Source organism: Acanthopleuribacter pedis (genome assembly GCF_017377855.1).
Classification (GTDB): domain Bacteria; phylum Acidobacteriota; class Holophagae; order Acanthopleuribacterales; family Acanthopleuribacteraceae; genus Acanthopleuribacter; species Acanthopleuribacter pedis.
Genome location: NZ_JAFREP010000007.1, coordinates 57,672 through 173,014, shown reverse-complemented (window position 1 = coordinate 173,014; position 115,343 = coordinate 57,672). Strand labels below are relative to the sequence as shown.

Sequence of the window (115,343 nt, the reverse complement as noted above, 5' to 3'; positions counted from 1 at the left end):
GGGAATCAAATGGCTCTTTTCATTGCTTTCCAACAGATCAATGCTGTTGAGCACCCGTTTTGGATCGGTACTTCCCAGGCCTTGGAACAACAATTCCAGCGAGACCATGTCATTGACATTAAAGTTGATCGGCTCAGTCAAAGCGGCGGTTTGCAGTGAGTCCCGATAACTGCGAATGTAGTGCTTGTGGGTAAACAGGGTGACGGTTAACCACACCGTCCCCAGCACCAAGGTCACCCAGCCGACGTGCATCGGGTGAAGCAAGCCGAAACTTACAGAAAGCAGCACCAACGCGGCGGCGCCGCGACCAAAGCGGGTCACAAAGACATCGATGTACGCCTTGGCCTTGGAACGAATTTCCGGCCGTACCGGTAGGAACAACAGCTCGCGCGTCACCTGTTCAATCGAATGGCGGAAGCCACCCTCACCCACCTTCAGGCAAAATACGGTGGCCAGAAGAACCTCGGGTAACATGCCGAAGCTCAACAAAACCAAGCTCGTCCCCGCCACGATGGTGAAGGGCAACACGCGCATGCCGAACCCCACACCCAAGTTGCGGTGGATGCGCGAGGTGAGGAAGATTTGAAACACAAAAGCCGAGATACTGATTAAGGAAAAGAGGTTACCGAACAGCGAGGTCCGTTCACTGAGGTCATTGGTCGCGTTTTCGACAACCCAGTTGAACTGCAAATCGACAAACTGAGCCAGCACCAGCGAAAGAAAGGTCGTCAGTGCCACCAACTTAAGGTACTTGTCCCCAAAAACCAATTGCAGGCCGCCCCGGGCCTGGTCTCCCTTGGAGGGTTTCGGTGGAAGCGACTTTTCATCCCGTTGGTCCGCGCGGGCGTCAATGGCGTAGATCAGCAAAGACAAGCAGGCCATCATCACCGCGGCCGCGATCAGCACGTGGCGGGTTTCGCCGTGCAGCGCGATCAAGCGGGCCAATTGGCTGCCAAACATGCCGCCCAGGGCGCCGCCGGCGGCAATCAAAGCGAACAAACGTTTGGCGCGCTGGGGATCGAAGAGATGGTTGGCGAAAGACCAAAACTGGCTCACAGAAATTCCGAAGGCAATCCCTACCCAGAGGTAAAACGCGAAGGAAACCAGTTCGGTGGTTTCGCGGAACCACCACCAAAAAGCAAGCGAACCCACGGCAAGGAATAGATTGCTGCCCGCCGATAGATGGCGACGAGGAAAGCGGTCGACCAACCGGCCGTAAACCCGCAGGATCGGGTAGGACGTTAGCGCAACGGCAAAATAGGCCAGCGGCAGTTGCACGGCACCCAGCGAATCGACAAAGGTCGACTGGCGCACCACCTTGCCGGTGTAGAAACAGGCGAACAGCAAACCGGAATACAGCAGCACAAGCGTGGCGATCCACCCCTCACCCGCGCGGATATCAATGCCCAGGTAGTGGAGAATGGTGTTCCAGAAGGGGATCTCGTCGGAAGATTGGCGCTGATCGGGGTGAGGCGTTTTCGACATGCATGACTCAAAGCAAAGGTGGCCCGACGGAAACCGGGAGCACGACCGCGTCCAAAAAACGGACACGACCGAAACACGCGTTTCCGAAAGCGGCCTGGCGGCCGTCCTGTCCGCGGGTCATTCAGGGGGCTAGCCCGCATTTCTCACAAGGAATTCTGCTACGAAGCCGAAAGCCATGCAATTACGAGGGAGCGGCCTTCCGCGTTACTCGATCGAGCCGCCTTCGGCGTAGCGCTGCTACGCCGAATGGTCGGACCCCTGTGGCGTCTCTCGGTCATAATCTTCGTACTTACAAGGCTTTCAGCTTCTCGCGACGAATCCTTGTGAGAAATGCGGGCTTGCCGTATGTTAGCGCCAATCACCCGGGTTCTACAATGGCCGAAGCGCGCGGAACCGCGATCCCGCGCCGCGAAGGCTTATTTTTTCATCAAACCAACCAAAGCCAAGAGGATCACCGCGCCGACGAAGGCGGTCACCAACTGACCGATCAAACCACCGGTGGGCGCCAAACCAAGGACCCGGAAGGCGTATCCGCCCACGTAGGAACCGACGATCCCGACGATCAAATTGCCGAACACGTTAAGGCCGCCTTTCATCACTTTGCCGGCGGCAAACCCGGCGGCCAGCCCAATCAGCAGCATAAGAATTAAATCCATTTTCGAAACCTCGCAATAAAGGTGGAAAGGGAAAACCGCGACCGAGATGCCGGTCACCTCGGAAACACGGCCGGTCCCGATATTAGCACCTCGTGGAGGGGATGCGGATGGATGAAATCCCATCAAGGCAGCGGCCGGCCTGGCAACAGGCGGGATACCCACCGAGGGTTTCGCCGAAAACCGCTAGTGATCACTTCATGGAAAAACACGGTACCGCTATTCTGAACCGCAAGCAAACGCAAACCATGTCCGTGCCGCACCAATTGTCCAAATAAAAGCGGGCTTGCCGACCCACATAGCCCGTATTTCCACGCGGATGCGCTTGGCGGTCGGCCGAGTCCCATGATAAAGTGCTGAAAACACATGGCGCAAACCATCCAGTCGAAGCCGGGGTTCTTTTCTTCCCCGCCGTCTATCTCACGCTACCTTGCTTTACCACCTAACTGTTTGGCTTCGCCCGCCCTAGGCCTCACCCCGCGCGGTGGAAGGGAATCAACTCCATCCGCCCCGGGAACAACCGGTCACGACACAAAGGTGAATCATGCGACTCCTGCGTTCTTTACGGCGAAGGTACGACCGCGCCGTTCGATTTTCGTTCCTTTTCAGCCTGTGGTGCTTGAGCGCGGCCCTTGCCACCAACCCAACGCCGCCGGTCGCCCTCGTGATCCACGGTGGCGCGGGCACCATCCTCAAAAAAAACATGACCCCGGAAAAAGAAGCCGCCTACACCACGGCCTTGCGCGAAGCCTTGGAACACGGCATGAGCCTGCTCGAATCGGGAAAACCCGCGATTGAGGTTGTTAGCCAAGTCATTGTGCTCATGGAAGACGCGCCGCTGTTTAACGCGGGCAAAGGCAGCGTGCTCACCCACAAAGGCGGCTTCTCTCTCGACGCCTCGATCATGACCGGGCACGACCTGCAAGCCGGTTGCGTGGCCGGGGTAACCACGGTGCGCAATCCGATTCTGCTGGCGCGCGCGGTGCTGGAGCGATCCCCACACGTATTTTTGTCGGGCGCGGGCGCTGAACAATTCGCACAATCCTTGGGCTTTAAGCCGGTGGATCCAAAATGGTTTCGCACGGAGCGACGGGTTCAGGAATGGCGCGATCAACTGGCGAAGGAAAAACAGCAGGGGCGGCGTCCCATGCCGGTCAAGTTCGGCACGGTCGGCGTGGTCGCCCTGGACGCCGCCGGAAACCTGTGCGCCGGTACCTCGACCGGGGGCATCACCAATAAGAAGTTCGGCCGCATCGGCGACTCCCCCATCATCGGGGCGGGTACCTACGCCGATAACAAAAGTTGCGCTGTCTCCGCGACCGGCCAAGGTGAGTACTTCATCCGCGCCCATGTGGCCGGCGACATCGCCGCGCGGGTTGCGTACCGCGGCGAAACCATCCAACAAGCGGCCGATGCGGTGATCCACAAGAAACTGACCGAACTCGGCGGAACGGGCGGCGTGATCGTCCTAGATCGCAATGGACGAGCGGCCTATTCGTTTAACACGGCGGGCATGTACCGCGGTTATTACCGATCCGGCGAAAAACCGGAGGTAGCGATTTACGGCGAGAAAGTTACCGCTAAATCCAAATAAGCCAAGCTAAAAGAAAAAGCGCGTTGTTCAAACCACGGCGCCAAAGAATGGCCGGCAACGGCGACGAGATGTCGGGCTTTGGTTTTTGTGAGCTAAAGCACATCCTTTGACATTTCCCCACTCTGTCCTTAGTTGTTTATTTAGACCACCCTGCGAACAAAAGCGAGATGAAGTCGAAATTTAACGGCACTTCTTTTGAATTTCCCGCGCCTTTAACCGATAATTTTAACAATACCCCTCTTTCCCGTTCCGCATAGAGGCTTTCATGCTTACCAAAACCCCGCAGTTAAAAAAAGCGCTGGAGGACCTAAAGAGTTCTTCGGGCGATATGCTCTCCAAGGGGCGCACGCTCAAGAAGTCTTTGGTCGAAAGTACCCTGGGTACCAAACTCGAGAAACATGCACGGCTTGAGTTGGTGCTCGACAAGTACATTGAATTGCTTCAGAACCAGTTGATTCCCGCGCTGGAAGAAGTGATTCAACCGGCACCGGAACAGGAACCGGAAAACTGCGGCGGCAAAAGGCGCGGCCTACCGCGCTACCGCCGTCGCTTGTCCATGTATTACAGCTTGCCCGGCCAAAGAACCAAACCGCGTCATGCCTATTCGCGTGACATCGGCGCCATGGGTCTGTTCGTGATGTCCAACCGCTTGGAAAAAGTCGGCCAAACGCTTCAGGTAGAGGTCGAGGTTCCCGATGTTGGCAAGATCAAGATGCAGGCGGTCGTGGTTTGGACCAAGTGGGTGCCGCCACCCTTGCGCAGCGTCGAGTACACCGGTTTCGGGGTACGACTGACCTATGCACCGCAAACCTGGTACGAGTTCTTCCTTGCCGTCGAAGAGGAAGAACACGCGGGTTCTTCGCGGGGGTAACGGCCAAAACGATTTCGTCCCAGCAACTTAACCAAGAGACCGGCAATTAATGCACGATTTTGGGACAATCTCCCGTATAATCGAGAAGCACGAACTTATTAGACCGGTCGGTTCAGATGAAACGCGATACAAAAAACCAACTCCTCGAAAAGGGCCTTGAGATCATCACCTGCAAAGGTTTTAACAACACGGGCATTCAAGAAGTGCTCGACGCGGTGGGTGCTCCCAAGGGCTCTTTTTACCACTTCTTTAAAAGCAAACAAGATTTCGGGCTGCAGATGATTGATTACCACGCCGCCCAATCCCGCGAACACATCAACAGCTTCCTGAACGACGAAAGCCACCCACCACTCGAACGCCTCAAACGTTTTTTCCAATCGACTCAAGCCGCCATGGAAGCCGCCGACTTCTCCGGCGGCTGCCTGATGGGCAACATGAGCCAAGAAATGGGCGACCTTAACGCGGCTTTTGAAAAAAAACTGGAGCGCAAATGGCAGGCAAGCCGCGCCGCTTTTGCCGATTGCCTGATCGCCGCGCGCCGCGACGGCGCAATCAAGGGCGATTTCGACCCAGACGACACGGCCGACTTCATGCTCAACAGCTGGCAGGGCGCCATGATTCGAATGAAGGTCACCCGCTCCTCCGAGCCCCTGGAACTTTTCCAGAAGATGATTTTTGAGCACCTGCTAAAATAAACCAATCAGTCTACAAAAAACCGCAAAATCCCTCAAGACGCTCACCTGAGCGTCTTTTTTTTCATGCGCACAACCAAACCGCCCCAAAGAACCACAAACACACAAGGAACGAACCACTTAAAGAAAGATGGCAGAGCAACACTCCTGCAAGAGCCACAAGAAAATGCACACCAACAGTTGACAGACCGACCGGTCTACTCTAAATTTACCCTCCATGCCGGGCACTTCCCTTGCCCGCGATTGCTTCGGTGCGGCGCGTCCCCATCCTTACGCGCCGCGCCGAGCTGCATTTGACCAACTTGCCCCACATCCCCTCTGGCCGGCTCCGCGCCCACCACGCCCACCACACGGCTCCACACGCGAGCACTTTTCACCCAACGGGCGTGCGGTGCGGGCCCACCGACGGGAACGGCTTGTTCGGCGCACAACCCACGTTGCCCACCAGGTTTCTGCTACCTAACGGAAGCCTTTGGGACCCATGTGGGTGCGCGCCGCGGAGGATATCTATGACAACTCGGACTTTGTTCGCGTCGCCGCTTTCCCGCCTGATGCGAAAACCCACGCTTGCATTGACGTTCCTGCTCCTCTTGCTGTCCCCTCTCCTTGTGGCCGCGGACCCAACCTTCGGCCTTGATCGTTTCGATCCCAACGCGCCTTTGATCAGTGAAGAACAGGGCCCCATCGGCCTTGACCGCGTTGATTTCATCCTCGGCAATGGCGAAGGTTCGGACAACTACCGCCTCGCCCTGCAATGGGATTGGTTCACCTACACCACGCCCAAGGGTGGTTGGACCATCGACGCTTCGCTTTCGCCCAACTACTCGGTTTTTAACGGTGCCGAACGCGAAAACGGCACCCACGCCCGCTTGCGTGACATCGGCCTGACCCCGATATTCACCTTTATTCCCGAACGGGTCGGCAACCGCCACCTCTCGCCCTTCGTGGAAATGGGCATTGGTTTGCACTACCTGACGGAAAAAAATGTGGGTTACAAGTCCTTCTCCACCAACTTCCAATTCGGCGACCATATCGGCGTCGGCGCCTATTTCGGCAAACACCAAGCCTACAAACTGGCTTATGTTTTCCAACACCTCTCCAACGCGGGCATTGAAGCACCCAACCCCGGCATCAATTTCCACTTGGTTACCTTCGGCTTCCGCATGGGTCGTCGCTAGCGCGGGTCGACAACGGTCGCGGTCTTTTCGTCCGCGGCCGTCGCCTCGGCCTCACCCGTGCGCAACATCTTGCGGGACAGCCCGCGCACGTTGCGCTCAACCGGCGATTCGGTCCGGCGCATCATCCCCCGACGCGAGAGCTGAGCGGCCCAATAGTGCCGGTAGAGATCGTGAACGGAATGGTCCGGTTGAAAATGAGCGCGAATCAGCGGCTCGGCCTCGTTTAAAAGGTTCGCGGCCATGCCGTCGTGGTTCAGCGCCAGCTCGGTACCCGCCATTTCCACGCGAAGGTAGCCCCCCCATGCCAAATCCCACATGCCGAAAGCGCGCAAAATCCTCCTGGCCTCCTGCTGATAAGCCAAGGCTTGTTCATAGGTGCCGGCCTCACTGGCGATACGGGCCAGGAGACGGTAGTAGGCAACCCGTCGGCCGGGGTCGGGTACGGACAAACCGTTGAGCCGGTCCAACGCCGCCACCGCCATACACTGCGCCTCCTCGAGACGACCCAAGGAAAGGTGGGTTTCAACCAAGGCGGGATGCGCAAAAAATACCTCTTCAACCTCAAGCACCCGCTCAAACCATTGCAAAGCCTCTTGGTAGCGACCGTCCAACAAAGCCACCTGGGCGCGACGCACGTAGGCGTATCGAGACAAAGCCACCGAATCCGCCCCCCAACGGGCGACAATCAGGTGTTCCCCATGGGCGAGCCAATCCTCGGCCGCACCAACCTGTTCTTGATCCAGCAAAACCCCGATCAAACCATCCATCACGATGAGACGCGCGATGAGATCCGCTTGCCCGGGGCGGTTTGACAAAACAGAAAGCGCCTCTTGAAAACGCGCTTCCGCCCCCTGAAATTGCCCTTTGTGGGCGGCCAGTTGCGCAAATTTCGCCGACAAGGTGTGGTAGGCAACCGGTTCTTGTTCGGCAACAACGCAGTACTGATCCAAGGCGTGGCGCAAATTGGCCTCGCGCCCGAGGACATCACCCGCGTCACCCGCGACATCGGCCAAAATTCGATAGGCCGCCCCACGCATCAGTGCCGCACCGGGCTCCCCAACAAGCAACCGAACGACCCGTTGGGCCGAGCTTTCTGCCCGCGCGGTCCAACCTTTCGCAAAATAAAATTCGCTTCGCCAACGTTCGATGTCGGCGCGAAGCATCATCCGATTACCCGACAGCGCCTCCAGATCTTCGCCCGCTTGGTGTAACAGCGCCAAACCTTCATCCAGCCGGCCGCCGGCACCCAGCGCAACACCCAACTGCTTTTGGAGTTGCACCTGAAGTTCGTCGGCGGGCGGGCCCAAATCGGAACGCAGAGAAAGACCACGCCGCAACAGGGTTTCCGCGCGGGCCGCGTCACCATACTTTTGGTAAACCTCGCCTAGCCCCAAATACAAACGGGCCCGATGCAAAGGCGGCTTGTCCTCTCCCTGATCGATTTCGGCGGTGGCGCGTTCAAGCATCGCGAGTACGCTTAGCGGTTGATCGGGATTCAAGCGAGGATCGGCTGCCTGCAACATGTCACGCAGAAACGCGCTCTCGGCAACAGCACCACGCTGGGCCCGCAAGGCCTCGTCTCGCTCCCGAATGGCGGATTCCCGCTGAACCCAGGCGGTAAGCGCCACGCCGGCAACAACGAGAAACGCGGCGGCCGGCACCCGATTGCGACTGAACCAGCGGCTGAGGCGGTAACCGAAACCGGCGCGACAGGCTTCGACCGGACGCCGCGACACATAGCGACGCAGATCGCTGGACAGCGCCGCGGCCGACCCGTAACGTTGGCGCGGGTCTTTGGCCAGCGCCTTACAGGCGATGGCACACAAATCGCCGGGAAGTCGCCGCCACGAAGGCAGACGCCCATCATGGTGTTGTTCTCCCTTGCGACGGTGGCGGTGGCGAATGGCGACACCGGCACGAACCGGAACCTGGTTACAAATAACGTCACGCCACTCCATCGGGTTATGGGTTTTGAAGCGATGGGGTAGTTTACCGGTGAGTAATTCGTAAAGAATGACGCCCAGCGCATAGACATCAGCGGCCGCGGTGAGCCGCTCCCCCCGAATTTGCTCGGGGCCGGCGTATTCAGGGGTCAGGCGACCAACCTCGGTTTGGATGGAAACCGGGGGCAAGGTCGCCTCTTGTTCCAGCACCGAGGCAATCCCAAAGTCCAGCAGTTTGGGTTGGCCGTCGCGGGTAATGAGGATGTTTTGCGGTTTGAGGTCGCGGTGGATGACCATGTTCTGGTGCGCAAAACCAACGGCGTCGCAGATTTTGATAAACAGTTCGATGCATTCACTGAGGCTGGGCGAATAGGTTTCGATGTATTGGGTCAACGGCAAGCCGGCGACATACTCCATCACCAGGTAGGGACAACCGTCCTCCGTGGTACCCCCGTCGTAAATTTGAGTAATGTAGGGGTGCTGCAGCGAGGCCAAAATTTGTCGCTCGCGGTGGAAGGCCTGGACCAGACGTTCGGCGTCTTGGTCGGCACGCACCAGCTTAATCGCGACCTGCATGGTGAAGTCGTCCTCGCGGGTGGCGAGGTAAACGACGCCCATGCCACCGCGTCCCAACTCGCGCTCCACGCGGTAACCGCCGATATGGGTGCGCACCTCTCGATGAGAAGGCGTGCTGCTCTCCTCTTCGAAGGATTCGGCATCGAGCAAACGGCTGATAAGGGTGGTGAGGAATTCGTCGCAACCCTCGCAGGCCGCTTCAATGTAGGACCTTCGTTGATCGCTTTGCTGCTCCATCGCTTCCATTAAAACTTGGTGAAGCCATCGTTCACGGGCGAGTTCATCATCGGCGGGCAGGCAGGTGGTATCAAAGACGCGGGACGGGTCGCTAGTGGGCATCTAGCTCTCCTTGAGCAAAAATCAGGGACCGTAAGGGGGAATAAATGATAGTAATTCACGACCGTTTCAAGGCGCGGGAGGGCAACAGGACGGCATCAAAGTAAAAGCCTGAACTGGGTCGGCCACCAACTAGCACGATGATTTTCTCTCACAAGACGCACAAAGAAACAATAAATGTGACAAAAACCACACAATTTCGTCATAAGAGCCGTGCCCAAAGCGAAGGAAACGAATCTTGGCGGAGAAACCCCTCATCTGTTGGGCAACAATGGGCCGCGGGAATGCTCACCACACCTTTCAAATCCGCACCCGCATGGCCCCGCCACGATTCGCCGTGAACCTTGACGCAGGGTGTGCCCAATTCTACACGATTTTATAAGCCCACATCACACCCTTCAGGCGATGGGGACCCTTCACCCTTTTAACCGTGCGGTGAAGCCGAGCCACAACCGGCTGTCGTGAACAGCAAACGATGACAGCCCGGGGTTAGGGAGCGGTGCCTCATCCTTGATCACCTCGTTTTCCACCAACCCGGTCCTAGAGGGACCGGCGTAGGCAGCTGGTGACGATTTTTCGCCAAGGACATTCGGGGGGATGGGCACGGTCCCGACTTTGGGCCGGCTGTCCTCAAGCGCATGCCAAGCAAAAGAGGGCCGCACCCCATCGGCACGACCCCGTTTCTTCGTTTGCTTTTTCATCCCAGCGCCGCCGGCTCGGTCGATTCGCCATTGGGAACGCAATTCGTTCGATCACACGGAAATCGGAGCAGCGATCAGGCGGGTCTTCACTGATTTAGTAGACGTCATTCACCGTGTTAAAGACATTGAATTTACCGGTTGGGGTCACCAATCTTGGATTTTTGATGACCTTGACAAGTTCTCGGGTTTTATCATCCACGACGACAATCGCGGACTGTTGATCCTTTCCGTTCCAAACTGAAAACCAAACTTCGGTCCCCTGCTTGTTGTACTCAGGTTGCACCACCCGTTTGGGACCTTCACCTAGATCCGCCCAGGCGGCAATCGGCAGAACCTCAAACCCTTTCTCAGGTCGGCCGATATCATAGACGGCAACCGATTGGCTAACGGACGGATCTGGGTTAAGCGGGGTATCAACCCACAGGTTTTTAGATTTAGGGTGAGATTTGACAAATAAGGAACCGCCACCCTGGCCATGCAGCACACGAACCACCTTCCAGGCCAGATCGGGCCGCTTCACAGGGTCGGTGCCAATGAAGGTTACTTTGTCGTTACCCAACGCACTCGTAACCCACACGGGTCCGAATTCGGGATCGATCAGGTTGGCACCCCGCCCGGGGTGAGGGATTTTATCCACTGGAATCAGGGCCTCCAGACGTTGTTCCCTTGAATCAACCACGGCGATGCGATCCGATTTATTGGCCGCTGTTAGGAAGTACCGTTTGCTGGAGTCCCAACCCCCGTCATGGAGGTAGCGCGCGGCGTCGATGGTAATGACTTTAAGGTTTTCCATATCGCGGTAGTTCACCAGGAGAATTTTTCCGGTTTCTTTGACATTCACAATAAACTCGGGATGTTGGTGGGAAGCCACAATGGCGGCCACCCTGGGTTCAGGATGATACTCTTGGGTATCCACCGTCATGCCTCGGGTCGAAACGATTTTTAGTGGCTCGAGGGTGGCACCGTCCATCAGGACAAACTGGGGCGGCCAATAAGCCCCGGCCACGGCATAACGATCTTCGTAACCTTTGTATTTGGAGGTTTCGACGGAACGGGCCTCTAACCCGATTTTTGACTCAGCAACTTTTTGTGGTGGGTCCATCCACAAATCGATCAAGTCGATTTTGGCATCGCGCCCGATCGTGTAAATATACCTGCCGGAGTGGGACGTTCGCGAGATATGTACCGCATATCCCGTTTTGATGATGGTGACAATTTCTTTAGTATTGCCGTCAATCAAGGCCACTTCACCGCTATCGCGCAGGGTAACGGAAAAGATATTGGCGATGTCGACATCGTTTTCTTTTCGGGTCGGCCGTTGATCCACGGGAACCAAAACCCGCCAATTTTCTCGGATCTCCGCCATGCCGAATTCCGGCGGCGAAGGGGGCTCGTGTTGTAGGAACTTGGCCATCGCCGTAATTTCATCTTCCCCCAACTCACCGGAACTTCCCCAGTTAGGCATGCCGCCGGGAGAGCCGTACCGAATCAACGCCTTGAGGTAATCGGTCCCTTTCGCACGAGTGATTTCGGGGGTTAAGGGCTTGCCGGTCGCCCCTTTCCGCAACACACCGTGGCACCCGGCACAACGCTGGAAGTAGAGTTGACGAGAATGTTCATATTGGGAACGGGTCATGGTAGGCGCTTCAGGTGAAATAACCATCTCGGTTGACGTGACCTGGGAAGGTCCGCCTTCGTAGGCCAACTCGGATTCGGTGGCGCCGGGATGACGCTCCACGGTCGCGAGATCCTTGGGCACATCCTTGCCGGAACGAGCACCCTGCACGTCCTCGACCGTGACGGTGGGACCCGCGTTGCCCCAGGCTGAATAGACGTAATTAAGGATGAGGGCGATGGTTTCGTCGTCAAGATGATGCTGGCCGGGCATCACGGTATTGTAGGTTTGGCCGTTGACAACCACTTCGCCGCTCAACCCTTTAAGAACGACGTCGATGGCCCGCTGTTTATCGGAAAGAAGGTAATCGGACTGAGCCAGAGGTGGGAACGCGCCCGGCAAACCCCGACCATTGGCTTGGTGACAAGCGCCGCAATTGGCGAGGTAAGCCTTCTCCCCCGCGGCGGAAGCCGTTTCGGCCTTGTGAACATCTTGTGCCATCAGCGATAGACAACCAAAAAGAAACAGAAAACAGGGTTTCATCTTCATAATAAGACCCCCTTAGTAGGCATTGGGTTTGGTGCCTATTTTTCCAGGATCTTGCCACGACCGACTATGACCCGAGTCATAGAGGAACACCATCCGTATCGTCGTGGGATCACCACGGTCCCTGTCGCCTATCCCAACTGAATTCCCGTATGATCTCGATCATACAGCGCCACCCGAAGCGGCGACTATCCTGTGGCAATTGAGGGAGGATCCCGTGTTGTCACACTTGGAAACCCAAAACGGGACCGGGCGGCGACGCCTCAATTTCGGCGATCGCATAAATACCGGCCAAATCCCGAATGGTAATTTTGCCCCGTTCGGAACAGATCAATCCCGTTTTTTTCCAGCGACTAAGTACGCGGATCGCCGTTTCGGTCGTGGTTCCTACAATCGCGGCAATCAGACTTTTGGTCATGTGAATCGGCTTCGGCGCTCGCCCGTCCGGCAGGGCAGGATCCACACCTGCCTGGTTCAAAAGAAGAATGGCGATGCGTTTTTCGGTAGGTTCCAACAGGGTCGCCTGCAGGGTGTAAATCTCGGAAAGACGACGGTTCAATTCCACCAACAAACTGAAAAAGACCTCGGGAATATGGGCAACCTGCTTGAGGAAGACCTCGCGGCGAAAGCCAAGTGCAATCACGGGGTCCACGGCGACCGCGTCGGCGGGAAAACGACTACCGGGAATGGTCAAACCCTTGCAACCAATCATATGGGGCGGCGCGGAAAGATGAAGCACCGCCTCCTTGCCCGAACGACACAGGCGCCGCATCTTGACCCGACCACGCTTGAGGATAAAAAAACGCTCGGCCGGTTCGCCTTCACGGAACAGGAATTCACCCGGCTCATAAGACACCACCGACGCGCATTCAGCCAAGGCCCGCCGCTGCTTGGCCGGCAAGCAATGAAAAAGCGGCAAATCATCCAGACCGTCAAGAAACACGTCGCTAGGTTTGATGGTTTGGGTCACGGCGCCACCTCACTTTACACGGGATTCACAGCAATTCGAATGCCAAAACCCGCACACCCCCAGACCTTTTCTTTAAAACAACTTACCGCAAAGAAACACACAGAAGGGCTGGTTCGGCATGCGTGAAATCCCGCCTCACAGCGAACTTTTACACGCTTAGCGACCCCCCACCTACCAGACCTTCATAAGGAGCACGCATGTTATCGAAATCTGCCGCTCGGCTGTTCTTCCTCGGCGGCACCGCCGTCTTTTCTCTGGTCTTCCTGGCGCTCACCATCGACACCCTCCGTCAGATTCCCAAACGTTCCAACGCGGAGGACATGACCGATGCCGTCAAACGCGGCCACGATTTGTGGACGTTTAACAACTGCATGGGCTGTCACACGCTCCTCGGCGAGGGCGCTTACTACGCGCCCGAACTCACCAAGGTCGTCGAACGCCGCGGCAAACCCTGGATTCGCATTTTTCTTAAAGACCCGGAAGCCATGTTCCCAGGTCGTCGCAAGATGATCAATTATGGCTTTAACGACGGCGAGATTGAGGACCTTCTCGCTTTTTTTGAATGGGTTGGCCGGATCGATACCAATGGCTTTCCACCCGAGCCGGATCTGGCAGAAAAGATCCAGGCCACCCAGGTGGTCACTCGCCAAACAACCTCGGACCATAAGGCGTTACCACAACCGGAAATGTTTCGAACCATTTGCATGAGCTGCCACGCCTTGGGCGGGAAAGGCGGTGTCGTGGGCCCCGCCTTGGACACCGTTGCCGCCAAATACAGCCGGGCGCAATTGGACCTTTGGCTTAAAAACCCGCAAGAAGTCAAGCCGGGTACCTCGATGCCCAAACTCCCCATGGACGATACGGTCCGTCGGGAGTTGGTGGACTTCCTGCTTTCATACCAAGGAGGCAACGAATGAAGTACCGTTCCCAAAAAATCGCCTGGCTTTTCTTTGCGACCAGTCTGGTCCTCCTCGTGCTGCAGGTTCTTTATGGCTTCATCATGGGGTTCGCCCACATGGGTTACGACGTCTTTCACGAATGGATTCCGTTTAACACCGCGCGGGCCGTTCATACCAACCTCCTGGTGGTTTGGCTCTTGAGCGGCTTCATGGGGTCGGCCTATTGGGTCATCCCCGAGGAAGCCGGCCGCGAATTGGTCAGCCCCAAGTTGGCCCTTGTTCAGTGGGCTTCGTTCGTACTGGTTGGGGTCGTCGCCGTCATCGGTTTCCACTTCAATTGGTGGGAAGGCCGCAAGTTTTTAGAAATCCCAAGACCACTGGATTATCTGGTTGTCGTCAACGTGCTGCTTTTTATCGGCCTTGTCGGGGCCACCGCTTGGCAAGGGCGCCGCTTCACAACAACCGGTATTACCCTGTTACTGGGTCTGGTCTCCGCCGCATTGCTGTACTTACCGGGGATGTACCACTTTGACAACCAGGTCCACGATTCCTATTTCCGCTGGTGGGTCGTTCACCTGTGGGTTGAAGGCGTCTGGGAACTCATCATGGGCGCACTGCTTTCTTATTTGTTGATCAAGCTAACGGGCGTGGACCGCGAAATCATCGAAAAGTGGCTGTACGTCATCGTTGGGATCACTTTTTTGAGCGGTATCTTGGGAACGGGGCACCACTATTACTACATCGGGGCCCCGGAATACTGGCTTATGATTGGCGGCATTTTTTCAGCCCTGGAACCCCTCGCCTTCCTAGGCATGGCCATTTTTGCCATGGCAATGATGCGCAAAGGCGGTCGCCGCCACCCGAATCGCTGCGCGCTGCATTGGACCATCGGCTGTGCCGTCCTGTCTTTCGTGGGCGCCGGTTTCCTGGGGATGGCCCATACCTTACCCCAAGTCAACCTTTGGACGCATGGGACCTTGGTCACCGCCATGCACGGACACCTTGCTTTTTGGGGCGCTTACGCAATGATCGTGTTTGCCATGATCATGTATACCATGCCGGAGATGACCGGGCGCAATTGCTACACGGGCTGGATTCCCGAGTGGGCCTTTCTTACCTCCAACATCGGCATGTTGGCCATGACCGGCGCCTTCGCGGTGGCGGGCATCACCCAAGTCTATCTGGAACGCAAGGTAGGGATGGATTTCCTGGATGTACAAGACGCGGTTCAGGTTCATTTTTTGGGTTTGGTATTGGCGGCGGCTCTTTTCGCGCTGGGCATCGCGCTGTTCGTCTGGAACTTCATCAGCTTCGGCCTTCCCGCGGACGACCTGAAAGACGAACCCGACCAAACAGAGAGACAGCCCCTTAAGGAGGCGGTCACATGAACGCGAACCGGACTATGACCGAAATCCAGCTACCTTGGTATCGGCCCGTGGCGCAAGAGGTCGCGCTGTTTGAGGCCTGCGCCGAACAACAACTGCCCCTGCTCCTCAAAGGCCCTACCGGCTGTGGCAAGTCCCGTTTCGTCGAATATATGGCCGCGCGGCTCGGTCGGGAACTCATCACGGTCGCCTGTCACGACGACACCACCGCAACCGATTTACTGGGCCGGTTCCTTATTCGCGACGGCGACACCGTCTGGTGCGACGGGCCGGTGACCCGGGCGGTGCGACGCGGGGCGGTCCTGTATCTCGATGAAATCGCGGAGGCCCGTCCCGATGTGGTTGTCGCCGTCCACCCGCTCACCGATCACCGGAGGGAACTGTACTTAGACCGATGCGACGAGGTCGTCACCGCCACCGCCGATTTCATGCTGGTCGCCAGCTTCAACCCCTTTTACCAGCAAGGACTCAAAGAACTTAAACCCAGCACACGTCAGCGATTTGTGTCGCTTTCATTTAACTATCCCACCGCCGCGGAAGAAGTAGAAATCCTGATGGGTGAAACGGACTGCGAGCGTGCGGTGGCCCGCAAATTAACCGCTCTCGCCGGCAAACTACGGAATGCGGAGCTACTTGGTCTGGCGGAAATCCCTTCGACCCGCTTGCTCGTAGATGCCGCGCGGCTGATCCATGCAGGGTTCCCACCCCGCGACGCCTGTCGCACCGCCGTGATCGAACCGCTCACCGACGACCCTCCGACCGTCACCGCCATGTGTGATCTCGCCGCACTTTGCTTCTAATCAACCTAGGGGAAACATCCATGATAAGTTTCGATTGGGAAGAAAGTATATTTCGCGGCATCCACGGTCTTTGGAAACGTTATCAAAGCCAACCCGTCCCACCCGGCGCCGTGACCTTGGATCAAATGGGGGACCGTTGTCTGACCTTGGCCCAACTGGTGGCGGGACGGCCTCTGCACTTGCGCACCGCCGAAAAAGCAGGCGGCATCCGCGGCCCGGTCCTGCTGTTACCCGCGGTGGTGGACGCGGCACCGACACCAACGGACAACCGCACCCTGTACCTCTTGCGGTCCGTCCTCGCGGGCGCCATGATTCGACGCAACCTCATCCCAGACCGCCCCATCCCCGGCATGCCGGGGCGGGTCCACTACCTATTTGCCGTGCAGCGCGCGAATCACGACCTGTTCAATCTGTTTGACCGCTATCAAGCGCTTCATACCCGGGCGCTTGGTTGGGAATTGGCCGGGCGTCCAGACCCATCCGAGCTGTCCACAGGCTCAGCCGCACTGGAAAAGCTGCGACTTCGTTTTGCCGCCGGCGAGACGCTGGATGAAGCGGTTGAAACGGCCCGTTTCAAAGCATGGGAAGAACCGGTCGACCTTCCTGCCGGCTTCTTTTTATGGGGCGAGTCACTGACCGCCTCCGACCTCAAATTAGCCGATCAGGTCCGGGAACAGGAAACGATGACCGCCGCCGGCGACGGCACCGAAATTAAAGCACCGCCACGCGACCACATCACCCTGACAACTCTTGAAAAAACTGAAGAAACCCCGCCTTTGCCGATTCACACCTTTGAGAAAACCGAAACCCTCGACGACTATAGCGGGGGTGCGCGCCCCGTGGACGGGGCCGACGAGCTGAACGAACACGAAGAAGCGCTTCAGGAATTGGATTTGAGGCAGGTCATCCGCGGCGGCCGAGAAACGCGAGGCTTCTACAAGGTCGAGATCGATATAGAAGGAACCATTCCCGACGTTCACCATGTCCACCCGGGCGAACAAGGCATTACCTATCCGGAATGGTTCGCCAAATCCCGTCGCTACCGTCACGATTGGGTGACCGTATATCCCACCCAAGTCCGCGCCACACGAAACCGGGAGGCCCACGCCCTTCTCAACCACAACCGCGGCCGAATCCGACATCTTAGCGACCAACTCCTAGCCCATCGTACCAAACATGCTTTCTGCCGACGCCAATCCCATGGGGACGAACTGGATCTGGACGCGGTGGTCAATGCCCGCGCCGACCGCGCGGCGGGCCGAGACCCCGGCGAAAAACTGTACATCTCGCGGCGCAAGTTGCTGCGTGACACCGCGGTTACCCTGCTCTTCGATATCAGCCTCTCCAGCGGTTCGTGGATTGACGGCCGACGCGTGTTGGATGTCACCCGTGAAACCGTCCTCGTTCTCGGCCAAGTCGCGGACAATCTCGGGGATACCCTGCGCATCTTGGCCTTTGCAAGCAACACCCGCAATCATTGTCGTGTTTATGAGATCAAAGATTGGCGTGAGCCCTGGCGGCAATGCCTGGGCCGGATTACCGCCGTGGAACCCCGCGGCTACACGCGCATCGGACCGGCGTTGCGCCACGCGGCCGCCGGATTTAAACGCATCGACGCCCATCGACAAGGTCTGTTATTGATTACCGACGGGAAACCCACCGATTATGATCGGTACGAGGGCAACCACGGACGCGACGATATTCGTATGGCGGTCCGAGAAGCGCGTGACGCTGGTATCCACACCCACGCCTTGGCACTCGATCCCAAGGCGCGCCGCACCTTACCGACCATGTTCGGCACAGCCGGATGGCAAGTCCTGCGCAGACCGGGTGATCTAACCGATGCGGTCGTCACCGCTTATGGCCGTTTCCATCGAACATAAGCTAGGATGAAAAACCAAATTCGCGGAGGCGCCTTCCTGTGACCCCCCTATCCCCGGCCACCTGGCGTGGCGTCATCCTTTGTCTCGCCGTGGCCGTCGGCGCGGGCTTTTTGTTCCGCATGAGCCTGCTCACCGGGTTTTCCCTTCATCTCGGCCACGTCCGCCACGCCCATTCCCACCTCATGTCTTTTGGCTGGGTGATCCCCGCCGTTTGGCTTCTCATCCTTCCTCAAATAAACGGAAAACCCCTGCTGGGATGGGCCAAGCTTTCCGTCGCTTTAGGCGCCCTCAGCTTCCCTCTTTTTTGGCGTTGGGGCTACGGCAAGGGTTTGGGTCTGCCCATGCCGCCTGCCGTCATCGTTTCCACCCTGAACATGGCGGCATGGTACGGTTTCGGTGCCGCCTATGTATGGGTGACCCGATCGCAACAACGCACCTTGCCCATCCGCTGTTTCGATTTAGCCCTCGTTTTTCTCTTTCTGGCTTGTCTCGGCGCATGGGGGATCACCCTGATCCATCGCTTTCCCACCTGGCACCTTTCACCGAAACTTCTCTCTACCTGGTTTCTATTCATTTTCAAGGAAGGATTCTGCCTGTTTGCCGTGGCGGGTTTTCTGTTGCACGAACTGGGCCCTTCCACCCGGGGGAAGGGGGCCCGGCTCGCCCTCGCATCCATGGCCCTGGGAACGCCGCTCTGTTTTTTGATCAACCTGCCGGAATGGGCCTGGTTGGGTTGCTTGGGGGGTGTCCTCTCCGGCCTGGGCCTTCTGACGTTGATCCTGCCCGCCTTACGGTCACGCCGTTTTCGTTCCCTGGTCTGGATGCCGCCACTGCTTTGCCTCGCCTTAAAAGCCATCCTGCTCCTGCTCGTTTGTTTGACGGGAAAAACCCACCTGACCGAGGTGCTTGCTTACAAACGCTTTTACCTGCATCTCCTGATGTTAGGCGGTGTCAGCGGATGTTTGCTCGCCCATGGTTACACCCAAGGTTATGTGCGGCGAGACGGGCTTGTATTCTGGCATCTGGCCGCCATTGGCAACATGGCCGCCCTTTTGTTGCTCAGCCCCCTTCTCAACGCGGGCGGTTGGGCGGTCCTTTATGGACCCCCCCTTTCCAGCTTCCTCCCGCTTGTTGCGGCCTTTTACCTGCTTCGGCCCCGCCAGCGCCAGCCCATTTCTAATTGAAACACCCGGCCCCGATCAATCTGATGGTCCGCGTGCGCCGTCCCACTTGCCACCGCAATGCTCTCGCGGTTTCGAACGTCGGTCACATTTTTAATCCCGGCCCCCAAAATGGGACCGGCTCCGGTCCGCACACGACGCCAGTACAGGTCCACCAAGTTGTAAGAAGGGACTTGAATTTCCTCTATGACCGACGGTTTGTTTCGGCCCTGCGAAACCTCTAAGAAACCCGGTTGATCACCGACGTGCTTGGCCGTCAAAGAGAGGTGGTTGAGGCCAAAGGATTGCCGCACCTGCAAGCGCCCATCCCACCGCCCATTGTAAGAAGGAAGGCTACCGCCGTCGGCGAGTGCATTGGCCGTTTCCGTCCGCGCTACACCCAACATCACCGCGGTCGTGCCCTGTTTCCACGACAGGGAGAGATCGCCGCCGCGCGCGCGATGTTCATCCACGTTGACATAACTTCTGCGAACCACGTTGCCGTCAGCGACCGTGGCCGACAGGGCGATTAGGTCCTGAATAGCATTGAAAAAGAGCCGGCTCTCCAGTTCGAGGGTGTGGGTGCCTCGTTCCCAAAGGGACCAATTTAAGGACGCGTTATAGTGGTCGCCCCGTTCCGCGTCCAATTCCTCGTTGCCGTAAATCTGGTATTGAAAGGGTCCGGCGGTAAATGAAAAGTCCAGATAAAGCTGTTTGACGGAAGGTCCGCGGAATCCGCGACTGTAAGCAAGCCGCCATACCCGACCACCCACATCATCGTATCGAAAATGAAGGCTTGGCGTGAACGGTACTTGGTAGACCGAGTTCTCCATCACGCGGACCATTGCCTGAACCACTAACCCAGAAACCTGCCGACGCACACCACCAAACAAGGCACCGTTATCCATGGTTTGGGACCCTTCCAAAATGCGTCCCCCGGATCCTGTTTCCCGACTCCAGTCAAACCCCAACTGACCCTCGAGACCGGCAGGCAAATCCTTAAAACTAACCATGCCTTTGACGATCCACATGTCAAAGGCGTTATCAAAGGCGGGGTCCACCACCGAGGCGCCGGATGCTGCAGACAAAGCGTTTACTTGGTGGGAAGTACGATCGCGCGTATAGTCAGAGTACCCTGCGAAAAAATCAACCGCCATGCGGTCCCCGTGGTGATCAAAGACCAGTTGGTGGCTGGTACGGCGGGTATGATACGCCTGATCCCAGGCCACGTCATCCGTGAATTCTCCCAGATCGGTCAGTTTCTCATCTGTAACCGAGGATAACCAGGAAACCGAAACCTTCTTAAAATCGCGGCGCCAGTGAAAACTGCCGTCCTGTTGACGGCGTTCGGCCCAGTCCCGGTTGCGGGTTTGGGGGTTTTCGTCATGCCCGTCGAAATGACGGCGACGCAAGGTGACCAACACACCCGACTCACCCAATGCGAACCCCGCCTTTAGTGTCTGTTCCTCATCACCTTGATCACGGTACCCACCGGTCAGTTCCCATTCAGGGGTCTTCGCCGGCCGCTTTGGGATAAGGTTTACCACCCCACCCATGGCGTCGCTGCCGTAATAAACGGATGTAGGTCCCTTAATGATCTCAACCCGGTCATAAGCACTTAACCCAAGTTGTTCCAAGTCAATGATTCCATCCAGACGACCGACGACCGGCATGCCATTGCGTAGAATTTGGACATTTTCTCCGGAAACACCGCCAATCGAGAGGCCGCTCCCAAAAACGGTGTTTTGCGTCACATCGAGAAGCAACTCGGCGGACAAAAGTTCCCGTAAATCACGGTCGCCATTCATCGCCGGCGCCTTAATGACCTCGACCGGGATGATGGTTTCCTTTGCGCTCTCAGGTCGGAATTGTGCTGTGACTACCAGGTGCTCACGTATAGAAGGGTCTGCCTCCGCTTTTTGTGCGACATGCTCCCCCGGCGGCGGTTTCACCACCGCATCCGAATCGGCAAAAACCAGAAACATCAACCCCAGCCAGACATCAATCATCTTAGCCTCCCGGCACGTTACTTTTTCCCTTCGCAGCCATGGGAAAAAGCACATTGTTTTCCAAGTGAACATGGAGCCGGATTTCCTCGCTCAGCTGTTTGAGCAGGGCAAACATGCTCCGAAAGGTGGGGCAAGCCCAGGTGGGCGGTGTGAATTGATCCGTCACCACCGCCAACGACGCTAAAAGCTCGCCCACGTTTTCATGCTCTTTGCGCATCACGGCGATAGGCCCTGCCGGACCACCTGAGGGGCACATCACCGGTCCTTGCCGGCCCTGATCCTGGGTCAGCATCATCGGAAAAAGGATCTGTTCCTCTTTCAACATGTGGGGACAAATATCTTTGATCAAATGGTCAATCAGTTGCGATAACACACCCATTCGCGGCCATTTAGCACCATGGACCTCCCATACTTTTCCGGCCATTTGGACCAGCGCTTCGAAATCCCGCCGATGACCCGCATGGAAGCGGTCGAGAATGTAGTCAATGAGGGGTGCGACCTGTCCTGTTTCGAACGTGGGAACCGGTCCATCCTCGCCGGACTTAATTCGGGCGCGGACTTCGGCCAAAAAATCGTCGGCATCCCAACCTCGCGCCCGACAAATTTCAGTAATCGACCGATCCCCCCCGCAGCAAAAATCTATTTGTTTCTCATCGCATAGGTGAATGAGTTCCGGGTGGCAGCCCACCAGATCACCCAGGGTCCCAACGTCTTTATGGATTATCTGTGTCACAAGCGCCTCCTTTTTTCCAATTAAAGACGCTCTTGCGACCGGCCATTATGATCCAGATCATGCGCTCATCGCCTTGGAACAACGCCGGCTTGCCGATACGCGGGAGGCGTTCAAGCCTGCCGCGGGCAAAGGTTGCATTGCCGCGGCCCGAAAGGCGCGGGCGCAAAAAACCAGGCCTTTATGGAACCAACCGATACACCCGTGCATCACCCGTTTGACGGACCACGAAACGGAACCGCCGAGTAGGTTTGCGCGCACTGAGTATTCGCGCTACGCGGCTTAAAAGGTGGACAACGCGACCATGCTATTTTTGAGTGACGATGGTTATAGGCAGCTTGATGAGGCATTCATCTTCGTTTTCCGACTGCGCTGGGCAAATAAAAGAAGGCCGCACCCAATCGGCAATTTCATAACGGGCCAACTCTTTTCCTTTGGGTGAGAAGATCGCAAAATCCTTAAGAACCCCGGCCTCCATATCGACAACATCCTGCTCGTTCCAGGCCCCATGCAGGTGGGCTTTTTCGATCAATGTACGTACCTCGGCCTGGCTCTCGGTTTCACCCGCTTGAAGCGCAGAAATACCAGATCGGCACGGCAAAAGCCTAAACTGGGTCGGCCACCAACTAGCGCGATGATTTTTTCTCACAAGACGCACAAAGGAGCAACAAATGTGACAACAACCACGCAATCACCCATGGACCTATAAGGCACTTGTTATCTCGTAACGCTCCCCGTCAAAAGCCGCGGTGTCCAAGGCAACCCGGGTCACCGTCCCCTCCGGTTGCACCAATTGCATGAGGTAGGGGTTGTCTTCTTCAATGGGGACCAAGCAGGCCAGATTTAACCTTTTGGCCAAACTTTGGACCGGCGCCAGGTTTTGGGAATCGATGGCCGGCGCCGCTGATTTTTGCAGGGACAACATGCCGCCGAAGGAACCCTCGAGGGCGGAAGCCACCACCACCAGAACGATTTCTTCGTCATCCGGGTAATCAGCGAGGTCGTTGATGACCGCGACTTGCGCGGCGGGTAAAGACCAAGCCTCGGCCACCGCGTCGCGGATCAGCTCAGGTGCCTCGAGCCGACCTACCACTACATCGATCCCTGAAAAAGTCATCACTGCCCCGCTTTCCAAGCTTCCAAAGCCTTGTCGATATCGTCGGGTGAGGTGCCCATCTTGCCGAGAATGGTGTGGGCACGCTCGGTATCACCGAATTTGTTCAGTACACCCAACGCCTTGAATTGCGGACGGTTGAGCGGAAAGAAGCCGTCGCCGTCAATCGGGTAAAGGGTGCCGTCGTGATGGCCGTAGGTACGCCCGTTGATTTCGAAGGTCTCCCCTTTTTGAAGCGCCTTGCCGTCGTTGATGGCTTTGACATCGTCGGCCACGTTGACATGGGGCGCGATCACGGTATTTTTGTCCTTGGCCACCGTTTTCTGATTCACGCTGCGCAGATTGTGGCGTTTGGAGGGTCGGTTAAACTCGAAACATTGCAAGCCCAACGGATCGATCCAGTTGGTGGGGTTGGGTGCATATTCGTAGTTGTTCGCACCGCCTTGTAAGCCAATCGGGTCCAATTGGGTGAAACGCCCCAGACGCGGGTGGTAATAACGGTGACGGTTGTAGTGCAGGCCGCTTTCCTCGTCGTGGTATTGACCCGCGAAGCGCAGGGGGTTGTGGACATCCTCTTTCAGGTATTCCGCCACCGCGCCGAAGGCAAGGAAACGCGCCGCCCAAACCACCGTGCCGGTCGTGTCGGTCATTTCTTGCGGCGTCCCCAAATGATCGGTGTGGTAATAGAAGTGCTGCTCGCCGTCGATCATCGCCAAGGGTGTTTGGCGGTCATCCTCATAAAGGTACCATTTCCAACGATTTGATTCGCCGTCCAGGGTTTCGCCGACCAGGGTATCCCCGTCCCAGAGGAAGTGGGTGGTTTTGGCACCTATCTCCTTGGCGATGCGCCGTCCAAAAGCGTCGTAGCGGTAACGGGTCGTCAAACCGTCGCGTTCGACGGCGACCAAGCGTTGGCCCGCGCCGTATAGCAGCCGCATTTCTTCCCGGCCGCCCTCGTCCTTTAGTTCGGTCAGGTTACCTACCGCATCGTAAGCACACCGCACGTCGCCCAAGGCCTGCAGCCGGTTGGCCGGCGCCGCCTCGGCCACCGCGGGTTCATCGAGGCCGAACGCCACGCGGTTACCGGCGGCATCGTAGCAAAAGCGTTCACCGACCGCCCCTGACACCTCGGTCAAACGACGCCCCGCGTCGTAGGTGAAATCGGTGACACCGCGCAAAAGATCGTTGATTTGGGTGAGGCAACCCGCGGCGTCAAAGGTGAAGCGGCGCCGGCTAACCGGCTCGAGCCCGCCCTCGCCGCGATTCACCAAACGAATTTCAGCCAATCGGCCCGCCGGGTCATAGGCGCGTTCTTCGCTCAGCGCGTTCCCCCACTGGCGCGCGGTTTCCAAGCCTTGCCCCAGGAATTGACGCCGTGCAATCAGGCGCTCGTCAAACCAGGTCGCCTGGTTATGGTAGTTGCCGTCATAATCCTGTCGGAGCTGACGCCCGTCGGGGAAGGTCACGCCGATGCGGTTGCCAACCGCGTCCCAGCGATGGTGCAACACCTGGTCGTCCTGCCATTCCTCGATCAAGCGACCGAGCGGATCGTAGAAGAAACGCAAGCGGCGATGGGCGTTGTCGGCTTTAAGGATGCGGCCCGCCGCGTCATAGGCAAAGGTTACCGTTTCCTGTTCGCCGGTTTCAACATGGCGCGAAACCTTGCGCAACAATCGACCCGTCGCATCCCGCTCGTAGCGAATGTGGCGCGGTCCTTTTTGGCCGGCGACCACCAAACCGTCCGCATCGTATTCGTAGGTTTGTACCACACCGTCGAAGCCGACTTCTTTCACCAGCCGTTCGCTGCCGTCGTAGAAAAACTGGTGTTCCTCACCCTTCTGGTTCACCAACGCCGTCAGGTTCCGTTCGGTGTCGTAGAGATAACGCACCCGGGTCCCGTCTGGATCGATTTTCTCGGTGACCTGGTTGAGGCCCGCCGCGTAGGTGTAGCGTGTTTCCCGGCCCGCGGGGTCAACCACCTGATTGATCAAATTGTTGGTGTGGTAGCCGTAGCGGGTGCAACCGCCGTCGGGATGGTGTTCGGCGATCATCCGGCCAAGCACATCGTATTCAAACCGCGTGCAACGTTTGCCTTCATGGGCGGCAACGACCCGGCCGCGCGCGTTGTATTCGTAGCGATCCACCGCGCCTTCCGGCCAGTGGACCTCGTACAACTCGCCGCGTTGGTTCCAGCGCAGGCGGATGACTTGGCCGTCGGGTCGCACCACTCGGGCCGGCAAGCCGTCGTCACCATAAGTCACCGAGGCGCGATGCCCAAGTGGATCAATGCTGTCGGTCACTTGACGGCGACCGTTGTAGACGCGACGCCACACATGACCGAGTTCATTGGTATACCGGACCGGGTCGCCCTGCTCGTTGTAGACCGTTTCACAGACCGCGCCGTCCGCCCCAATGCGCGCGGTTACACGGCCAAAGCCGTCATACCTTGTTTCGGTAACCCCGCCGCCCGGCGCCGTCGTTTGGGTTACCGCGCCCAAGGCGTTGCGCTGGTAATGGGTAGTGTGGCCCTCCGCGTTGGTTTCGCTGACCAACTGACCCAGCGCGTTGTAGCGGTAGGTGATCGTGTGGCCGCGGCTGTCGGTAATTTCGCTGCGATTTTGCTCGGGGAACCAACGGAAGCGCACGTCGTAATTGCCGTCGTCACCCCAGTTGTGCAGGCAACGAGCCTGGGTGTCGTAGCGATCCCATTCAAAATAATAGTTAAAACCCGTGCGCAAAGTACGCTGGATCAAGACGTGGTTGCGATAACGGTAGTTTTCACCCAGACCGAGCGCGTCGCGGTTGGCGATCAGATCGCGTGTCTCGTTGTACGCAAAGGTCATCACCGGTTCAACGCCGGCACCGCTCTCAAACGCCAGCCCACGCAACAAACCGCCGTCCCACTGCAGCTGCAACCCACGACCGTCGCCACCCGCGATACGGTCCAGCTTGCCGTTTTGGTAGTGGAACTGGACCGTGCCACCGTGCAGGCCGCGCCGGGCGGTTAACCGCCAAACCTTGCCGTGGGCGGTGAAAACGCGGGTCAAACCCTCGCTGTCTTCCAGTTCAACGCGGTCCTCGGCGACACGGGTTAAGGTCAATTGCTCGTGAGGTTTGCCAACCGTTTCACCCACAACGGCGTACGGAAAAGACACCTGGCGGGCCTCGTCGGTGTGGTAGAGGAGGCGGTCGTCCTCGGAAACAAGGTATTCACAACCGCTAAAGGTCCAGCCGGGGCCGAGACCCAGGTCATCGTCGTGACCCGTGCGGTAGGTGCGTTCGAATTGGAACGGTAGGCGGCCGGGGAGCTCGAAATCAACGAATTGGAGCAGTTCCTCGCCGGTAACCATGCTGATCGGACAACCGCCGGTACAGGTCTTTTTGACCTTGTCGCTGCCGCGCCCGTTTTTGATTTTCGAGGCCGCGTTGTCCAGCTTGGAGGCCGCTTTTTTGCCCGCTGAAAGCATCGCTTTGCCGACACCGGTTTTTTTGGCGAGTTTGGCCGCCGTCGCCCCCATCCCGACAAACGGAATCATCGCCGCGGCGGACAGGGCCGCATCGGCATAGTTCCCCTCCGCCAGGTAAATCAGCGCGTTGAGGCCGTCGGCGATTTCGCCCAGGCCCGGCACCAGACCGACCACGTCAAGCGTCGTGTGCACGATATCGGAGAGGGACAGATTGCTCACCGCATTTGCCAGGCCCGACCACCAACTCGATTCCTCCTCCGTCTCGGGTTCGACGGGCGGGTTGGTATCGCCCTGGATTTGTCCGTCGGGACCGATGGTTGGGCCGGACGGCGCCGCCGGCGACGGAGGCGCGGCGATTGGCGCGCTCGCGGAACCCGAACCGGAGCCGGAGCCACCACCGGATCCCGAACCACCGCCGGAGCCCGCGCCGCCACCGCCACCGGCCGAATCACCCGCGCCCCCCTCCAGATTGAGTTGGTCGAGGGGAATAAAAATGCGGCCGTGGATCATGTTGGCGAGCGCTTCCCAGAACAGTTCGCCGTGGAGAACCCCGGTTTTGGGGATCGGATTGTATTGTTCCAGAGGGATTTCTATTTCGTAGGCGCGCAGCATATCAAGCAGGCGCCACCATTCGAGTGAGCCGGTAAAAAATTGTTCCGGTTGGCGACCGAGCCAACGGTAATAAAACGCGGCGCCGACCAGGATCCCATTGAGGAAGTTATCGAGCCGCCGTGCCTCGGCCATTTGCAGAAGCAGGGTCTGGTTCACCTGAAGGTGGTCGTTCAAGCGGCCCGCGTACTGAAGCGCAAAACCCGCGTTTTCAGCGAGCAACACTTCCAGGCGATGCTGTTCCAAGTGACGTTGGGTGGTGATCAGACCCTCGAGGTATTCACAATCACCAAGGCCGGCGGGTGGTTTCGGAAAGGCGCCGTACTGGTTGCGAACCTGGTTAATCCAATCCTGCGCGGCGCGAATGCGGCTGTCGTCATAGGCAAACAGTGGATAAAGCTCGGGCACCTGGTGCTGATAAAAAAGGGACTTATGGCGAAAATGTCGCGCTTTCACCGAAGAAACCTGAAGCGTATGGGATCTTTGCATCATCGACCTCGCGAACACCTAAGAAAGCCCGAAGAATCGCGCCTCCGAGGGTTGATTTCCCCAGACGAGGGCGACGACGGACGCGCGCCAAGCGAGGGAAATAAATGGGTAAGGGTGGTCAGACAAGGAACGTAAGAAGCGAGAAATAAGCGGCGGAAAAAAACCAACCGACAACCATGGCGGCAAAAAACGAGCACCGAAACCAGGACGGCCTTTAAATTGTACGCCGCGGCCGCCCCCAATTCAACCCACGAACAACCGACCCGAACCCGCATATCTCAACCATAGTTCTGCCGCGAAACTGAAACCTAAGCGGCGCTGAGGCGAGGGATTTTCGCTAAAGATCTGGAGCGAAATGGCATGGAGAAGCGGACCGGGGTCGCGCACCACCGCATCCGCCGAGTACGGCGAGCATTTCCACAGGCCGTTGCGGCCCAGATGTTTAGCGAAAATCACCGCGAGTTATCACGCTTCTTAGGTGAAGAGCTGCGATTACGAGCAGGCGGCCTCCCGCCAATCGATTAGGCAAACCTCAACGTGGATCCCCCACGCCGAAAGGTCGGCCCCGCGCCGTTCGACTTTGGTTCTAACCTTCACACTCACCACTTTTTCAACGGCCGGCGAGGAACTGAGGCAAGCAATACGGGCCGGCCATCCAGAAAGTTACAGGGTTCTCCGGACAATTTTTCAAGGACTTCTATACCAACGACGAACCTATGAAAAACACAAACCCCCGAGCAGAATTTGGAAAGGCCACTCCCCTTCGGCGCGGCCGTTTTTCTTAATGTTTCCGTTCAGGTGTCGGCACAATGCCTACACCACTTACTTGTGGCGATGGTAGACCTTGGCGGCAATTTTCCAGCCATCCTCAAACTTGATGAACGAAAGGTAATCCGTGAAAATCAGCTTGCCGTTCTGGATCAGTTCGACCCGCGCGGATGCCGCGCCGCCGGTGACATCGAGCTGGGTGATTTTGTATTCCACTTTGGAGCGGTTCGGATCATAGTCTTTGCTTGCTTTCCGTTTTTTAATACCGGCAACCCAATCGGCAATTTCATAACGGGCCATCTCTTTTCCCTTGGGTGAAAAGATCGCGAAGTCCTTGTGAAAGCCGGCCTCCATATCGGCAACATTCTGCTCGTTCCACGCCCCATGCAGGTAAGCCTTTTCGATCAAGGTACGAACCTCGGCCTGACCGGCGGTTTCACCAGCATGTAGCACTGAAATTCCAGACAAACACAGCAACATTACGACAAACTTTTTCATATGCGTAACTCCCCTCGAAAACAATTGCCATCATTCTAACACCCCGAAAACGACTGACTTAAGACGGCCCCCACCTTTCCTGTATTTTGCGGGTTCCCAATTTCGGACACCCACTTTCCACTGAATTTCCAAGTTCCCAATTTCGGACACCCACTTTTTGCTCAATGCCCAAGTTTCGGACCAAGTTTCGGACACCCACTTTCTGTTCAACTTTCCGGCTAAAATCGGACACCCACCTTCTCTTTTTCTTTGCCACCTAAGCGGGACATCCACCTTTCCCTAAGTTTCACGAGTACCCCATACTCGGATTTAAAGGGTGGGTGTCCTGCTTTGGTGTTTCGATCAACCAATTGATGGGTGTCCTTCTTTGGGCTATTGGTGGGTGTCCTTCTTTGGCGGATTTGGTGGGTGTCCTTCTTTGGCCCTACTTTGGCGGATTTGGTGGGTGTCCTTCTTTGGATTGGCGGATTTGGTGGGTGTCCTAATTCGGGCTTTGGGTTGGATTTGGTGGGTGTCCTACTTTGGCGGATTTGGTGGGTGTCCTAATTCGGGCTTTGGGTTGGATTTGGTGGGTATCCTTCTCTGGATTGGCGGATTTGGTGGGTGTCCTAATTCGGGCTTCTTTAGATTGGCGGATTTGGTGGGTGTCCTAATTCGGGCTTCTTTAGATTGGCGGATTTGGTGGGTGTCCTAATTCGGGCTTTGGGTTGGATTTGGTGGGTATCCTTCTTTGGATTGGCGGATTTGGTGGGTGTCCTAATTCGGGCTTTGGGTTGGATTTGGTGGGTGTCCTACTTTGGCGGATTTGGTGGGTGTCCTGCTTTGGGTTAGCTGCGTACCCAGCTTTGGCGCAGCCGTTGGTTGATCAGCCGTCGCAACAACCGGACCTGGTTCAACTCGTGACGGTTGAGCGTGGCATGACGCGCCAATATCCGCGTGCTCCGGTCCAATAACCGCACCGCTCGGTCGAGGTCGCCGTTTTCAATCAACAAAACCGCTTGGTAATGGAACATTTTTCCGAACGCCGTGTGACCCGCGTGAAAGTAATGATTGACCAACGGCCTAGCCTCATCCAACAACCGCGCCGCGCGAAGCAAATCCCCTTGGGCCAAAGCCGTGCCCGCCATTTCCACGCGCAACAAACCGCCCCAGGCCAAGTCCCACATACCCAGGGATGTCATCACCACCTTGGCCTGCTCTTGGTGACAACGCGCCTCTTCATGTTGGCCCTTATGGGCCGCGATCTCCGCCAGCAGAAGCTGGTACTCGGCCATTTTGGGATCCTGGGCGGTGTTCGATTCGATCATGTAGTTGACCGCGGATTCGGCCAAGGCCCGCGCCTGATCGTACTCATGCAACATGATGTGGGTTTTTACCAGATCGGGATGGCTGTAGGGGCGACCATCGCCGCGATCCACCAATTCGGCAACCTCGCCAAACAGTTGCAAGGCCGCCTCAAACTGGCCGCGCTGCACCGCAATCTGGGCACGACGTGTCAAGGGGTAAAACAACAAGCCCCGGCCCCGCTCACCCCAAATCTTGAAGATCAGCCCTTCCTCACGATGGACCAACGCCTCGGCGGCGTCGGCCTGTTGCTGCTTCAAAAGCACACCCATCAACCCCTCGGTAATCGACACGGTGGAGGGATGCGCGCCGTCCTTGGCATGGCTGTCAACAAATTGAAGCGCGGCGCGGTATTGCACCTCGGCCCGCAGCAGGGAACCCTTGCTGGAGAGCAGGTGCGCATGGTTGGAGGCCAAGGTGTGGTAGGCCATGGGTTTTTCGTTTTGAATGCGGCAAAAGTTCTCCATCGCCGCGGCAAGGTAAACCTCTTGACTGGGCGCATCACCGGTGTAGTAACAAATGTTGGCCAAACCGTTGAACGCCGCACCACGCGGTAAATCACGCCCCTGAACCTGATCCAAAAGCTGCACGGCTTTTTGAAAGGCGCTTTCGGCTTCGGCGTACCAACCCATCGAGAAATAGGCTTGGCCGATCTCAACCGCCACATCGGCGGCGTCTTTTTTGTGCAACACCGGCAATTCTTTCTGGGTGCGCGCGGCTTGCAACAGCATGTCCAGGCTCGCATCAACCTTGCCGTTTTCACGCAAGGCCACGGCCAGTTGCCGCTCCAAATGGAACAACAATCGGTCGGTGGGAATGTCCATGCTTCGCCGCAGTGCCAAACCCTTGCGGAACAAGTCCTCGGCCCGTCCCATGTCACCAAAACTGGTGAAGGTTTCGCCCATCCCGAAATAGAGGCGGGCGCGAATCCAGGGGTGGTCGTTCATGTCGCTTTCGATGCGCTCAATCCCGCGATCCAACATCTCGAGCACGGTCAGCGGTTTATCGCGGTTCAGCTTGGGGTTGGCCTCGCGAAACAGGTCGTTAAGGAACTCGGTCACATCCATGGTGGCACGCCGTTCACGGTCGGCCACATCGCGTTCGTGGATGGCCTCCGCGCGCTGCTGCCACGCGGTTAACGCCAAACCCGAAATGATGAGGAAGACGGCGATCTGCATGTAGTTGCGCCGGAACATACGCCGCAGCGAATAACCCAGGCCGGCCGGACGCGCGGCCACGGGCCGATGTTGCAAGGAGCGTTTGATATCGCGCGCCAAGGCGTCGGCCGAGGCATAACGGTCGTTGATCTTCTTCGCCAAGGCCTTGGCCACCACCGCGTCCAAGTCACGAGAAATACGCCGCCAAGCAGGTAGCCGACCCCAGCGCCAGTTTTCTTGGTGCCGCCGACGCAAACGCAACACCGCACTCGGTTTAAGCGGTTCCTCGTTGCAAATTTTTTCCTGCCATTCCAACGGGTTGGTGGTTTTAAACCGGAACGGCAGGCAACCGCTCAACATTTCATAAAGGATGACACCCAGCGAATACACATCGGCGGCGGCGGTCAAACGCTCGCCGCATACCTGCTCCGGGCTGGCGTATTCAGGCGTCATGCGACCGTTTTCGTCAAAAGTGCGCATCAGCGGCGCCCGCGTTTGTGGATCCATAAACGCGGCGATCCCGAAATCCAGCAATTTGGGTTCGCCGTCCGGGGTAATCAACACGTTCGAAGACTTGAGGTCGCGGTGAATCACCATCTTTTGATGCGCGAAGGAAACGGCTTTGCAGATTTTGACAAAAAGCTTCAAGCACTCCTGCATATCGAGTTTATGCGCATCCAAGTATTCATTGAGCGGCATCCCTTCAACGTATTCCATGACCAGATAAGGCCGCCCGTCGTCGGTCGTACCGCCGTCGTAGATGTGGGCGATCGAGGGATGTTGTAGGGAAGCCAAAATTTGCCGTTCCTGCTGGAACGCACGCAGCAAGCGCTCGGAGTCCAAGCCGGCACGCACCAGTTTTACGGCGACCTGCATGGTGAAATCGTCCTCGCGGGTGGCCAAATAAACGACCCCCATGCCGCCACGCCCTAACTCACCTTCAATGCGATAGGGCCCCACGTGGGTACGATACGGTTCTTCCGGCTCATCGCCGGGATTGGTTTCAAAGGATTCGGCCTCGTCGAGGCGACTCATTAACGTATTCAAAAACTGATCGTGTCCGAGACAAGCGGCTTCAATAAAGGCACGCCGGCGAGAACGTTGTTGGCCCATTGCGGACATCAAGACTTGGTGAAACCAACGTTCGCGCGCAACTTCGTCATTGGGAGGCAGACACGAAGGATCAAACGAGCGAGACAACTCGTTAGCGGGCATAGCGCCCTCCTTTGTCGATAAAAATAGGGTGCGTCAAAATTAGGACCGGATAGGTATATAGGGGGTTCCCAACTTCTAGCTAAGGGTGGATCGGTTTATCAGATTCTACGTATTTTAACGTGACGGATCTTACAGCTTTGTGCCGTGTTCCAGATCACGTAAACTAGCATATTCAGCTAAAAAGATGAAACCTTGAAGCGGAGTAAAAGATATGCAACCGCGAATCCAAGAACACATCTTTTTGCCCGTCTCAAAAGGCTTGGGTTAAAATTCGGTGCGTCGGGCTATTTCCCGAAGGGAGCAAAGGGTGTTTCATCAAGACCAGGATCAGCAGGGATTAACACGAAAACTTAATGAATGGCGGGACGGTGATACGGCCTACCTGGAAGAACTTTGGCCTTATCTCTCCGAATCACTCCAAAACATATCTCGAAAATTGCTGCGCGAGTTCATTTTCGCACAAGGACGCGGCGCCACGCTGAGCACCTTGGATTTGCTCCACGAGGCCTACCCCAAGCTGGTGCGCCACGGCGCCAACCCATCCCGCGAATGGCAAAACCGCAAGGAATTCTTTGCACTCGCCAAAAAAATCATGCTGTGTGCCTTGCTCGATTACAACCGCCGCCTGCAACGCCGCGAATCACCGACCAAAGACGAACAGGAAGCGGAGGAAATCGAATACAATCCCGCCGGCATCACCTTGGAACACGTGCTCAGCCTCGAAAAATCCATGGCGCTGCTCGGCCAAATCTCACCGCAGCAGGAGAAAATCATCAAACTGCGGTTCTACGAGGACTACACGGTCGACGGCATCATGCAAGAGCTCAACCTTACCAAATACAAGGTACAGGCCGAACTCAAGGTAGCGCTTGGGTTCCTGCGCCGCAAAATGGTTCTGCCCAAGGGCTCGTGAGGGCCATTTAAGCCGAACCGCTTCCCTACCGAAGAAATGACGGGAGCGTCCCCTGTTTCTTTTCACTTGGCTCCCCGAGGTTCTTGTTGCTCATTCTCGACGAAGAAATTTGGTTCCCCAACCCACGCTTGGCCGATAAACAAGGCATCGTGGCATTCGGCGGGGATTTAAACCCACGCCGCCTCATGTTCGCTTACCAAAACGGCATTTTTCCCTGGTACAGCAAAGACGAACCCATTTTGTGGTGGTCACCCGATCCTCGGTTCGTACTCTACCCCAAGGATTTCAAACTTCGTCGCAGCCTGCGTAAAACCCTGCGCAAGGGCCTGTTCGAAATTCGCTATGACACGGCCTTTGAGCAGGTCATCCGCCATTGCGCCAAACAATCCCGACCAGATCAAGAGGATACTTGGATTGTCGAGGACATGATCAAGGCCTACATCGAACTCAACCGGCGCGGTTTCGCCCACTCGGTTGAAACCTGGCAAGACGGCAAACTGGTCGGCGGTCTCTACGGCATCGCGCTCGGCCCCTTCTTCTGCGGCGAAAGCATGTTCCACCTGGTCCCGGAGGCGAGCAAGGTCGCGCTGGCGGTCCTGGTCCACATCTACCGCGACGCCCCCCTCATCGACTGCCAAGTCGCCAACGATTTTTTCAAAAGCATGGGCGGCGTCGAAATCCCGCGTGCCGACTACCTCGACATCCTCACCCAACACCGCAACGATCCGCCTACATGGAGCAAGGATGCTTGCGGGATTGTTGATCCGGGTGAAATTTTGGTTTGAGGGTGGGCCGGCCTGAGGATGCCGATCAAGTCCGCTAGGGTTTTGAGCTTGGCTCGGGATTCTTTATTTCTCAGGATGGGCAGGATGATTTGAGGATGCGGATGAAGCCGCCACGCCCTCTTTTTCCCGTTCCCGACCGCGGATGAAGCCGTCACTTCGATACGCATCGGTGGTGACACATTCTTTGTTGTTTGATCCAGCGTCCCAAGGTGAGTGTTTAGAACTTCACGGGTGAACGTGGCGGCGGAAAAGTCGTTTGCAGTTTGGTCACAGGCTTCAGTCTGACCCACCTCCACATTTCACCCAACCCAATCCCGGCTCATCGAAGCAACGGCTTCATCCGCGGCGGCAACCTACAAACGAGGGCTCCCAACGCTCGGCCGCATCCTCTAACCATCTTAAAACCCTGATAAATAAGGAATTCCAAGCCAGGCTTGCCCTAACCCGCATTTCTCACAAGGCGTTCTGCTGCGAAGCATGAAACCCATGCGATGACTTCGTTTACTCTGTCGAGCACGACTCGACGTAGCGCTGCTACGCCTCCGTTTGCTCTCGGTCGTAATCTTCGTAATCGCACGGCTTTCAGCTTCTCGCGACGAATCCTCGTGAGAAATGCGGGCTAAAAACCAAATCCGTCTCAAACCATCCTCAATGAGGGTGGGCCGGCTTGGAGTGCACGGCGAATGACGCACTCCAAGCCGACCACCAAAGCCGCGAACGGCTCCCGGCCGACTGAGACAGGGTCGGCCCAACCGGCGCCCGCGTTTGGGGACAGGATCAAGCAGCAGATACACCTCCGGCGGGACCCTACTGCAGCAGGCCCGTATCCTGAAGGCAATTGAAAAGGGCCGCACAAATGCACGGCCCAAGGGTTGGTTTTACTTTTTGAGTTTGCGCATGTTACGCAGGTAGGTGGGGATGTCCAGGTCGTTGTCGTCCTCGAAACCCATGTTGTTGGCACCGTAACCCTGCGGCGTCATCAGCACGTGTTTCATGGTCGCTTCCGGCGTGGGGTAATCCACGGAATCCATCGGCAACATATTGGCGGTTTCGCCACCTCGCGGCGCGGCCGGCTCATCAGCCATACCGGCCTCGCGACCAACATCTTTGGTACGCGATTGATGCTTGTTGGGACGGGCGAAGGCGCGCGCATCAGCAGCAGCTTTGCGACCCATCGGTTTACGTCCACCGCCCGCTTGCTCCGTGGACTTGCCGACCGGCTCTTCCGCACGGGGTTTGCGCGGGGCCTGAGATTCTTCCGCGTGCAACGGAATGGGACGCGCGCTGGGTTTTGCAGGAGCCGCGGCACCATGACCCGGCGGTTGCGCCGCCGGCTGCTGTTGCACCCGGCGCGGCTGTTGCCCTTGACGCTGTGGCCCTTGACGCGGTTGCGCTTGACGCGGTTGCGCTTGACGCGGTTGCGCTTGACGCGGAGACGCTTGGCGGGGTTGCGCTTGACGCGAATGGGCCTCGGCTACCGGAACACCCGGCTCGGAACCACGCGGGAAAAATTCGAGGTTGTCGTTGGTCGACTCGCGCAATTCGCGGCTCGGCGTTGAAAAGCCGGTCGCGATCACGGTCACCGTCACGCTGCCCGTCATCTTCTCGTCGGTCACCGCACCGAAAATAATCTCGGCATCGGGGTCGCAGGCCTGGTGAATCAAAGAGGCCGCCTCGTTGATTTCGCTCATGGTCAGGTCCGGGCCACCGACGATGTTCAGCAGCACGCCGCGTGCACCGTTGATGTTGGCTTCTTCCAACAACGGCGAGGAAATCGCATTTTGGGCGGCTTCCACCGCGCGGGTATCGCCGGAAGCGTTGCCACTCCCCATCAAGGCCACACCCATTCCCTGCATGATGGTTTTCACATCGGCAAAGTCAAGGTTGATCACACCGGGCACGTTGATCAAATCACTGATGCCCTGCACCGCTTGGCGCAATACGTCGTCCGCGATACGAAAAGCCTCGGTAAACGGGGTATCGTCGGGCACGGTTTGCAGTAATTTGTCGTTGGAAATGGTAATCACGGTATCGACGCTGCCCTTGAGTTCCTTCAAGCCGGACTCGGCATTGCGACGCCGACGCGGCCCTTCAAACGAAAAGGGCGAGGTCACCACGGCAACCACCAGTGAACCCAATTCACTGGCAAGTGACGCGATAATCGGCGCGGCCCCGGTCCCGGTCCCACCGCCCAAGCCCGCGGTGACAAACACCATGTCGGCACCCTCGAGTTGCTCGAGAATCGCGTTGGTATCTTCCAGCGCGGCTTCACGACCGACCTCGGGTTTGGCGCCGGCACCGAGCCCTTTGGTAATTTTCGAACCAATATGAATCTTGATGGGCGCGTGACTGCGGCGCAATGCCTGTGCATCGGTATTCGCTACAATAAAGTCGACCCCGCTCACGCCTGCCTCAATCATGCGGTCAACCGCGTTACCGCCGCCGCCGCCGATCCCGATCACCTTAATGTTGGCGCCGGGTTGGGCATTTACCTCATCCTCAAACTGTAGATTGATTTTTGATTGATCTTCGCCGTATTCAATCATTCACCCACTCCTGAAATGCTTTATCCGCTGCTCACAAGCGCCGCGTGTCTCAAGCGCCGCGCTCGTGCTAGGACGTGCCCCCTCGGGGACACTCACACTTCGGTGGATCCGCCCATCCCCCAAAAGTCAAATGTAGTCGGCTAAGAAAAACTCCTTAATCCGCTTGAATACCTTGCGTACCCCGGTCTCCGGCTGCCGATGTCCCTGATCGCTTTGGACCTGACCAAACTTGATCAGCCCGATCGCGGTCGAGTAAATCGGCGAGGATACGACATCCACAAGGCCGCCTATGCCCGTGGGTTTGCCTAACCGCGCAGGTAGGTTGAACGCTAACTCGCCGATTTCCGCCATGCCCGTCAGCAACGCCCCGCCGCCGGTCACGACCAATCCCGAGTTAATTACGGATTCGTAGCCCGCTTTACGAATTTCTTCGTGAACCAGGCCGAACAGTTCTTCCGCTCGAGGTTGCAGGATCTCCACCAGGGTTCCCTGGGGAATCATGCGCGTTTTAGGTGTGCCCACGCCGCTAATTTCAATGACCGCCTCGTCATCGATATAGCTGCTCAGGACGCACCCGTATTTCTTCTTTATTTTTTCCGCATCGGGAATCGGCATCCGCAGCCCGATGGCGATGTCGTTGGTGAAGTTGTAACCACCCACCGGGATCACCGCGGTGTGCCACAGGCTACCTCGCTCGAAAATCGCAATGTTGGTGGTACCCGCGCCGATGTCAACCAGCGCCACACCCATCTCCTTCTCGTCCTCGGTGAGCACCGCCTCGGCGTTGGCTTTTTGAACCAACACCTTGCCCGCCAAGTTCAGTCCGGTGCGATGGACGCAGGTAATCATGTTTTGAATCGCGGTGGTGGAACCGGTCACGATATGCGCGTTCACTTCCAAACGGCGTCCGCTCATGCCGCGCGGGTCCATAATGCCCTCGTGGTCGTCCACTTTAAATTCTTGCGGCAACACGTGAATGATTTCACTGTCGGCGGGCATCCCCGCGGGATGGGCCGCCTCAATCACCCGTTCTATATCTTCGCCGAAAATCTCATTTTGTTTGGTGGAAATACCAATCACGCCGCGGCTGTTAAAACCGCGGATATGGTTGCCCGAAATGCCGATAAACACCCGGCTAATCTCAATCCCGGCCATGAGTTCGGCCTCTTCGACGGCGCGGCGAATGCCTTCGACGGTTTTGTCCAATGAAACCACCACGCCTTTGCGCAAACCGGATGAATCGGCGCTGCCGATCCCAATCACGTCCAGTTCGCCTTCCGGCTTGATTTCACCAACGACCACGCAAATTTTGCTGGTGCCGACGTCGAGCCCTACGATGTATTTTTCCTGTCTGGCCATGGGTCCCTACTCTTCTCCCCTCACCGGCATCACGGCGACTTGGTTGGGGTAACCCAACTCGATGTATTGAAGTTGAGGATAATCCTCACGCACACGTTGTGCAATTGACAAGTAATTCATAATGTTTTCGGCGATCACCCGGCGCCCCAAATAAATCGGCGCCGGTTCACTGCGCAAGGTCACGATCATGTTCTCGGGGTTACCCAAATTCAGCGTTTCAACGTTGTCCCAAAACACCAAACTCGTGTCGCGCAAGGCCGCGAGCGTGGCCAAACCGCGTTCGATCAGGACGGTGAGGTCCTCATTGCCCTCCAGGCCCACCAAAACCGGCAAGTCCAAGGGACGGCCGAAATGTTCGTAGGAGCCCAGCATGTCGCCCTCGCGGTTGACCACCAAAATGCGGTTTTCGATTTGAACCAAACCGGCCGGCTCGTGTTCCACCACATCCAGGCGCAGCGTCCCTGAAACTTCACCCCGCACCACCACGCTTTTAACCCGTGGATAATCGAGTATACGCCGCTGCAAGGAACCCAAGTCCAACGAAAACACATTGTGACCAAGCACAGGCTCCAAAATTTGACGAATCTCACGCTCCGCACTGGGGCCGGCACCCTGAATCTCAATCTGTTGAATCGCGAAGCGGGGGTGGCTGCGCAGGGTTCGGTAACCGTAACCTACTAGTGTGGACAATCCCATAACCAGAACCCCGTAAAACAAAAAATACCCGGCGAATCTTAGAAACCCTTGCGACCGCCGCTTGCGCTTGCTACCGCCCCGTAATCCGGCAAAAGGCCGACCGTTCCGCGCGATACGCGGCCGACACGGACGTGTGAGCCTGGGATTGCAATATTGTGGGAATGCTACCATAAGACGTCAACCGATTACAGAGAAAAAAGAAGCGCCGAAGCACGCGCGGGCCATTCCTCAAGCTCTTTTTCTCCCTCTGGTTATTCTCCTTGTTTTCAGTGAGTTAAGTTTTTCCAACCGGGAATTAGGCGCCGGTCCAGTTCGCGTGCAGGCGCCGGGTCATCGCGCCGATGGAACCGGCCCCCAAACCCATGATCATGTCGCCTTCACCGGTGTGTTCCAGCAGGAATTGCGGCAGTTTCTCGGCGTCGTCAAGATAGCGAACCGCCGGGTGTTTTTGTTGCAACTTTTCCGTAAAGGTTGCCGAATCAACCCCCGGCAGCGGTGCCTCGCCCGCGGGGAAAACCGGCAAAACGATCACCTCGTCCGCCTTGCCGAAACAGTCCAAAAAGCGGTCCCAGGTATCGCGCAAACGCGTGTAGCGGTGGGGTTGGAACAAGGCCACAACCCGACCGTCGTAGGCCGCCTTGGCCGCGTCCAAGGTCACGGTAATTTCGGTGGGATGGTGGGCGTAATCGTCCATAATTAGCCGACCCTTGGCTTCGCCGACCCGGAAAAAACGACGGTCGGCGCCGGTGAACTTTTTGAGCGACTCGCGAATCGAATCAATCGGCAGGTCCAGTTCCAAACCAACCGCCACCGCGGCCAGGGAGTTCACCACGTTGTGCATGCCCGGGACCGATAGCTCGATCCGACCCAAGGACGCGCCGCGCACCATCAAGTCGTAGCTCATCGAAAAACCTTCGCTGCGTATGTTGGCGGCGGACAACTCGGCGTCACCGTGCAGACCGTAGGTCAGCAACGGCCGTGTCACACGCGGCAACAATTGGTTCAGGCGTTCGTCGTCCTTGCAGGCAACCACCAATCCGTAAAACGGGACCTTGTTCATAAAAGCCAAAAAGGTTTCCGCAATCTCGTCCATGCCGCCTTTGTAGTGTTCCAGGTGTTCTTCGTCGAGGTTGGTCACAATGCTGATCGTGGGCGACAGGCGCATAAAACTGCCGTCCGATTCATCGGCCTCGGCCAAAATCAGTTCGCCTTTGCCGTGACGCGCGTTGGAATTAAATTTGTTCAGGCGTCCGCCGATGACCACCGTCGGATCCAAATCCGAATCGCCCAACACATGGGCCAACATGCTGGTGGTCGTGGTTTTGCCGTGCGCGCCCGCCACGGCGATGCCGTATTTCATCCGCATAATTTCAGCCAACATCTCCGCACGCGGGATGATGGGGATGTTGCGGTAGCGGGCCGCGATCAGTTCGGGATTGTCGCGTTTGATCGCACTCGAAACCACGATCACCTCGCGGCCGACAATGTGCTGGGGGTCGTGGCCGATAAACACCTCGGCACCCAACTCTTGTAAACGGTCTGTCGTGTCCGAACGGCGCATGTCGGAACCGGAAACGGTGTAACCGGAAGACAAGAGAATTTCAGCGATGCCGGACATGCCGCTGCCGCCGATGCCCACGAAGTGAATGGCTTTGATTTTACGAAACATGAGCTTGTTGCTCCTTCAAAATATCTTTGACGGGACGGCGTTCCTGAAGCTGCAACGCCAAACGCGCGACTTGGTCGGCACTGTTGACCCGGGTGCGCGGGTAGGCGGTCACCATTTTTTGAAGGCGTTCGGGTTCGCCGAGTAACGCCTGAAGCAGGGATTCGAGCCGGTCCAAATCGTTTTCGGGAACCAGTTCAGCAGCGCCCAATGCCGCCAAGCTCTTGGCATTAAAAGTTTGGTGATCATGGGTGGCGGCGGGAAAGGGAATCAAAACCGCGGGGACGCGCACCAATTTCAGCTCGGCGATGGTCGAGGCGCCGGAGCGGCAAACAACCAAGCGCACATCATCCATTAATTTGCTCAGATCTTCAATGAAAGAAACCACCCGCACCGGAAAGGGCGCATCGCGGTAGGCTTGCTCCACCTCGGCCACGTACTTGCGACCGCACTGGTGAACCACTTCCAGTTGCATCTCGGGCTCGATCACGCGCTGCAGCACGACCGGCAACCGTTCGTTGAGGGAACGCGCGCCTTGGCTGCCGCCCAAAACCAGCAGGAGCGGCCGTTTGCGCGACCAGGGTTTGCCCTCGCAAAAATCGCGGCGCACCGGATTGCCGGTAACGATGCCGGCACAGGCCAAATGACGGCCGGCTTCCTCAAAGCCAAGGCAAGCGAGCTGGGCCACCTTGGCGCACATGCGGTTGGCCAAACCCGGAAAGGCGTTCTGTTCTTGGATTAAGGTCGGTATCCGCAACATGGCCGCGGTCCACAACAGCGGCGCCGAGGCATAGCCGCCCACCCCGATCACCACCTTGGGGCGGAAACGCAACAGGTAGATCACGCTCAGCAAGAAACTGGCGGGAATGCGCCAGATCATCGCGGCCTTTTTCAGCATACTTTTGCCAAGCAAACCGCGGATCGGCAACGTCAGCAGCTTTTCGCCCGCGTCGGGGATCAGGCTGGTTTCCATCCCGTAGCGCGTGCCCACGAACACAATGCGCGCCTCGGGTACCTGGTCGCGCAATGCTTGACCAATGGCCAAGGCCGGGAAAATATGCCCGCCGGTACCACCGCCGGCAATCATGTAGGTTGTCGTCATACCGCCACCCGGTTATCGACCACGCGGAAACGGCTGATATTCAACAAAATGCCACAAATACCCAGCATCAGAATGAGCGAGGTTCCGCCCGCGCTCATAAAGGGCAAGGTAATCCCCTTGTTGGGGAACAACGCCAGGGTGATCGAAATATTCATAAACGCCTGGGTGGTTATCAGGAGCAGCAAACCCGCTCCCAGCACCTGGGAGTGCGGTGAATCCACCCGGTTCAGCACGTAAATGCCGCGCAGCAGGAAGGCAAAGAAACAGAGCACCACGCTCAGCGTGCCCAAAAAGCCGAATTCCTCACCCAGGGTGGCGTAAATGAAATCCGTGTGGGGTTCGGGCAGGTAATACAGTTTTTGCTTGCCCTGACCAAGCCCGAGCCCGTTGAGACCACCCGAACCAATCGCGATTTTGGCCTGCCGGTTTTGGTAGTGCTCGTTGTAAATAAAGTCGGTGATGCGCTTGAAGCGGTAGCCCTTGGTGAGCACCAATCCGATAATGAGCGGCAGCAGCAGCAAGCCGCCGATCATGAGGTATTTTTTGGGGATCCCCGCCAAAAACAGCATCAGGCCCACGATAAAAATAATGATCATGGTGGTGCCGAAATCCGGCTGGATGAGGATCAGGCTACAAAACAGTCCCACGATCATAAAAATGGGAATCAGCCGCCGCTGCCACAGTTTCGGCCCCTCAAACTGGGCCGTGGCAAAGGCGGCAACCACCATAATTGCCAAGAGTTTGGCAAGGTCGGAAGGCTGGAAGCCGAACCGTCCGATGTAGAACCAGCGCGTCGCCCCGTTGGCCGCCGACTGGAATTTCACCGCGATCAGCAGCAGCGTCACAATCGCCACACCGGTCAGCAGGACCGACTTGCGGCGGTACACCTTGTGAGGGACCGCAAAACCCACCGCAAACGCGGCCAACCCCATGATCATCGCCACAAATTGTTTGAAAAAAATCACGCCGGAATCGTTGTACAGCTCGCGGGATTGGATCCCCGAGGCCGAATACACCATGACCATACCGAAGCCGAGCAGGACGGCCACGGGAATCATCAGTAGCAAATCGGGTTTTTTGGGTTTAAGGACGGATTGCATGGTGTGGGCTCCTCACCTTCAGCACGAAGGTGCGGTGGATGAATCGATTTGGGAAAACAACTGTTTAAAACGAAGACCGCGATGAACGAAGCTTTGGAATTGATCGAAGGAAGCACAGGCGGGAGACAACAAAACCACCGAATCCGGCGCGGCCAGACGGTGTGCCTCGCGACACGCCGCGTCGAAGGCGTCGACGCGAACCGGCTGAAAATCCGCCAAATCGGCACAAATCGAAGGTGCCGTCTCACCGTAAGCGACAATGTGTTGCGGAGGATTTTGTGCAAGTTTCAAGCCGTCGAAGCGCTCCCCTTTGTCGCTGCCCCCTAAAATAAGCACGTATTTTCCCTGCATTGCATCAATCCCGGCTTGGGCCGCGTGGACGTTGGTCGCCTTGGTGTCGTTGATCCACAAGCGGTTCGCCACCGTGCCGACACGCTCCATGCGGTGTTCCAGCCCCGCGAACGAGGCCAAAGCGGCACGAATCGATGCGCCGTCAAGTCCCAAGGCCCGCGCCACAACACAGGCGAACAAGGCGTTGGTGCGGTTGGGTCCCACCAGCAGCGGATTGAGACTGTAAGCAAAATAACCCAAGCCGGATACACGCAAGGCATGCTCGGTCAAGGTATCGTTTCGATTCGGCAATGCCAGCGTTCGCGCATCGCCTGGCAAACCGGCGGCCAGTTCCGGCGCGGCCAGGGCCAGGTCTTCGCTGTTTTGCCGCGCGAACAGTTGTTCTTTGACCGCCCGATAGGTGGCCAAATCCCCGTGGCGGTCGAGGTGATCGGCCGAAACATTGAGGATCACGCCGATATCGGGCCGAAACGTCTGCACATGCTCTAGTTGAAAGGAGGACACCTCCACCACGTACACCACATCCTCGCGGTCGTCGACAATCGCGCTGAACGCCGTGCCGATGTTCCCACCCAAGCGCACCGCGCGTCCCGCTGTTTCCAGTAAATGGTGGATCAGGCTGACCGTGGTTGATTTGCCGTTGGATCCCGTTACCGCCACGAGCGTGCCCCGACAGCGACGAAAGGCAAACTCCAGTTCGGAGATGACCGACACCCCCGCTTTGCCCGCGGCGATGATCAGCGGATGCGTGATCGCCATCCCGGGCGAAACCACCAGCTCCGCCACCGACGACCAGTCGACGGCGGCGGCATGTTGGTAGTGTTGTTGGGTCCCTTCGACGCCTTCCGCCATGGCTTCGCGGTCGTCGTAGGTTACAAAAGGCAGGCCTTCGGCTTTCAAGCGGTCAACCACCGCCAGACCGCTGCGGCCGAGGCCCGCGACCATTACAGGTTTCATCAAGATTCCGTCCCTATCGCAATTTCAAGGTACTCAAGGCGAGGATGGCAAACAAAATCGACACCATCCAAAAACGAACAATCACCTTGGATTCATGCCAGCCTTTTAGCTCAAAGTGGTGGTGGATCGGCGACATCAGGAAAATGCGTTTCTTGCGCCATTTGAAACTGGCCACCTGTAAAATGACCGAAAGCGCTTCGATCACAAACAAGCCACCCACGATTACCAGGAGCACCGAATGGGTGGTCAACAGGGCCATGGTGCCCAAGGCGCCGCCCAACGAAAGCGCGCCGGTATCGCCCATGAAAACATCTGCCGGGTGCGCATTGTGCCACAAAAAACCCATGCAGCCACCGGCCATGGCCGCACCATAAACCACCAGTTCACCCGTCAAGGGAACGTGGGGGATGGCCAGGTGGTTGGCCATGGTAATGTGGCTCGTCAAGTAAGCAATAACCGTGTACGTGGAAAACGCAACACCCGAGGCGCCGATCGCCAAACCGTCGAGCCCGTCAGTCAGGTTAACCGCGTTGGAGGAACCCAAGAGCACAATCATTGCAAAAGGCAAAAACAACAGCGCCATTTCAGGGTGGATGTTTTTGAAAAACGGCAAGTAAAGCTTGGTGGTGAAGTCGCCTTGCAACGCCAAATACATCATGGCAACCGCAACCAGTGCGCCGACCAAGGTCAGCAACGCGAACTTGCGTTTGGCGGTGAGACCCAGGTTGCGGCGCTTGAGGACCTTGGACAGGTCGTCTACCGCGCCGACGGCGCCAAAGCCAACCGTGGCAAAAATTTGGATCCACACCATCGGGTTGGCCAAATTGGCCCAAAACAGGGTGCTAAACAGCACCGCGGTGAGAATCAGCACCCCGCCCATCGTGGGCGTGCCCGCCTTTTTCTGGTGGCTCCGCGGGCCTTCTTCGCGAATTTCTTGACCGATGCTGAGCGCACGCAATTTGCGGATCACCATCGGGCCCAGCAACAGACACAACAAAAAAGCGGTGGCACCGGCCAAAGCGGAACGCACCGTAATGTAGCTGAAGAAATTGGCAATGCTGTATAAGTCGGCGTAGGGTGCCAACAGATAAAAAAGCATGGAGGACTTCCTTGTGCCTTATGCGAGTTTCGCGGTTAGCGCTTGAACGAAGCGTTCGAGGCGGATGCCGCGGCTGGCCTTACACCAAATACGTGCGCCTTCCGGTATCGGGCCGTTCAAGGCGGCGGCGGCCTCGTTGACCGAGCTGAAGTACTCGAGTTCCACACCGTCCGCGGCGCGGGTTTTTAAACCCTCGTAGGTACGTTCCACCAAGTCGCCCACCAGTGTGATGCGATCAAAGCCGTAACCGGCCAAACGGTAACCCAGTTCGAGGTGGATTTGTTCTTCCTCATCACCCAGTTCAAGCATGTCACCCAGCACCAGCCAGCGGAAATATCGCGGCGACAAGGGCGCGAAGGAACGCAGTACCTGCTCAACCGCGTAAGGGTTGGCGTTGTAAGAGTCGTCCACCACCAACACATCGCCGGTGTAAGCCAAAAGCTTGCAACGCTGGTCACTGGGTTTAATGTAGCGCAAGGCCGCGACCAAATCCGAGCCGGAAACACCGAGTGCCAGCCCGACCGCGCAGGCCGCCAGCGCATTGCCCACGTTAAAACGCCCCACCATCGGTAGGTTCAACATTTGGTGTTTGCCTTTTCCGAACTCCACCATAAAGGGTGTGCTGTCCCAATCCGAGAAAGGTTCGATGCGGGCGCGAACGTCGGCTCGGGCATCGAGAATACCGTAGGAAAACTTGCGACCCGCGAAGGCCGCGCAACGTTTGGCGACGCGCGGATCGTCGGCGTTAAAAATCAGCAAACCGTCTTCGCCCAAACCTTCCATCAACTCGGCCTTGGCGTTCACAATCCCGTCGATATTCTCAAAATTGGCGAGATGCACCGGCTGAACCGCCGTCCAAAGCGCCACCTGGGGTTTGGCGATGTCGACGAGTTGGGCGATTTCTCCCGCCGTCGACATCCCCATCTCGGCGACCATCCACGCGTCGTCCGGCCGCAGTTTCAACAGTTCAATCGGCAAGCCGATGGTTGAGTTGTAATTACCCTGGCTTTTACGGGTGCGCCAGTTGGTGTTCAACACCGCCGTTAAAATTTCTTTGGTCGTGGTTTTGCCCACGCTGCCGGTGATCCCGATCACATTCGCTTTCATCGCGCGTCGGTGACAGGCCGCCAGGTAACCCAAGGCGCGAATACTGTCTTCAACCACAATGCATTGCTTGCTTTGTTCAATCCCTTCCGTGTGGGTCACCAAACATGCGACCGCGCCGCGTTTCATCGCCTCATCGCAGAACTGGTGCCCGTCGACACGCTGTCCCTGGATCGCCACGTAAATCTCGCCCGGCTGTACATTACGGCTATCAATGCTAAATCCGGTTACCGCGACATCCTCGGTGCAGCCGTGCGCCTTGGGCTGCAATACGCGAATGACATCCGTCAAACGCTCTACCGCCATCGCCGGCGCATCTTTGAATGAATAGGGAACCTGACTCATGGGTTTCTCCTCATTGATCCTCGGCCCGCGCCTGCTGGGCGGGGAACCGCTGCCGAATAAAACCAAGAGCCACTTCCCAATCGTTAAAGGGATAGTGACGACCGTGAATTTCCTGGGTGGTTTCGTGGCCTTTCCCCGCGATCACCACCAAATCACCCTTCTCGGCGGCTTGGATGGCGGCGTGGATGGCCTGGCGTCGGTCCACCTGGCGGATGAACCCGGGGCCGAGCGGCCGCTTAATCCCCTTCTGCACCATATCCATAATAACCTCGGGATCCTCGGTGCGTGGGTTGTCGGTGGTCAGAATCACAAGGTCGGAGTAACGCCCGGCGACGGCACCCATTTCAGGCCGTTTGCTATGGTCGCGGTCGCCGCCCGCGCCAAATACCGTGATTAGTCGATTGGGGTTGGTTTCCGCGCAAGCCGAGAGCACGCTTTTGAGGGCATCCGGCGTGTGGGCAAAGTCGACGGCCACCCCAAACGGCTGGCCGCAATCCATCAACTCCAAGCGACCCGGCACCGCGCGAATCTCGCTGGTCGAAGCAGCCGCCTCGGCCAAACTGATCCCTTCGCCCATCGCCACCGCCAGCGCACAGCAATAGTTGTAAATGTTGTGAAGGCCCATCAAGGGAATGCGGAAACGGGCCGATTCACCGCGGAAGAAAATGTCGAACTCGGCGCCTTTGATCCCCAGCGACACCACCTCAAAACGCAGGTCCGCGTCCTCCGTAAGACCGTAGCGAATGGTTTCACGGCCTTCTGGAACCACGATGCGTTTGGCGTAGGGATCATCCCAATTAATGATCGCCGTACCCCCCTTGCGGAGCAGGGAGAAAATGCGGTGTTTGGCTTGGAAATAGGATTCCATATTGCCGTGGAAATCGAGGTGGTCGCGGCTGAGGTTGGTAAAAATGGCGTATTGCAGTTCAAGACCCAAGACACGGTCGTACATCAAGCCGTGGGAGCTAACCTCCACCGCCGCATAACGGCACTTGTTTAACGCCATTTCACCCAGGGTTTGGTAAAAAGCCGAGGACTCCGGCGTCGTGTGGGTCGCGCGCTCCTCCGAGGTTCCGTTGAAGTAACTAAGCGTGCCGATGCGCCCCGTCACCCCTAATTTGCGCAAGATGCCGGCCACCAAATAGGTCGTGGTGGTTTTGCCGTTGGTCCCCGTCACACCCACAACCTTGAGTTGTTGGTCCGGGTACCTGTTGAGGCGCCGTGCCAACAGGGCCATCGCTTTGCGCGGGTCGTCTACCTTGCAAATCGGAATACTGAAGGGCACTTTCTCCGGCTGGTTCGTCAAAATGCACACCGCGCCCAATTGGGTCGCGCAGCCCACGTACTGGTGGCCGTCACGGTTGCGCCCTTCCAGGGCGACGAACATGCTGCCGTGCTGAACCTTGCGGCTGTCATGGGTGATGTGGGAAATCTTGAGGTCGCCGCTGCTTTCGGTCATCAACGTCCCGACACCCTCAATTAGATCGCGCAACTTCATAAGTCTTCCTTCGTTCCTAACACCTGCTCATCCACGTTTCGGCTAGCGCACCTTGGCAACATCCGAGCCCATCACGACCTGACAGCGGCGATCCTCGGGAATCGGCTCGCCCGCGGTCGGCCACTGGCCCACCACTTTGCCGCGACCGTCGATCTCTACCTCAAGGCCGAGTAAGCCACATTGATACATGAGATTGCGGAGGCCTAACCCGTTTAGGTCGGGCATGGTTCCTTCGGCGACACTCGGGATCGTCGCCCGTTCCATCCAATCCGGCGTGTCGACGTAAACCGGCAGCCTGGTGCGGGGCGACAACGACTTGTCGTACGCCGCGATTTGCTCGCCGATTTCGGCAAAAATCGGCGCCGCCACCTCACCACCGTGTTTCTTGCGACCCTTGGGATCGTGAACGACGATCATCATACCGTAGCGCGGTTGCTCCTCGGGAAAAAACCCCACGAATGAAGCGTTGAAACTTTTGCGCGAGTAACGCGAGCCCTGCAACCGCTGCGCCGTACCCGTTTTACCGAAAACCGACACCCCCTCAATCGCTGCCGCCTGGGCCGTTCCGTCCGTTACCACCCCGCGCAACGCCGTCACCAACTTGGCCGCCGTCCGCGGTGTAATCACCTGAATCGGTGCCGCTTTCGGCCGCCCGGAGACCACCGTACCGTCCGGGTAGCTCACCCGTTCCACGATGTAGGGATGCACCATGCGACCCTCGTTCGCCACCGCCGAGGCCGCCCGCAGCATTTGTAGCGGGGTTACCGAAATTTCGTGACCCAAGGACAAAAACGACGAGGAGACCTTCGACCACCGCGGCAAGGGTCGCAAAATCCCGCTCGACTCGGCCGGCAAATCAATCGCGGTCTCCTGGCCGAAGCCGAACTTTTTGATGTAGGTGTAAAACTGTTCTTCCGGCACCCGCTGGGCGATTTTCACCGAACCGACGTTCGAACTGTGCCACAAAATCTCGGCCACCGTCAGCCGTCCAAATGGTTTGTGATCGCGGATGAATTTGTCGTAAACCTGAATCCCGCCTCGTTTTTTGTCGCAATCGATGACTTCGTTCAAGCGCACCCGTCCCGTTTCCAAACCCACCGCGGCCGTCACAATTTTAAATGCCGAGGCGGGTTCGTAGACGTCGACCACCGCGCGGTTCTTGCGCTCAAATGCGCTGTATTTTCCGAATTGGTTGGGGTTGAAATCCGGCACATTCGCCATCGCCAGAATACGACCGTCGCGCGGGTCCATCACAATCGCCGTAATGTTTTTAGCACGCGTTTGTTTCAACGCGCGGCGCAAGGCGTTTTCCACAAAAAACTGGATGTTGGCGTCCAGTGTCAGCGTGACGCCCGCGCCGTCTTCCGGCTCTTGCAGGACCGGGTCCTCCCCGCTCAGCGTAATGCGTTGCTTGCGGCCGTCCCGCATCACAATGCGTTTTCCCGGTGTCCCACGCATCACGTCGTCAAGCTGAGACTCAAGCCCTTCCTTCGTGCGGCCGTCACTGGAAATGAAACCCAGTACATGCGAGGCCAACCAGCCACCGGGATACGTACGCCACGATTTGTAACGCACGTGAACACCCTTCAGCTTGAGCTCGCGAACCGCCTGTGCCTGGGCCTCGCCCGTCCGTTTCGCCACATAGGAAAAACGGCGCTTTTTGTTGGCAAACACCGCCGCTTGCTTTTTCTCCCAACGACGGTCCCGTCCCAATACCTCCGCTAGTTGGGCCGCCGTCGCTTCGGCGTCCTCGATCAGCTTGGGATCGGCAAAGATGTAGGGTTCTTTTTGACTTATCGCGAGAATACGACCGCGGGCATCGGTAATTTCGCCGCGCCGCGCAGGAATCGACTCTTCAAAAAGATGAAGATTTTCAGCTTTTTGAATCATTTCCTCGTGACGCAAAATTTGCAGGTCTACCAAACGATAGACAATGACCGCACCCCATGCGAAGAGGCATACAAGCAGAATGTTCATCCTGATTGGAAAGGTGCGGTCTTTTTTTTTCATAAGGTCAGGGTTCCGTTTCGATTTTCGCTACCAGTTGGTCCAGTTCTTCCGGGGAAGGCTCCGGCCGCGGCGCCGAGGGTTGGTTGAGGAATACCACCTCAAACCGCTGTCCCGCGGGTACCGGGCGCAGGCCCATATCCAATGCTTTCTTAAGGATGCGGCCGGGACGCTCCAGGCGGGCCTTTTCGCCAAGCAGGCGAATTTGCTCCTGTTTGAGCTCCGCGTTTTCGCGCCGCAACTCCGAAATGCTGTAACCCAAATCCACCACGTTGCTGCGTTTGTAAACCACAAACATCATGCAGCAGACCAGTAACAGCATCGCCGCCGTGAACTGCAAAATCTGCCAGGAGCGTCGGCGTGTCGGCGCCACCTTGCGATCCGCACGTGCGAAAGGAATCGAGTCTTGAGATGCTTTACTCATAGCGGCCTCCTTTTCTTTTGGCAGTCCAGCCGTCCGGCATACGTTCGAGAACGCGCAATTTGGCGCTGCGCGAGGCAGGATTTTCTCGTGCTTCCTGTTCGTCGGCGACAAGCGGTTTTTTGGTCACAATGCGATAGGGGCCGTTGGCGGCCAGCTCGCGGAAACAATGTTTAACGATTCGGTCTTCCAAGCTGTGGAAACTAATAATCACCGCGCGTCCACCGACGCCGAGTTTGGCCACCGCCTTGGGCAGCGGATCGCTGACTTGATCCAATTCATCATTCACCGCGATGCGCAGCGCCTGGAACGTACGCGTGGCCGGGTCGATACGGTGATGCTTTTTGGGATAAGCGCGTTTGCAGCATTCCGCAAGTTCGCGCGTCGTTTCAATTCGTGTCTGCTGCCGCGCCATCACCACCTGCCGTGCGATGCGGCGCGAAAGTCGGTCTTCACCGTACTTATATATAAGGTTGGCCAGGTCTTCCTCGAGCATTTCGTTCACCAAATCGGCCGCTGTTGTTTCTTGGCGGCGGTCCATACGCATGTCGAGCGGGCCGTCGTCTTTAAAACTGAACCCACGCTCCGGGTCTTTGAGTTGCATCATCGAGGTGCCTAGATCCCATAAAAATCCGTCCAGGGGCGCCGCGACTTCTTCCGTCATCACCTGAATCGTGCCGCGTTGAAAGGAAAAGCGCGCATCTTCACTGAACCGGCCGGCGCGTTCTTCCGCCACCGCATCGCGATCCGTGGCAAGCAGGCGACCGTCGTTGTTCAGTCGCGACAATATCTCGCCCGAGTGACCGCCACCGCCAAAAGTGCCGTCCCAATAGCGGCCGTCCGGCTTAATCGCCAGGCCTTCTAAGGTTTGATTTAGTAAAACAGGTATATGTTGAACCACTTTCTGCTTACCCCGTCTGGTGTGGCAAGCGTCGGTCGGGACCGGCGCAAGGCGTCCCGCGCGAGCGTGGACTGGAGACGACAAAACCGCATCAACACGGGCGGCGTGTTTTGCGGTCGTCGCGGGCTTTTCCGGTTCGGCGTAAGGCGTTGTTCCGCCCCGGGGCCCGATCTCGTTGCGGCAACCCGTCCCTGCAAGGGTCGTTTTGCCTGGGTTCATGCCTTGAACGGCGGCACCACGCCTCCGATTTCGGGCGGGCCGCTTAGATTCCCAACGTCATGAAATCTTCCGCGGAGAAATCGTCTTGACCATCGAGTTCGGACACGGCTTCCCCTGGCCAAAGCTCGATGTGGTCGGTACAACCAATGAGGACCACATCTTGAAGAATCCCCACCTGGCTGCGTTGGTTGGTTTTAATCGAAACGCGTCCCTGGCTGTCCATTTCCACCTCGGCACCACAGCGGTTGGCCCGCGTTAGGAACTTTCGTTTTAGCGGATGCATGGCTCCCAGCGCGTTGACGCGCGCTTCGATTTCTTCCCAAACCTGGATCGGATAGATCTGGAGGTACTCGTCCGTCAGGGCGGTGACAAACAGGGTACTGCCATAGGTACTTTCCAAGTTTTTTTTGAAGACAGAAGGCATTTTGAGGCGGCCCTTCTCATCGATTCGCGCTTCAGCATGCCCCCGCAACCGGGTAGCCATAGAACCCAACCGAGGATGGTCTTTCGGAAGAGACGATATCCGAATTATCCCGTGCAGTCCATTCTAGTCCACCCCAGTCCACTAGGTCAACAAAACCAGTCCGCTTTAGTCCACCACCTCCCACGTCGCGATTTTCATCACATAAACCCCAGTAAATGTTAGATCTAGCGCAAATCGAGGGCGCTCAACCGGCGCTCAACCGGCGCTCAACCCAAACACACCTACTTCATTTTAAAGAACTTACAAACAAGCTCTTTTTTAATTTTTTCAAGAACCCTAAAGGATTGGCTTTATCAACTATTCATACCACAAGCAGCCAAAAAAAACAAAAAGCAACTATATATAGGTACCCACTAAGCCCCCAACCCAAGATAAAGCAAACGGCGGATAACCAAATCAAGGATTGGCACAGCCTCAAAAATCCCCCATTCGGACAACCAAGTGGACCAAAGTGGACCTTCAAGGTGGACCAAAGTGGACCAAACCACGATCAACCATCCCCAACGTCCAGAAAAGAAAAAAACCGCCCCCACCCCAATTCAGACCCAATTCAGGACATCCAATTTCGGACACCCACCTTTTTCGCCAGTCCCAGTTATTCCAATTTCGGACACCCACCTTTTTTCCAATTTCGGACACCCACCTTTTTCGCCAGTCCCAGTTATTCCAATTTCGGACACCCACCTTTTTCGCCAGTCCCAGTTATGGACACCCACCAAATCCCAGTTGGCACCCGGCAAATTGGGACACCCACCAAATCGGCAGGGCAAATGGCAAATTGGGACACCCACCAAATCGGCAGTGGCAAATTGGGACACCCACCAAATCGGCAGGGCAAAGTGGGACACCCACCAAATCGGCAGGGCAAATGGCAAATTGGGACACCCACCAAATCGGCAGGGCAAAGTGGGACACCCACCGTCTTTACCTCTGCTTGGGTTTTCGATCGCCGGAACTCTGTATGAGACGCGAAAGAATGGGTGAGTGAATCTGTAACCCATAGGTACCCAATTATTGGACACCCACCTACTCACTTGTTGGACACCCACCTACTTGAATCCCCAGCTTGGAAATCAGAAAGGTGGGTGTCCTCGATTGGGGCGCCAAAGAGTGGGTGTCCTCGATTGGGGCGCCAAAGAGTGGGTGTCCTCGATTGGGGCGCCAAAGAGTGGGTGTCCTCGATTGGGTTGCCGAAAGGAGGGTGTCCTTCATTGGGCAGGTAGAACGTGGGTCCGAAACGAATAGAGGAAAAGGTGGGTGTCCTAAATTGGGCTGTGAAAAGGTGGGTGTCCTAAATTTGATGGAGGGTGAAAAGGTGGGTGTCCCAAGCCGACCTTTCTGCATCGAGGTCAAAAAACACCCGCAACGCCATGGGCACACCCCGCCAGGGCACCCACTGATCCGCGACGAATGAAAACTTTTCGCCCTGCATGAAAAAATTATTTCACCCACGACACCGAATGAAATATCATCTGGCTCACGGGTGAATAGGTAACACCCCACCTTGGGGTTCCCCTACGCTTCAACCTTCTGCCGGGAAGCGTTTCATTAATCTCTTCGTTACACCACTTCCTGCTAGAATCGGGGCCATCATCCAACAGATCCTTAACACGCCAAACCAGGGAGGAATTATGAGTCAGTTATCGATCTTTTCAGAAATCGGCCGTCTGCGTGCCGTTGCGGTCCACCGTCCCGGACCTGAGGTTGATCGCATGACCCCCTCGCTGATGCACGATTTACTGTTCGACGACATTCTGTTCGGCCGTGAAGCGCGTGGCGAGCACGACGACTTCTCGCGCGTGCTGAACAAAGTAGCCGACCGCGTTTTTGACGTTCAAGACATGCTCGCCGATAGCTTGGCCCAACCCCGCGCGCGGGAACACTTTTTAGACCGCTTTTGCATCCTCCATAAACTCAACGGTCAGGACAAAGAACGCCTTAGCGACCTAGATCCAAAAGAGCTTGCCGAAACCGCCGTCGCCGGCTGGTACGAAGACATCGACAACGGAACCAACTACCAATTCCGCTTTCCACCCGTCCCCAACCTTCTGTTCATGCGCGATCCCGCCTCCGTCATCGGCAACGGCGTCTCCATTAATCACATGGCCACCGCCGCCCGCCGTCCCGAACCCTTTATTTTGGATACCGTGCTGCGATTTCACCCCGAATACCATATCGAAAACGAAAAACAAATTTGGTTCGACGCCATCCCCAGCTACATCGGCGGGATCCCCGAGCACAACAACACCATCGAGGGCGGCGACACCCTCGTCCTCAGCGAAGATATTCTCGCCATCGGCATCAGCATCCGCACCACCCAAAGCGCCGTCACCATGCTCGCCGAAAAATTGCGCCGCCATACCCAGTTCAAAACGGTATTTGCCGTCCTGATGCCCCACGACCGCGCGGTCATGCACCTCGACACCGTATTCACCCAAATTGACCCGGAACACTGCCTGGTCTTCCCACCCTTTTTCCGCGAGGACAACCCCATCCAGAGCCTGCCCGTGATCCGAATGGACCTCACCTCCTCTTCCTTACACATTACCCTGGAAGACAACTTCCTCAACGCTTTGAAAAAAGAGGGGCACCACCTCAAGCCGGTTTTCTGCGGGGGAACCAACCGGCTCGATCAAGAACGGGAACAGTGGACCGACGGTGCCAATGCGTTTTGCATGGCGCCCGGTTTGATTCTCGGCTACAGCCGCAACATCAAAACAGCCGAAGAACTGGAAAAAGTCGGGTACCGCATTCTCACCACGGAACAAGCCCTATCCGATTCGGTCGATCTACTGGACGGAAAACGCACCATGGTCATGATCGCCGGCAACGAATTGAGCCGTGCACGCGGCGGCGCACGCTGTATGACTTTCCCATTGCAGCGCGATCCTCTTTAAGCCACCACACTTACCAAAGGGCGCGCCTCAGAAAGAAGAGAACGCCCTTTTAATGCTTCTGTGCCGATACCATGCCGTCTTGGATCACAAAGGTTTTGTAGGTTTCGCGAACCACCATCTCCCCCTCGGGGAAACGAACCACCTGTTCTCGCAAACAGGGTAGCCCGGTTTGTTTGTCGATCCATATGGTCGCCGATCCAACCGGGATCTTGCTCACCCGGATATCAAATTTAATGCGCATCATTTCGCGCTCCATAAAGGTTTTATCCTCAAGGACCTCGAAATTATGGACACGCACCCAGTCGTTTACACCCCCCTCGGCGTGGTCCGGCCCCTGTCCGGCGTGCAGCCTGGCAAGATTGTGCAATAAACCCATTCGTGTCAGACCAATCCACATCGCCTCGGCAAGAAAGACGGGCTGATCCACCTTTTTGCTTTGAGCACCATTCCCAAACTGCAGCGTATTTTGTCCGGCGCTGAGGTGGAGGTGGGATTCCGCCTTCATGAAGTGGCCGTCTTGTTTGAGGGACATACCCTGCTTATCGACCTGGAACGTCCCTTCATATTCGGCTGAAACCGCGCCGGTCGCGGTGATTTGCACATCGAGGCGAACTTCTTCCGCCTGTAACAAGCGCGTTTCCAACGCCGCGAACATCTGATCGGCGTCGCCGGGCGACATCACGAGCGTTGCGATGAGGAACATGGGTGCCAGAATCGTCGTTACCGCCATTAATGCCTCACTTTTGCATCCCCGATCCGCAACGTGCCGCCGGAAACGCCCACCTAATAATTAAGACTTTTCCCCAGTCTAGCACTGGCCAGGTTCATGCTGGACTGTTACATTGGAAATACAGCCAAAGAAAACCCATCACCCGTTCTATTTCGCGCCATGTACACCAGAGGTTGATAGTTTATGTTACGGTTCTCCCCCATATTTGGTTCTCACACGCCCGTCGCGCCCATGCGGTACCTGTTCCTCGCCTTTTTTTGTTTCGTCCCCCTCTTTGCGGTGCCGCCCAAGGTGCAAATTCTCTCTCCCGCATCCGATTTTTCCTGGGCGCTGGGCGTGCCGATCACCTTTTTGGTCACCGCCGACCAAACCAACCTTACTTACAACTGGACGCTTTCAAACGGCGAAACCCTGACCGGCGAAAACCCGAGCTACACCCCGACGGAAGCCGGCCCGTTGACCTTCACACTCACCGCGACCAATAGCGCGGGCGAGGTCAGTCAACCGGACGACCGCATCATATTCGTTTATGTTCCCGACCGATTTTTCGTTTCCCCGGTTATCGAAAGCATTCAGTTGTCGGCAAACGCGGTCATCGACGGCCAGACGCTGTTCGCGGAAGCAACCGTTACCGACGCGGACTCGGATCCTCCCTTTGCCTACCATTGGTTTTGGCTTGAGAACGGGGTTGCACAACGATCCAACGAGACGGTCGCGGCGATCACCCCCAACCTCAGCCAGGACTTCGCCGTCCCAGTCACACTGACCTTGGTGGTTGTCGACACGGAGGGCAATCCCTCATTTAGCCCCGGTTTCTCCAGCTTCCAGGTCCTGCCACAAGGCTCGAACCTACCACCGCGGGCAACCATCTTGGAACCTTCCGAGGAAAACATTCGCGTTTTAAAAGGCAGCGAGGTCACCTTCCGCGCCGAAGCCTCCGACCCCGAGGGCGACACACCCATTTCCCTTACCTGGCATTTCCCGGACCTCACCAGCAGTACCGACAATCCCGCACGCTACCAATTCAACGAGGCCGGCACCTTCGCCGTCCGTCTTGAAGCCGTCGATGCAAGGGGCAACCAAGACCCCGCGCGCAATACCGTCATCGTCGAAGTGCTCGATGAAAGCGGCGATGAGGTTCGCACCGGCACCATCTTTCAGCCGCTTTTTTCGACCCGCATTGCCACCGGTGAAAGCTTGATCCTAAACGGCGTTCCTTCCGGGACCGCCTCCCAGCAGGGCAAATGGCGCATCACCAACGCCTTAACCGGGGAAGTGATCGGTCAGTTGGATGGAGATCGTCCCGGCCGCTTTCCCATCAACCAGACCGGCCTGTACGAGGTTTTTTACTTCTTCGAAGAATTCGGCCGCGAGAGCGCGAAAACCGTCGGTAATGTTCGCTGGGTTGCCGTTCACGACCGCGACACCAACGCTTCGCCGAAGCTGAACTACGTCGGTGATTTTCAACGTCTTGTCAAAAACGGCGAACCCATTGAAGTAAGTGTCACCGTTGAAGACGAAAATCCAGAAACCCTTACCTTTTATTGGATCCTTGACGGCATACTCCAGGCGCCGACCCGTCAACCCACCTTTCAAACCACCTTTAACCTCGAACCCGACGTGTTCCACCAAGGCATTTCAGAGCGGCGCATTGAGGTCACCGCCGTGGACGCTCAGGGCAAAGTCACCGATGTCCCACTCCTTTACGATATCCGCGTCTATCCAGATCGAATTCCACCACGCCTCAGCGCCAATAATCTGACCACGGGCAGCACTCTCTATGTGCCCGTCGGCGAAAGTCTGGAATTGGATCCACAGATCGACAACCCCGACAACCTCGAGCTAACCTACTCTTGGCGCGCAAGTTATAGCGATGCGATCACAGAATTGATTCTCGATTCAGACCAACGCGTGCCCCCGCCCACGACCTTTTCACGCTTCGGCCTTGCCGACATCCAGTTTAACGCCGTCACCCCGGACCAATCCCAACGGGCCGCCGTCGCTTGGTCCCTCTGGGTGCAAACCTACCGACCGGACCACCCACCGACCACCACCATTACCAAACCGCGCACCGAGACCCTCACCATCGAACCCAACCACCCGCTAACCTTCGAAGGCTTTACCACCGAACCCAACTTCATCAGCGGCAACCCCAACACCAATTTCCAACGAATCAAAAACCAAATGCGCTGGGTCATTACCCTAGATGGTTCTGCTTATGCAAGTTATCAACAGAACGAACCCTTAACCGTTACCTTCACCGAACAAGGAACCTATCAAGTAACGCTTCAGACCACCAACAGTCTCGGCCTAAATGCAAGCGAACCCGATACCGTTACCATCCAAGTCGTGCCGCCTCGCCCGGACGAAAGTTTCGAGCCCAATGACGTACGCGAACAGGCCTCCGCCCTGGATCTAGGCCATTACAGCGGGATTAGTCTCGGCCCCGAGGACAGTGGGGACTGGTACCGCTTCAACCTGCCGACCGACCGCGCCACGCTGGACATGGAACTCGACCTTCGCAACAGCGAAGACGGCTTAGAGGTGGAAATTTACCGCGGCGATACCTTAATTCACCGCGATTCCCTCGCCGCCGGTGCCAAACATCCCTTCAGTTTTCACGGCGGCCAAGCCGGCGAGTATTTCCTCTTTGTAGGCCAACCGCCGGGCAAGACTCTGAAGCGAATGCTTTCGTTCGGATTCACCGTGAGCGTAAGTCAACCCCGTCTTACCTTTGCCTACCCCAAAACGGACGAGATCGACCAAACCACCTTGTCCCTTGTCAATCCCTCCAACGCGGCGGCGCGTGTAACCCTTGCGGCCCATGGCAACAATGGCCAAAACTTGGCCGAACACGTGTTTGAAATTCCCGCAAACGGCGTGCTGGAAAACGCGGTTGATCTGTTGTTTCCCGACGCTCAAACCTTGGATATCGGGTGGGTCCAAGTGCTCTCCGACCAAAAAATCGAGGGTTTGGCGATCACCCTTGGGCGTGATCGGGAAACGGCCGTGGCCGAAACCGGCGTTACCGGAACCCTCGACAGTTTGATCCTCCCCCATATCGCCCAGGAAACCGGGCAATGGTTTACCCAAGCCGCCGTGGTAAATGGCAGCGGCGAAACGCTGGACACCGCCTTCCACGCCTCGGCCGGCCGTTTCACCGTGGACGGTTTGGCCGGAAAACACCAAAGCAGGCTCCTCGATTTTGAGACCTTTTTCGGCGGCAGTCTCCCGCCCAGCGGCTCTGAATGGGGGCGTTTTGTCGAGCAACAAGCCAACGCGGCGCTTACCGGTGTAGAACTGTTCGGCACCAAAACAGGAAGCCCGCGCATCTGCGCGCTCAACCTGAGCAGCAACCGCACCAAAAACCCCAACTTCGTTTTTCAAGGCAATGACATTTATTTCCCCCATGTTGCCGAGGATACCAACAGCTTCTGGACAGGCATTGCGTTTGTGAACGATGCCGACTTCACCACCCAAGTCCTGCTCACCGCTTATGATCGAAGCGGCGCAATCCTTTCACAACAGCCCATCACCATGGCCGCCAACGGCAAAGAAGTCGGTTTAGCCCCGTCTTTTTTCCCCGACTTAGCCGCCGGCACCAAAATCAGTTGGATCCGCTTGCAAACCGAGGGGAATGTCCACGGTTATGCGCTTTTCGGCGACAACGACGGCGACAACACCCAACTCGCCGGATTTCCAGCTGCCACCGGTGGTGCGCGGGAGTTGATGTTCCCCAAGGTTGATTTTGTACCCGGTGAAACCTTTACCGGCCTCGCGGTCGTGAACCTCTCCAACCAAAACACCGCAACCCTGACCTACGAGGCCTTCGGCGCCGACGGAACCTTGCTGGGCACAAGCGAACGTAATATCGGCCCGCTGCAAAAAGATGTCGCCTTGGTAGAGCGTTTGTTTGGCGGCACCCTACCGGCAGGCACCAGCTGGGTTCGTTTGGTTTCCACCGAACCCCTGGCCGGTTTCCAATTGATGGGTCGGCTCGACGGTAAATACCTGGCGGCCACCTTGGCGCAATAGGCTCGCAAACGGGCCAGGGCGGGTCCTCGCCCGCCCTGTTTTCACCCGCGGGCGCTCCCGAAATTAAGGTAGAATGGTCCAAATTTGGCATTCGCCGACGAATTCATATAAACCGCTGAAGAGGCACGCATGTCTTTCGATTTACAAGTAAAAAACATTCGCTACGACGGAATTTTCCCCGTCCACATCGACTGGTCCCCTTGTGGAAAATACCTAGCCCTGGGGTTCGACAATGGGGTTGTCCAGCTCATTACACCCGAGGGTGAGTCGGTTTGGCGTTTGGTCGAGCCCCACGACGACAAGGTTCGCCGCGTTACATTTTCGCCGGACGGCTCCAAACTGATCTCCACTTCCGTCGATAAATATTTCTGTATTTGGGACACTTCGGACGGCGAAGAAATCGAAGAATTTGAGTTAAACGAACCAATTTTGTATCCCGTCTGGTCTCCCGACGGCACCAAAATCTTGGTTGACGGTCCCGATTGTCGTCCTCAGATTCGCGACGCCGAATCCTTTGAGGTTGAATACGAGGGCGTGGAGCACTACGAGCACAACACCGCCGTGGCGTGGGGTCCCAATGACATTATTGCCAGCGGATCCTTCGACAACTTCGTACATCTCATTGATTTAAAAGAAAAAGAGTACCTCTACTCGCTGACCTGCTTTAAGGAAGAGATCGTCCATTTGTGTCCGCTAAAGCGCGATCAGTTTTTCCTGGTTACCGGTGTCGCCGACGGGCAACTCACCTTGCACGACATCGATACCGGCATGGAGCTCATGAATAAAAAGGCGCACGAGGGTCGCATCAACGACATTAAGTCAACCTTAGACGGCCGTGCCTTTGCAACCGCCGGGGCCGACAATACCGTGCGCATCTACAGCAGTGACTTGCTGACCGAGTTCCTGAGTTTCCCTTATTTCCAAAACGAGGTGTGCTCGATCGCCTTCAGCCCGGACGGGAAGTTCCTCGCAACGGCCTCCATTTTTGAAGGGTTATCCATTTGGGAAGTCGGCGCCTGGTACCCCGACGGTTTTTAGCACCATAAAAACTTTTAGGTTTTTTCAAAAAAAATCGCACCCATGACACGGGCTGTCATTGGGCCGAACCTATGTTTGGAGGGAGACCCCCAAACAGAAGGAGAAGCACTTATGACAGAACCTCGCCGTGACCTTATCAATGAGACTGAAATCCACATTTACCACTGCATTTCTCGTTGCGTCCGACGTACGCGGTTATGCGGTTTCGACAAGGAAAGCGGCCGCGATTACACGCACCGCCGATTTTGGATGTTGGCCAGACTGAGTGAACTGGCCGACATTTTCACCATCGATATTTGTAATTTCGCGATCATGGAAAATCATTTTCACCTCATTTTGCGCAACCGACCGGACCTAGCGGCACAACTTCGTCCGGCCGACATCGCCAAGCGCTGGCTAAAGCTTTACCCAAAGCGCCGCAACGCACATGGCCAACCAGAGACACCGAACCGGGCGGAAGTCGACGCAATCCTTGATCAGCCGGGCCGCGTTGAAACCTTGCGTGGACGGCTGGCCTCGATTTCCTGGTTTATGAAATCGATCAAAGAATTCGTTGCTCGCCTGGCCAATGAGGAAGACCGCTGCACCGGCCGGTTCTGGGAAGGCCGTTTCAAAAGCATCATTTTGCTGGATGAGCCGGCCGTCCTCAGTTGCTCCGTCTACGTGGACCTTAACCCAATTCGTTCCGGCACGAATCGAGCGCCGGAGGAGTCACCGTTCATCGGTCTTGGTGAACGCTTAAAGAACAGAGCGACCAGTAGCGGCCAGGATAACGCCTCACCCCCGACATGGCTTTGTCCCTTCCGTGACCGAGGGCGGCAAATGGGCTTCTTGGACATCGATTTCGATGATTACTTGGCGGTATTGGATTGGACCGGCCGCAAATTACAGGCGGGAAAGGCCGGCCACATTCCAGAGGATTTGGCACCAATCCTGGAGCGTTTGGCTGTCAATCCCGAATGTTGGCTGGAAACATCGGCCAATTTCCCCGCACGCTTCAAAAAAGCGGCGGGAACCGTCGATCACATGGACGAACAGGCAAAAAAATGCCGTCGCCGCTGGTTTCAGGGTACCCGATCAAGTAGCCGGAGTTTCATCACAAACACGGAAGGAATCCAATCGGTAAAAAAGCCGGCCCAATAACGCGCCTCTCCAAACCTCGCGGAACGCGTGAGGAATAAGTAGAATGACCCAAAAACCAAGACGGGAAGCCGAAACACCCGAGGAGTCAAAGCGAAAAAGCCGAACACCAAAAAGAAAAGAGCGGCTATAAAGTCGTCGTCGAGCAGGATTAAAACCAGACCCGGAAGAACGGTGCAAACCTGCATGGCACCGCTTGTTCTTCGACCACCAGCCACATTGGCCAAGGCCCCAGCTACAACGAGCTCAGCCTTTTAACCAGTCCACCCCCACCAATTTAGGACACCCACCTTTTTCTCATACCTTTCGCCGTCTTCAATTTGGTGGGTGTCCTTTTCTTTCCTCCAGCCACATTGGCCAATTCTTATTTGGGACACCCACCTTTTTCCCACATTCCGCCGAGCAGCCACTATTCTATTTCAGGACACCCACCTTTTTCTCATACCTTTCGCCGGCTTCCATTTGGTGGGTGTCCTTTTCTTTCCTTCTTCTCCGGCTTCCATTTGGTGGGTGTCCTTTTCTTTGGCGGCATCTGGTTTCCGGTGGCATGCGAACCTCCCCCGCGACGTTTATGGTACAAATAGGGCCACCCTATTCGTTTACCCAACGTCCTTTACGGGACCTAAGGAGCTGTCATGTCCGTATTCTGCAAGTCCTTACGCACTCTGTTTCCGATCTGTATCTTTATTTTCCCTGCTTACCTTGCAGCAGCTCCTGTCGAGGATGTCTTTGAGGTCTCTGAAATCACCACTTCGATTCACCTTTACCCCGATTTCCTCGAAAAAAGCGGCCTCGCCATCATCGCCCAGGAACCCAGTGCCAACCCACGCCGTTTCTATCCCGGCTTCACCGGTTATCGCGGCACTGCCGCCCAACCCTTCCAGTTTGTGGCACAAGGCGGTGACTTCGAACATTTCGACGGGATCGGTCCGGCATTCACCCACGAGGGAGGTTTTGTCCTTTCATTCCAAAACGAAACCATCGATTTGACAGGGTTTCGCCTCGTACCCGAACCCGGCACGGTGGTTTTTAGCCTGCGGGACGCACAGGATGAGATTTGGTTCACCATGCAATTTCCCCATGCAGAACTCATGCTGGGTCGCGCAAAATTGGAAATGCGCCATATGGACTTGGGCCTGGGGCCCGCGCTGGCCAAAAGAATCGGCCACCCAACCCTGGCGGGCTACCACGTGGGGATTGCAGAGGTCGAACTCGCGGTACGCGTCCCCGACTCCCTATATAAACACTTGAAGATGTGTACACCCGATTACGAAGGCGCCATCGATATCGAGCTCACCAACATCAACTTCGTGGGCCAGCTGGTCGCCAATACGGAACGTGTCGCCTTGGCGCCGAGCGCGGAGTTACGCAATGTCGGTGAAGCGGACGTTCCCTGGTTCCGCGCCATCGAACCCGACGGCACCGTGGGCGAACACCCCTACCTCGTCATGAATATGTACCGCATGCACGAAGGCCGCATCGAACAAATCGGAAGCTCCGATGTCAAACACGCCTTTTTCGCTATCAACTCCGGTTGCGATTGCCCTGGGGACCAAATCCTTTTCGCGGGCTGCACCGACTTGTACGCGGCCTCCACCAACGGCGATTTCTTCCACCTGGCGCCACGCGACGAAGTCCACGCCTTCACGGGCGATTGGGACAGCCTCGGCTCCCACTTTGACGGGGAGCCGGTTGACAATCGCCGCGACCATTTCGCCGGCGATCATGACGCCTTCGACCATCGACTCGTTGTCGACGTCGCCGAACTCTCCACCGAAAATGCACGTTATTTTGTCGACGCCTGGTATGTCGTGGGCGAGGACATCAACTTATTCAACAACATGGGTTATCGAGAGGTACGACCCAACCTCAACGGCGCGATTTGGAGCTTTACCCTGATCAGCTCACAAATGACCGGCTCTGTTTTAGACATGTGGGTCGACCCTCTAGAACCAAGCGCCGATGAGACGCACCAGGTCATCGATACCGGCGAAGGGCGCTACAGTATTGCTTCGCGCACCGAATCGCTTGACACCGCCACCCGCTACCATTACAGCCTCTTCAACCACGATTTCGACCGTCAACTCAACACACTTCACATTCCTATCCCACCGGGCTTTGAAATGAGCAATCTCCTCTTTCTTGACGGAGACACGGAGGCAGCCAATGATTGGCAAGTATCCCAAAATGAAATGGGCATTACCTGGACCGCCCCAACCGAGACCGGGCTTGATTGGGGCCGCCTCATCAGCTTCAGCTTTGATATCGCGCTGGCTCCCGAATTAGGCAATGGGCAAGTTACTTATTTGGAAACGGGCGAAACAAGCTGGAACACGATTCCGGTGTTATTGCCCTCCTGTAAACCACAAAACCAGTGGTCGGCCCTACTCCCCCAATGGCCAAGTGTAAAAGTGACAACCCTCGTCGCAGAACGAGCCGGCCTTTGCGCCACACCTTAGAACCGTTCCAGCGCGATAACTCGCGGTGATTTTGGCGAAACCTATGGCTCCAATGGTCTGTAAAAATGTTCACCGCACTCAATGGGTTCGGTCGTACGCGCCTCCCGACCAACTCCACAAGCCATTTTTTTCCAGATATTTAATCTGTCCTTCAACGTTTCTTTTAGGTAGAACCCGTGGTCATTCTAAGTTAACGAACCGGTAGAGCGAGAAAAAGCCGAACAGAACAACGACGGACCAACCCGCGACGATGGGATGGACCAACCCGGAACCGCCCATTTGTCGGAGCGCTTCAAACAACCCCAAAAACAACAGACCGGCAACCAAACCAATCCCCACCCCAAAGAAGGTGCCGCGGCGACCGAATTGAAAACCAAGCGGCATGGCCAACATCATCATGATCAGCGGAACGAGCGGCTGCGCGAACTTGACATTGAGTTCGGTCTGAAAACTCGGCTCTACGTACCCCAACTCACGCACATACCGAATGTAACCACGAAGCTCTTTAAGGCTGAATTCCGATGGCTTACGTCGTTTTCGCATCAAGTCCTCGTGTTTGATATTAAGGCTGACAGGATCGTTTTCAGCAATGGCGCTCACGGTTGGCTTCATAGCCTGATCCGGTGAATCACGATGGAACGCCCAGCGTTTGCCAGGTACGGCCGCCTTCCATTGATTATTCCGAAACACGACCTGCGGTAATTCAGTCCGTTCCACCATCGCAGGTTGATCCTTACCAATTCGAAAACGGCGTACACCCAAAAGACGCTTGGTACGGTGATCATACACCTGGAAATTAACGATTTCGCCAGGAGCCGTTTTTAACCAAACGTCTTGGCTAAAGGTTGACTCACTTTTTTGTCGAATCTCATTGCGTAACACCGTGGCACGACGGTTCGCATAAGGTAAAAATGTATTAGAAATATAAAAATTAAAAATGGATGCACCAAGACCACAAAAAACAAGCGGTAAACATAAACGCTGCAAACTACCACCCGCCGCACGAACCGCGGTCACTTCTTGATATTTAGACATCACGGCAAATAAAATCAAAGTGGAAATCAGCAGACACAGAAAAAATGTCAGGTCTAACATCTCCGGAAGCTTAAAGCCAAGATACCGTAAGACCACATCCGGTGCAATTTGGTTACGCGTCACATACTTTCCTACTTGAGTGTACTCAACCAACAGTGCTAAGACCAGAAGAGAACACTGAACCAAGAAAAAAATTGACAAAAAGCTGCGCGTCACATAAATATCCAAGCGACTTGGAAAGATAAACGTCTGCGCGGCACCACCTTGAGGCGCATCCTGCGTCTTCTTTTTCTTTAATGTATTGAATAACTTATTAATTGGCTTATACATCACATACAAAATTCGATCTTGCAGACGACGCAACGGCTGGCTCCACCAGCGATTCTTTCCTACCTGAAGGATCACCCCACCAGCGAGAAACACAAGCGTCGGCCCGGCCATCCCCACCAAAAGGTGAATCTTATCTTGAGAAGCAGCATCTCTCGCTATCTTGGACACAATAAAATAAAAACCAATCAGGACCAAGCTGGTTCCAAAACCACTGCCCTTGCGGATTCGCGCGTGTTTGGCGCCCAAGGGGACGGCATATAAGGCAAAAACCAAACATATCAACGGGTTAAACAAACGCTGATAAAGTTCAATCTCAAGATCCCGCTTCCGTTTTGGATCAGTTTGCTGCGCCAAATACCGCTTAAGCCTCGGCGTATCTAATAAATCACGCGGCGCCCCTTTTAACCCCAGGCCGTCTAATGCCGCCGGCATCGGTAACGACAAGGTCATCTCCGTGGTCGCATAGGTCTTCATCGTTTGATCCTTTAGAAGATCAATCTTAACCGCACGAAATAAATCTAAATCGCGATTCTCATAAATAGAGGCATGCTCCGCTATTAAAATTTCTTCTTTTTCTTCCGAAACATCTACAAAAATCAGATCCGCCAAACGATCTTCCTCAACCCGATCAACATACAGCATACTCTTACCCAGTGGGTTAATAACGCCTGGCTGTATATTCGGCATGGCGATCTCGCTAAAGTTCCGACTCTCATTAAGCCATACTCGGTTTAACATCGGACCAATCCAGTTCGCTATCACTAACAAAAAAAGTGTCAGCAACCCGCCATAAACAAAAACAGGTCGACTCAAACGCCAAAAACTAACACCCACAACCTGAGGCGCAAGTATCTCGGAATCCGTGCTAAGCCGTCCCATTCCCGCTAAAGCTGCAAAAAGAAATGACATGGTTATGGTAATAAAAAGAAACTCAGGAATCTCTGACACAAAAAACAAAATTAACAAAGAATAAGGTATCTCAAATTTACCGCCACTCAATTCAGCAACAGCGGCAAGCGTTTTAATGAAGAAAATGCCGTTGTAAACCAACATTGCCATCATAAAGGGGCGGTTTATCTCACCAAAAATATAGCTATCCAAACGACTCCACAACGGGAAAAGCCCTGTTCGAGGCTGGCACGGTTTTTCGTGCTTTTCCGACACCGCGGCGGGGGTTAACGACTGTTTAGGCATAAGCGTTCCAATATCGGGATCGTGATGAGGACGGCGCCAAAATTCGGACCTAGCCCGCATTTCTCACAAGGAATTCTGCTACGGGGCAACCCATGCGATTACGAGGGGGCGGCCTTCCGCATTACTCGATCGAGCCGCCTTCGCCGTAGCGCTGCTACGCCTGTGCCGTCTCTCAGTCGTAATCTTCGTTCTCACAAGGCTTTCAGCTTCTCGCGACGAATCCGTGTGAGAAATGCGGGCTAGGCCCATAACTTTGAAACGCGGTAGTGTAGCATACTCCGCGCCAATCATGGCACCAGGCCGCGTTCATCCCCCCTCAGACATATGAAAGACCCACTTCAAAAATCAGCGCCCCCTACCCCGCCCTAAGTAACCCCGCGCTATTCCAAATAAGTCATTTTGAGGTACCCACCTATTTCGAACCCATTTAAGGCAATCGGGACACCCACCAAATTCCCCGCACAGTTTGGGACTTCCACTTTCTTCATTTGATCCGGCGATATAACAATCGGAAATAGGTGGGTGTCCTTTTTTGAGCCATCGGAATTAGGTGGGTGTCCTTTTTTGAGCCTGTTTTCGGAGGCTGTCCTACTCTTGGCCTTTGGTGGGTGTCCTAACTCTTGGCCAGGTGGGTGTCCTACTCTTGGCCAGGTGGGTGTCCTACTCTTGGCCAGGTGGGTGTCCTAACTCTTGGCCAGGTGGGTGTCCTACTCTTGCTTGGCCTTTGATGGGTGTCCTACTCTTGGCCTTGGCCGTATTTGGTGGGTGTCCTTCTTTGGGGCTTTGGTGGGACTTGGTTTGGGTGAGCCGCCTGTTTTGACAACGAAAGCCGCGTTTCTCATCTGCCGTGTTTTTTCGGTGGGCTCAGGGGGACTCGGGCCGACACGACCACGCACTCCTGGCAGGAAGCCGGAAAACCCTTCGGCCGGCGTGGTTAGAGGACAGGGCATGCGCTGAGTCGGTCGGCGACGGCTTGGCTCAGTTGTTGGACGAATGGGGGCTGCATGAGGTTCATGTGACTGCAGGGTAGGGTGCGGACAGTCAGGCCCGAGCGGGTTAGGTCCCGCCAATCCGCCTCCGGGTTTGGGGGGCGCCAGGCGCGGTCGTCGGCGTCGGGGGCGCCGGCCTTGTAGAAGTCGATTGGGGCCATGATGGGTTTCGGCCGGTACTGCTGCCAGGCCGTGTTGTGGGCCAGCAGCGTTTGTAACAAACGCACCAAACCCGCGCGGTCGTCAAAGGCCGAGAGGTCTGGATGTTGCAACCCTTGGGCGACGGCCCAAGGTACCCGTTCTTCAGGAGTCAGGTTTGCCAGGGTCGGCCGCGATGCTTCACCGTTTTTGCCCAGTAGGCGCACGAGGAGATCGATGTCGCTGTCGCGACGGCTCTCTTGCGTCGGTACCTCGCTGTCAAACAACCCCAGAAAGGTGACCTCACGGCCCTCGGCCTCGGCGATACCGGCGATGTGGTGGGCGACGACGCCCCCAAACGACCAGCCGGCCAACAAGATGGGGCCGGCCGGGTGATGCACCTGGATAGCCTCCCAGTAGCTACAGGCCATCTTTTCCAAGTCAGCGACGGGTTCACCGCACTCGGGACCAGACGCCTGCACCGCGATAAAGGGATGATCGCTGTCAAAAGACCGCGCTAAAGCGGCGTAACTCAACACCTGGCCGCGCTGGGGATGGACACAAAACAGCGGCGCCCGGCGCCCCTCGCTTTTGAGCGGTACCAGGTAAGAAAAGGCTTGTTTGGTGCCGGCTTGCTGCAGCGCCGCGGCACAACCGGCAATGGTTGGGTTCTTCAAAAAGTCTTCCAGCGACAGGTGTGCACCCCATTGTTGCCGCACGCGAGTCATGAAACGCACGGCCAACAAGGAATGTCCCCCGGCCGCAAAGAAATCGTCGGTAACGCCAAGCACCCCTTGGTCGAGCAGCGCTGTCCACAGCCGATGCAGTTGAAACTCAAGCATGTTGCGCGGTGGTATTCGGCTCGGTTGATCAGCATGGGGCCCGGTCGGCAATGAAGCGGCACGAACGGCATTGCGATCCAACTTGCCGTTGTGCATCGGCAGCGCGGGCCACTGGTGCCAAATCCGAGGCACCATGTAGGCGGGTAAATGGGCGCGCACGTCTTTTTTGAGCGTTTCTGAAGTTGCGGTACTCCGCGGACTCGCGACCCAGTGCGCGGCCAATGCGGTGTCGCCCACCGGCAAAACGACGGCGTGGGCAACCCCGGGTTGACGCTGAAGGGCGGCTTCGATTTCGCCCGGCTCGACCCGGAACCCACGCAGCTTGAGTTGACGGTCGATGCGACCCTGAAAACTGTAGACGGCGGAAGCGCCCACCTGGTCACCACAAGGCAAATGCCGCACCCGATCACCCGTGCGGTAAAACCTTTCCCCCGGTTTCGTCGCCAAAGGATGCGGCACAAAGGCTTCAGCGGTGCGCCGCGGATCGCCCAGGTAGCCGCGCGCCACGGTCGGCCCCCCAATCCATAATTCGCCAGGTACGCCTAGCGGCGCGGGGTTTCGGTGTTGGTCGACGACCAACAATTGGTTGTCGGCGACGGCGCGGCCGATCGGCACCTCGGCTCGCCCTTCGAGCAGGTCGGTTGCCAAGGCATTTGGTCCGGCGACGGTTGCCATCGCCGATGAAACGGTGGTTTCGGTGGGGCCGTAGGCATTGATCAGGGTGATACGGTCGCCAAGATGTCGGCGCCATTTGGCCAAATCAGCGGGCGGCAGGCTTTCCCCGCCGATGACCACCAGCCTAACGCTCGCGGGTAAGTGCAGCGAACCGGCAACGAAGGCCTCGGTTAGGGCGCGCCAAAAGGCGGTGGGCAAGCTGAGGAGGGTGATTTTTTGGGTCTCGGTCCACGCCGGCAAAGCAGGAATATCGAGGGCCTCGTGGGCGGTGCCAACCAAGGTCGCTCCCGCCGCCAAGGTCACAAAGATGTCTTCGACGGCAACATCGAAGCCAAAGTTGGCGAAACGCGGCAAACGATCACCCGGTCGGGTCCCAAAACGCCGAACCATGGCCGCGGTGTAATGGGCGGCGGCGCGATGGGGAACCACCACGCCCTTGGGCCGTCCAGTCGAACCCGAGGTGTAAATAACATAGGCGGCCTGTTCGGGATGCGTGGCCGGGGGTTCGAAACAGGCCCCATCAGGACCAAGGCGGTCGGGGTCGAGCAGGCTGATTCCGGCTTGGTCGAGCATGGCGGCCAACGGCGGTGGAAGATCCCGACCCACGACAACACGTGGACATGCGTCAGTGAGGATGTCCGCCAAACGCGCGTTGGGATTGGTGCTGTCGAGGGGCAGAAAAGCACCGCCGGCGGCCAGAATCCCGAGCACGGCAGGCACACGGGTGATGGTCGTTGGCAAATAGACGCCGACAAGGTGATCGGCACGGACACCCATGGCGCGTAAGGCGTGGGCCACGCGCCGCGCCTGCTCGCATAGCTCTTGGTAGGTCAGCGAGACACCGGCGTCGTGGACGGCGACAGCGTCGGGATCCCGGTTGGCGGCTTGAAACACGAGGTCGTGGAGCCCCTCGGTCGCATTGGGGGTCGGCAACGGGTGATGCGGACGGCAGAGCACGGGGATTTCCGACGGTGCAAGCGGCGACAGGGCGGCAAGCGTCGCGGTCGGCCGGTCGAGACAGGCATCCAGCAAGGTGGTTAGTTGGCGGGCCATGGCGGCGATGGTCGCCGGGCAAAAGAGGTCGGTGCTGTATTCGTAGTCAGCGACCCACCCGCCTTGCGTGGTCTCGGTAACGGTCAGGGTCAGATCGACCTGAGCGGTGTCGGCGTCAAAAGCAAAGGGCGCCATTGGGATATCGCCTAAGTTGGTCGCGGTCTCCGGCTCGGTCTGGTAAGCAAACATGATTTGCACCAGGGGTGAGACGGCGCCGTCACGCGGCGGTGCCACGGCTTCAACGACCTGATCAAAGGGTATTTCGCCGTTTTCAGAGCCGGCCAAGGTCAGGTCGCGCGCCTGCTGCAATAGGGTTAAAAAAGGCGTGTCCCGGTCGAGCTGGAAACGCAGGGCCAAGGTATTGACAAAAAAACCAATCAGCGGCTGGCGCGCGGGCTCGGTACGGCCGGCAAAGGGCACGCCGACGACGAGATCGTCCCGCCCACTCAGCTTGTGCAACAAAAGCACAAAGACGGCGTTCATGGCTGAGAACATACCAACCGCCTGAGCGCCGGCCAGTTGCTGCAGGGCGCGTCGCCGGGTGCGGCCCAGGTCGAAGCAATGACGGGCCCCGCGGTAGCCGGGCCGAGCCGGGCGCGGCTTATCCAAGGACAGGTTGTGCAGGGTCGGGCCGTCTTTAAGTTGGTCGACCCAATAGTCACGCTGCCGATCCAGTTCGCCGGCGCGCAAAGCATGGTCCCAGCGGGTGCTGATCGCCAAGTAGTCGTCCACCAAGGGCGGTAATTCGTGACCACGCCCCTGGTAAAACAGGTCCAACTCACGATGCAGCAATGCGACCGACCAGCCGTCAATAATAAGGTGATGGGCGCAAAGAACCAGCAAGGATCGTGAGGGTTCGATTTGCAGCAGGGTCACGCGGAGCAAAGGACCGGCGGCCACATCAAAAGGGCGGTTCAATTCTTGACGACACCATTCGCCCAACGCGGTTCCGGTCGCGGCTCGGGTTTGCAAAATCCGTTTCGGCACGGGCCCGAGGACTTGGCGTGGCTCGCCGTCGACGAAGGGAAACCCGGTGCGCAGGGCACTTTGGCGGGCGATCAGTTTGCAAAAGGCGCGGTCCAAGGCGGCGGGGTCGACGACGCCGTCAAGGCGCCAAGCGGCCATCACATGGTAAGCGGCGCCAGCGCCGGCAAAACGGTCCAAGAACCACAACCGCTTTTGCGGCGGCGACAAGGGCGCCTCAGGGTGCGTCGGTGGTTCGGCCGAGGCCGTTTCGCCTGGGGTGGCGGCTGTGCCTAACGCGGCGCCCGCGTCACCGCTTCGCCCCTGCAGGCGCAGCGCCAGCAATCGACGTTTTTCCCCAGACAGTTGTGCGGTGCGGTCATCCAATTCCTTGCGCATGGTGGTTCCTCATGGCGCCGCTCAGGGCGGCGTTTGCTTATCCGGCGGGCGTCTGCCGCCGCTCCGTCGCTTCAAGCTCTTCGATTAAGGTCAGTTCCACCAATTCGGCCATTTGCCGCACGGTCGGTGCTTGGAACAAATGGTTTAGCTTGAGTTTGACAGCGAAGGTATCGTTCAGCCGCGCCAACAGTTTCAAACCGAGCAGGCTGTGGCCACCCAGCTCAAAGAAGCCGTCCTCGGCACCAACCTTCCCAAAGCCAAGTACTTCGCCCCACAAATCGGCCAGCAGTGTTTCCAGATCGCCCGCGGGCGCCACAAAAGCGCCGGCCAAGGCGGGCCGTTCCGCGCGGGCCGTCGGCACGGCGGTCGCCGGCTGCTCCAGGGCAATTAGGTCGGTAAGCGGGTTGTGCGCCCGACGATGTCGCTTTTCCCGCGCGGCAAAGTCACCGGCGGCCACAACCAAACGCGGCTCATCACCGGCCAAGGCCTTCAGGATCAGGTCGGCACCCTCGGAAAAACCTATTTCGGTTCCCTGACGGGCAAGGCGAACGGCGTGCGCGACCTCGGCTTCGTTGGCGACACTCCAAGCGTCCCACTGCCAAGCCCCCCAGTCGAGACAAAGGGTACGACGCCCCAAAACGTGGTGGCGGTAGTCGGCGTAGGCCCCCAAAAAGGCATTGGCGGCACAGTAATCCACCTGACCAACTTCGCCGATGAAGGCGTTTTGCGATGAAAAATAAAGGGTAAAGTCGAGATCCCGTTCGGCGGTCAATTGGTCGAGCAAAAGTGTACCCAACACCTTGGGCGCGAGCACGGCGCGGGCGGCCGCCACGGTTTTGAGCGGGATCAGACCGGCCCCGGCCACACCGGCAGTGTGAAAAAGGCCGTGAACATCTGGGAAGCGTTGATCAATGCGCGCCAGCGCCGCACACAGGGCTTCTTGGTCACAGACATCGACGATTTCGATATGGACCGGCCCCAGGGTTTCCAGCTCGCGCAACAAACGCAGACGCTCACACAGATGCGGGTTACCGCCCTCGTCGGCGAGCAGGTCGTCCCAGGTGTCGCGCTCCGGCAAGGGACTGCGCGCCAAAAGGACGGGCTGAATGGCGAAACGACGCGCCAATTCCAGCGCAACGCCAAGGGCGATGCCGCCCAAACCGCCGCTAAACAGGTAAACACCGCCGCGCCGGATGGGGGCCGGGCCGGTTTCAACGGCCGTTGGCGAAACGGCTTCAAAACCGCGGATCCAGCGGCGTCGACCGCGGTAGGCAACAGCCCGTGCATCGTCTTGAAAAACGCTTTCGCGCAACAGGTAATCAAGCATGCGGCACTGAAACCCCGCATTCGTGCCGTCCCATTCGAGATCGACACAGCGGGTTTGCAGGAAAGGCAGTTCGCGCGGCACGACGGCGTTGGGGCCCAAAACCAGCGATGCAATCGGCGCGGTCTGATCGGTTCCGGTCACGGCTTGCATGCCGTGGGTGACCCAGATGAGCCGTTCGGGTCGGATATCGTCGCGGGCGGCAACGGCCTGTGCGAGGAAAAGCGGTGCGAAAAAGGAAGGCGGGGTGGTGATCACGGCCTCGGGATCCGGCGGCGGACAGGTGACAAAGTGGAGCAGGAAATCCACCTCGGTACCTTGTTGCGTCAAGGCATCGAACAGGGCGGCGAAGACGTCGGTATCGCTGAAATCGGCGCAAAAGGTATGGTTGTCCAACTTGCGGAAACGGTGCTCACCCGGCAAAACCACAATGGGTTCGATGCCCAAACGGCGGAGGTGCTCGGCAAAGGCGGCCCCGACGCCGTCCGCGTCGGCCAACAGCAGCCAGGTACCGTGCACCGCGGCGGGTTGCGGCGGCGGAACGCGGCGTTGCCAGGACGGCGCGGAAAAGCCGTATTCCGCGGCAACGGAAGCCGCGCTTGTCTCGGAGGCCGGGGCCGCCGCGTGTGCCTTGTGCGGCAACGGCGGTAATTCGGGTTCGCTAAACCAATAGCGCTGCCGCTGATAGGGATAGGTCGGCAGCGCAACCCTTTTCATAGGCGTAGCGGACGCCGGCGTATCGCTTCCGAGCGTGACCCCGGCGGTCCAAAGTTCGGCCTGGGTTTGCCGCAAGCGCAGCAGGTCGTCGGTTGGATCTTTGCGGTGACGCATGCTCGCCAGAATGCTGGGACGCGCCGGGGCGGCAAAAGCCTCGCATTGCGTGGCATAGCGACCCAAGGCGACCCCGGGCCCAACACTCAGCAGCACGCCGTCGCCCACTTGGGCGAGGAGCTTTTCCATTCCCGGGTGAAAATGGGCGGTGTAGCGCGCTTGGTCGGCCCAGTAGCGTGGGCTGACGGCTTGTTCCTCGCGGATCAGGTCCCCGCTGAGGTTGGCAAAAAACGGCCGTTGCGGCGGCTGCAACGGAATGGTGCGCAGGAATTGCTCAAAGGGTTCATGGACGGCCTGGACCATGGGTGAATGGTAGGCGTAACCAGTAGCGACGGGACGGCAGGTGACGCCCTCGGCCGCGTAACGCCGCGCCACCTGGTTCACAGCGGCCACGGGCCCGGAGAGCACACAAAGCTCGGGGGTATTGATGCAGGCCAAGCTAACCTCGGCGGGCAAGTCGCGGTCGGCGGCGATCTGATCGGCGCTCTGGTTAACGGCCAGCATGGCACCGGCGGGTAGCGTTTCAAACAGCCGCGCCCGTTCAACGACGATGCGCAGGCCGTCCTCTCGTGAGAAAACGCCGGCCAGACAGGCGGCACTGTACTCGCCCAGGCTGTGGCCGATCATGGCAACGGGTTCGACCCCCAATCCCATCCAAAACCGCGCCAATGCAAGATTGACGGAAAATAAAAAGGGCTGGGCGACGCCGGCACGCTGAAGCTGAGCCCCGTCCGGGTCGAACCACAGGGGTCGTGGATCGCTGCCGGTGTGGGCGGTAAGGAAATCGGCACAGGCGTCGAGTTCGGCGCGAATGCGCGGCACCTCGCGGTACAGACCCGCGGCCATGGCGGCATACTGCTCGCCGTTGCCGGGAAAGAGGAAGGCGACCGGCGGCACGCCGTTTTTGGCGACGGTTGCACGGGCCTGATCGAGGGCCAGCGCGCGGTGCGCTTCTTCAGGGTCGCGTGCAACCACCGCGGCGCGACACGGCAGCGGCTTGCGACCCACGTCAAGCGAATAGGCGATGTCGCACAAGCGCCGCGCGGGGCCCGCTGCCAAATCTTCGGCCAGGCGCAGGCGCATCTGGTCCAAGGCGGCCGGGGTAGCCGCCGAAAGACGCAGGACCCGCGGGGCTTCGTCACGACATTCGGGCACATCGGCGGCGGGCGGCGCTTGTTCCAAAACCACGTGGGCGTTGGTTCCCCCGATACCGAAGGAACTGACACCACAACGACGCGGCCCTGTTGTTTGCGGCCAAGGACCGCCACGCGCCGAGACGGTGAACGGGGAGCGGGCGAAATCAATGGCGGGGTTGGCGGAACGGAAGCCAACCAGCGGCGGCACCACCCCCCGTTGCAGGACCAAGACGGCTTTGATCAGAGACGCCACGCCGGCGGCGGTGTCGACGTGGCCGATGGCACCGCGAGAAGCACCGAGCGCACAGGTCGCGCGCATGTTGCTGTCGCGTTGGAAAACCCGTGTCAGGGCTTCAACCTCGACCGGGTCGCCGAGCGCGGTACCGGTACCATGGGTTTCAACATAACCAATGGTTGCGGGATCAACGCCGGCCATGGTCAGCGCGGCCTTGATCACCTGGCTCTGACCGTCGACACCGGGCGCGGTGTAACCCAACTTGGCGGCGCCGTCGTTGTTAACGGCGGCCCCTTTGATGACGGCGTGGATGGTGTCGCCGTCGGCAAGGGCGTCTTGGTAGCGCTTAAGCAAGACCACACCGGCACCGTTCCCGGGCACGGTTCCACCGGCGGCGGCGTCGAAGGGCCGACACAACCCGTCGCGCGACAAAATACCTTGCTCTTGGTAGCGGTAACCCTGCTTTTGCATGGCGTTAATCGTGCAACCGCCGGCAATGGCCATGTCGCACTGGCCGCTCCGCAAACTTTGGAAGGCGGTTTGCACGGCAACCAACGAAGAGGAACAGGCGGTATTGATGCTCATCGCGGGTCCGCGCAAGCCCAGCTTGTAGGCGACCCTGCTCGGCATAAAGTCTTTGTCGCACCCAACCACAAACTGAAGTTCATCACCTTGGCCGCGCCGGTGCAGGCCCAACTCGCTTTGGCGCAGCATGTAACTGCTCAACCCGGAACCGGCGTAAACGCCGACGGCACCTGGGTAGCGGGCGGGGTCGTAGGCGGCCTGATCCAACAGATCGCGGCACAGTTCCAAAAAGATGCGGTGTTGCGGATCCATCCCGGCAGCCTCGCCGGGTGAAATCCCAAACAAGGCGGCGTCAAATTGATCGATGTCTTCCAGTACCCCGCCGGCGGCGACGTAGTTCGCCTGCCGAACGGTTTCGGGCGCGACACCGGCGGCCACGGCCTCCTCTTCGCTAAAGCGGGTGATGGCGCAGGTGCCGGCAAAGATTTGTTCCGCGTAGGCCGCCAGATTGGCGGCGCCGGGGAAGCGACAGGCCATAGCGATGACCGCGATGTCGTCGGCGTCGGCGTTGCGTGGGGGCACATGGGCGACAGGGCTTTCATCCGGCACGGCGTCCTCGGGGTCGTGTCCGTCGAGGAAGGCGCTCATCAGGCGTACCGTCGGCAAACGGAACAGGGTCAGGATGGGGATCTCGCGCGCAAAGTGTTGCTCCAACTCTTCCTGCAAGCGCACCAGCAGAATCGAGTGCCCGCCCAGATCAAAGAAATTGTCGTCGAGGCCGACCTGCTCTTTTTCCAGGCATTGGCACCAAAGCCGCTGCACCTGCTGCAGGGTTTGTGGGCCCGCGACGGGTGCGGCCGGGGCGGGCGGCGCGGCCGTTTCGGTAACCTCCGGCAGGGCGGCGCGGTCGAGCTTGCCGTTGGCGGTACGGGGCAGGGCGTCGCAGACGACGAAGGTGTCGGGAATCATGTGGGCCGGTAACAAGGCGCTCAGCCCTTGGCGGGGATTGGTGCGCGCTCCGTCGGTGGTCATCACCAGGTAGGCGACGAGCGCGCGGGCATGGGTCGCCTGGCGCGCCAAAACCACGGCGGCCTCGGCAATCCCCGCCAAGGAGCACAAGGCGCTTTCGATCTCGCCCGGCTCGACGCGGAACCCGCGAATCTTGAGTTGGTTGTCGCAGCGACCGTGGTAATGCAGCGTTCCGTCGGGCGCCATACTGCAGCGGTCGCCGCTGCGGTACATGCGGGCACCGGGCTCGTTGCTGAAGGGATCGGGGAGAAAACGCCGCGCGGTTACGGCGGGCATGCCCAGGTAACCCTGTGCCGGCGCCGCGCCGCCGATGTACAACTCACCCGGCACGTAAGGCGGCAGGTGGCGGCCTTCTTCATCCAGAATGTAAACCTGTACCCCGGGGATCGCGGGACCGAGGGTCGGCGTTGCCCGCGGCGTACAGGGCGCAAAACTGGTCATGATGTGTGCCTCGGTCGGTCCGTAGGCGTTGAAGAAATGCGGCACCCGCGCCCAGCGCTGCACAACGGTCTGGTCACAGCGCTCACCCACGGCGATCACGGTTTTCAAGGTCTGCCCCGCGGCGGTCGGCAGCACGGCCAGCGCGGAGGGCGTCGCGACCACATGGGTCACCCGCCAACGGTTTAGGTAACGCGCCAGTCCAGGTCCGGGAAAACGCGCCTCGGCCTCGGGCAGCACCAAGCAGGCGCCGTGGCTCCAGGCCAGCAGGCACTCAAACAGGGAGGCATCGAAGGCGGCTGAGGCAAATTGCAAGACGCGGTCGCCCGGGTCACAGGAAAAGTGCCCGGTGAGCGCCGCGATCAGGTGGGTTAAGCCACCGTAACCGACGGCCACGGGTTTGGGCCGGCCGGTTGAGCCGGAGGTATGGATGATGTAGGCGCGGCGCTGATGATGGATCTCGGGAAAGGCGGCTGAGTCGCCGTCCGCGCCGGCCGACCAATCGATGAAGCCGCGCGGGGTGTTGGTGTCGTCGCTCGCCACCAGGGCGGCGCAGCGAGCCGGCCCCAACAACCAACGGCAATCGGTCTGGGCCAACTGCTGCTCGCGACGATGAACCGGTTCGTCAGGGTTAATGGGCAAGTAGGTTGCCCCGGTGCGCAAGCAGGCAAGCCAGGCAACCACCCATTGCGGCGAGCGGTCGGCCCAAACGGCGACGACCGGGGCCGCGTCGTCGAGGTCGCGTCGCAGGACGTGGGCCAGCCGGGTAACCCGTTGCCACAAGGTCGCATAGGTTAAAACCTGATCGGCAAGGCGCACGGCTTCGGCGTCGGGCCGGTCAGCGGCCTGTTGCGCCATAACGGCGAGCAGATGTCGCGGCGCGTTCAGGCGCGCCTGGGTCGTACCCGCCTGGAGGAGGCGGCGGCGCACGTCGGGGCTGACGATGTCCAGTTGGTTGATCGCCAGATGGGGCGCGGCGAGGGCGGCGACCAACAAACGTTGGAAATGGTCGAGGAACACGGCCGCGAAGGGTTCCTCGAATAGATCGGCACTGGTTTCCAGGGCAAGCTCGAGGCCGGCGTCACTTGGTTTGGCGTTGAGCACCAGGTCAAATCGCGCGAGTTGATCGTCGGGACGCCAGGCTTGGGTGGTCAAGCCTTGCAAAACAAGCCGGTCGTCACCGTTGTTTTGCAAGGCCAACATCACTTGGAACAGGGGGCTTGCCCCACCCGCGCGTCGCGGCGCCAAGTCTTTCACCAAAGCATCGAAAGGGACATCTTGGTTGGCGTAGGCGGCGAGGGCGTCGTGGCGTACCCGCGTCAGCAGGTCGCGGAAGCTCGGCGCGCCGGCGAGGTCGGTCCGCATCACCAAAGTGTTGACGAAAAAGCCGATCAAGGGTTCGATGTCGCGATGACGGCGGTTGGCGACGGGCGTACCGATAACCAGTTCGTCGCGCCCACTGAAGCGGCCGAGCACAACCGCCAAGGCGGCTTGCAACACCATAAACAAGGTGGCGTCTTGTTCGCGCCCCAGACGCTGCAACCCTTGGTGCAGGTCGGCCGATAGGCGACGTGTCTGGGTGTACCCGGCGAAGGTCGCTGTCTTCGGCGGGCGGCGTGCGCCGTGCAAGTCGAGCCGCTCGGGCAAATCCTTGAGGCGTCGGAGCCAATAAGCGCGTTGGCGGGCGCCGCTTTCGCCGGCCAACCAATCGCGCTGGGCGCGGGCGTAGTCGGCGTATTGGCAAGGCAAGGGCGGGAGCGTGGGAACCTCACCGGCACGGAAGGCGGCGTACAGGGTCGCCAACTCGCGCACCAGGTTCACCAGCGACCAACCGTCAAATACAATGTGGTGCATGGCGATCACCAACAGGTGACGGTTGGCCGAGACCTGAAACAGCTTGGTGCGGAAAAGCGGGCCGCCGGCCAGGTCAAAAGGTTGGCGGATGAAGGCCAAGGCGCGTTCCTCAACATCCTTCGGCGCCACGCTTTCGTGGTCGAGACCCGCCGTTTGATGGGCGACCACCTGTTGCACGGGCGTGCCGTTGCGGCTGGGAAAGCAGGTGCGCAAGCTGTCGTGGCGCGCCAAAATCCGGTCCAACGCTTTGGCCAGGGCGTTCGCATCCAAGGCGCCTTCGAGCCAATAGCCGCCACTGGAATGGTACAAGGTCGAATTGGGTGCCAACCGGTCGAGGAACCACATGCGTTCCTGCGCAAACGAGAGGGGTGCGTCCTCGCCTGATTCACCGGCGGGAATCGGGCGAATGACCGGCAGGTCGCTGTTGGCGGGATCGCGCAAGGCCTCGCAGAAACGGGCCACGGTCGGATTTTGGAACAGCAACACCAGTGGGCAATCGCGCTTCAACCGCGCGACGCGCGAGACCACGCGCGTCGCCAGAAGGGAGTGGCCGCCGATTTCGAAAAAATTCTCATGGATGCCGACACGTTCGCGTCCCAACACATCACACCAAATCGCCGCGACCGAGGCCTCGAAGGCGTCGCGCGGGGCGGTTTCATCACGCATAACCGGCGCCGTTGTGGCGGCGATCAGCGCGGCACGATCCAGCTTCCCGTTGGTGGTGAGCGGCATCTGTTCATGCACGATGATCGAGGCGGGCCGCATGTAGCTTGGTAGGCGGGTCTTGAGGTCGTTTTGGATGAGCGCGGTCAGGTCGCGTATGGCTAAATCGCGGCGCGGATGGTTGGTATAGACGGGGTCATCGCCCTCGGTCTCAGCGCCGTGAAACAAGGCGGCGTGTTGCCCGTCAAAAGCACCGCGATGCACCAAAACATCGAGGCAACCCGGTCTGGCGGAGAGCAGCAGGGTCACGGCGCAACGGCCTTCGTGGGCCAAAGCCCACAGGTCGTTTGGATCGGCGCCGCTGTCGCTCCGCCCCGACGTGACCTGCTCCACCCAATCGCTGAAAAGTGCGTCGGCCTCGGCGGCGGCCGGCCCGCGAGCGAGGCGCGCCGCGGTCGCCGCAAACCCGGCGAGGCGTGCATCGGGCACAGCCCGAACCAAGGCGGCTGTTTGCTCGGGTTCGGCCGCCACACGCGCGACCAAGGCACGCACATCTTCCATGCCGGACCAGGGCTGGGTGTTCACACAACGTCGCGGGTAGGCGTCGGCCGCGAGCTTGACGACCACATCGTAACGGAAGTGATTCATTTCGGTGGCGTGGATACCGCGTTTGGGCTGCACGACCACATCGGCCACGCCGTCCCAATCTGCGACAACTTGGGTGAAAAACGTGGGGTCAACCAGCAACTCGTGTTCCAATTCAAGCCGGGTATTGATCTCGCGCTGTGCGTCGCCAACCGACAAGCCCTGAGCCGCCCGCGCCGTAACCACCGCCGCGTGGAACGGCCGCTGCAGAGAAAAATTGCGCACGTCGCCGATGAACAGGGTGCCGGTCTCACCGAGAAAACGAATCCCCGTGCGCAGCACCCGTGTCAGGTAAGCCACGCTGGGGAAGTACTGGCTGACCGAGTTCAGCACCAGGGTGTCGACACCGTCGCTGTCGAGGCCGTCCAGTTGGTCGGCCTCGGCTTGGCGTAATTGGACGTGTTGCAGCGCGTCGCGATGCCGACAGAGCCGGCCCGTGCGTGCCAACGCCTGTTCCGAAAAATCGATGGCGAGGTAGCCGGCACAATGAGGCGCCAAGCGTGCCAAAAGCAGCCCGGTCCCGCAGCCAATCTCCAAAATACCGCGAGGCTGGAGGGCCAAGATCCGCGCAACCGTTGCCTCAACCCACTCGCGCATCGCCGCCGCGCTGATCGGCGCCCCGGTGTAGCTGCTGTGCCAGCCCGCGATGTCAAAATCGGCCGCATCCGCGGTCGGTTCCTTGCCGTAAGTGTCCTCGTAGAGCAAGCGCCAATGATCGATATGGCCGTCTTCCCAATGGGGTTCGTTGTGGCCGGCATGCGGCGTGGCGGTGGTGTCGGCCACGACGTGGGCGGTCAGGCGTTTTTCGCCGAAGGAATCCCGGTCGACGACGACGGCGGCTTGCTTCACCCAGGGGGTCGCCGCCAACACGGCCTCGATTTCCCCGGGTTCAATGCGGTAGCCGCGCAGCTTGACCTGACGGTCGATACGGCCCAAAAAGGCCAGGCTCCCGTCGGGGCGGGTGCGCACCAGGTCGCCGCTGCGGTAGAGGCGGGAACCTGGCGGGCCGAAGGGCGACGGCACAAAGCGGTCGGCGGTCAACGCGGGCTGCTGCAAGTAACCCTCGGCCAAACCGGTGCCGCCAATGGCGAGTTCACCGACGAATCCCATGGGAAGCAACTGGAGGTTCGATCCCATGACATACACCCGGCTACCGGCAATCGGCACCCCAATCGGCAGGGACGGAACGGCCTGGCCGTCAACGGGGTGGCAGCACGTAAAGGTGGTGTTTTCGGTGGGGCCGTAGCCGTTAATAATTTGGGTCCGCGGCAAGGCGGCGACGGCGCGGTGGGCATGGTCGCGGGAGACAACGTCGCCGCCGGTGAGTAGGTAACGCAGGCCGGTGCAGTCCGCCAAGGCCTGGTCGACGACTTGGTGGAACAAACCCGCGGTGAGCCAAGCCACGGTCACGCGACGTTCGCGGATGAAGGCGCCGATACGCGCCGGCGCGACGGGGCCGGGCTCGGCCAATACCAGCGTCGCACCGTTGAGCAAGGCACCCCAGATTTCAAAGGTCGCGGCATCAAACCCAACCGGCGCCAACTGAAGGAAGCGGTCGTCGCTGTTGAGGTCGGCGAAGGAACAGGCGACGACCAAACGCACCACGGCGCGGTGTGGGATCCGCATGCCTTTGGGGCGACCGGTTGAACCCGAGGTGAACATGATGTAAGCGCCGTCGCACGAATCGACCGAGGCGGGTGTTGCTTCGTCGACACGATGTGTGTCCGCGGCAGCCACGGCCAAGGCGGGCCGCTTGGCCGGCAGGTGCCGATCCGATTCGGTCGGGGGCCGCATGACCAACGCCAAGTCGGCCTCGCGCGCCATGTGCGCCAAACGCTGTTGCGGCAGGTTTGGGTCGAGCGGCACATACACCGCGCCGACCTTAAGCACCGCCATCATGGCCGCAATCACCCAGGGACCGCGTTCGGCCAAAAGACCGACGGCGTCACCGGGACCGACACCGACACCGTGCAGGGCGCGGACCATGCCGTCGGCGGCGCGGTTGAGTTGCGCGTAATCCCATTGCCGGTCGCCCCACGCGAGTGCGACGGCCCGCGGTTGGTGGGCCACCATCCGCTCGAACAAGCGGTGAATCGGTACCTCGGCCTGGGCGGGCGGCGCGGGCCCGGCCGCGCGCCGCAACACAAGGGCTTCGGCGGCGGCATTCATCAGGGGCAAGGCCGTGACCGGGGTTTGCGGCGCGGCGACGGCGGCGTTGAGCAAGTGCTGGAAGACCGCCGCCAAGGTTGCCGCTGTTTCGGCCTCGAAAAGCGCCTGGTCATAGAGCAACCAACCGTGCAAGGCACCGTTGCGAAACCACAGATGACACTCTAGATCAAAGCGCACCGCGAGGCGGTCCCCTTCAAAAGGCGCCAAGGCGAAGTCGTGGCTATTGTCGCTCGGGATCGGTGCATTTTGTAAAGCGAAAATGACGTTTACCAGCGGGTTACGGCTGCCGACCCGTTGTTTCCCCTGCTCTTTGACCAGCATTTCAAAGGGGACGTCTTGGTGCTCATAGGCGGCCAAGGCGTCGTCGCGCACTTGGTCCATTAAGTCGAAGAAACGGGTCTCGGCCGAGATCCGGGTGCGCATGATTTGGGTATTGACGAAAAACCCGATCATTTTTTCCAGTTCAGCATGGTGTCGGTTGGCGATCGGGTAGGCAACGGCCACATCAGGCTGACGGGCAAAACGCGACAGGAGCGACGTGAACCCGGCCAGCAGCGTCATGAACAAGGTGCAACCGCGTTGGTTGCCGAGTTCCGTCAAGGCTGCTGTTTGTGCTTGGTCGAACTGTAGCGCGACCTTGCCGCCCACATGGCTGCCGTGGCTCGGTATCGCTTTATCCGTTGGCAAATCGAGCGGCACCAGATCGGCCAGGTACTGGTGCCAATAGGCCTTTTGGTCCTCTAGCAACCTACCTTTCAGCCAGGATCGCTGCCAACGGGCAAAATCCACGTAGCGCGGGCCCTCGTGCGGCGGCGGCGCTTGCTTGTCGGCGCGCGCCTTGGTCAACGCGGCCAACTCGCAAAGCAACACGCCCAAGGACCAACCGTCGGCAATGATGTGGTGCAGCGTGCATAACAACACACTTTGCTCGGGGTTAAGCCGAACCAGGGTGGTACGTAGGAGCGGTGGTTGTTCCAGGTTGAACGGTTCCGCGTGGTGGGTGTCGGCCAAACGCCGCAGAACCGCCCGTTGCTCCGAACCCTGGTGTTGGCTCAGGTCGATTTCGGGCAAGTCGAGGCGAACCGGGTCGACGAGCTGCAAATAGGGCACGCCGTCTTTTTCGAAGAACGCGGTACGCAGCGCATCGTGGCGCTTGACGATTTCACCCAACGCGGCCTGCAGTTGGTCCCTGGTGACGGCGCCGCTCAAGGTGAACGAAGCTGGGATGTTGTAAAAGCTGTGGTTGGGTTCGAGTCGGTCCAAAAACCACAAACGCTCTTGGGCGAAGGAAAGCGGGGTCTGTGCGTCGGCGTCGCCGGTCGTCAGCGGAGGCAAGGACCGGCGTTGTTGGCTGTTGTTTTGGGACAAAAAAGCGGCCGCGGCCGCGGCCGTGGGTTCGGCAAAGAAGGCACCGACCGTCGGCGCGGTGCCAAACAGTTCGCGGCAGCGCGACAAAAACCGTGTTGCCTTAATCGAATCACCGCCGACCTCGAAAAAGGGCAGGTCGGGGTCGTTGACGTCCTGATCGAGCACGGCACGCCACAGCGCCAGCACCGAGGCCTCGAGCGGGGTGGCCGTGCGGCTTGTTTTCAACCCAACGGCGGCTTCCCGCGGCAACAGGCGGGTATCGAGCTTGCCGTTCGGGGTCAGCGGCAGTGCTGTCAGGATGACGATTTGCGCGGGCACCATGTGACCCGGCAGGCTTCGTTCCAGGTGGCGCCGAACCGTCGCGGCCTCCAGGGAATGGGCGGCCGCGGGCAAAACGTAGGCGGTGAGGCGCTGCTGTGTTTCATCGTCACCCTCCGCGCGCACCAGGCTCCAGGTAATGCCCGGCAGCCGTTGCAGGGCCGCCTCGATTTCACCCGGCTCAATGCGGTAGCCGCGAATTTGTAATTGGTTGTCGGCACGGCCCAGGTACTCAAGTTGCGCGCCTTCGCTGCCCCAACCGCACCTGGCCAAGTCGCCGCTGCGGTACAAACGCGCACCGGGCGTCGCCGCAAAAGGATCGGGCACAAAACGCGCGGCCGTCAGCTCCGGTCGGCGGTGGTAACCCCTTGCCAAGCCGGCGCCGGCCACGTAAATCTCGCCGACATAACCATCCGCCACCGGTCGCATGTGGCGGTCCAGTAGGTAAACACCCAGATCGGGGAGCGGTTGGCCGACAGCGCTAAAACGGCTGTTGCTCGGTTCCCCGCCGATGCGATGATGGGTCACATGCACCGTGGTCTCGGTGATGCCGTACATATCTATAAGTGCCGCACCGGCACAGCCCGTTTCGGCCTGCCAGGCCGCGATGGTTTCCGGGTTCGATTTCTCGCCCGCCAAAATAATGATGCGCAGGGCAAGGTCGGTCGCGGGCAGGCGGCCCTTGCCGCCGACAAACATCGCGAAGGCCGACGGCGTTTGGTTCAAAACCGTGACCCGTTCGCGCTTAAGCAAGGCGTAGAAGGCGGGTGGATCGAGGGCCGTGTGCGGCGGAACCAGGACCAAGGTGCCGCCACTCAGCAAGCAGCCCCAGATTTCCCACACTGAGAAATCAAACGAAAAGGCGTGGAACAGGGCCCAGACATCCTGCTCATCGCAGGGCACGACCCGTGCGCAGGCCGCCAAAAGCCGGCCGACGTTGGCGTGGCTGACCACGACGCCCTTGGGTTTTCCGGTCGAGCCGGAGGTATAAATCATGTAAGCGGCCTGATCGGCGGTGGCCGGGCAGTGAAGGTTGTCGCGGCCGGCGGCCGCAATCGCCGCCTGGTCGCGGTCCAGATTGATACGTTTGATCGCCGGTGGTGGCGCGGTCTCTGTTTCGGTGGTGACGATCACCATCGCGAGGTCGGCGTCTCCGGCCAAACCGGCCAAACGCGCCGGCGGGTAAGCTGGGTCCAGCGGCACGTAACAGGCACCCGCTTTAAGCACCGCCAGTAAGGCCGTGATCAGTTGCGGTGAGCGCGGCAGGCAAACGCCGATACGAACCTCGGGCGCGGCTCCTTCGGCGCGAAGGATGCGGGCCAATTGGTTGGCCGCCTCATTGAGTGCCTGATAGGTGATCGACGCGTCGTCGGCGCGCAGGGCGACGGCCCGCGGTTGCGCCGCGCCGCGTTGCTCAAAGGCCTCGGCTAGGGTTTGCCGCGCGTCAAAAGAGGTGCAGACCGGGAAACAGGTTGGCTTGGCATCGCGACGGGATAAAGCCGCTAGGTCGTGGAGGGGTTGGTCCAGGTGGTCACCGAGCAAAACAACGGCGCGGCGCAGGTGTTGGTCGAGCAGGTTGATATCCTGCTCGCTGAACAAGGTTGGTTTGTAACTGATTTCAACGGTAACGGGTTGCCCCTGATGATGTTCTTGCAAATTGATCGCCAGCGCCGCCCTGCCCTGGCCGGTGTTGAGGGGATGGATTTTGGCGCAACCGCCGCCAAAGGCGACATCAAAGTTTTGGTACTGGAAGCCGACCTCCAGATCGTACAGATCACGCATGCCGCCGACTTCGCGTTGAATCTGGTCAAGTGGCAAGCGGGTGTGGCGATAATGGCGACGCAGGTCGGCGGCGATCTGTTGCACCAGGGCTCGGAAACTATGGTTGCGATCCCCACGCAGCCACAGCGGAATCACGCCAGCAAACAGGCCGGGGACACGGCGCAACCGGCCGCTCCGGTTGGCGACCGGCAGACCCAAGGCGAGTTCATCACGGCCCTCGGCCAGGAAAAAGTGGGTGGCCACCAAACCGAGAAAGCTTTGGTACATCGAGGTACCCGTTGATTCCGCCAACCCCTTTAACCGATCTGTTTCCAACGGGGTCCAAACGCGATGGGTCGTCTTAATCCTTTGGTCACGGGCGAAGCGCGGTGCTTGGTGGAACAATAACTTAGGCACGCCGCGAAACTGATTGCGCCAGTAGCTTTGATCCTTGGTAAAGGCCGCACTGTTGCGGTAACTGAGATCGCGCACAACAGCCTCACCGAAGTTGACCGCGGGCGAGGCAGCCGTATCGCCCGCGTTGTACACGGCCGCCGTCTGTTCCGCCACCAGTGACACCGTCGCCGCGTCGGCGATCACGTGATGAAAGGCCAGCAACCATCCACGGCGGTCGGGGGCGAGCCGCACCAACGCGAATCGAAACAGCGGCCCCTCCAAGAGGGCGAACGGTTTGGCAAACTCAGCTTCCAGCCAAGCACGTGCCGCCGCGTCTGGATCCTCGGCGTCGGCCACATCCGCTGTTAAAAGGTCCCATTCCGACAAGGTCGGCCAAGATTGTTGGGGCACATCTTCGGCCACATGCAGTTTGGTGCGCAAGGCTTGGTTGTCTGCAACCACGCGGCGCAAGGCCGCTTCAAAGCGTTGGGGATCCAGCGGACCGTCGATGCTTAAAAAGCCACCCATGTTGTAGAGGGTGCTGTCGGGGAACAGGCGTTGTTCGTGCCAAATAGCCGCCTGGGCAAGTGTCAACGGAAAACGGTCGCATGATGGATGATTCATCGAAAGCCTCAACGGAAAAAGTGCTTCGCAAAAAAGGACCGAAACCAGGACGAGGGCGGGGCGGATGGTGAACGGGGTTCAGGCGCGATCCGCGGGAGCCGGGCTGAAATAAGCCGCCTTTCACAAACGCGCGAGGCCGGAAAACAACGCTGACCACGGTGGCGAAAACCGCCGTGAACCGCCAATGCGCCGACGCGAACACACGAATCCAAACGGAGAGCACTGCCACCAACAACCAAACTCTTGATATAAAACGACTTGCCATCAAAACCAGAGCAAAGATCGGCATGAAATGGGTTCAACATTGCCGTTTTGCGCCCATGGATCGGCACGTCTCGCGTCCTGAATCGCGTAAGCCGGGTTAAAAGAGAAAGGGTAAGAAAACCTGAAAAATACCCCTTCGCATGGAAAAAATCAAGCTAACAAAAAGCGGTGCCGCGTCTCATACACGCCAAGCAACGATAACAAGGAAGGAGTCCCTTGTTGGCTGTACCCTTAGCATTTCTCACAAGGAATTCTGTTTCTCGCGACGAATCCTCGTGAGAAATGCGGGCGAGGCTTAACGGCAGCGTCAAAAAAGTTCGCCGGCGCCGCCGCAATTCAACCGGACCGCCGTGGAAAAGCCGAGTCACCGTTCACACCCTGGAAGGCCACCATTGGCCACAATAAAGGTGGTTTCCCATCGCAAGTTGCGATTAAATCGGAGGTTTGTTCGTACCGTCGTTTTACCTGCTTGGTTTGCCGCACGAGTCGTCACGCCCTATCCCTTACAAAAACCCGGCAGGCGGAAAAGAGAAACCCTTCCACCAGGAGACAACCTCATGGATATGCGTGATTTAGGCACCACCGGGCTCACCGTTTCCGCGCTCGGTTTCGGCGCGGGCTCCATCGGCGCCGACAACCAACAGGATGCCGATATCGAAAAGCTACTCAACAGGGTCCTCGACCTCGGCATCAACCTGATCGATACGTCCATCGGGTATGGCCGGTCGGAAGAGCGGATTGGTCGCTTCCTCAAACACCGACGCCAAGAAATGGTTTTGGCAACGAAGGTCGGTTACGGCATCGACGGCATCCCCGATTGGACCTACGACTGTGTCACGGCCGGCGTGGAGCGCGCGCTCAAAGTCCTGCAAACCGACACCATCGACATCATCCATCTACACACCTGCGACCTGCCCACCCTCCAACGCGGCGAGGTCACTCAAGCGCTGCAAGACGCCAAACAAGCGGGCAAGGTCCGCGTCATCGGCTACGCGGGCGACAATGAACCGCTGCTCTACGCCATTGACAGCGGCGCCTTCGGCTCGGCCATTGCCTCGGTGAACCTGTGCGACCAGCGTTTTATCAACCAAGGTCTGTGGGAAGCCAAACAGCGGGGCATGGGCGTCATCGCCAAACGGCCGGTGGCCAACGCGCCCTGGCGTTTCGCGGAACAACCGCGCGGTCACTATTGCGAACCCTACTGGGAACGCCTGCAAACGATGGACCTTCACTTTGATTTGCCCATGCAGGAGGTCGCCCTCCGTTTCGCGGCCTTCACCTACGGCATTGACAGCATCATCGTCGGCAGCACCAACCTCAAACACATTCGCGAGAACCTGACCGCGATCAACAAAGGCGCCTTACCCAAGGACATGGTCAACACCCTGCGCGACCGCTTCCTCGAATGCAACAACAACTGGCGTTCGCAGATTTAACCAAAACGGCCCCGTCGGGGGGCCGGTTATTGGGTGGCATTCACCTCGCGAATTTCACCGTCGTTACCTTCGAAAATCGCCAGTGATTCCCATCCTTGGTAAACCGCACGCATGCAGGCCACCCGGCTCATGGCGCCGTTGCGGTACGGCAGTACGGTGCGATGTTTGCGGTGAAGGTGACCACAGAAAATGAACCGCGGCTGAAGCGCCTCGGCCAAGTCGCGCGCCGGCTGGTTCCCACGCGGTTCTGTAATCAAGCCCTCTACATGATCAATCCCAACCGGCCAATCGTGGAGCAACAGGAAATCGGGCGACACATCCAGCAAGTCGATCAGCCGATGAATGTCACCTCGGGTAAAACCAATCAGGTCTTTGCAAGGCAAGGTCATCTCGGGCGACCACGCCGGTCGGTTATCCGGCCACACGGATGGGCGGTAAATCCCGGATAAGCCGGCGACCACCAACCCGTCCGGCAGGGTAAACACCCCGGAGCGACCCAGGTAGTGAAAACCCGGAATCAGTTCAGCACCCCGCGGATGCTGTTCCAGCCAGGCGTTGGGTTCGTGATTCCCGCCGATAAACACCATCGGCCATGGGATTTGCGCCTCACCGCGGTAGAAGAACCGGAAGTCACCCGCTTGACGGTACTTTTCCGGTGCATCCATGCTGTCCGCGTCCTCGCGACCGCGGTGGGGTTCAATATCGCCAACCTGCAACACATAGCGGAGACGGTTTCCGGTCGCGGCTTCCCAGCCGGTTAACATCTCGATCATTTTGAAAAAGTGGCCGTGCACATCACCAACCACCGCGAAAAAATATGGCTTCTCGGACATAGCTAACTCCTCGCACGTCACCCCCGGGATGCCGCGACCTATGACGGCATCACATAAAATACAAGGGGTATTACGTGACATCTAACCCGTATCGCTCACCGGGGCGTTCAGCGCGTCGCTAATGCCCTGATGAACAATGCGGGTGCGGCCCCGGGCCGGGGAACGCAAAAAGCAATTTCCTCCGTCCTGACGACGCCCTATGATTAAGCGCAAAATCAGCCACAATCCATTACCCCAATCATCTTTTTTTTCGCCTCATCAACCAACACCCCCGCCAAACCTGGCAGCCAGGAGATCGAATGGACACCTTGCCCAGCGAAACACCAACCAAAAACCCCGACCCCGCCCACGACCGAAGCTTCTTGTTAGGCCTCATCGGCGGCTTACTGTTTTTTTGGTTCATTCTGCCGGTGATTTACCCGCCCGCCGCCCGCTATACCTACCTCGCGCTGTACCCGATCACGATTATCGGCACCTTCATCCACGAGATGGGTCACGGGCTGGCGTCCCTGGCCACGGGCGGTTCGTTTTTGTGGCTGCAAATCGAATTTTTTCGCGGCGGGTCGGCGATTACCGCGGGTGGGTGGCGCTTGATGATTCTCCTCGGCGGCCTTTTGGGACCGGCGATTACCGGCGCGGTGCTTCTGGCGGTTTCCACCCGGGTCCGACCGCGCTGGGTCATGATCACCCTTGCCCTGTATTTTGTCTTGGGCATCTTTTTTATGGTGAAACCGCTGTGGTACCTGTTCACCGGCTTCAGCGATCCCCTGCTCGACCGCTGGCAGCTTTCCTATCTGGCCACCCTGTTGGTGCCGGTCGCCCTGCTCGCCGCCACGCTCAAGTTCATGCAGTTTTCCGAGGTCGGCCAACGCTATTTCATCCAATTCCTCGGGGTCATCAGTTGCTTGGCCGGTTTTAGTTCCAACAGCTACATCTTCATGTACGAACCTCTTGCCGGCGGCGGCTATTCCGACGCACGCATGATCGCGGGCACCTTTTGGACCGGCCCGGAAACCGTGCCTTTTTTCTGGTTTGTGGTTTTTGCCTCGATCATCACGGTCACCAACATCGCGGCGGTCCTGTATGGGACCTGGCTCGCCCTAAAACCCACGGGATCCACCCCGGCAAAAACCTAAATCGGGTATGATGGGAGCCGAATTTTTCCATAGGACGGTCTCATGAAAACAGTCTTAATTACAGGCGCCAACCGCGGCATCGGCCTGGAATTCGTCAAACAGTACTTGCAGGAGGGTGCTCGGGTGCTGGCCACCTGTCGCGATCCTCAAAAAGCCAAGGCGCTAACCGCGTTAAAGGAAATGGGTGATTTACAGGTCGCCGCGCTTGACGTAACCCAACCCGAGCAGGTAGACGCCGCCGCGGAACGGTGGCGTGACCAAAAGATCGACCTGCTGCTTAACAACGCCGGCGTTTACGGCCCCCGCAACAGCTTCGGCGCAAACGACATTGAGGCCGACATGGCCGCGTGGGAAACCGTGTTTCGCGTCAACACCATGGCGCCCCTGCGCGTCGCACTCGCCTTTCAGAACCAGGTAGCCGCCGCCAAAGGGACCATGGCTTTTATCACCAGTAAAATGGGCTCCATCGCCGACAATACCAGCGGCGGTTCCATTATTTACCGCACCAGTAAAAGCGCGCTCAACATGACGGTCAAATCGCTGTCGATTGACCTGGCACCGCGGGGTATTTCCTGCGTTTTGTTCCACCCCGGCTGGGTGTTAACCGATATGGGCGGCCCCAATGCGCTGATTGATGTGACCACCTCGGTAGGCGGCATGCGCGCGAAAATCGATCAGTTAACCACCAAGGACCGCGGCAAATATTTTAATTACGACGGTCGCGAAATCCCTTGGTAAAGGGGGCCTTTGCCCCGGTGTCATCGACGGTGCCGGGGCTAACTCGCTTTGCGGCATTCGGAACAGCGACCAAACAGCCAAATTTCGTGGCGGTTGATCTCGCAATTTTCCAACCGATCCGTCAGCTTCTCCACGTTGAGACAACCGGGCACGTCGAGAATAATGCCGCATTCGTCGCACTGAAAATGGTGGTGGTGCTCGTGTTCGGCCCGCTCGTAAAAGGTGGGTTGGCCGGGGAGTTCGACCGCGACCAGGTAACCCTGTTCCTTCATCATTTTCAGGGTGCGGTAGACGGTTGCGATGCCCAAATTTTGGTCCTGATCTTCTACCGCTTCCATGACGTCCTGAGGGCTCAGCGGGCGGTCGGACTTCTCAAAAACCTCGCGTATAACGGCACGTTGTTTGGTACTGCGAATCATAATGGTTTTCCTTGGCGCGGTTTCGCGGTGGCGCGTTTGTCAGTTTAACAAGGGTCGTCCAATCACGCCAGCTTGCAAAAAGAAGTCTCAGACGACTAATCGACCGGTTCGTTACCGTGACTGACCCCGTGACGCACGAAGCGCACGTTAAATACGTCCATCAGCAGGGGCAACATGATGACGGACCCGAGCCAGCAGAAAAACACCCCGAGGATGGCACACAGACCTAGGCTGCGAAAGCCGGAGTAGTTGGCCAAAAACAGCGAGCTAAAACCAAAAATGGTGGTCAGCGAGGTGAGGGTTACCGCTTTGCCACAATCGGCGGTGAGTTTCACCAACTCCGCGGTATCGTTGGACTTGCGGTGCAGGTACTTCTCGACAATGTGGACGCCGTCGTCAATGCCGATGCCGATAATGAGCGGGGTCGCCACGAAATTCAAAACCGTGATGTCGATGCCCAGCAAACGCATCGTCCCCAGCATCCAAACCACCGCCATCAGCAGTGGGGTAAGGGTCAACATCATCAAGCTGGGTTTGCGGAAGTGGTACCACATAATGGCAATCACCAGGAAGCCCGACAGCAAGGTGGAGTATTGGAACGACTGTTTGACCAGTCTTTTGAGTTCCTCCGAAATGGTCTGAATTCCGGTTACGTGAATTTGGGTGTCGCCCTTGGTGCCAACCCGGTCCAACAGATCTTGGGTCAGCGCGCGAACCGCGTTTTTATCCCACAGCCCGCTGGAAGGGTACACGTGGATCAAGGCCTTGTATTTGCCGTCGTGCCGGCTTAAAAACGGCCGGACAAACGGACTTTGGGTCGCCAGGATATCTTGTAACGAAATGGCGCCGCCGGCATCGAGCCCGGCGGCGAGGTTTTCGATATACCGGGTGCTGTCCTCAGTTTCGCGAAAATTCTCCGCCTCCATCGCCGCCTTAAACGCCTCGCGCACCTGATCGCCGTTGAGCCCGTTTTCACGCAGGCTCGCGGTATTGCGGGTTTGCGCCCTTGGGCTTTGCAAAAAGGAAAGCAAGCTGTCCCAGCGCACCAACTTCCCTTCTTCCTTGAGGCCCCGCAGCACCGGCACCAGTTTGTCATGGGCCGCGTAGAGATCCACCTCGGTCGGCGCTTCCAGAAGGAAGGTCAGTGAGCGCAGGCTACCGCCGATTTTGTTGGTGATTTCACTTTGTAAGTTAATTGCTTCATTGGACTTGGCACGTACCGAACGCAGGTCGGTGTTAAAGCGAAGCTGAACGGCCTGCACCAAAAGAATCAAGGTGCCCGCGATGAGCAGGGCCAAGGCCGTACGAGGAAACTTCAAGATGGCTTTCAGCAGTACTTCAAGGTGGAAGTCCCACTGAGCGCGGGGTTTAAATTCAGTATTGCGACGGCGCGCCTCGCGAAAAAACAGCATGCACGGCAAGAGCACAAACATTTGCAACAGGCAAAAGAAGATACCGACCGCGGCGATGATGGCAAATTCACGCAGGCCGGAGAAATCGCTAAAACCCAGGGCCAGAAAGGCCAACGCCGTGGTGAGTCCGCCGACAAAGGTGCCCAGCCCCGTTTCAGCCAGCGCTGTTTCCATCGCTTCTTTGGCGACTTTACCGCGCCCACGTTCGTCCAGGTAACGAGAAAAAATGTGGATCGCGTAATCAATCCCAAGCCCGACAATGATCGCGGAGAAGGTGGCCGTCATCAGGTTGAGACGGCCGAACAGGAGGTAGCCGCTGCCGAGCGTCCAGATTTGGGCGGCAAAAAGCGGAATCCCTACATAAAAGACAGCCAAGGGTCGCCGGTAGGCCAGCGAGAACAGCAACACCACCATCGCGAACGAGCTGAGGAACATGCTGACCACATCACCTTTGATGATGCTGTTTTCTATGGCGGTGATCGGGTGGGGACCGGTCAGGCCGATGGAGAACACCGTGTCGGCGTCCAAACCTTCTTCCTCGGCAAACGCTTGTTTGGTGATTTCGATTTGGCCTTTGAGAAAGTCCGTCAGGGCCACGCTGAAGTCAACGTTTTCGGGTGAATCCGTCGGTTTGGCGAGGATGACCAGCATGCGGTCGTCCTTGCTCACCAAAAAGCCGTCGTTAAAACTAATTTGGTAATTGCCGGCGATTTCGTTGCGGTACCCGCCCGCGAATTCGAGCAGGTTCAGTGGATCTTTTTCGATCAGTGCTTTGACCGCGACCCCGGATTCCAGCTCGCGTCGGTTCTCGGCGACACGGGCCGCGATCCCCTCGGGACTCAGCCGCTTGGCAAGGTCGGGGATGTGTTCTTCCGGCATCAGCCGGGTCAGGTATTTGAGGAATGCGTGCCAATTGGTGCGTTGCCCCGCGGCGAGGAGGTTGGCGCGAATCCAGTGGAAATATTGGGCTGATTCGGGTTGCGCTTCCACCTGTTCGACCAACAGTTCGGCGAACACCTCGGCCGATTCTAGGTGTTCGGGTTCGAATTGGACCGCGACCACGACACGGTCAATGAGGTCGAAATGTTGGACCGTTTCTTCAAAGCGACGGACTACCTCGTTGTCGGCGGGCAACAAATCGCGCACCGTGGTTTTCTGTTCGAGTTGGGCGGCGAAGCCTGCAAAAAACAGTGTGAGGACAAAAAAGCAAAAAAGTACCAGGCCGTGGCGACGGTGGAGAAAAGCGGCCAAACGTCTCAAAAAAGTTTGGCTGCGTTTGTGTTTTAACGTTTTAACTGACAATCATGGCTCCGCGAAAAACACCTCAAAACAGACTTGCCGGGCCGGGGGCGCAAGCGCACCGCCGAAAAAAGGCCGTTGATGATAGCATAAAGCGCGGGCAAACCCCACGGGCTTAATCGGGGACAATGCGGGTTCCGACCGATTCAATCGGTTGGCTAAGCAAGGCCTCGGCCGTGGTAATCAGCACCTGATTGCCGCCGGCGGCGACGAAATCCACCGCGGCTTCGATTTTGGGCCCCATGCTGCCAGGCGGGAATTGACCGTCGGCGAGATGGGTTCGCGCCTCGCTCACCCTGAGCGTATCGACGGCCCGTTGGCTCGGTTTGCCAAAATCGAGGAAGACTTTATCGACCCCGGTCAACACAATCAGCGCGTCGACGTTGAGATGTTGGGCCAGCATGGCCGAGGTCCGATCTTTATCGATCACCGCTTCAACCCCAATCAGGTAACCCTGTTGATCGCGTACCACGGGCACGCCGCCGCCACCGCAGGCGATGACGATCACCCCGGCTTCCACCAGCCGTTGGATAACGGGTAATTGAACAATTTCCCGGGGTTTGGGAGAGGGCACCAAACGGCGCCAGCCCCGTCCCGCGTCTTCTTTGACGGACCAGCCTTTTTCGGCCTCGAGTTGTTCGGCCCGAAAGGCTTCGTAATAGGGACCGACCGGCTTGCTCGGCGCGCGAAAGCCGGGATCGTTGCGGTCGACCACGACCTCGGTTAAAACCGCGGCCACCGGTTGGTCGAGGCCTTTCATGTGGAGTAGGTTTTCAATCGTGCGCTGGAGCATGTACCCCATGCTGCCTTGGGTTTGGGCGCCGCAGATGTCCATCGTGTAGGGTGGCACGCGGTTGCCGGCTTCTTCCTGTTGGATGAGTACGTTGCCGACCTGGGGTCCATTCCCGTGGACAACGATGGGTTGGTAACCCTGTTCAACCAAGCGCACGACCATTTCGGCGGCTTCCTTGGCGTTTTCGATTTGTTGTTTTTGGTGCCCGGCTTGGCCCGATTTAATGAGCGCATTCCCCCCAAAGGCCACAAGGGCCCGTTTTCCTGTCAAAGAGTCCTCCCCTGGAAACCCGCCCCCCCGAGCGAGCGTTGTTGGTGCATGCAGCTTGAAAAGCAAAGAATACAGGGTTTGCCACCCCGGAGGAAAGCCACCAACCAACGTTTTTTGAAAAAAAGCCGCCACCGTTTCCCGGCGGCGAGCCAACAGCGGTCATTTTCCGGCAAATGCGCCACACCAACCGGCATCCCCACCAGTTCGGGACACCCACCTTTTTCCCCAGTCCCCCAGTTCGGGACACCCACCTTTTGTTGAAGGCCTCTCTGGGCCTATCTGGGACACCCACCTTTCTGATTTCCAAGCTGGTGGGCCTATCTGGGACACCCACCTTTCTGATTTCCAAGTTGGGGATTCAAGTAGGTGGGTGTCCAACAAGTGGGTAACAACGGGTTACAGATTCACTCACCCATTCTTTCGCGTCTCATACAGAGTTCCGGCGATCGAAAACCCAAGCAGAGGTAAAGACAGTGGGTGTCCAACGCTTGCAATAAGCCGACAAATTCTTAGGGGGCGAGCAGTGTTGCGAGTTTTTCGAAGACCGCGGGATGAAGAAATACCTCGTGGCCTTTTTCCGGTAGCACGGTCATCTCGACTTGCTTACCGTGTTTGACGGCCTGTTCGTGATAACGACGACTAAGCCAGAGTGGGGTGATGCGATCTTTTTCGCCAACAATTAGATGGATTTGGGTCGCCGGATCCACCTTTGGCAAGAGATCAATTGCGGAAAGGGAATTAATGGGTTTTCCAAATATTTGCGACTTGGTGTGGCCGAGCATGTGTTTGCGCCAAGCCTCGAGATCGGCAGGCAAGGCCACCAACAGGGCGGCGTTGATCAACTTGGGATGGCGACCAAGTATGTTCGCGGAAAGCGCGGCACCGCCCGAATGGCCCGCTACGATCACCCGGCCGGCCCCGTAATCTTTGGCCAACTGGGCGATGACCGCCGCGATGGTGTCGGTATTGCCCCCATGCCAATTGTCTCCGACCGCATTGCCGCGTTTACCTTCTGAGCGATTGCCGACGGGATCGGTATAACCGGGTCGCAACAGGCCGACCGCGACCAGGTTGGTGTGGGCGTCGGCGGCACGCTCGGCAAAACGGTAGTGGTAACCAGGCTTGTTGCGAGGCGCGTCACCGTGAAGGACGACCAGCAAGCGGGGATCGCGACCAAAGTCCTTACTTTTATAGGCTTGCGTGAATAGTTTGCCATGGTCGCCCTGGACCATGCGTTGTTCGGGTTCGATGGTTTGGCCCAGCAGGATTAGCGGTACCTGCATCAGGACCAAAACGAGGAAGGTTCGCAATCAGATCTCCTTTGTTTTCGAGACGCCCGGGGTTGTCCCCGGTAGTGAAAGGGTATATCGGAAAAACCCATCCGCCGGCATTTGCTCCAGTTTGTACGCGGTGAATATCGTGGCGGTTTCCAAACGCAATTCAGGATACCCAGCTTTCTGAAATGCCTGCCGCAGACCAAAAAGGTGGGTGTCCTACTTTTGCCGGCAGGGGTAACTGTTCTAAATTTTGCTTCGTATTGGTGGGTGTCCTACTTTTGCCGGTTGATGGGTTTTCTACACTTATTTGGCGGGTGTCTTACACTTGCTACACTGCGGTTGGTGGGTGTCCTGGTTCTGCCAACCATGGGTTCGATGCTCAGCAGGCAGCCCGGCAAGTTCCGCGTCAAAACAAAAGCCGCGTGCTAACTTCAGGAGGTTTTATCCTAAGAGGCGCGATAAGAGCCAGGGATTTTGGCTAAAGATCTGGAGCGAAATGGTTTGGAAAAAGCGGAGGCGCACCCGTTGGGTGCGGTGAGCATTTTTACAGGCCGTTGCAGCCCAGAGGTTTAGCCAAAATCACCGCGAGTTATCGCGCTTCTTAGGTTTATGGGTATGGTTACGCTGTATCAGTTTTTGGGAGGGCACGGCGTATCCAGCTACAGTCCCTTCTGCCTCAAGCTTGAGACCTTCTTGCGAATGGCCGAGGTTCCCTACGAAATCAAATACACCCTCAACGTCAAAAAATCGCCAACACAGAAAATGCCCTACATCATGCACAGCCAAACCCTTCTCAGTGATTCCGGTTTGATTGTCGCCTACATCAAAAAAACCTTTGATGTGGACCCCGACCAGGGGTTAAGCGCGAAGCAACGGGCCGAGGCATTGGCCTGGTCACGGCTCATTGAAGAACACCTCTACTGGGTGCTGCTGTATTCACGCTGGCTTGATCGGCGCAACGATGCTGTTATGAAAGCGGTCTACTTTCCTGATTTCCCCAAGCTCCTCAAAACCCCAATCTTGGCTGTCCTTCGTCCGCGTATCCGCCGCGATTTGGCCGGCCAGGGTCTGGGCCGCCATCGTGAAGCCGACATGTACGCAATGGGATGCCGTGATTTAAGCGCACTGTCTGATTTTCTGGGCGATAAGCCCTATTTTTTCGGCGATCAGGTCACCGCCCTTGATGCAACCGCCCACGCCTTCCTCGCCAACCTGTTGTATGTTCCCTTTCAATCACCCTTAAACGTCCATCTTCAAGGATTGGACAACCTCGTCGCCTATTCGGATCGCATGCAGCAACGCTACTACGGGGAGGGTCGCGCGGCCGAGTAACAATACCGCGGGTATGGAGAAACCCCGATGCGGTCGGCATGGTGCGGCCGCATCGCCAAACCCATCGATTGTAGTCGCAACCAGAACACGGCATGGCCCAGCCTTCACATGCGTTGCATCCGCACCCACTGCTGATTTAGGTGCCATGGCGGGGCCGGCTCTGTAAAATGGAACCATCGGATTCAACCAGAAACAGGACTCGCGATGGACCACACCCCGTTGTTTCGCTATTTGCGCAATTGTTACCAAGAAGACTTCGGCCAAAGCGCCTTAAGTGATGTTTTTCAAAGAAAGTACGAGCACCGCTGGTGGCATTCGGTCGAAGAGGAACTGCTGTTCCGGCAAGCCCCGATGACCTTTGTCGCCCAGGATTGGGCCGAAACCGTGCGGAGCAAGGCCTTTCTCTACCGCAAGGAAAAGCAACTGATCTATTCGTTCCTGTTTCTCATTGGGTCAGCCACCGAAGAAACGAGCGAGACCGGCACCTTGATCACAGCCCCGCTGATTTGGTGCCCGGCCCAAATCACCGAATACGAGGATGATTATTACCTGGCCCTTGAAGGCGACGAACTGCACTGCAACGACAGTTTGCTAGCGGGTTTAAGCGACCAACCCGAGGTTCTGATCGAAGCGCTACACGGATTATTGGTCCCCCCGATTGACAAGGACCGCCTGTTCCAAGCCTGCCGCCTGCTCGAAAAACACATCGACGGTCTGAACCACGATCCCTGCCTCGACTACCCCACCCTTGCCGACGCCGCCGCGGTGCGCGCGGCCCGACGCCGCGCCAAACCCGGAACACCGCTTCAACTCCTCCCCGCCGCGCTCACCATGATGGTCCCCAAACCCAGCGCGGCACGCGGTGTGTTGACCGAACTCGAACACCTCGCCGAGGGCGGCCCGATCTCCCCGGCCTTGGAACAATTACTCGATCATCAACAATCCATCCCTACGGAAGGAGCGGGGACCGCCGATCTCCCGCGCGTTTTGCCGCTTTCACTAAGTCAGCAACAACAGGCGATTTTAACCGCCTGCGAAAACGAACCACTCAGCGCCGTGATCGGCCCGCCCGGCACCGGTAAGTCCTTTACCATCGCGGCCTGTGCTCTGGACCAAGCCGCGCGCGGTCACGCCGTCCTCATCACCACCCGCATGGACGACGGGGTCGACGTGATCGCGGAGAAATGCGAAACCATCAGTGGTTTCAAAGACGGCTTGATTCGCTTCGGCAAAGCCGACACCAAAAAAGCCTTTAAAGCCAAGCTTGAGCACATGGTGCGCGGCATGTTCGCCCAACAAAGCCATGATCTGCCCGCCTTGCGCCGTCGGTTGCAAGACATGGCCGAGGACATTCAAGCCCAAGAAGCCGCGTTAAGCGCGGCCTGCAGCAGACAGCTCGCGTGGGGCGGTCTGCTCGCGGACCCGTCCTCAAAAATCCTAGATCGCGTGCGACGCGCCTGGACCCGCCTGCGCGCCAAACGAGAGCCGCCCCTGTGGCAGGCCTTCCAAACCTTGGAAGATGCCTACGCCTCACAAACCCAATTGGCGCGCGGCTACCTTCGCGCCCATTATGAAAACGGCTTGGCCGAGGCCTATCACCAACATCGTCCCGTCTTGCAAAGTTTCCTTTCCGCGGTCCGTGCCCGCCAGAGCGGTCTTTTTGCGGAACGAACCCAAGCACTCGACTGGTCCGTTTTGTTTTCGGTACTGCCCATTTGGTTAGGGCGCATCACCGATTGCCACGAGGTCTTGCCGCTGAAACCCGGCCTGTTCGACGTGGCGATTGTCGACGAAGCAACCCTGTGCGACATGGCCTCGCTTCTTCCGGTGGCCCAGCGGGCCAAACGCTTGTGCATCGTGGGCGATCCCTACCAATTGCGCCATCTCTCCTTTGTGTCACGCGACCGCCAAGCCTTATTCGCACGGCGCCACCAACTCTCTGAGGACAAACAAGACCATTTTGACTTCCGCGCCAAAAGCGCGATGGACCTAGCCGAAACACGCGCCACGCCGATTTTTCTCAATGAACATTTCCGCGGCCATCCCGAACTCATCGCCTTTTCCAACCAAACCTATTACGGCGACAGCCTGCGTGTCATGACCGAGAAACCCGGCATCCACGATGAACCCCGCCTGCGCATCACCCAATGCGACCAACCCAAACGCGACAAGGACGGCGTCAACGCGGCCGAGGTGACGGCCGTGATCCGTCACTTGCAGAACCTCTTTGGCCAGGAGAAAGCGCCGCCCTTATCGGTCGGTGTGCTGAGTCCGTTTCGCAAACAGGCCGACGCCCTGAATGCCGCGATTTCCGAGGCCTTTCCCGTGGAAATGCTACAGCGTCATCGGGTCATGGTCGGCACCCCCTACAGCTTCCAAGGTCAGGAACGCGATTGCATGCTGCTGTCGAGCGCGCTGTGTCGCGAAGATCACCTCGCCGCCCCGCGTTACCTAGCGCGGGGCGGGGTGTTTAATGTCAGCATCACCCGCGCACGACAGTTCCAAACGCTTTTCTGCAGCGTCGAACCCGAGGGTTTGCCGCCCCATTCGCCCCTGCGACAGTACCTGGTTCACATCAACAGCCTAAGCACCGAGGACCGTCAGACACCGGCTCAAGCCGGCGGCGACCCATTCAGTGAAGCCGTGGCGGCGGCCTTGGCGCCCGCGGGCGTATCGGTTCAAACCGGGGTGGTGGTCGCGGGCATGAAACTCGACCTATTGCTGGCGAAAGGTTCGCGGGTTTTGGGTTTGGACTTGGTGGGTTATCCGGGCGATTTTGCCGACTTTTTCCCGATCCAGCGTTACCACATCTTGGCGCGGGCGGGTGTTCCCCTTCTTCCCCTGGCTTATGCCGATTGGTTGTTTCATCAGGAAACCTGCGTCACCGCGATCCTCGAACGCTTGGTCCCCGGCGCCGATCTGCCGGCACCCTAACCCGCATTTCTCACAAGGAATTCTGCTACGAAGCAGAAAGCCATGCGATTGCGTGGGGGCGGCCTTCCGCGTTACTCGGTCGAGCCGCCTTCGCCTCAGCTGCTACGCCAAATGGCCGGCCCCCTATGCAGTCTCTCGGTCGTAATCTTCGTACTCACAAGGCTTTCTGCTTCTCGCGACGAATCCTTGTGAGAATTGCGGGCTAAATCCAACGAAAGCGGGCACCCAGAAATCGGAGCCTGGGTGCCCAATCAACAAACCACCGCGATCTGACTTTATACCCGGGCGGCCGCGGGCACCCACCTTTGTTGGGGCACCATCAACTCGGTGGTGACCTGTTCAGGATCGCAATCCTGCAGATGTTGCTGGAAGCGCGGGTGTTGACCACAAGCCGCGGTTAACTCTTCCAAGCCTTTTTTTGCCAAGGCCTTATCGCGGAACGCCAGAACTTCAAAATAACGGCCGCTTTCGGGATCGCGCGCGGTGACCACACCAAGGAACCCTTCCTGATCGGGCATCAGCGCCGCCTGAATTTCGCGATTCAAGGCCTGGTGCTCGGCGTGATCAATTCCGGCCAAGGTACACCAGCTAACCACCAACCAGCAGCCCGCTTCTTCCAGGTGAAGATCACGGGGTCCATAACCAGGTAGCAGGATCGCGGTCTGCATCACAACGCTGTCCTGTTGCATGCTTGCCGTCCAGTTTTGGCACGCCGGGTTTTCCATCACCTGACGGGACGCCTGTTCAAAGCGGTGTTGGTCCTCCCAAAGCACCATATCGGTCCAAGCGCCTTGCGGGTCGCGGGCGCACAACACACGCCCGTTGAAACCTTCAAGCGGTGCAATCACGGCGCGATGGGCCGCGTCGGCCACCTTGAGATGGGCGGCTTCCGACGTCGTTTTGTGGGTCGCATAGCCGGCAAATTCGATGAGCATAACCTTACCTCGCAAATGTGTTTTGGTGCTCACCGACCCGGGTAGCGCACTCCCGTGGGACGTGCGCCGGTGAAGCTGGGCCTAATCTACGCGCATACTTCCACAAATAAAAACGAATCTTTCTTGAATTTTTTCAACTAGAATTTGTTGATTACACACAGCCGAGCAAACCAAGGAGAAGGCGCCGATGGATTACAACAAACTGCGAACCCTGTTGGTGGTTGCCGAGGCCGGTTCGGTCACCGCCGCCGCACGTCAACTCAACCTGACGCAGCAAGCGGTGTCGGCCCAAATCGCCGGGTTGGAGCAAAACCTAGCCATGGCGTTGCTGACCCGCGCCAATCGCCGCGTGTTCCTCACCGACGAGGGACGCATTCTTGTCGCGGAAGCAGCCAAGCATTTGCGCGCTATCGACGGGGTGGTCGACCGCATGCAAACACGCCGGGGCAGCCTGGAGGGTTTGGTGCGCCTCGGTATTTTTGGTGAATACGCGCCAACCCTGTTGTTGCCGCGTTTGGCCGCGTTTCAGCAACAACACCCGGGCGTGCGTTTCCAGTTGAACCTCGGACCGGATGCCACGGTGGAAGCCTGGCTGCGGGACAACGTGATCGACATGGGTTTCATCGTTGAGTTCTCGCAACGAAAACTGTTCGAACGAAGACCTTTTGCCAAGGTCCCCTACCGGCTTTACGCGGCCCCCGCTCTGCTGGCGGAGGCAGGGACGCCACCATCGGTGGAAGCGGTGCTAAACCGGCCGCTGGTTGATTTCGCGGAGGATTGCCCGGGTTTCGGCATTTGGCTAAAACGCAACGAACCGCGGTTGGTTCCCCGCTTACGCGGCAAGTTACCGCGCCTGACCGTAGCGGACGATCCCAGCTTAAAGGCGGCGGCGGTAGCGGGAATGGGTTTCGCGGTGTTGCCCGAGTTCATGGTGAAGACAGAGCTGGAAGCGGGTCAACTGGTCTTGGCGCTGCCTGGGTCGGAACCCATCACCGCGGTCATCGACCTCACCCTCAAAGAAAAACGCACCCCAACCAAAACCATCGAAACCTTGGCCGACTTCCTCGCGCCCACCCAAGCCGCGACCTGAAGCGTTGATCCAAACGAGATCACTTCAGCTCCACACCGCGTTTTGGTGGGTGTCCCTATTTGCCCCCGCGTTTTGGTGGGTGTCCCTATTTGCCCCCGCGTTTTGGTGGGTGTCCCTATTTGCCCTTGGTAAGGCTTGGCGGTTTGGTGGGTGTCCCCATTTGGATTTGGTGGGTGCCCCCATTTGGATTTGGTGGGTGTCCCTATTTGGATTTGGTGGGTGTCCCTATTTGGTTTTCCCACATGAGTCATGGCCCTCCCCCCTTTCACTCAGGAAGCAGCAAGGAAGGCTCCGCGGCAAGTTAACCTCAGTCTCTAGTAGACCTCATCCCAACAGCATTTTTTCTCCTCAAAAGCCTTTCACCAAAAGAAGGTTTTTGAGGAGAAAAAATGCCCACGCGGAACGCGGCGGTAGCAGCGGGCGGTAGGCCGGAGTATGCCCCGCGCTAACAATTAGGGTGGGACCTGAGATTCCCCCTAACAATCAAAACCTCAACACACGAATTGGGCCGCAATAGCCTGCAAAAATGTTCATCGCACCCGCTGAGTACGGCCATGCGCAATCCTGCTCGCTTTTTTCAAACCTTTTTACCTCATGTATTTAGCCAAAACACCTCGCTTCAGCGCCGCTGAGGCTGAAAAGCGTATTAATTCATTTCGCTCGCGGGATTTGGTGATCCATGGGGTATGTTCACCATACCTTATTTCTGCTACTGCACCAACCAACTGCAATGTCCAGGATTTCTAGTATTTTATCTTCGAATTCCTCGGATGCATCTTGTCGTATGGATTCAAGCGTTTCGACAGCATCCTTTTGGGTTCCTCCGCTGTCTTTAAATTTGATTAATATACTCCGAATTTCCAATAGATCTCTATTGCTATTGATCGCCGTGGTGATCTGGGTTTTAAGTTCAATCGTTAACAATTTCTTTACCCTTCATCTACCTTTTTTGAAGCACACCGAGTGCCGCCACCTCGACCAAGGCTTTTTCCTTCCGAGCCGGCTCCATTTCGACCGATTTTGGTTTTGTTTCTAAGCGCTTCTTAGGTTTCAACAGACCATCGATGCGCAAGCACTGTCATGAGCGGCTCAACCCTTCTTTAGAACCGGCGCATCATCGGGAAGCACCAGGCGGATCTGTTCCGACTGAACACCGAACTGGAAACTTTCGGCTTTAAAATGTTCCCCGTCGAGGTTGTAAGGCATGGGTGCATTGAGCCGGACCTCAAAACGCGGCACACGGTAATAGCTCACGAATTCGCGGTCCCCGGCCACCGGGTTCAGAACTTCATTAATCACGTTGCCCAAGTCGCTTGGCTCATAGGCGCGAATAAGCAAGACATCCAATTGACCGTCGTTGATGTAGGACTCGGGAACGAGCGAATGCCCGCCGCCGGCCAGGCGACCGTTGCCGACGGCAATGAGAACCACGTCCTCTTTTTCGATGCGTTTACTGGAGGGTTGCATGGCACGCGGTGTATCGGAATTTTTTTGGAAATGGAGCGAGACGCGGTAGCTGGGTATGTTGGCGAGATCAAGAATGCCCATCACCGTGTAGGCGGCCCCACCGAGAAAGTCTTTGAGGGTTTTGGGGGTTTCAGCGGTAACCTTGGCCGCAAAGCCACAGGTCGCCATGTTGAGGAAGAAGTTGTCGTTAACCGTGCCGACATCCACCGGACGCGCTTCAGCCTCGGCCGCGAGTTCCAAGGCACGGACCGGATCGTTTAAAGGAATTTGGCAGGCACGGGCAAAGTCATTGGCGGTGCCGCTCGGAAGAATGGCCAAGGCGGGCCGCGCGGCGGCGCCGACCTTCAGCAGGGTGGAAACCACGGCATTGAGGGTACCGTCCCCGCCTGCCGCAACAATCCGCTCGGCCTTGGCATTCACGGCATCCTCCGTGTAACGCACAATATCCGCGCCTTCCCAAACAACGCGGACCTTAATCTCGGTCCCCTTGCCGCGAAGGGTTTCAACCGCGATTCGCAGTTCTTCAGAGGCCGCTGCTTTCTGGTTAAGAATCAGCCACAGGTGGGGTGAGGACGGGGGCATAGGCATAAGGTGTTCCCATGTTAATTGAGTGTATTACCGTAAAAAGAAAGGTCTTAGCGTTAACGATTTAATCCGACCAAAGTCAGCGTGGACCCGACAAGATACAACAAGAAAATCACCAGATTGTACCATCTCGCTGTCATTTCTCAAGCCGGGCTTCTCTTGCAGCCGGCCCACCTGCACAGGTTTTACCGACGGGAGAAAAAATGCCGCCTTCTTTTTCACGCCCCCGAGAACAAAGTGCGCCGCGACCAGGTCGAACCACCACGATGACCCAAAAGTGGGTGTCCAATTTGCCCAATTTGCCATGCCGATTTGGCGGGGGTCCCACTTTGCTATTTGGTGGCTGTCCCCCTTTGCTTGGTACGGCTTGCCGATTTGGTGGGTGTCCCAATTTGGCCCACGTTTAACCAAAGGTGGGTGTCCTAAATTGGCGATTTGGCCCACGTTTAACAAAAGGTGGGTGTCCCGATCTGGCAGGAAAAAGGTGGGTGTCCCGATCTGGTGGGCCATTTGGTGGGTGTCCCAATTTGCCTCAATTTGCCTGCCGATTTGGTGGGTGTCCCACTTTGCCCTGCCGATTTGGTGGGTGTCCCAATTTGCCAAAGGTGGGTGTCCCAATTTGCCATTTGCCCTGCCGATTTGGTGGGTGTCCCAATTTGCCACGATCTGGTGGGCCATTTGGTGGGTGTCCCAATTTGGCCCACGTTTAACAAAAGGTGGGTGTCCCACTTTGCCCTGCCGATTTGGTGGGTGTCCCAATTTGCCTTTTGGTGGGTGTCCCAATTTGCAAAATTTGGCCCACGTTTAACAAAAGGTGGGTGTCCCACTTTGCCCATTTGCCACGATCTGGTGGGCCATTTGGTGGGTGTCCCAATTTGCCTGGAAAAAGGTGGGTGTCCCGAACTGGCAAACTGGGGGACTGGCGAAAAAGGTGGGTGTCCCGATCTGGTGGGCCATTTGGTGGGTGTCCCAATTTGCCTCAATTTGCCTGCCGATTTGGTGGGTGTCCCACTTTGCCATTTGCCAAAGGTGGGTGTCCCAATTTGCCATTTGCCCTGCCGATTTGGTGGGTGTCCCAATTTGCCACGATCTGGTGGGCCATTTGGTGGGTGTCCCAATTTGGCCCACGTTTAACAAAAGGTGGGTGTCCCACTTTGCCCTGCCGATTTGGTGGGTGTCCCAATTTGCCTTTTGGTGGGTGTCCCAATTTGCCAAAGGTGGGTGTCCCAATTTGCCATTTGCCCTGCCGATTTGGTGGGTGTCCCAATTTGCAATTTGCCAAAGGTGGGTGTCCCAATTTGCCCTCAATTTGCCTGCCGATTTGGTGGGTGTCCCACTTTGCCCTGCCGATTTGGTGGGTGTCCCAATTTGCCTTTTGGTGGGTGTCCCAATTTGCCTTTTGGTGGGTGTCCCAATTTGCCAAAGGTGGGTGTCCCAATTTGCCTCAATTTGCCTGCCGATTTGGTGGGTGTCCCAATTTGCCCCAATTTGCCTGCCGATTTGGTGGGTGTCCCAATTTGCAGCCCAATTTGCCATGGTACGGCTTTCCGATTTGGTGGGTGTCCTGGGTTGGGACGGGGTGAAATTGGGGAATACGATAGGCGGCGAAAAGCTGGAATGACATGGGTTTAAGGTTCAAGAACCGACAAAAAAACAACTTCAAGCCCTATTTTCGCCTACTTGAAATTTGTCACAGACCGGAATTAAGGGTTTAACAAAGCGCATTCACCAGGCGATAAAGACTACAGAAGACAGGCCCCTCCCTGTATGATGGGGTCATACCACCACACAACCGGATTAACCTTTTACCTCAATTCTCGCCGTAACATGCCTGCTCCCGTTACAACTCAACACCAAGCCCCGTTGTTGCCGCCACACAACAACATCCACAATCACATCATCGGTTCACCATTCATTTAACGGCGTCGCCGGCCCCTCCCCCAACACCTGTTTGGACGGCCGGTCATTCATTTCACTCGCCGCTTTTTTCCCCACGTTTGTTGCTTGCCTTCCGCCCCCAACCTTCGCCAGGTTGGCAGTTTTTCTTTTGATGCAGCACCGACGTGTTTCCGAGCCGAACCGGCAGCGATTTGTTCAAGGTGCGAAACCATGCCTCTTGAATCCAACCTGCAAGATGAGCTGGAGCAACTGCGCAAAGAACGCGACGCGTTCGCCAAAGCGCTGAAGATCTCCAATGACGCCTTTGTCACCAAGGTCAAGGAGTTCTCCCTCATCAAACGGATGGGCGCCCTCTTGCGCTGGAACCCCCAGCTCTCGCAACTGGTCGCCGGCTTTGTGAACATCATCATCGACGAAACCTACGCCGAAAATTGCTCGCTGTGGTTGGTTCAGCCAGGCAGCTCGGATTTGGTGCTTACAGCCGCGCAAGGGCAACAGGAACGCAAACCGCGCCTGTTCCTCAAACAAGCCCAGGATGCGCCGCGCATGAAAATGGGCGAAGGTGCCGCGGGTTGGGCGGCCAAAAACCAGCGCTCACTCCTCATCGAAAACGTGGCGAAGGACGCGCGGTTCGTACCCAAACGCAGTGAGATCACCAGCATCAAATCACTCCTGTGCCTGCCGATTATGGGCGAACACGGGGACGTGCTCGGCGTCTTCAACATGTCCCATCCCGACATCGGCGCCTTCAGCATGGAGAACCAACGCCTGCTCGAACTCATCACGGACCAAGCAGGTCTGGCCTTTACCAACTACAACCTGATCAAGGCGATGCGCGACTTCAACAAACTGCTGGAACGCAAGGTCGAAGAACACACGCAAACCCTCCGCGACAGCGAGGAACGTTATGCGCTGGCAGTCGAGGCTGGCCGCGTCGGCATCTGGGACTGGAACCTGCAAACCGACAACCTCTACCTCTCCCCCAACATGAAAGAACTGCTCGGTTACGGCAACGACGAACTGAACAGCGACCTCGACACCTGGATGGCCCTGGTCCACACGGCCGACCGCGGCGCCCTCAAACACCAACTCGACAAACTGCTCGACAACCAAGCCAACCAAATCGAATGGGAACACCGCATGTTCCACCGCGACGGCAGCGTGATTTGGTTCGCCCTGCGCGGCCGACTCCACCGCGATGCACACAACCAGCCCCAGCGCCTGGTGGTCTCCTACGTCGACATCACCAAACGCAAGTCGATGGAGAAAAAACTCACCTACAGTGCGCTCCACGACGACCTAACGGGCCTGCCCAACCGCACGCTCTTCATCGACCGCCTGCGCCAAGCCCTGGCCTTCAGCCACCGCCGCCCCAACTACCATTTCGCCATTCTGTTCCTCGACCTGGACCACTTCAAAATTATCAACGACAGTTTGGGCCACCACGTTGGCGATCTGCTCCTCAAACAAGTGGCCCACCGCCTGCAAGGTTGCGTACGCAACGGCGATACGGTGGCCCGCCTCGGCGGCGACGAGTTCGCAATCCTCTTCGACGGCATCCAAGAAGTAGCCCAGGCGGAGGACATCGCCCAACTCATCCTCAAACGCCTGCAACAGGTGTTTGTGCTGGAACGCCACGAGGTTTTCACGGGCGGCAGCATCGGCATCGCCCTGCCCATCACCCACAAAGAAACCCCGGACGAACTGCTGCGCGACGCCGATATCGCCCTCTACCGCGCCAAAAAACTGGGCCGCGCCCGCTTCGAGGTGTTCGACAAAAGCCTTCACCTCGAGGTGCTTTCTCGATTGGAACTCGAGTACGACCTGCGCTTGGCCATGGAGCAGCAACAAATCCTCCCCTTCTACCAACCCATCGTCGACCTACGCACGGGCAAGATCACGGGTTTCGAGGCGCTGGCCCGCTGGAAACATCCGGTACGCGGCATGGTTCCCCCGGCAGAATTCATCCCCATCGCGGAGGAAACCGGGCTTATCAACGATATCAGCCGCCACATCCTGCAGTGCGCCTGTCGCGACGTGGTCACCTGGCAACAAGCCTTTCCCCACACCCCGCCGCTTTCCATGAGCGTCAACCTGTCCACGATCCAATTCCTCGAGGGGGACCTGGTCCCCCTCATTCGCGAAACCCTCGACAGCAGCGGCCTGGAAGCGCAACGCCTCAAACTCGAAATCACCGAATCATTATTAATGGAAGAACTGGACGTGGTCCGACTGGTCCTCTCCGAACTACGCGGCATGAACATTCCCCTCCTGCTCGACGACTTCGGCACGGGCTACAGTTCGCTCAGCTACCTCCACCGCTTCCCGTTGAATGTGGTCAAAATCGACGCATCCTTCGTGCGCAACCTACACCTCGGCCAGGAGAATTTGGAAATCGTGCGCGCCATCAAAATGCTGGCGATGGCCCTGAACATGGAAGTCATCGCGGAGGGCATCGAAAGCGAAATCCAAATGGAAACGCTCAAAGACATGGGCTGTGAATTCGGACAAGGCTTTTTCTTCGCCAAACCTTTGCCCCGCGAGGAAATCCCCCGTCTCCTTGAACAACAAGTCGATGGTAAAACGTCCGAACAGAACGGGTAAGCGGTCTCAGCGCCACGCGTTGAGCGTGGCATCGCCGCGGCGCCGCGCACCATCCTCGCGCAAGGAAGGCTGACGCCGCAACAGCCGCCGAATGATAAAACGGGCGGGATGAACGGCGGCAAGCAACCCCGGCGTAACGGGCGCGGGGCGGCCCAACAGTTGCGCGGTCAAAATTTCGGCGGCGGCAATACTTGAAATCATGCCGCGCGAGCCATGTCCGGTGGTGACATACAAACCGGGAACATAAGGCGCATCGGGATAATCAACGTAGGCCCGGCCTTTGGTGATATCCCCGTACGCACCCATATAAGCATCGTAATCGGGTACGGCGCCGACCATCGGCAAATGATCGTGGCATTTGGCGCGGAAGGCAACGCGGCCGGCCAGGGGTAAGTCAGCGGCTTCACCCCGGAACGCAAAGAGGTCTCGGTTGCGTAACACGAGGTTTTCGAAGTCGTTGCGATCCAGTGCGGTATCGGTACGGTCGTAATCAAAGGTGGCGCCCATCAGGTGACCGGCATCGGTGTGGGGGATGGTGTAGCCGTCGTGGCAAACCACGGCACGCAAATCTTGCCCACAGGATTGAGGGTCGACATAAGCAAGTTGGCCACGAATGCGAATGAGCGGGAACCAATCACAAAGGGGAAAACGCACGCAGTCCGCGGCGGCGGCCAATACCAGCAGCGGCGTTTCGGCAACGCATCCGCCGTCGCGGCCCAACAAGCGCCAACCGGAAGAATCCGCTTCAATTTCAGCAATATCGGCGTCCCCGACAAAGGTAATCCGCGCGTGGTTTAACTGGGCGGCCACATAAGCGCGCGCGTCGACCCAGCCGGCCTTGGGAAAAACCAAGCCCGGCTGCGCCGCGGGTAAACCGGTCAGCGCCGCAACCTGTTCGGCGGAACCACGCTGCACCAACCCATCGGGATAACCGGTTTCGGCGAGGCCGTCATAGAGTTTGCGTAATCGGCTTTTGGTCAGCAGGTGAACCACACCGGTGGGATGCCAACCGGGATCCAAACCACGCGCCTCCAACAGCGCGATGCGCGCCAAGGTTTGCGCGTAAGCATGGCAATGATAACTACTTACCGGGGCGGGCGCCTGAGAGATGATCGGCATAACAACCGCACCGGGATGGGCGGAAGTTTCCATGGCAGGCGCCGGACGTCGGTCCAACACGCGCACCTCAAAACCCGCCTCGGCTAGGGAAAACGCGGCCGCGGCACCGGCCACGCCCGCACCCAGCACCACGACCCGGCGCGCGGCGACGGGTGACGGTTGCCGGAACCAGGGTTGGTCAGCGATGTTGCCGTCGCGACGCCGTCTCATACAAAAACCGAGCTGTCTTTTTTGTTGAGTTTGGAAGATTCCACCAACTCGGCGTAATAACCACCGGGCAGGGTTTGCAGTTCCTCGTGGGTACCCTGCTCAATGATTTCCCCGCTTTTCAGCACCAAAATTTGGTCGGCGGCGGCGATGGTCGACAAACGGTGGGCAACGATCAACACGGTTTTGTGTTTAAAGATCTGCTGAATCGCTTCCTGGATCCAGGCCTCGGTCACGGAATCCACGCTGGCGGTGGCTTCGTCCATCAGCACGATGGGTGCATCGTGGGCCAAAGCACGTGCAAACACAATGAGTTGCATCTGGCCGCTGGACAAATTGCCGCCGTCCTCACGGACCTGATAATCCAGGCCGCCGTTCAAACGCGCCACCAGGTGCTCGGCCTTCACCAAGCGAATCGCCCACATGACTTTTTCGTCGTCAATGGTGGGATCGAACATGCTGATGTTCTCGCGCAAGCTGCCCGGAAACAATTCCACATCTTGGTGGACCACGGCGATATGACCGCGCAGAGAATGCACATCCAGTTGTTTGAGCTCCTTGCCACCCACCAGCACGTGTCCTTCATAGCCGTCATAGGCGCGGGTTAACAGCTTGCCGATGGTGGACTTACCACTGCCGGTTTGGCCGACCAAAGCGAAAACTTGGCCGGGCTTGAGGGCGAAACTAATATTTTTCAGCACCAGCGGTCCGTCGGAACCGTAGCGGAAGGAAACCTTGTCAAAGGCAACATCCAAGCGGCGCTCCTGCAATTTCTCCTCGCCCTGCTGGATGGTGTCTTTGGTTTCCACCAGTTCGAAAATGCGTTGCAAGGCGGCCAACGCTTGCTGAATGGTCGCGTACTTGTTGCTGAGTTCGCGGATGGGCGTAAACAAACGGTTGACCACGTCCAGGTACACAATCATGGTGCTGATTTCCAACAATCCGAAACGCATGTTGAAACCCACGATGAGCACGGCGGCGGTCACCAAGCCGGCAATGGCCTCAATGAAGGAATAGAGCAAGGCGTCGTAGAAGTTACTGGTAATGGTGGCATGACGGTACTTGCGGTTAATGGTTTTGTAGGTGCCGGCGGATTGGGATTCCTGGCTGAACAATTGCAAAATTTCAACGCCGCCGATGCCCTCGGCCATCCAACCGTTGGATTCAGCCAAGGCCTTGCGTACGTCTAAGTACTTGAGCCGCAAGCGGTGACCACACCAACGTACCACCAGCCACACGAGCGGCGCGGCCACCAACAAGGTGGTGCTCAGGTGCCAATCCAATGAGATCAAAACGCCCAGGTAGACCAGCACGGAAACAGCATCGACCAAGATCGTGGCAATGCCGGCGCGTAAGGTTTCGGCCAAGGATTCGCAATCGTTGATGGTACGGGTCATCAGCGCGCCGACGGGGCGGCGGTCGAAAAAGGCCATTTTCATGTGGATGACGTGCTCGAAAACTTTGGAACGCAAACGGTTAATCGTGCGCAGGAAGGACACGCTAATCAAATAGCTAAAACCGCTGCGCGAACCGTAATCCAGCAGAACCACCACCAAAAACAGCCAGGCCGCCGATTGCAACGCGGCAATGTTTTCCGCCTCAATTTGATCCAAACCCCACTTGAGTACCAGCGGTCGGGCGAGGTCGGTCATCGAGGTCAGGGCCATCATGAAAAAGGAAAACAGGTAAACGGGATGTTCCGGCTTGGCAATGGCCCAAAAGCGTTCTACCAAACCGCGATTGCTGATGATCCCGCTCTCGGGCGTTTCGCCCGTCATGGTTTTATTCATCGGGATGCTCCGCCTGGTATTGGTAAATATCTTGGTAAAAACCGGGTTGCTGGATCAATTGCGCGTGGTTGCCGCGCTGGACGACGGAACCCTGCTCGAACACCAGAATTTCGTCGGCCCATTGAATAGCGGAAATGCGGTGGGAAGCGATTAAAAACGAACGTTTCGGTTCCATCCGCCGCAGGTTTTGGATGATTTTCTTTTCGGTTTCGTGGTCGACGGCGGAAAGCACGTCGTCCAACACATACAGGTCGGCCTCTTTCAAGAGCGCACGCGCCAAGGCGATGCGCTGACGCTGACCACCCGACAACATGACCCCTTTAACGCCCACCTCGGTTTCCAAACCCTTGGGGAACACCTTGGGATCGAGATCGAAACAGGCGGCGGCGAGCGCATGGCGCAGGCGTTGCTCCACATCGGGCTGATCGTGGTCCTCGGGCGTTAAAGCAACCAACAGGTTCTCGCGCAGGGTGGTGGAAAACAGCAGGGGTTTCTGAGGCGCAAAAGAGAAAAAGGCGCGGAACCGGTTTAATTCCATGACCGCGCCGTCGTCACCGTTCAACAAGACCCGCCCCGGTTCGAGGCGGTTAAGCCGCAACAGGGTTTCGAGGAACACGGATTTGCCGGAACCGAGTGGGCCGGCAACACCGACCACTTTTCCGGGCGTTATTTCGAGGCTCACCGGTTTGAGTTCAAAGGGTTCGGGGTTCTTGGGATCCTCGGGGAAACGGAAGGCGAGGTCGCGCGCGGAAATGGTGACGGCGCCCCGTGGTTTCTCACTTGTTTCAGCAACGGTTTTGGGTAAATCGGGTTCGGCGGTAATGATTTCTTCCAAGCGTTCCATGGCGGGCACGGCGCGGTTAAAGGTGTTCAGCATCCAGCCCAAGGACAGCAACGGCGGCATAATCATGGCGATGTAGCCGAGAAAGGCGTTGAGTTCGCCAAGGGTTAAATCACCCTGTAACACCTTGGGTGCAACGATCAACAGGACGATAAACACGCTGAGGTTCCCCACCAGTTGCACCATCGGCATGATGAAGGAGCGCACCCGCGTGACCACGGTCTGGGTGTGCAGGTAGTCGGCGTTAATGCCGCGAAAGCGGTCGAGCACCGCGGGTTCGGCGTGGTAATTCTGGATGGCGGAAACACCCTTGTAGGCGGAGAGACAGAGCGAGGACAAGCCACCGACCTGTTCATTGGCCAAACGCCAATAAACCAGCATGTAATTGATGCTGACCTGAATAATGGTAAACGCCAGAATCATGGGAACGGCAAGGTACAGGGTGGTGCGCCAATCCATGGCAAACATGGCGCCGATGCCAAGTGTTAAGGTGATGGTTACATTTGCAATCTGCAAAAAACCAAAGCCGTAAGCCGCGCGCACAAAGGATATGTCGTTGGAACAACGGCTGACGAGATCACCGGATTCGTGGCGCTGGAAGAACCCTCGCTGCAAGAACAGCAGGTTTTGGTAGTAATCGTTGCGGACGTGGTATTCGATCAAACGGCCGGGCGTAAACACCAGCAACCGCGAGGCGGTGCGCACCACAATAATCGACACGGCAAAAAGGGCGATCTTGACGGCGTAGGGCACCACGGTTTGCGCATCGGCGTCGGCAAGGGTGACGGCGTCAATGGCATTTTTAACGGTGTTGATGATGAGAACGGCCATGCCTTGGGTCAGGAAGATGCAAGCGAAGCCGGCCAAGTACCAATGTAGATAAGGCCTTAGGTAGCGTTTCGAGAAGCGCCAAAAAATCTGCAAATCGAATCCTTCATGGTCGCAAACCCACGGCAACGGGTGGCCGATACCAAGGGGCCGTGCCCGAGTTTAAACAATGCTTCACTTCAAACCGGTTCCCACGCAACAGCGAGCTTAGGACGGGAACCAGAGCCAAAACCTCAACGTACGCGAGAACAGGGCGATGGGTTTCGGGGACCGACCGATAAAACCATGATTCCCACCAAAAAGCAAACGGCCGCCGGAAGCGAAAAACTTCCAACGGCCGCGGCTTGTTTTAGGGATGGAAC

64 protein-coding genes (1 of these 64 only partly in view) are annotated in these 115,343 nt (G+C 57.9%); 23 read left to right on the top strand and 41 right to left on the bottom strand.

The genetic code is table 11. From position 1 onward, the window contains the following. On the bottom strand, positions 1 to 1,485 hold the 5' portion of the coding sequence (locus J3U88_RS09955) for an MFS transporter (RefSeq protein WP_207858509.1). 1,413 nt of this gene lie to the left of the window's left edge; only the first 1,485 of its 2,898 coding nucleotides appear in the window; its start codon is at positions 1,483 to 1,485; the stop codon falls past the left edge of the window. Positions 1,486 to 1,901: 416 nt separating this feature from the next. Next, positions 1,902 to 2,141, bottom strand: a complete 240-nt coding sequence (locus tag J3U88_RS09950; RefSeq protein WP_207858506.1) for a GlsB/YeaQ/YmgE family stress response membrane protein — start codon at positions 2,139 to 2,141, stop codon at positions 1,902 to 1,904. A 541-nt stretch (positions 2,142 to 2,682) separates the two neighbouring features. Between J3U88_RS09950 and J3U88_RS09945 the strand changes: the two genes are divergently transcribed. The 4 genes from J3U88_RS09945 (at position 2,683) to J3U88_RS09930 (ending at position 6,473) form a co-directional block, all read left to right on the top strand. Next, complete coding sequence (locus tag J3U88_RS09945; protein WP_207858503.1) at positions 2,683 to 3,732, top strand: isoaspartyl peptidase/L-asparaginase family protein; 1,050 nt, start codon at positions 2,683 to 2,685, stop codon at positions 3,730 to 3,732. Positions 3,733 to 3,997: 265 nt separating this feature from the next. Further along, positions 3,998 to 4,603 carry a hypothetical protein gene (locus J3U88_RS09940; protein WP_207858500.1) on the top strand — a complete coding sequence of 202 codons (606 nt, stop codon included), beginning with the start codon at positions 3,998 to 4,000 and terminating at the stop codon, positions 4,601 to 4,603. Positions 4,604 to 4,719: 116 nt separating this feature from the next. Then, on the top strand, positions 4,720 to 5,298 hold the full coding sequence (locus J3U88_RS09935) for a TetR/AcrR family transcriptional regulator (RefSeq protein ID WP_207858497.1): 579 nt from the start codon (positions 4,720 to 4,722) through the stop codon (positions 5,296 to 5,298). A 506-nt stretch (positions 5,299 to 5,804) separates the two neighbouring features. Further along, positions 5,805 to 6,473 (top strand): acyloxyacyl hydrolase, encoded by a 669-nt coding sequence (locus tag J3U88_RS09930; RefSeq protein ID WP_207858493.1) that lies wholly within the window; start codon positions 5,805 to 5,807, stop codon positions 6,471 to 6,473. On the opposite strand, the gene J3U88_RS09925 is transcribed toward J3U88_RS09930, so the two are convergent. The 3 genes from J3U88_RS09925 to J3U88_RS09915 form a co-directional block, all read right to left on the bottom strand. Continuing rightward, positions 6,470 to 9,331 carry a serine/threonine-protein kinase gene (locus J3U88_RS09925; RefSeq protein WP_207858491.1) on the bottom strand — a complete coding sequence of 954 codons (2,862 nt, stop codon included), beginning with the start codon at positions 9,329 to 9,331 and terminating at the stop codon, positions 6,470 to 6,472. The two genes, J3U88_RS09930 and J3U88_RS09925, sit on opposite strands and share 4 nt — an antisense overlap. A gap of 792 nt (positions 9,332 to 10,123) precedes the next feature. Continuing rightward, complete coding sequence (locus tag J3U88_RS09920) at positions 10,124 to 12,193, bottom strand: cytochrome D1 domain-containing protein (RefSeq protein ID WP_207858481.1); 2,070 nt, start codon at positions 12,191 to 12,193, stop codon at positions 10,124 to 10,126. Positions 12,194 to 12,413: 220 nt separating this feature from the next. Beyond that, the gene (locus J3U88_RS09915) at positions 12,414 to 13,160 is read right to left on the bottom strand and encodes a cyclic nucleotide-binding domain-containing protein (RefSeq protein WP_207858478.1); all 747 of its coding nucleotides are present in this window, start codon (positions 13,158 to 13,160) and stop codon (positions 12,414 to 12,416) included. Positions 13,161 to 13,357: 197 nt separating this feature from the next. Between J3U88_RS09915 and J3U88_RS09910 the strand changes: the two genes are divergently transcribed. The 5 genes from J3U88_RS09910 to J3U88_RS09890 are packed head-to-tail and all read left to right on the top strand — an operon-like array spanning position 13,358 to position 19,311. After that, the gene (locus tag J3U88_RS09910) at positions 13,358 to 14,077 is read left to right on the top strand and encodes a c-type cytochrome (RefSeq protein ID WP_207858476.1); all 720 of its coding nucleotides are present in this window, start codon (positions 13,358 to 13,360) and stop codon (positions 14,075 to 14,077) included. Then, positions 14,074 to 15,447, top strand: coding sequence for a cbb3-type cytochrome c oxidase subunit I (locus J3U88_RS09905; protein ID WP_207858475.1), 1,374 nt, complete (start codon positions 14,074 to 14,076; stop codon positions 15,445 to 15,447). Before J3U88_RS09910 ends, J3U88_RS09905 begins: the two co-directional genes overlap by 4 nt. Further along, positions 15,444 to 16,244, top strand: a complete 801-nt coding sequence (locus tag J3U88_RS09900) for a CbbQ/NirQ/NorQ/GpvN family protein (RefSeq protein WP_207858473.1) — start codon at positions 15,444 to 15,446, stop codon at positions 16,242 to 16,244. Before J3U88_RS09905 ends, J3U88_RS09900 begins: the two co-directional genes overlap by 4 nt. 20 nt (positions 16,245 to 16,264) lie before the next feature. After that, a complete protein-coding gene (locus tag J3U88_RS09895; RefSeq protein ID WP_207858471.1) occupies positions 16,265 to 18,127 on the top strand; it encodes a nitric oxide reductase activation protein NorD in 1,863 nt (620 codons plus the stop codon). A gap of 38 nt (positions 18,128 to 18,165) precedes the next feature. Continuing rightward, positions 18,166 to 19,311: a hypothetical protein gene (locus J3U88_RS09890; protein ID WP_207858469.1), complete on the top strand. Its 1,146-nt coding sequence runs from the start codon at positions 18,166 to 18,168 to the stop codon at positions 19,309 to 19,311. Here J3U88_RS09890 and J3U88_RS09885 read toward each other — a convergent pair. The 7 genes from J3U88_RS09885 to J3U88_RS09855 all read right to left on the bottom strand — a co-directional run bounded on the left by J3U88_RS09885 (position 19,269) and on the right by J3U88_RS09855 (position 32,687). After that, complete coding sequence (locus J3U88_RS09885) at positions 19,269 to 21,296, bottom strand: TonB-dependent receptor plug domain-containing protein (RefSeq protein WP_207858468.1); 2,028 nt, start codon at positions 21,294 to 21,296, stop codon at positions 19,269 to 19,271. The genes J3U88_RS09890 and J3U88_RS09885 overlap by 43 nt on opposite strands. Before the next feature lies 1 nt (position 21,297). Further along, on the bottom strand, positions 21,298 to 22,029 hold the full coding sequence (locus J3U88_RS09880) for a DUF542 domain-containing protein (protein ID WP_207858466.1): 732 nt from the start codon (positions 22,027 to 22,029) through the stop codon (positions 21,298 to 21,300). Between the two features lie 304 nt (positions 22,030 to 22,333). After that, positions 22,334 to 22,558, bottom strand: a complete 225-nt coding sequence (locus J3U88_RS09875) for a hypothetical protein (protein WP_207858463.1) — start codon at positions 22,556 to 22,558, stop codon at positions 22,334 to 22,336. A 171-nt stretch (positions 22,559 to 22,729) separates the two neighbouring features. Continuing rightward, positions 22,730 to 23,143 carry a hypothetical protein gene (locus J3U88_RS09870; RefSeq protein WP_207858461.1) on the bottom strand — a complete coding sequence of 138 codons (414 nt, stop codon included), beginning with the start codon at positions 23,141 to 23,143 and terminating at the stop codon, positions 22,730 to 22,732. Further along, on the bottom strand, positions 23,143 to 27,705 hold the full coding sequence (locus tag J3U88_RS09865) for an RHS repeat-associated core domain-containing protein (RefSeq protein ID WP_207858457.1): 4,563 nt from the start codon (positions 27,703 to 27,705) through the stop codon (positions 23,143 to 23,145). Before J3U88_RS09865 ends, J3U88_RS09870 begins: the two co-directional genes overlap by 1 nt. 822 nt (positions 27,706 to 28,527) lie before the next feature. After that, entirely contained in the window at positions 28,528 to 28,953 is a 426-nt protein-coding gene (locus tag J3U88_RS09860) for a nuclear transport factor 2 family protein (RefSeq protein ID WP_207858455.1), read from the bottom strand. Between the two features lie 845 nt (positions 28,954 to 29,798). Continuing rightward, complete coding sequence (locus tag J3U88_RS09855) at positions 29,799 to 32,687, bottom strand: serine/threonine protein kinase (protein ID WP_207858452.1); 2,889 nt, start codon at positions 32,685 to 32,687, stop codon at positions 29,799 to 29,801. 307 nt (positions 32,688 to 32,994) lie between these two features. Here J3U88_RS09855 and J3U88_RS09850 point away from each other — a divergent pair, with 307 nt between their 5' ends. Further along, complete coding sequence (locus J3U88_RS09850; RefSeq protein WP_207858449.1) at positions 32,995 to 33,600, top strand: sigma-70 family RNA polymerase sigma factor; 606 nt, start codon at positions 32,995 to 32,997, stop codon at positions 33,598 to 33,600. Positions 33,601 to 33,686: 86 nt separating this feature from the next. Then, positions 33,687 to 34,385 carry a leucyl/phenylalanyl-tRNA--protein transferase gene (aat, locus tag J3U88_RS09845; RefSeq protein ID WP_207858448.1) on the top strand — a complete coding sequence of 233 codons (699 nt, stop codon included), beginning with the start codon at positions 33,687 to 33,689 and terminating at the stop codon, positions 34,383 to 34,385. Between the two features lie 878 nt (positions 34,386 to 35,263). On the opposite strand, the gene ftsZ is transcribed toward aat, so the two are convergent. The 14 genes from ftsZ to J3U88_RS09775 all read right to left on the bottom strand — a co-directional run bounded on the left by ftsZ (position 35,264) and on the right by J3U88_RS09775 (position 52,240). Further along, complete coding sequence (ftsZ, locus tag J3U88_RS09840; protein ID WP_207858447.1) at positions 35,264 to 36,931, bottom strand: cell division protein FtsZ; 1,668 nt, start codon at positions 36,929 to 36,931, stop codon at positions 35,264 to 35,266. 126 nt (positions 36,932 to 37,057) lie between these two features. Further along, positions 37,058 to 38,290, bottom strand: a complete 1,233-nt coding sequence (ftsA, locus tag J3U88_RS09835) for a cell division protein FtsA (protein ID WP_207858446.1) — start codon at positions 38,288 to 38,290, stop codon at positions 37,058 to 37,060. 6 nt (positions 38,291 to 38,296) lie between these two features. Beyond that, complete coding sequence (locus J3U88_RS09830) at positions 38,297 to 38,986, bottom strand: cell division protein FtsQ/DivIB (RefSeq protein WP_207858445.1); 690 nt, start codon at positions 38,984 to 38,986, stop codon at positions 38,297 to 38,299. Positions 38,987 to 39,281: 295 nt separating this feature from the next. After that, positions 39,282 to 40,655, bottom strand: a complete 1,374-nt coding sequence (murC, locus tag J3U88_RS09825) for a UDP-N-acetylmuramate--L-alanine ligase (protein WP_207858443.1) — start codon at positions 40,653 to 40,655, stop codon at positions 39,282 to 39,284. Next, positions 40,645 to 41,754, bottom strand: coding sequence for an undecaprenyldiphospho-muramoylpentapeptide beta-N-acetylglucosaminyltransferase (gene murG, locus J3U88_RS09820; RefSeq protein WP_207858441.1), 1,110 nt, complete (start codon positions 41,752 to 41,754; stop codon positions 40,645 to 40,647). Before murG ends, murC begins: the two co-directional genes overlap by 11 nt. Next, positions 41,751 to 42,854 (bottom strand): FtsW/RodA/SpoVE family cell cycle protein, encoded by a 1,104-nt coding sequence (locus tag J3U88_RS09815; protein ID WP_207858440.1) that lies wholly within the window; start codon positions 42,852 to 42,854, stop codon positions 41,751 to 41,753. The genes murG and J3U88_RS09815 overlap by 4 nt, the downstream gene beginning before the upstream one ends. A gap of 18 nt (positions 42,855 to 42,872) precedes the next feature. Then, the gene (gene murD / locus J3U88_RS09810) at positions 42,873 to 44,162 is read right to left on the bottom strand and encodes a UDP-N-acetylmuramoyl-L-alanine--D-glutamate ligase (RefSeq protein WP_243435876.1); all 1,290 of its coding nucleotides are present in this window, start codon (positions 44,160 to 44,162) and stop codon (positions 42,873 to 42,875) included. Between the two features lie 13 nt (positions 44,163 to 44,175). Continuing rightward, positions 44,176 to 45,261 carry a phospho-N-acetylmuramoyl-pentapeptide-transferase gene (gene mraY / locus J3U88_RS09805; RefSeq protein ID WP_207858438.1) on the bottom strand — a complete coding sequence of 362 codons (1,086 nt, stop codon included), beginning with the start codon at positions 45,259 to 45,261 and terminating at the stop codon, positions 44,176 to 44,178. Between the two features lie 18 nt (positions 45,262 to 45,279). Continuing rightward, on the bottom strand, positions 45,280 to 46,710 hold the full coding sequence (locus tag J3U88_RS09800; protein ID WP_207858437.1) for a UDP-N-acetylmuramoyl-tripeptide--D-alanyl-D-alanine ligase: 1,431 nt from the start codon (positions 46,708 to 46,710) through the stop codon (positions 45,280 to 45,282). 10 nt (positions 46,711 to 46,720) lie between these two features. Beyond that, complete coding sequence (locus tag J3U88_RS09795; RefSeq protein ID WP_207858436.1) at positions 46,721 to 48,208, bottom strand: UDP-N-acetylmuramoyl-L-alanyl-D-glutamate--2,6-diaminopimelate ligase; 1,488 nt, start codon at positions 48,206 to 48,208, stop codon at positions 46,721 to 46,723. A gap of 42 nt (positions 48,209 to 48,250) precedes the next feature. Continuing rightward, positions 48,251 to 50,218 carry a penicillin-binding transpeptidase domain-containing protein gene (locus J3U88_RS09790; protein WP_207858435.1) on the bottom strand — a complete coding sequence of 656 codons (1,968 nt, stop codon included), beginning with the start codon at positions 50,216 to 50,218 and terminating at the stop codon, positions 48,251 to 48,253. 4 nt (positions 50,219 to 50,222) lie between these two features. Beyond that, positions 50,223 to 50,639, bottom strand: a complete 417-nt coding sequence (locus J3U88_RS09785) for an FtsB/FtsL family cell division protein (RefSeq protein WP_207858434.1) — start codon at positions 50,637 to 50,639, stop codon at positions 50,223 to 50,225. Beyond that, complete coding sequence (rsmH, locus tag J3U88_RS09780) at positions 50,632 to 51,537, bottom strand: 16S rRNA (cytosine(1402)-N(4))-methyltransferase RsmH (RefSeq protein WP_207858433.1); 906 nt, start codon at positions 51,535 to 51,537, stop codon at positions 50,632 to 50,634. Before rsmH ends, J3U88_RS09785 begins: the two co-directional genes overlap by 8 nt. Before the next feature lie 262 nt (positions 51,538 to 51,799). Further along, positions 51,800 to 52,240 carry a division/cell wall cluster transcriptional repressor MraZ gene (locus J3U88_RS09775; RefSeq protein WP_207858432.1) on the bottom strand — a complete coding sequence of 147 codons (441 nt, stop codon included), beginning with the start codon at positions 52,238 to 52,240 and terminating at the stop codon, positions 51,800 to 51,802. Positions 52,241 to 53,871: 1,631 nt separating this feature from the next. Between J3U88_RS09775 and J3U88_RS09770 the strand changes: the two genes are divergently transcribed. Further along, on the top strand, positions 53,872 to 55,137 hold the full coding sequence (locus J3U88_RS09770; RefSeq protein ID WP_207858430.1) for an arginine deiminase: 1,266 nt from the start codon (positions 53,872 to 53,874) through the stop codon (positions 55,135 to 55,137). A gap of 49 nt (positions 55,138 to 55,186) precedes the next feature. Here the strand turns inward: J3U88_RS09770 and J3U88_RS09765 are convergent, their stop codons facing one another. Then, a complete protein-coding gene (locus J3U88_RS09765) occupies positions 55,187 to 55,867 on the bottom strand; it encodes a hypothetical protein (protein WP_207858429.1) in 681 nt (226 codons plus the stop codon). Positions 55,868 to 56,050: 183 nt separating this feature from the next. Here J3U88_RS09765 and J3U88_RS09760 point away from each other — a divergent pair, with 183 nt between their 5' ends. The 4 genes from J3U88_RS09760 to J3U88_RS09745 all read left to right on the top strand — a co-directional run bounded on the left by J3U88_RS09760 (position 56,051) and on the right by J3U88_RS09745 (position 64,539). Continuing rightward, positions 56,051 to 59,902, top strand: a complete 3,852-nt coding sequence (locus J3U88_RS09760; RefSeq protein WP_207858427.1) for a PKD domain-containing protein — start codon at positions 56,051 to 56,053, stop codon at positions 59,900 to 59,902. A 129-nt stretch (positions 59,903 to 60,031) separates the two neighbouring features. Beyond that, on the top strand, positions 60,032 to 60,940 hold the full coding sequence (locus J3U88_RS09755; protein WP_207858425.1) for a WD40 repeat domain-containing protein: 909 nt from the start codon (positions 60,032 to 60,034) through the stop codon (positions 60,938 to 60,940). Positions 60,941 to 61,051: 111 nt separating this feature from the next. Continuing rightward, positions 61,052 to 62,083, top strand: coding sequence for a transposase (locus J3U88_RS09750; protein WP_207858423.1), 1,032 nt, complete (start codon positions 61,052 to 61,054; stop codon positions 62,081 to 62,083). Between the two features lie 632 nt (positions 62,084 to 62,715). Next, entirely contained in the window at positions 62,716 to 64,539 is a 1,824-nt protein-coding gene (locus J3U88_RS09745) for a hypothetical protein (protein WP_207858421.1), read from the top strand. Positions 64,540 to 64,719: 180 nt separating this feature from the next. Here the strand turns inward: J3U88_RS09745 and J3U88_RS09740 are convergent, their stop codons facing one another. The 3 genes from J3U88_RS09740 to J3U88_RS09730 form a co-directional block, all read right to left on the bottom strand. Beyond that, positions 64,720 to 67,098, bottom strand: a complete 2,379-nt coding sequence (locus tag J3U88_RS09740) for an LptF/LptG family permease (protein WP_207858419.1) — start codon at positions 67,096 to 67,098, stop codon at positions 64,720 to 64,722. A gap of 934 nt (positions 67,099 to 68,032) precedes the next feature. Continuing rightward, positions 68,033 to 72,157 carry a non-ribosomal peptide synthetase gene (locus J3U88_RS09735; protein ID WP_207858418.1) on the bottom strand — a complete coding sequence of 1,375 codons (4,125 nt, stop codon included), beginning with the start codon at positions 72,155 to 72,157 and terminating at the stop codon, positions 68,033 to 68,035. Between the two features lie 37 nt (positions 72,158 to 72,194). Further along, positions 72,195 to 87,473 carry a non-ribosomal peptide synthetase/type I polyketide synthase gene (locus tag J3U88_RS09730; protein ID WP_207858417.1) on the bottom strand — a complete coding sequence of 5,093 codons (15,279 nt, stop codon included), beginning with the start codon at positions 87,471 to 87,473 and terminating at the stop codon, positions 72,195 to 72,197. An 821-nt stretch (positions 87,474 to 88,294) separates the two neighbouring features. Here J3U88_RS09730 and J3U88_RS09725 point away from each other — a divergent pair. Then, the gene (locus J3U88_RS09725) at positions 88,295 to 89,173 is read left to right on the top strand and encodes an aldo/keto reductase (RefSeq protein ID WP_207858415.1); all 879 of its coding nucleotides are present in this window, start codon (positions 88,295 to 88,297) and stop codon (positions 89,171 to 89,173) included. Between the two features lie 26 nt (positions 89,174 to 89,199). On the opposite strand, the gene J3U88_RS09720 is transcribed toward J3U88_RS09725, so the two are convergent. After that, entirely contained in the window at positions 89,200 to 90,006 is an 807-nt protein-coding gene (locus J3U88_RS09720; protein WP_207858414.1) for a metallophosphoesterase, read from the bottom strand. 299 nt (positions 90,007 to 90,305) lie between these two features. Here J3U88_RS09720 and J3U88_RS09715 point away from each other — a divergent pair, with 299 nt between their 5' ends. Both J3U88_RS09715 and J3U88_RS09710 read left to right on the top strand, forming a co-directional pair. After that, a complete protein-coding gene (locus J3U88_RS09715) occupies positions 90,306 to 91,142 on the top strand; it encodes a M50 family metallopeptidase (RefSeq protein WP_207858412.1) in 837 nt (278 codons plus the stop codon). Between the two features lie 42 nt (positions 91,143 to 91,184). Further along, on the top strand, positions 91,185 to 91,880 hold the full coding sequence (locus J3U88_RS09710; RefSeq protein WP_207858411.1) for an SDR family oxidoreductase: 696 nt from the start codon (positions 91,185 to 91,187) through the stop codon (positions 91,878 to 91,880). 38 nt (positions 91,881 to 91,918) lie between these two features. On the opposite strand, the gene J3U88_RS09705 is transcribed toward J3U88_RS09710, so the two are convergent. The 4 genes from J3U88_RS09705 to J3U88_RS09690 all read right to left on the bottom strand — a co-directional run bounded on the left by J3U88_RS09705 (position 91,919) and on the right by J3U88_RS09690 (position 97,383). Further along, positions 91,919 to 92,299 (bottom strand): Fur family transcriptional regulator, encoded by a 381-nt coding sequence (locus J3U88_RS09705; protein WP_207858410.1) that lies wholly within the window; start codon positions 92,297 to 92,299, stop codon positions 91,919 to 91,921. A gap of 95 nt (positions 92,300 to 92,394) precedes the next feature. Next, complete coding sequence (locus tag J3U88_RS09700; RefSeq protein WP_207858409.1) at positions 92,395 to 95,013, bottom strand: efflux RND transporter permease subunit; 2,619 nt, start codon at positions 95,011 to 95,013, stop codon at positions 92,395 to 92,397. Positions 95,014 to 95,125: 112 nt separating this feature from the next. Continuing rightward, entirely contained in the window at positions 95,126 to 96,073 is a 948-nt protein-coding gene (gene arcC, locus J3U88_RS09695; protein ID WP_207858408.1) for a carbamate kinase, read from the bottom strand. A 509-nt stretch (positions 96,074 to 96,582) separates the two neighbouring features. Next, complete coding sequence (locus J3U88_RS09690) at positions 96,583 to 97,383, bottom strand: alpha/beta hydrolase family protein (protein ID WP_207858402.1); 801 nt, start codon at positions 97,381 to 97,383, stop codon at positions 96,583 to 96,585. 582 nt (positions 97,384 to 97,965) lie between these two features. Between J3U88_RS09690 and J3U88_RS09685 the strand changes: the two genes are divergently transcribed. Together J3U88_RS09685 and J3U88_RS09680 are read left to right on the top strand one after the other, a co-directional pair. Beyond that, positions 97,966 to 98,682, top strand: a complete 717-nt coding sequence (locus J3U88_RS09685; protein ID WP_207858401.1) for a glutathione S-transferase family protein — start codon at positions 97,966 to 97,968, stop codon at positions 98,680 to 98,682. Positions 98,683 to 98,886: 204 nt separating this feature from the next. Continuing rightward, on the top strand, positions 98,887 to 101,616 hold the full coding sequence (locus tag J3U88_RS09680; RefSeq protein ID WP_207858400.1) for a DEAD/DEAH box helicase: 2,730 nt from the start codon (positions 98,887 to 98,889) through the stop codon (positions 101,614 to 101,616). Positions 101,617 to 101,891: 275 nt separating this feature from the next. Here the strand turns inward: J3U88_RS09680 and J3U88_RS09675 are convergent, their stop codons facing one another. Beyond that, on the bottom strand, positions 101,892 to 102,551 hold the full coding sequence (locus J3U88_RS09675; RefSeq protein ID WP_207858399.1) for a hypothetical protein: 660 nt from the start codon (positions 102,549 to 102,551) through the stop codon (positions 101,892 to 101,894). 187 nt (positions 102,552 to 102,738) lie between these two features. Between J3U88_RS09675 and J3U88_RS09670 the strand changes: the two genes are divergently transcribed. Next, a complete protein-coding gene (locus J3U88_RS09670) occupies positions 102,739 to 103,641 on the top strand; it encodes a LysR family transcriptional regulator (RefSeq protein WP_207858398.1) in 903 nt (300 codons plus the stop codon). A gap of 1,089 nt (positions 103,642 to 104,730) precedes the next feature. Here J3U88_RS09670 and yegS read toward each other — a convergent pair. After that, positions 104,731 to 105,696, bottom strand: coding sequence for a lipid kinase YegS (gene yegS / locus J3U88_RS09665; RefSeq protein ID WP_207858397.1), 966 nt, complete (start codon positions 105,694 to 105,696; stop codon positions 104,731 to 104,733). Between the two features lie 27 nt (positions 105,697 to 105,723). Further along, positions 105,724 to 106,371 (bottom strand): hypothetical protein, encoded by a 648-nt coding sequence (locus J3U88_RS09660; protein WP_207858395.1) that lies wholly within the window; start codon positions 106,369 to 106,371, stop codon positions 105,724 to 105,726. A gap of 1,431 nt (positions 106,372 to 107,802) precedes the next feature. Here J3U88_RS09660 and J3U88_RS09655 point away from each other — a divergent pair. Next, positions 107,803 to 110,196: an EAL domain-containing protein gene (locus J3U88_RS09655; protein ID WP_207858393.1), complete on the top strand. Its 2,394-nt coding sequence runs from the start codon at positions 107,803 to 107,805 to the stop codon at positions 110,194 to 110,196. A gap of 6 nt (positions 110,197 to 110,202) precedes the next feature. On the opposite strand, the gene mnmC1 is transcribed toward J3U88_RS09655, so the two are convergent. Genes mnmC1 through J3U88_RS09640 form a run of 3 tightly spaced genes read right to left on the bottom strand, consistent with a single transcriptional unit; the run spans position 110,203 to position 115,077 of the window. Beyond that, positions 110,203 to 111,525 carry an FAD-dependent 5-carboxymethylaminomethyl-2-thiouridine(34) oxidoreductase MnmC1 gene (mnmC1, locus tag J3U88_RS09650; RefSeq protein ID WP_207858391.1) on the bottom strand — a complete coding sequence of 441 codons (1,323 nt, stop codon included), beginning with the start codon at positions 111,523 to 111,525 and terminating at the stop codon, positions 110,203 to 110,205. Beyond that, positions 111,522 to 113,312 carry an ABC transporter ATP-binding protein gene (locus J3U88_RS09645; RefSeq protein WP_207858382.1) on the bottom strand — a complete coding sequence of 597 codons (1,791 nt, stop codon included), beginning with the start codon at positions 113,310 to 113,312 and terminating at the stop codon, positions 111,522 to 111,524. Before J3U88_RS09645 ends, mnmC1 begins: the two co-directional genes overlap by 4 nt. Beyond that, positions 113,305 to 115,077 carry an ABC transporter ATP-binding protein gene (locus J3U88_RS09640; protein WP_207858381.1) on the bottom strand — a complete coding sequence of 591 codons (1,773 nt, stop codon included), beginning with the start codon at positions 115,075 to 115,077 and terminating at the stop codon, positions 113,305 to 113,307. Before J3U88_RS09640 ends, J3U88_RS09645 begins: the two co-directional genes overlap by 8 nt. Positions 115,078 to 115,343: the final 266 nt, after the last annotated feature.

Coding starts and splice junctions, on each gene's coding strand:
- J3U88_RS09950 (WP_207858506.1), bottom strand. CDS start 2,141: ATGGATTTAATTCTTATGCTGCTGATTGGGCTGGCCGCCGGGTTTGCC.
- J3U88_RS09945 (WP_207858503.1), top strand. CDS start 2,683: ATGCGACTCCTGCGTTCTTTACGGCGAAGGTACGACCGCGCCGTTCGA.
- J3U88_RS09940 (WP_207858500.1), top strand. CDS start 3,998: ATGCTTACCAAAACCCCGCAGTTAAAAAAAGCGCTGGAGGACCTAAAG.
- J3U88_RS09935 (WP_207858497.1), top strand. CDS start 4,720: ATGAAACGCGATACAAAAAACCAACTCCTCGAAAAGGGCCTTGAGATC.
- J3U88_RS09930 (WP_207858493.1), top strand. CDS start 5,805: ATGACAACTCGGACTTTGTTCGCGTCGCCGCTTTCCCGCCTGATGCGA.
- J3U88_RS09925 (WP_207858491.1), bottom strand. CDS start 9,331: ATGCCCACTAGCGACCCGTCCCGCGTCTTTGATACCACCTGCCTGCCC.
- J3U88_RS09920 (WP_207858481.1), bottom strand. CDS start 12,193: ATGAAGATGAAACCCTGTTTTCTGTTTCTTTTTGGTTGTCTATCGCTG.
- J3U88_RS09910 (WP_207858476.1), top strand. CDS start 13,358: ATGTTATCGAAATCTGCCGCTCGGCTGTTCTTCCTCGGCGGCACCGCC.
- J3U88_RS09905 (WP_207858475.1), top strand. CDS start 14,074: ATGAAGTACCGTTCCCAAAAAATCGCCTGGCTTTTCTTTGCGACCAGT.
- J3U88_RS09900 (WP_207858473.1), top strand. CDS start 15,444: ATGAACGCGAACCGGACTATGACCGAAATCCAGCTACCTTGGTATCGG.
- J3U88_RS09895 (WP_207858471.1), top strand. CDS start 16,265: ATGATAAGTTTCGATTGGGAAGAAAGTATATTTCGCGGCATCCACGGT.
- J3U88_RS09885 (WP_207858468.1), bottom strand. CDS start 21,296: ATGATTGATGTCTGGCTGGGGTTGATGTTTCTGGTTTTTGCCGATTCG.
- J3U88_RS09870 (WP_207858461.1), bottom strand. CDS start 23,143: ATGACTTTTTCAGGGATCGATGTAGTGGTAGGTCGGCTCGAGGCACCT.
- J3U88_RS09865 (WP_207858457.1), bottom strand. CDS start 27,705: ATGCAAAGATCCCATACGCTTCAGGTTTCTTCGGTGAAAGCGCGACAT.
- J3U88_RS09860 (WP_207858455.1), bottom strand. CDS start 28,953: ATGTTGCTGTGTTTGTCTGGAATTTCAGTGCTACATGCTGGTGAAACC.
- J3U88_RS09855 (WP_207858452.1), bottom strand. CDS start 32,687: ATGCCCGCTAACGAGTTGTCTCGCTCGTTTGATCCTTCGTGTCTGCCT.
- ftsZ (WP_207858447.1), bottom strand. CDS start 36,931: ATGATTGAATACGGCGAAGATCAATCAAAAATCAATCTACAGTTTGAG.
- ftsA (WP_207858446.1), bottom strand. CDS start 38,290: ATGGCCAGACAGGAAAAATACATCGTAGGGCTCGACGTCGGCACCAGC.
- J3U88_RS09830 (WP_207858445.1), bottom strand. CDS start 38,986: ATGGGATTGTCCACACTAGTAGGTTACGGTTACCGAACCCTGCGCAGC.
- murC (WP_207858443.1), bottom strand. CDS start 40,655: ATGTTTCGTAAAATCAAAGCCATTCACTTCGTGGGCATCGGCGGCAGC.
- murG (WP_207858441.1), bottom strand. CDS start 41,754: ATGACGACAACCTACATGATTGCCGGCGGTGGTACCGGCGGGCATATT.
- J3U88_RS09815 (WP_207858440.1), bottom strand. CDS start 42,854: ATGCAATCCGTCCTTAAACCCAAAAAACCCGATTTGCTACTGATGATT.
- murD (WP_243435876.1), bottom strand. CDS start 44,162: ATGAAACCTGTAATGGTCGCGGGCCTCGGCCGCAGCGGTCTGGCGGTG.
- mraY (WP_207858438.1), bottom strand. CDS start 45,261: ATGCTTTTTTATCTGTTGGCACCCTACGCCGACTTATACAGCATTGCC.
- J3U88_RS09800 (WP_207858437.1), bottom strand. CDS start 46,710: ATGAGTCAGGTTCCCTATTCATTCAAAGATGCGCCGGCGATGGCGGTA.
- J3U88_RS09795 (WP_207858436.1), bottom strand. CDS start 48,208: ATGAAGTTGCGCGATCTAATTGAGGGTGTCGGGACGTTGATGACCGAA.
- J3U88_RS09790 (WP_207858435.1), bottom strand. CDS start 50,218: ATGAAAAAAAAAGACCGCACCTTTCCAATCAGGATGAACATTCTGCTT.
- J3U88_RS09785 (WP_207858434.1), bottom strand. CDS start 50,639: ATGAGTAAAGCATCTCAAGACTCGATTCCTTTCGCACGTGCGGATCGC.
- J3U88_RS09775 (WP_207858432.1), bottom strand. CDS start 52,240: ATGGCTACCCGGTTGCGGGGGCATGCTGAAGCGCGAATCGATGAGAAG.
- J3U88_RS09770 (WP_207858430.1), top strand. CDS start 53,872: ATGAGTCAGTTATCGATCTTTTCAGAAATCGGCCGTCTGCGTGCCGTT.
- J3U88_RS09765 (WP_207858429.1), bottom strand. CDS start 55,867: ATGGCGGTAACGACGATTCTGGCACCCATGTTCCTCATCGCAACGCTC.
- J3U88_RS09760 (WP_207858427.1), top strand. CDS start 56,051: ATGTTACGGTTCTCCCCCATATTTGGTTCTCACACGCCCGTCGCGCCC.
- J3U88_RS09755 (WP_207858425.1), top strand. CDS start 60,032: ATGTCTTTCGATTTACAAGTAAAAAACATTCGCTACGACGGAATTTTC.
- J3U88_RS09750 (WP_207858423.1), top strand. CDS start 61,052: ATGACAGAACCTCGCCGTGACCTTATCAATGAGACTGAAATCCACATT.
- J3U88_RS09745 (WP_207858421.1), top strand. CDS start 62,716: ATGTCCGTATTCTGCAAGTCCTTACGCACTCTGTTTCCGATCTGTATC.
- J3U88_RS09740 (WP_207858419.1), bottom strand. CDS start 67,098: ATGCCTAAACAGTCGTTAACCCCCGCCGCGGTGTCGGAAAAGCACGAA.
- J3U88_RS09735 (WP_207858418.1), bottom strand. CDS start 72,157: ATGCGCAAGGAATTGGATGACCGCACCGCACAACTGTCTGGGGAAAAA.
- J3U88_RS09730 (WP_207858417.1), bottom strand. CDS start 87,473: ATGAATCATCCATCATGCGACCGTTTTCCGTTGACACTTGCCCAGGCG.
- J3U88_RS09725 (WP_207858415.1), top strand. CDS start 88,295: ATGGATATGCGTGATTTAGGCACCACCGGGCTCACCGTTTCCGCGCTC.
- J3U88_RS09720 (WP_207858414.1), bottom strand. CDS start 90,006: ATGTCCGAGAAGCCATATTTTTTCGCGGTGGTTGGTGATGTGCACGGC.
- J3U88_RS09715 (WP_207858412.1), top strand. CDS start 90,306: ATGGACACCTTGCCCAGCGAAACACCAACCAAAAACCCCGACCCCGCC.
- J3U88_RS09710 (WP_207858411.1), top strand. CDS start 91,185: ATGAAAACAGTCTTAATTACAGGCGCCAACCGCGGCATCGGCCTGGAA.
- J3U88_RS09705 (WP_207858410.1), bottom strand. CDS start 92,299: ATGATTCGCAGTACCAAACAACGTGCCGTTATACGCGAGGTTTTTGAG.
- J3U88_RS09685 (WP_207858401.1), top strand. CDS start 97,966: ATGGTTACGCTGTATCAGTTTTTGGGAGGGCACGGCGTATCCAGCTAC.
- J3U88_RS09680 (WP_207858400.1), top strand. CDS start 98,887: ATGGACCACACCCCGTTGTTTCGCTATTTGCGCAATTGTTACCAAGAA.
- J3U88_RS09675 (WP_207858399.1), bottom strand. CDS start 102,551: ATGCTCATCGAATTTGCCGGCTATGCGACCCACAAAACGACGTCGGAA.
- J3U88_RS09670 (WP_207858398.1), top strand. CDS start 102,739: ATGGATTACAACAAACTGCGAACCCTGTTGGTGGTTGCCGAGGCCGGT.
- yegS (WP_207858397.1), bottom strand. CDS start 105,696: ATGCCTATGCCCCCGTCCTCACCCCACCTGTGGCTGATTCTTAACCAG.
- J3U88_RS09660 (WP_207858395.1), bottom strand. CDS start 106,371: ATGGCCCACCAGATCGTGGCAAATTGGGACACCCACCAAATCGGCAGG.
- J3U88_RS09655 (WP_207858393.1), top strand. CDS start 107,803: ATGCCTCTTGAATCCAACCTGCAAGATGAGCTGGAGCAACTGCGCAAA.
- mnmC1 (WP_207858391.1), bottom strand. CDS start 111,525: ATGAGACGGCGTCGCGACGGCAACATCGCTGACCAACCCTGGTTCCGG.
- J3U88_RS09645 (WP_207858382.1), bottom strand. CDS start 113,312: ATGAATAAAACCATGACGGGCGAAACGCCCGAGAGCGGGATCATCAGC.